This is a genomic window from Polaromonas sp. JS666 (assembly GCF_000013865.1).
In the GTDB taxonomy this organism is placed as follows: Bacteria; Pseudomonadota; Gammaproteobacteria; order Burkholderiales; family Burkholderiaceae_C; genus Polaromonas.
On record NC_007948.1, the window covers coordinates 3165454 to 3279684 of the forward strand.

The following is a 114231-nucleotide window of genomic DNA, read 5'->3' on the forward strand; positions in this document are numbered from 1 at the left end:
CAGGCTCCGGTACGCCGGCAACGTGGGCACAGGCTTCAATGCCGAGACACTGCGCAGCCTCAAGGAGCGGCTGTCAACGCTGCACAGCGAGCGCAGCCCGTTTGCCGCGCTGCCGACAGGCGTCAAAGGGCAATGGGTGAAGCCGCAACTGCTGGCCGAAGTGGCGTTTGGCGAATGGACCCACGGCGGCCACATTCGACACCCCGTGTTCCAGGGACTTCGCACCGACAAACCGGCCAGAAACATCCTCCGTGAGACGCCCACATCACCAGTCACCCCCCGGAAAGGCTCCGACATGCCGCAAGACGCTGCCACACCAGGCCCCACCAGCCGCAAAACCCGTGACAAGGCCCCTGGCAAGGCTCCTGAGTCCGTGCGCATCACGCATCCCGACCGCGTGATTGACAAGACCACCGGCTTCACCAAGCAAGCCATGGTGGAGCACTACGCCGCCGTCGCCCCGCTCATGCTGCCGCACCTCAAGGGGCGCCCGGTTGCCCTGGTCCGCGCGCCGGCAGGCGTCGGGGGTGAGCTGTTTTTCCAGAAACACGCGCAAGCCACGGCGATTCCCGGCATCAAGCTGCTCGACCCGGCGCTGGACCCGGGACATGAGCCGCTGCTCGAGATCCCTTCTGCAGCGGCCCTGCTGGAAGCCGCGCAAGTCAATGTCGTGGAATTCCACACCTGGAACGCGACCAGCCGCGCCATTCGCAAGCCTGACCGCATGACCTTCGACCTGGACCCCGGCGAAAAGGTTGGCTGGCCGGAGATGCAGGAGGCCGCGCAGCTGGTGCACTCTCTTCTGGATGAGCTGGGACTGGCCAGTTTTCTGAAAACCAGCGGAGGCAAGGGCCTGCACGTCGTGGTGCCGCTGAGGCGCAGCCACGACTTCGACACGGTGAAGGATTTCTCGCACGCCATTGTGAAGCACTTGGCAGGTGTCTTGCCGCAACGCTTCGTGGCGAAGAGCGGCCCCAAAAACCGGGTCGGCAGGATATTTGTGGACTACCTGCGCAACGGTTTCGGCGCCACGACCGTCTCGGCCTGGTCGGCGCGCGCGCGGCCAGGGCTGGGGGTCTCGGTACCGGTGGCGTGGGATGAACTGGCTTCCCTGACCGGAGGTGCGCACTGGACCGCGACGACGATAGGCGGGCGGCTGGCGACTGGAAACCAGCCCTGGAAGGACTATGGCGCCCGCGCCAATGGCCTGGCGGAGGCGATGAAAAAGCTGGGCTTCAAGCCGCCCGCCCATTGACGGCGGAGCGGCCACGAAGCAGCTTGTCATCGGCCTCCTACACCCGCAGCATCCTTGACCCGACAGCCACCGGGAGCCGCAGCGTCTAGTGTGGTGTTGCATGCTTGACGGCACAAATAAAACCGATGGATTTTTGTTCAGGACAAGGCGTAAACCACAGCAATAGCCCCGCTATTGCGCGGATTTGCAACGCAGTCATGGACGAAAAGACGCGGTTTTATGTGCCGGATAGCGTGCAACACCACACTAAATTGGAGTGGCACGGGTTATTTTCATGCCGACTTCGTCCCCTACCGCAGGAGAACCTCATGGGATTCACTGAGCAAATCACGCAAAACACCCAAACCGAGCAGAACCAGCAAACCCACCAGAACCACCAGCCGGACCTGGGCCGCCAGACCTCCCAGACCAACCAAAGCGACAGAAAGGATCAGCAGGCCAGCCATCCGCAGGCCGGCAACGCCCCTTGGCCACCGTTCCAGGGTCAACGGCAAGATGGGTCAACCCGCAGCTGAACACTGTCACGCACCAGAGTCCCCTGCCGCCACCGGGATTTCTGTGCAAACCGGGAGAGCAACATGGACCCGCACAATGAAATGGATCTGACCGCCTACCTCCAGACAGAAGGCCGCCGCCGCGCGGCCGAGTTGGCAGGTAGCCGGCATTCAGGAGACCCCGGCCTGCCCGCGCCCTCCTCCCAGGCGCAGCAGCAATGCGCCACCACGGTCGATGACCCGCAACCGCCACAATGCCTCAGCGAGGCGCTGCGACGCATGGGTGTTAGCTGATCGGTGGCCGCATCAGACAACACGGCAGGCCTTTTCCCACGTTGCCGTGTAGGCCTCCACCGCCAATTAACGCAGCGGACTGGCATAGCGCCGCACGGCGGCCTATGATTTCAGTATTGCAAGACGACTGCTCTGGAGACCGCATGAAATACCTCTTGCCATTGAGCCTGGCCGCCATGTTGCTGGCGGGCTGCCCCGATACCAGGTCGCCCAAGCTCCCGCCCCAGGTGCCGGAACCCAAGGCCGCCGTAGCCCCTTCCGCGACACCCATCGCCACGATGCTGCGCCCCTGCCCGATCTGCGCATGAAAGTCCTGATCGCGCTGGCCACCCTGTGCCTGGGCGCCTGCGCATGGGTGGCCGCGCCAGCCGGGTACAAGGTCAGCATCGAAGGTGAGCCTTACGTGCTCAGCCAGCTCACTGCGGGCACCTGGACCGCGATTTCCACCGCGGTGGTGGCGCCTTCTGCCAGCAGGCCGTCAGTCCAGGCCGCGCTGGTGCAGGCCATTGAGCAGGCCTCGGGTTGCAAGGTCACCGGGAGTGATTATTCCCGCGAGGGGCGGCAGCTTGATGCGCAGGTCGATTGCGGCAGTCGCCTGAAAAACTGATCGGCCGCAACGTGGAGAAAAAAGAGGGCAGCCTTGCAGCTGCCCCGGGTGTGCCGAGCCTCGAGTGCCCGCAACAAAGTCTTGGGGCGCCAGCAGACAGAAGTCATCGTCTGCCGCAAGCGATCCCGCTTTCAATGTGCAATTCATCATGGCACGCACGAAAGGTTGTTGCGGTCAGGCAAGCACAGACCAGTTTGTAGGAAAAGGCCGCACCATTGATCAATTCAAATCAGGCCTGCGACCCAGATGAAAACGGGACTGGAAAACGGACTGATAGCTATTAAATTAGCAGCACCCAGTTCATCCGCGCATGCAGGCCAGGCGCTTCAGGCGTCAAGTTCCGGGTAACGGCGAAAGATGCCGTCTTCATTGAAGGCTATGCGTCGCTCGCTGGCCAGGTAGGGCGCCACGCGGCGATGCTGGGCCACGCTGGCATGCAAGGCGGCCACGTTCGGCACCTTTTTCAACGCGCGCCGGCTGGCCTTGGGAAAAGCGTATTGCAGGCCTTCCACCAGCTGGAAAAGCGACAGGTCCGCGTAGCTCAACCGCCCACCCACCAGATGGCGACTGCCCCGGGGGTTGCGCGCCAGCACGCTTTCAAACCAGGCCAGGAATTTGGGCATGCGCGTCTGGCGAAACTCCTTTGCGCGCCGGGCCGCTTCCGGCTTCTGATCCTGGTAGTAGAGGCCGGTGGCAATCGGGTGGTGTGTGTCGTGCGCCTCGGCGACGACGTCGGCAATCGTCAGCTGCAGCTGGTGCGTCCACACGCGCTGAACCTCGCTCTTGCCGACCAGCCCGAGGCGAGGGCCCAGGTACAGCAGGATGGCCGCCGTCTGCCCGACGATGACCTTGCCGTGCACCAGGAAGGGGGGTGCAAACGGCGGACGCTGCACCTCGGGGCTTTCCATGACATGCATCATGGCCGCCATGCCCTGCCCGGCTTTTTCGCCTTCAAGCCCGCGCGCCACATCCACATAGTCGGCGCCTGCGGCCTCCAGCGCCAGGCGCACAAATTCGCCGCGCCCCTGAATCGTTGGCCAGTAATGAAGTTCGTAAGGCATGGCAGCTGCTGCGGTGAAGGGGTTGAACTATCGCTGGCGACCGGGCAGCGCATGCACGCCGGCGGTGAGGTGCCATCTCAGGGGGCCGAACGGCATCGCGTCCGGTGCAAGCCGCTTTCAGCCCGCGGCCGCGATCTGGCGCAGGGCCTGCTCAAATACTTCGGGGGGTTGCCCGCCAGAGATCAGGTGGCGGTCATTGATGATGACGGCCGGCACCGAATGAATGCCCTGGCTCAGGTAGAACTGCTCGCGCTCGCGCACCTCATCGGCGTATTCGGACGACGCCAGGATTTCCCGCGCGCGTTCCGCGTCCAGGCCCACTTCGCCCGCCACCCGCGCCAGCACCTCGTGCGAACCCGGACTCTGCCCATCGGTGAAGTAAGCCTTGAACAGCGCCTCTTTCAGCGCCTTCTGCCTGCCCTCGCCCTGCAGTTCGGCCCAGTGGAGCAGGCGGTGCGCATCAAAGGTGTTGTAAATGCGGCTGCGGCCACCGCCCGGCTCGTCCGCCATGCTGAACTTGAAGCCCAGCTGCGCGCCCCGCACCCGGATGTTTTCGCGATTGGCATGGGCCTGCTCGGGCGTGATGCCGTACTTTTGCGTGATGTGCTCGGTGATTTCCTGGCCCTCGGCCGTCATCTGGGGGTTGAGCTCAAAGGGCTGGAAATGCAGTTCGGCCGCGATCTCATGGCCGACCCGCGCCAGCGCCTGGTCCAGCGATTTAAGCCCAATCACGCACCACGGGCAGGAAACGTCGGAAACGAAATCAATTTTGAGTGACTGAGTCATGGATTGCCTTTTACGAAATTCAATGCAAGGGGCGCCGCCGGACCTGAATCGCCGGCGGCAAGCCTGGCAAATGGCCAACGGACATTGTTAACCCTGGCAGGCAAGTTTGTGACGGCATTGCCACTATTCAAGGTACGGACTGGGGACACTCGGCCCGCTTCAATGCGCAGAGGCGTTTTCGGCTAGCCAGGCGACAGCCCGATGCCCCGAAGGCCCGGTTGTTCCCGCAACCGTCATGCAGGATTCCCGGGACTGCGCCGGCACAGGCCGGCGCGGCCACGCCCGCCTTGGCACGTGATCCATCAGGCGGCGTAGACTGCCCTTGGCCTGCGCAGCCAGCCCAGCACCAGCGGCATGGTCCACACCAGCACGGTCAGCACGGCAAGCGTGGCGGCGATGGGCCGACCCACAAAGGCCATCAGGTTGCCATCCGACTTGATCATCGAGGTGATGAAATTTTCCTCCAGCATGCCTCCAAGCACCACACCCAAAATCGCGGGAGCGATCGGAAAGTGGTTTTCCTCCAGCAGGTACGCAATCAGCCCGGCCACCAGCATCACGCCGATTTCGAACATGGAGTTGTTGATGGCAAAAGTGCCCACCATGCAGAACAGCAGGATCAGCGGCATCAGAATGTTGCGCGGCACCTTGAGTATCTTTTTGGAGGCCTTGATGCACAGGATGCCCAGCGGAACCATGATGATGTTGGCCAGGATGAAGATCAGGAAAATCGCATAGATGTTTTGCGGGTTGGTGGTGAAGAGCGTCGGCCCCGGGTTCATGTTCTTCATGTAGAGCACGCCAATGACAATCGCGGTAATCGAGTCGCCCGGAATGCCGAACACCAGCGCGGGAATCCACGCGCCGGCCAGCGCGCTGTTGTTGGCAGAGCCCGATTCGACAATGCCTTCGACATGGCCGGTGCCGAATTTTTCGGGCTCTTTGGAAAACTTCTTGCTCATGGCGTACGACATCCAGGCCGCAATGTCGGCTCCGGCACCTGGCAAGGCCCCCACGGCGGTACCCAGCACGCTGCCCCGCAGGATCTGCACAGGGTATTTTTTGGCCAGCTTCCATTGCCCCTTGAGCACATTGCCCACCTGCTCCACCACCAGTTCGGCCGGCGGGCTGGTGTCCACAACATAGCGAATGATCTCGGAAATGGCAAACATGCCGATCATCATCGCGATCATGCCGATGCCGCCCGTCATCTCAGCGTTGCCAAAGGTGAAGCGCGGAAAGCCGGCCGGGTTGTTCAGGCCGACACAGGCGACCAGCAGACCAAGGAACAGGGTGATCAACCCCTTGAGAGGTCTATCAGATGTGATGAACACGGCGCAGGTCAGCCCCAGCAACACCAGCCAGAAATATTCGAACGAGCTGAACCTGATGGCGAATTCGGCCAGCGCCGGCGCAGCAACAATCAGCACAATCGTGCCGAACAGTCCGCCCACGGCCGAAAATACCAGGCCGGCCCCGAGCGCCACCTCGGCCTGGCCCTTGCGGGTTAGTGCAAAGGCCTCATCGGTGTATGCGGCAGAGGCGGGTGTGCCCGGTATGCGCAGGAGGCAGCCGGGGATGTCGCCCGAAAAAATCGCCATCGCGGTGGCCGTCACGATGGCGGCTATGGCCGGCACCGGGGCCATGAAAAAGGTCACAGGCACCAGCAGTGCCGTGGCCATGGTGGCGGTAAGCCCCGGCACCGCCCCTACGAACAAGCCGTAAAACGCGGCGAGCACCATCACAAAAAGGGTGTAGGGCTCGAACACCATCAAAAACGCCTGTGCCACTGCATTCCACATATGCATCACCTCCCGTGTGTGTTGTTCAGCCGTTTACCAGGCATGGTTGACCAGCAGGCCCCACGGCAGCGGCACCCGAAGCAGTTTGTAAAACGCAAAGTGAATCAGCAAACTGGCAATGATGGCGATCAGCAAGGACCTGCCGAGCGGCACGCGCAGTACGTAAAACATGGCCGTCAGGATGAGTGTGGCCGTCAGCAGGAAGCCGAGTTTGTCTGCCGCCAGCATGTAAAAGAGCACCGAGGCGACGAGCACGGCAAGGCCCAGCACATGCCGGGGAGACTGCGTCCAGCCTTCAAACCGGACCCAGGGCGCCGCGGCCCTGGCATGCCAGCCGCGCACCATCAGGACCACGCCGCCCACGCACAGGCCTGCAGCGATCAAGCCCGGGAACAGGGCCGGCCCCACCTGCTGGCCAGGGATTTTCGGAAAGGACTGGACGGTAAACAGCACCACAGCGCCCAGCAGGGCAAGCACCAGCCCGAAGATCGCGTCATTGAGTTTCATGCGGAGACTTTCACGAATTGGCCGGGCAGGAGTCCCCGGCCCTGCGGGGTTCTTTGGCGGGTCGCCGGGACAGGCGCTACTTGGCGATGCCGACCGCCTTCATGGTCGCCCCGAGTTCGGCATCGGACTTCGCCATGAATTTGCCGAATTCGTCGGGGCCGGCGTACACCACGCCAAAGCCGCGGCTGGACATGAAGTCGTTGTATTCCTTGCTCGCCGCAATTTTTTTGATCGCGGCGCTCAGCTTGTCGCGCACCTCGGCAGGAATACCCTTGGGTGCCACAATGCCTCGCCACGCTGCCATGGTCCAGTCGCTGCCGATGGCAGCCTTGAGCGTGGCCACGTTGGGGTACAGGGCTGCGGGCTTGTCATTCATGATCGCCAGGCTCTTGACCTTGCCGGCGTCAATCAGCGAGCGTGCTTCCGGCAAGGAGACCGGGGCAATGTCGACGCCGCCGGCAATCATGTCCTGCAAGCCAGGCGCAGCGCCATTGCTGGGAACCCAGGGCACGGAGGCCGGGTCGATTTTCTGGTCGCGGAGCAGGCCGGCAATGGCCAGGTGCCAGATGCCGCCCTGCCCGGTTCCCGAAGCCTTGAGCTTGCCGGGATTGGCCTTGATCGCCGCCAGCAGTTCATTGACGGTCTTGTAAGGCGCATCGGCCCTGACCTGAATACCCGCCGGGTCAGCATTGACCAGACCGATAGGGGTGTACGAAGCGCCTGTCAGCTCGGTCAGGCCCTGCCAGTGCATCATGCCGATCTCCACGGTGGCCAGGCCGATCGTGTAGCCGTCAGGCGGCGCCGAGGCAATGGCGGAATGGCCAACCACACCGCTGCCGCCCGTGCGGTTGACCACCGTGACGGGCTGGCCAATTTCCTTCTCCAGCAGGCTGCCCACGATGCGGGCCGTCGCATCGGTACCGCCGCCCGCCCCCCACGGCACGATCAGCGTGACAGGCCGCGTGGGATAGCCCTGCGCTGCGACGGGCAGGGCCGCCGCCACCAAAGTCAGGCAGGCGATGGCGCCGGCGGCGCGAGCAACAAACGAACGGCGTGATGAAGCGGGCATGGATGTCTCCTTGTGGGCTGTCAGTGAATGGCTTGCGGGAATGCCTCAACAATTTGCAGCGCGCCGTGTTCCGACAAGGCATCCCTGAGGCGGCTTCGGGGCTCACTCTAGGACATTTGCCGCATCGTTGAAACTAGGGTGAACCATAGTATCGTATGATGATTAGCGACAAGACCAGGGTGTCTGCCGGACCATCAAAAACCCAGGCAAACCCGCGGAAGTCCTCATCCGGCAGCCATCTTATGCTGCTAAATACATAGCATTAATAGCCCGGCAGCCGCACCGGAAGCCCCCCGCAAAACGGAATCCTTTGATGAGACGGTAGGTCGCGACCGACACCCATCAGCGCTCCTCCCCGATAGCGCCCCCCTTCGCCTGCACCGATAGTGAAGCTATAACTTTTCGGAGAACAACAATGTCTTTTGCACTCTACATGATCGGTTTCCTGATCTTCCTCGGCGGGGTGATCTGGGGCGCGGTGGTGGCGGGCATACCGCATCTGTACATCGGCATCGGTGCACTGATATTTCTCGGCATCGGCATTTTCAGCGCCGTCAGCCGCACGCGCAGCAAAGACCCGTCCTGATCACTGGCGCCTGCTGAAGGCCGGTGCGGCGCCACAAAAAGGCCAGCGGCCTTCAGCCGTTGCTGACAGGGGCGCTCCGCTGCAGGCTGACAACGGATTCGGCGCCGCGTTTGCCACCTTCGGCTGCCACGGTCATCACGCCCCGAAAAGGCGGGCTAAACCGTGAAACCGATTCGGACAATTCCTGCTCAAGCCAGGTCACGCGCTGCGCGTACATCGATGCAAGCGCAAGATGATGGTCCGCCGCAATCTGGTGCTCGATGCGGGCCAGATTGGCTGCCTGCAAATACTCCTGGGCTTTTCGAATATGGGCATCCACGCGTGTATGAAAAAGATCGAATCGCATACAAGATCCCTCCTCATGAGCAGAAGTTGAAAGAAACCGTTTTTATTGAAACAGAAATAATGGTTTTGGGAATACCCAGTTTTAGGGATTGGCCCGTCCAATCTGTCGCGTTCTTGCGTAGGACGCCATCTACCGGCCTGCCGGCACGTCCCGATCCGGGGGCCCGGAGCGGAACACGGGCGCGCAAGTCAGCCCACAGCGCGGGCAAACCCGCTGGGTCGCGGCTGAAACGCTGACCGTCGGCACCGTCATCCGCCCGAGGATCTCCTTTGTGGTGCCCGGCTTTGGAGCATGGTCGCGAGATTTGTCTCGTCAGGCCTGCTTTCCACCCAGGCCCATGGACCGCGAAATCACCTCTTTCATGATCTCGTTGGTGCCGCCGTAGATGCGCTGCACGCGCGCATCGGCATAGGCGCGAGTGATCGGGTATTCCCACATGTAGCCATAGCCACCGAAGAGCTGTACGCATTCGTCCATGACCTTGCACTGCAGATCGCTGCACCAGTACTTGGCCATGCTGGCGGTCGCGGTGTCCAGCATGTCCGCAGCTACCAGTTCGGTGCATTTGTCAACGAACACCCGCGCCACCTGCACCTCGGTCTGCAGCTCGGCCAGTTTGTAGCGTGTGTTCTGGTAGCTGGCCACGGGCTGGCCAAAGACCTTGCGCTCCTTCACATAGGCCAGCGTCCAGTCGATGGCGGCCTGCGCCGCCGACACGGCCGTGATGGCGATTTGCAGGCGCTCCCACGGCAACTGCTCCATCAGGCAGATAAATCCCCGGTTCTCGTGCGCCTCGCCGCCCAGCAGGTGGCCGGCCGGCACCTTCACGTCGTGAAAGAAGAGCTCGGAGGTGTCCTGCGCCTTCAGGCCGAGTTTCTTCAGGCGCTTGCCGACTTCAAAGCCGGGCATCCCGCGCTCCACCAGCAACAGGCTGGTCCCCTTGGCACCGGCGGCCGGGTTGGTCTTGGCCACCACGATCACCAGGTCGGCATGCCAGCCGTTGGTGACAAAGGTTTTGCTGCCGTTGAGCAGATAGCTGCCGTCGGACTGCTTGATGGCGGTGGTCTTGACGCCCTGCAGGTCGGAGCCGGCGGCGGGCTCGCTCATGGCGATGGCGCCCACCATACGGCCGCTGGCCAGCTGCGGCAGGAAGGTTTCCTTCTGAAGGCTGGTGCCGTAATGCAGGATGTAAGGCGCAACGATTTCGCTGTGCAGCCCGTAGCCGATGCCGGAGAAGCCACCACGCACCAGTTCCTCCATCTGCACGACGGAATACAGCTTGTCAGCGCCCGAGCCGCCGTACACCTCGGGCATGGTCATGCACAAAAAGCCGTTGTCGCCGGCCTTGTTCCAGACCTGGCGGTCCACATAACCCTGCTCTTCCCATTGAGCATGAAAAGGCGCAATCTCCTTATCCATGAAGCGGCGGAAGGTATCCCGGAAGGATTCGTGGTCGGGGCTGAAGAGGCTGCGTTCGATCATGATGTCACCTGTCTGGCCGTCAAAGGGAGGTCACCGTAGGGTCTGCGTGAATCCTATTTATGCAAAGCGGGTGCTTTGTGAAATGAATATACTTCAACAGCCCTTGACGTCCGCCATTTCTTCAATATCGTCAGGTTGTCGATCTCGCCTATTTCGTCCGATTTCGTCCAATTTCGTTTTATTTCGTCCTGCTGATCCATTCCCTGCCCCTGAGGAAAGCTGCCATGACTGAAGCATTCATCTATGACGCCATACGCACGCCGCGTGGCAAAGGCAAAAAGGACGGCAGCCTGCATGAAGTCAAGCCGGTGAACCTGCTGGCCGGCGTGCTGACCGAACTGCAGCGCCGCAATGGCTTTGACACCGCGGCGATAGACGACGTGGTGATGGGCGTGGTCTCGCCGGTCGGCGAACAGGGTGCGGTCATTGCCAAGGTGGCGGCGCTCCGGGCTGGCTGGGATTTCCGCGCTTCGGGGGTGCAGGTCAACCGCTTCTGCGCCTCGGGCCTGGAAGCGGTGAACCTGGCAGCGCAAAAGGTACGCTCGGGCTGGGAAGACCTGGTGGTGGCCGGCGGCGTGGAGAGCATGAGCCGGGTGCCGATTGGCTCCGACGGCGGCGCCTGGGCTCAGGACCCTGAAACCAACAGCGCGACCCTGTTTGTGCCGCAGGGCATAGGCGCCGACCTGATTGCAACGATCGAGGGTTTCAGCCGTGCAGAGGTGGACGCCTTTGCCTTGCAAAGCCAGCAGCGCGCTGCCGCAGCGCGTTCGGCCGGCCATTTTTTCAATTCCGTCGTGCCGGTGAAAGACCCGCTGGGCCAGATCATCCTGGGCGAAGATGAATTCATCAAGCCCCACACCACGCTGGAGGGCCTGGCTCAGCTCAAGCCCGCGTTTGAGCAGCTGGGGGCGATGGGCTTTGACGCCGTGGCGCTGCAGCGCTATCCGCAGGTCGAGCGCATCCAGCATGTGCACCACGCAGGCAACTCTTCGGGCATTGTGGATGGTGCGGCGGCGGTGCTGATTGGCTCGGACGCGGCGGGCAGAACGCATGGCCTGCAGCCCCGCGCACGCATTGTGGCGGCGGCGCTGAGCGGCGCCGACCCGACCATCATGCTGACCGGGCCCATGCCGGCCACGCGCAAGGTGCTGGCCAAAGCAGGCATGACGGTGGAGCAGATCGACCTCTTTGAAGTCAACGAAGCCTTTGCCGCCGTGGTGATGCGCTTCATGAAGGAGATGCAGGTGCCGCACGAAAAAATCAACGTGAACGGCGGCGCGATTGCCATGGGCCACCCGCTGGGCGCCACCGGCGCGATGATTCTGGGCACGCTGGTCGACGAGCTGCACCGGCGCCAGCTGCGCTATGGCCTGGCCACGCTGTGCGTGGGCGGCGGCATGGGCATTGCGACGATTGTGGAGAGAGTCTGATGAAAACCATCCAGTACGCACTGACCGAAGAGTCTTTTGGCCGGGTGGCCACCATTACCTTTGACGAGCCCGGCTCGCCCGTCAACACCATGTGCCGGCAATGGCAGGACGACCTGAGCGAAGTCACCGCCCAGGTGCTCAAGGACAGGGAAGCCATCCAGGGCGTGATCCTGGCCTCTGCCAAGAGCACGTTTTTTGCCGGCGCCGACCTGAAGGCCGCGATGCGACTGACGGCCGCCGATGCGTCCCAGGTGTACGCCGAGATCGAACGGGTGAAGAAAAACTTCCGCACGCTGGAGACCCTGGGCAAGCCGGTGGTGAGCTGCCTCAACGGCGCGGCCCTGGGCGGCGGCTGGGAACTGGCGCTCGTGGGCCACTACCGTGTGGCGGTGGATGACAGCAAGGTACGGTTTGGCCTGCCCGAAGTCACGCTGGGCCTGCTGCCGGGCGCCAGCGGCGTGACCAAGATGACGCGCCACCTGGGCCTGATGGCAGCGCAGCCCTATCTGGTGGAAGGCAAGACCTTTGGCCCGCGTGAAGCGCTGGCGCTGAGCCTGGTGCATGCGCTGGTGCCCGATGCCGCTGCACTCCGCGCCCAGGCGCTCGCCTGGATAGCCGCCAACCCCAGGGCGCAGCACCCCTGGGACGCCAGGGACTACGAGATCCCCGGCGGAACCCCTGCCAGCCCCGAGGTTGCCGCAGCGCTGAGCGTGGCGCCCGCCATGCTGAAGAAAAAGACGCGCGGACTCTACCCGGCCCCGGAAGCCATCCTGGCCTGCATGGTCGAAGGTGCGCTGGTAGACCTGGAAACCGCCTTGCGCATTGAGAGCCGCTACCTGGCCAGGCTCATGACCGGCCCCAACGCCAGGGCCATGATCAACACCTTTTTCTTCAACATGAACGCGATCAAAAGCGGGCAGTCGCGGCCGTCCAGCGTGCCGCACGCCACGCCCCTCAAGGTCGGTGTACTGGGCGCCGGCATGATGGGCGCGGGCATTGCGTACGCGCAGGCCAGCCGGGGCTTGGCCACCGTGCTCAAGGACGTGAGCCTGGACAAGGCCGAGGCCGGCAAGGCCTACAGCGCCAGGCTCACGCAGCCGCAGGTCGAGAAGGGCCACATGACCCCGGCGAACCAGGCAGCCCTGCTCTCACGCATCACGGCAACTGACCAGCTGGCGGATCTGGCGGGCTGCGACCTCATCATCGAGGCGGTATTCGAACAACGCGACCTGAAGGCCAAAGTGACTCAGGAGGCCGAACCGCTGCTGGCGGCGGGCGGTTTTTTCGCGTCCAACACGTCCACCCTGCCCATCTCCGGCCTGGCAGTGGCCAGCAGCCGCCCCGAGAAATTCATTGGCATCCACTTCTTCAGCCCGGTGGACAAGATGAAGCTGGTCGAGATCATTCGCGGCCGGCAGACCGATGACGAAACCGTGGCGCGCGCCTTCGACTACGTGCAGGCGCTGGGCAAGATTCCCATCGTGGTCAACGACTCGCGCGGCTTTTACACCAGCCGCACTTTCGCCGCCTTCGTGATGGAAGGCGCGGCCATGCTGGGCGAAGGCATTCCGGCCGCGGTGATTGAAAACGCCGGGATGCAGGCCGGCATGCCGGTCGGCCCGCTGGCAGTGCTGGACGAAACCGCCCTGTCGCTGAGCGTGCATGTGCTGGACCAGACGCGCGCCGACTTCGCCGCCGAAGGCAAAACCTATATCGCAACACCGGGCGAATTGCTGGTGGAACGCATGGTCAAGGAATTCCAGCGAAATGGCCGGGCCGAAGGGGGCGGTTTTTATGACTACCCCGCTGAAAAGGGGGCGAAGAAAATGCTGTGGCCACACCTCAAGGCACTGTTTGAAAAGTCCGGAACACCCTGGGACATAACCGGGATCAAGGACCGCCTGCTCTACCGCCAGGCCGTGGAAGCAGCGCGCTGCCTCAGCGAAGGCGTGCTGACCACCGTCGCAGAAGCCAATATCGGCTCCATCTTCGGCATCGGGTTTCCGGCCTGGACCGGCGGCACCCTGCAGTTCATTTACGGCATGGGCCTGGACGACTTTATCCGGCGCTGCGATGAACTGGCGGCAAAATTCGGCCCGGGCTTTATGCTGACCAACACGGTCAGAAGTGCCCTGCGCAAGCACCAGCCCGTCTACTGAAGCTCGAACCGATTTCTTTCAACCAAGCTCACCATCTCATGCAACGACTCCAGAACAAGATAAGCGTCATCACCGGCGCGTGTGATGAACGAGATGGAAGCCCGCGTGCCGCTCAAGCGCCTGAGCAGCCCAGGAAATCGCCCATATCTACGCTTTTCTGGCGAGTGACGAGGCCGGCTATGTCAATGGCGCAGAGATCGGGGTGTCGGGCGGGATGACACCTGGCTATTTGCCCGCAACCTGCTCGACGTAGCGCGCGATCGCCTGGATCTGCTCTTCGGAAAGCGTGCGGAAGGCCGGCATCTGGCCGATGCCGTTCTTCAGCGCCTTGACCACGCGCTGGGCATCCGGCCTGAGTTCGTCCAGCGACGGCCCGACGGTTCCCTCGGCGCCCGCGTCCTTGAGCGTGTGGCACAACGTGCAGGACGGCGTGGCGCCGCTGATGAAGAGCCGCTTGCCGTCCTCCTGGGCGTGGCAGGCCGCGCCGAGCGGGCCCAGCAACAGCAGCCAACCCAACAGCATGCGACCCGTGTGGGCAGAAAACCGCACCTTCAGGTCACCGTGACCGGCAACGCATGGACGCGCCAACCGCTGTTGAGGTAGCCGCCCGCGTTTTCCGGCGTGGACTCAGCCTGCCAGTTGAACTTCACGTCCTGGGCGCGCGAGGCCAGCAGGTAGTTACCCGGCGCCAGCTTCACAGGCAGCACGAACTGGCGCCAGGCAAAGCGGCCCAGGTCAGGCCCAACCAGCCGCGCTTGCTGCCAGGTCTGCCCGCCGTCGACGGAGACGTCCACACGCCGCACCGCCTGCGTGCCGCCCATGGCGACGCCGTGAATCTGCACCCAGCCTGCGCGCACGGGCGACCCGGCCTCGGGCGCGGGCGCGTTGATCCAGGACTTGACGTCCATCTCCCACACGGCCGGGTGGCTGGGGTCGCCCTTCTGCCCCGGCGGCGATATGCGGTAGCCGGTCTTCTGGATGGCTGCGTCGGTCTCGGCTGCGGTGAAGGCCAGTTGCTTGATGTACTTGATGTTGTTCACGCCGCTGTAGCCGGGCACCACCAGGCGCAGCGGCCCGCCGTGCGCGTGCGGCAGCGGCTCGCCGTTCATTTCCCAGGCCAGCAGCGCGTCCTCCATCGCTGAGAGCGGCACCGAGCGCTCGACCATCACGCTCTTGGGGTCCAGGCCGTCCGGCAGTCTCTCGCCGCCAGTGCCGGTCATGAACCGCCCGCCGCTGGCCAGGCCGCCCAAGGCCGCCACCACCGTGCGCACAGCCACACCGCTCCAGATCACGCAGCCAGCAGCACCGACCTGCCACTTGGTGCCGCTGGGTTTGTCGGCAAAGTACCCGCGGCCGTTGCCCGAGCATTGCAGCACCGTGGCCAGCGTCTCCAGGCCCAGCGACTTCAGCTCGGCCACGCTTAGCGTGCGGGGCCCACGTACGCCCTCCACAGCCAAGGTCCAGGCGTCGCGGTCGGCGACGATGGACACGTCCGGCGCCGGCAGGTTGTTGCGGATGTACAGGCGGTCGGCCGGCGTGATCACACTGGTGCCAAAGGCGCTGCGCTTGGTCTCGATGGTGGTGGCTGTGTGCACGATCAGGTTGTTCGGGTTTTTCCAGCTCACATAAGGCGGCAACGGACGGGCCTGGGTTGCCGCCGGGGCGGCCTGCGCCTTCGCATCGGTCATGCCGCCCAGGCCGGCTGCCGCCAGGGCGCTTGCGCCGGCGGCCAGCAGGCTGCGGCGGCCGGGATCGTAGGATGAAGTCATGATTGTCTCCTTGTTGTGGGATGTCGATTCCGTCCGGCTGTTCCATCCCCAGCATATACCCAGCAGGCGAGAAAACCGAGTTACTTGACTTTGGCAAATAATTGCTTGACCATGTCAATCATGAACCTGCCGTACTCCCCCGTCGCGCCGGACCAGGTCAATGCCGTGCGCGACTTCAATCGCTTCTACACCCAGCGCATTGGCGTGCTCGACCCTTATCTGGGCAGCGATCTCTCGCTCACCGAGGTACGGGTGCTGTACGAGCTGGCTCACCGCGACCAGCCCACCGCCACCGAGCTGGGGCACGACCTGGCACTGGACGCGGGCTACCTGAGCCGCATCCTGCGCCGCTTCGAAAGCAAAGGCTGGCTGGCACGCGTACCCTCCGTGGCCGACGCCCGGCAAAGCCTGCTGGCACTGACCGAGGCCGGGCACCAGGTGTTTGCACCCTTGCAGCAACAGTCCAGCGATGAAGCAGCGGCGCTGCTGGCGGCGCTGGCCCCCGGTGAGCAGCAAAAACTGGTGAACGCCATGGGCACCGTGCAGCGCCTGCTGGCGCCGGCCACCACGCCAGCGCCGACGCGCACCATCGTCCTGCGCGACCCCAGGCCCGGCGACATGGGCTGGGTGGTGCAGCAGCACGGCGAAATTTACGCCCGCGAATATGGCTGGAACAGCGAGTTCGAAGCCCTCGTGGCCGACATCGCCGGCAAATACCTTAAAAACTTCCGGCCGGATTCCGAGAAATGCTGGATCGCAGAACTCGACGGAGAGCGGGTCGGCGCGGTGTTTGTGGCGCGCAAATCAGCCACCGTGGCCCAGTTACGCATGTTGATCCTCGCCCCACAGGCGCGCGGGCTGGGCCTGGGCAGGCGCCTCACGGATGAATGCATCGAGTTTGCGCGCAACAAGGGCTACAGGAAAATGCAGCTCTGGACCAACAGCTGCCTGGACGCGGCGCGGGCCATTTACGCCAAGCGGGGCTTCCAGCTGGTCAAAAGCGAGCCCTACCACGGCTTTGGGCATGACCTCGTGGGTGAAACCTGGGAGCTGCGGCTGTAAGAGCCTGTTCACACCCCCTCGATCATTCGCATCTCCCGCATCGCCACTGACAGCATGGCAAAATCCACCGTGCCCACCGCCTGCTGCTCAGCAAGAAGGCGCCGGTAGCGCTCCAGCGGAACCTGGTTGTGCGCCTGCCAGGCGGCGATCAGCGCCTGGGACGTCTCTAGCGTCGGCGAAAGCCGTATCACGCTCGTTGTCAGCGCCCGCTTGAGCGCAGCCAGGTCATCGAACAGCGCGGCGCGTGCCAGCATCTGCCAGTGGGTGTCGGCCGGCAGCGCGCTCACGCGTTCGCGTATCCAGCCGTGGTTCAGATGCAGGTCCAGCGCGAAATACAGGCTTGCGACCAGTTCGAGCCGGCGCTCGCAGGCAGCCGCGACTTCCGCGATGTCGAGCACGGCGGCGATGCTGTCCACGCCCGCGACGCGACGCGCGAGTTCGGCCGGCACCCCGGCCTGTATCAACTCATCGCACCTGGCGCCCTGTGCCGCCGCATCGGCCGGCGCCAGCAGGGTTGCGAGCTGCGGCCCGACCAGGTCGGCTGCCGCACGAAAGCGCGCAACCGCCTGCTCGATCGCGCTGCGCTCAACCCGGTGGCGCAAGAACCACAGGCTGGCACGCTCTATCAGCCGGCCGGCGTCTGTCAGCATCTGCGCCTGCAGCGCATCCGGCACCTGGTTGTCGAGCGCATCGATGCCCTGCCAGATGTCTTCCAGCCCGAACACAGCGCGCGCGATGATGCAGGCGCGCACGATGTCGGCCGGGGCTGCATCGGTTTCCTCCACGAGCTGGTGCACCAGGGTCGCACCGACGCGGTTGGTCAGCGTGTTGGTCAGGTAGGTGGCGATGATCTCGCGCTTGAGCGGATGGTGCTGCATCGCGTCGCCGTAGCGCTCGCGCAGCGGCTGCGGGAAGTAGTCGGCCAGTACATGGGCGACGAAGGGGTCTTCCGGCAGGTCAGACGCCAGCAGCGCGTCGTGCAGCCACATCTTGCTGTAGGCCAGCAGCACCGCACGCTCGGGCGATGTGAGTCCCTGCCTGGCGGCCTGGCGCTCGTCGATCTCCTCGTCGCTCGGCAGGAACTCGATCTTGCGTTTGAGCCGCCCGGCGCGCTCGAGGTGGCGTATCAGCCGCGCTTCGGGCTCCAGCAACGCGGCCGCGCGCCGGTTCGCAACCGACAGCGCCTGGGTCTGGTAGGTGTTGTCGCTGAGCACCAGCAGGCCGACCTCGTCGGTCATCTCGGCCAGCAGTTTGTTGCGCTGTTTGCCGGTCATCTCGCCGTCAGCGACCACCAGCCCCAGCAGGATCTTGATGTTGACCTCGTGGTCCGAGCAGTCGACGCCGGCCGAATTGTCGATCGCGTCGGTATAAATGCGCCCGCCATGCTGCGCGTACTCGATGCGGCCGAGCTGGGTGCAGCCGAGGTTGCCGCCCTCGGCGACCACCTTGCAGCGCAGCTCGGCGCCGTTGATCCGGATCGCGTCGTTCGCGCGGTCGCCGACCTGGGGCTGGGTCTCGCGGCTGGCCTTGACATAGGTGCCGATGCCGCCGTTGTAAAGCAGGTCGACCGGCGCTTTGAGGATGGCGCGCATCAGCTCGTTGGGCGCGATCTCGTCGCCTTCCAGCTCGAGCACCGCGCGCACTTCGGGCGTCAGCGGGATTGTCTTCGCACTGCGCGCAAACACACCGCCGCCAGCCGAGATGAGCGCGGGGTTGTAGTCGGCCCAGCTCGATCGCGGCAACGCGAACAGGCGCTCGCGCTCGTGAAAGCTCGCTTCAGTATCGGGATTGGGGTCGAGGAAGATGTGGCGATGGTCGAACGCCGCGAGCAGCCGGATATGGCGCGACAACAGCATGCCGTTGCCGAACACGTCGCCCGACAGGTCGCCGATGCCGACCACCGAGAAGTCGCTGGTCTGGGTGTCGACACCCAATTCCCGGAAATGCCGCTTGACCGACTCCCAGGCGCCGCGCGCGGTAATCGCCATTTTCTTGTGGTCGTAGCCCACCGAGCCGCCCGAGGCGAACGCGTCGTCCAGCCAGAAGCCATACTCGGCAGAAATCGCGTTGGCGTAGTCGGAGAAGGTGGCGGTGCCCTTGTCGGCCGCGACCACCAGGTAGGGGTCGTCCGCATCGTGGCGCACCACGTCCGCGGGCGGCACCACCTGCGCGCCGACCAGGTTGTCGGTGAGGTCGAGCAACCCACGCAGGAAGGTCTGGTAGCAGGCGATGCCTTCCTTCATGTACGCGTCGCGGTCGGTCTGGGGCGGCGGATTTTTCACGACGAAGCCGCCCTTGGAGCCGACCGGAACGATCACCGCGTTCTTCACCATCTGCGCCTTGACCAGCCCCAGCACCTCGGTGCGGAAGTCCTCGCGCCGGTCGGACCAGCGCAGCCCTCCGCGCGCGACGCGGCCGCCGCGCAGGTGCACGCCCTCGACCCGCGGCGCATAGACCCAGATCTCGAACATCGGCTTGGGCTCCGGCAGGCCGGGCACGCGCGCCGGATCGAGCTTGAACGACAGATAGGGTTTGGGCCCGCCGTCGGCCGCGCGCTGGAAATAATTGCTGCGCGTGGTCGCCCCGATCACGCCGAGGAACTGGCGCAGGATGCGGTCCTCGTCGAGGTTGGGCACCTGGTCCAGCGCGTCCTCGATGTCGTTTTGCAGCTTCTGCGTCCGTGCGTCGCGCTCCTTGCCTTGCGCGGGGTCGAAGCGCGCGAGGAACAGCTCGACCAGCTTGCGCGCGATCGCCGGGTTGCCGGCCAGCGCGCGCTCGACATAGGCGTCGCTGAACGTCGAGCCGACCTGGCGCAGGTAGCGTGCATAGGCGCGCAGGATCGCGACTTCACGCCAGGTCAGTTGCGCGCGCAACACCAGCCGGTTGAAGTCGTCGTTCTCGATTTCGCCGCCCCAAGCGCGCGCAAACACGTCCTCGAACAGCGCCTTGATGCGGTCGATCTCGATCTCGACGCCGTCGACGAGCTCCATGCCAAAGTCGTGCACCCACACGGCTTGCGCGTCCAGCGGCTCAATGCAATAAGGGCGCTCCTCGTTCACCCGGACACCCAGGTGCTCGAGCATGGGCAGGCTCTGCGACAACGCAACCGGCTGTCCAGCGCGGTAGACCTTGAAGCGCAGCGAACCCGGTGGCGCCTCGATCGGCCGATAGAGGTTCATCGCGAGCGCGGCCGGCGCGCCATCTTGCTGGCCGACCTGCACGCTTTCCATCAGCTCGATGTCGCGCACCGCGGAGCGCGCCGCGTAGTCCTCGCGAAAGCCGGCCGGGAACGAGCCGCCCCAGCGGCGCAGCAACCGGTTGCCGCGCTCCTCTCCGCAGCCTTCCAGCAGCGCGTGGGCCAGCTCGTCCTGCCAGCGGTGGGTGGTTTCAACGATACGTGCTTCCAGCTCCCGCACATCGACTTCCGGAACATTGCCGGGCTGGGTCCGCACCATGATGTAGATGCGCGCCAGCATCGATTCCGACAGCTGCGGCGTGAACTCGGCGCTCACGCCGCGGAAGGCGTCCAGCAGCAGGCTCTGGATCCGCAGGCGCAAATCGGTATTGAACTTCTCGCGCGGGACGAACACCATGCAGGACACAAAGCGGTCAAAGCGGTCGCGGCGCACGAACAGCCGGGTGCGCTGGCGCTCCTGCAGGCGCAGGATGCCGAGCGCGATGTCATACAGTTCGCTGTCGTCGATCTGGAACAGCTCGTCGCGCGGGTACTGCTCGAGTATCGTGAGCAACGTTTTGGCCAGGTGGCCCCTGGGCAGAAAGCCGGCGCGGCTCATGACGTGGGCGATCTTGCGCCGCACCAACGGGATCTCGTCGGTCGCGACCCGGTAGACGATTGATGTATAGAGGCCGATGAAACGGCGTTCCCCGAACAGCTTGCCGTCGGCGTCGAACAGCTTGACGCCGACATAGTCAAGATAGCCCGGCCGGTGCACAGTGGAGCGCGAATTGGCTTTGGTGACGAAAATCGGCGACGGCGAGTCGACGATGCGCTGCACGCCGGCCGGCAGCCGGGTCAGGTCGGGCGTGGCCGGGTCGCGCAAGGCCTCGCGCAGGATACCCTGGCCGGAGCCCGCGACACCCTGCAGGTAGTAGACACCGTCCCGCACAAGCGCCTCATAGTCGCGACAGCCGAGGTAGGTGAAATGGTCGTCGGCCATCCATTCGAGGAAGGCCCTGGCTTCCGCGGTTTCCGCGATTTCCGCGGCTTCCATCTGCGCCGGGCCGGCTGCCTGCTCGCGCGCAACCAGGTCCGCCACCGTGCGCCGGGTCGTCTCCAGCATCCGGGGCCAGTCCTCCACCGCCGCCCGCACGTCGCCCAGAACCCTGATCAGGCCGGACGTCAGCTCCTCCAGGCGTGCCGCCTCGGTCCGGCGATCCACCTCGAGGTGAATATAGGACTCCAGCGCCGAACCGTTGGATTCGGCCTCGCCCTGCTCGCTGGCCGCCTGCACATTCGCGATCTGGCCACCGGCCTCGCGCCAGACCCGGAACACAGGGTGCACCGCCGCATGCAGCGTGAGCCCGAGCCGGTTGACTTCCATCGTCACCGAATCGACCAGGAAGGGCATGTCGTCGTTGACGATCTCGATCACCGTGTGATCGGAGTACCAGCCGTGCTGCTCCAGAGTCGGGTTGTACACACGCACGCGCACGCTGCCTGTCGAGAACTTGCGCGCGAACTGCCAATGCGCCATCGCGGCGCCGTACAGGTCGGCGATGCTGCGGCTCAGTATGTCTTCCGCATCGGCCTGCCCGTAGTAGTGGTTCAGGAACGGTTCGAACTCCGCAAATGCCGCATCCGGCAGGCGTTCGCGCGCGCACGCCATGACGTCATCGAACAGGCGCCGCACTCTGTCTTCTGTTCTGGCTAGCATGACTTGCCCCCCAGTCTCAGAGCTGACCAACAGGATCAGCGATCTTCATCTTGCGCCACCTACAGGCTCTCAGACGAGTCGATCAGACGAACGGTCGGCGGCGCCGGCCAATGCCATTTTCTCACCACACCATGTTTTTTGCATCACGTCGGGATGCAGCACCGGTCACCCATTTCACCAGGCCTGAAACCGCCAATGACTTTTAGCCCACACGGCGGCCCGGCAAGGCCACAGAAAACGGTAGCTACGGGCAGTGCGCGCCTTCAGGCAGGGCATGGCGCCCACCGTCGTGGCGCTGCTTTGGCCACCGGCTGCATGCTGGCTGGCCGCGGGCATCGCGCCTCGCCCGCCATTCAACCACTCGACCTTCTTCGGGTTTCTTCGAGTTTCTTCGAGTTTCACTCGAGCTTGACGCCCGCGTCCTTGACCAGCTTGACCCAGAACTTCGCGTCGTCGTTCAGGAACGCGGCAAACTGCTCGGGCGACTGGGACAGCGACACGTCAGTACCCTCGCGCGCCAGCGCGGCCCTGACCGAGGGTTGCTGCATCGCAACGGTGGCGGCGTCAAATATTTTCTTCACGATGGCTGGAGGCGTACCCGCCGGCACAAAAAGGCCATACCAGAACTCGATGCTGTATTCAGGCAGGCCCGCCTCTGCCATGCCCGCGATGCCGGGAACCAGCGCCGTGCGCTCACGGGTGCTGACCGCCAGCCCGCGCAGACGGCCCGCCTGCACCATGGGCAGCACCGACGGCGGCGTGCCAAAAGTCAGCTGCGTGTCGCCCGCGATCACCGATTGAATCGCCGGGCCGCCGCCGCGAAACGGAATGTGCGTCATCTGCACGCCGGTGAGCTGAAGGAACAGCGCGGCGCCCAGGTGGGGCGCCGAGCCGTTGCCGGAGGTGGCGTAGTTGAGCGTGCCGGGGGCCGCTTTGGCCCGGGCAATCAGGTCTTGCACCGAGTTGATGCCGAGGGCCGGATTCGCCGCAATCACCAGTGGCGAGCTGCTCACCTTGGTGACGGGCGTGAGGTCGCGGGCGGTGTAGCCCAGCTTGGGATTGAGCGCCGGATTGACGGAGATGCTGCTCGGGCTGGCGATCAGCACGGTGTAGCCGTCCGGTGCGGACTTGGCCGCGGCCTCCGCCGCTATGCTGGACCCGGCGCCGGCGCGGTTTTCAACCACGATGGGCTGGCCCATGGTCTTGCCCAGCGCATCACCCATGGCCCGCGCCACATAGTCCGCCGCACCGCCCGGCGCGAAGCCAACCAGCATGCGGATCGGCTTGGTGGGATATGCCGGCGCCTGGGCCACGGCGCCTGGGCTCAGACCCAGGCCGAAGCTGCAGAGGACCAGGGCCACGATGAGGTTTGCTTTTTTCATGCTGAATGTCTCCTTGATTTGTGTATACGTCTGTGCGTGTATGCGTTCGCGGTTCAGGGTGTAACTGGCATGGACAGCACGATCTTGCCCAGGTGCTGGTTGGATTCCATGTGGGCCTTGGCGGCCGCGAGCTCTCCAAACGGAAAGACGCGATCCACCAGCGGCCTGATGCGTCCCGCCGCAAGGAGGGGCACCACGTCGGCCACGAAACCCGGGACAGCCCAGGCGCGCTGCTCGGGCGTGCGAAGCTTGTTGGACACGCCGAACAGCGTCAGTCGCCTGGCATGCAGGACCTCAAGATCAAGATCGGCCTTGAGCACGCCATCGACATAGCCGACCGTGGCCAGCCGCCCCTGAAAGGCCGCGCAGCGAATGTTTTCGGCAAACACCGAGCCACCCACGGTGTTCACCACCAGGTTCACGCCCTTGCCGCCGGTGGCCTGCATGACGGCCTCGTAGAAATCAGCGGAGCGCGTGCACAGGCCGACATCCAGGCCCAGCGGATCAAGGCGAGCCAGCTTGTCGGTCGAGCCGGAGGTGCCGATGACCTTGGCCCCCAGGGCCTTGGCCATTTGCAGCGCGGCAACGCCGACGCCCGACGACACGCCATTGATCAGCAGCCATTCATCAGCGGCAAGACACCCCTGCAGCACCAGCATGTCATAGACCACCAAAAAGGTCAGGGGAACGCTGGCAGCTTGCTCCCATGACAGGCCCTCCGGCATGACCATGGCCTCGCGCACATCCATCAGGACGTATTCGGAAAAGGCCCCTGGGCAGCGGCCCATGACGCGGTCGCCTGCTTTCAGGCCGCGCACGCCCGCACCCAGCCCGACCACCTCGCCCGCCCCCTCCATGCCGACAGCCTTGGCGCTGCCGGGCTTGCCATGCAGGCCATGGCCGGCGATGAACTCGCCGCGGTTCAGGCTGGCGGCGTGCAGCCGCACCAGCACCTGGCCGGCCCCCGGCTCGGGCTGGGGCACGTCACGCAGTTCCAGCGTGGCGTGATCCGCGTTCATCTGCATCCAGTAAGACTGCATTCGCTTGCTCTCTTTCGGTGTCGGTGTGGGTGGGTGTGTCGGCGTGGCCGGGCCAGGCGCCGGTTATTTCCCGGTAAAAGCCGGTTTGCGTTTTTCCATGAAGGCTTTGCGCCCCTCGGCATAGTCGGCGCTGTCAAAGCAGCCGCGAATCAGGCGCTGGCACAGGTCCAGGTCCAGCTCGGGTGAGGGCTTGAGGATTTCAGCCGTGATGGCCTTGCCCGCGCGCACGGTCAGGGGCGCATTGGCGGCCAGCGCCGAGGTGTATTCCGCCAGCAGCGCAGGCAGCTCGTCGGGTGCGCAGGCGCGCGAGATCAGGCCCAGCGATTTGGCCTCGTGGGCGTCAATCTTGCGGGCGGTGAAGAACAGGTCCTTGGCCGCACCCGGGCCGATCAGGTCGACCAGGTTTTTCATGGCCGAGTAGCGGTAACCCAGGCCCAAGCGGGCTGCGGGAATCGAAAACACCGAATCGGTCGAGGCGATGCGGATGTCGCAGCTGATCGCCACATTCACACCGCCGCCGATGCAAAAGCCGCGGATGCACGACAGCGTGGGCTTGCTGAAATTGTGGATGCTCATCAGGGCGTTTTCCGCCATGTGCTCATAACGGGTCACCGCTTCCCGGGCGGCACGCATGTCCTCAAATTGCGAGATGTCGGCGCCCGACACAAAGGCTTTCTCGCCGGCGCCCGAGAACACCACCAGACGCACCCGGTCGTCGGTTTCGGCCTGTGCCAGCAAGGGCGGGACGGCCTCCCACATGTCGACCGACAGCGCGTTGTGGCGGGCCGGATTGTTAAAGCGGATATGCAGCGTGGAGGCGTCCAGCCAGGTCTGCACGCGTTCGGTGGGGGAGTCATAACTCACGGTCGACATCAATACACTCCAGTTGATTTCATGCGCGCCAGATCGCCGGCGCTTAAACCCAATTCGGTCAGGATTTCCTCGGTGTGCTCGCCACGGCGCGGCGCGGCACGGGCGATGGTGCTGGGCGTGCGCTCCAGCTGCATGGGCTGGCCCACCAGGCGCTGGGCGCCCAGATGGGCAGACACCACGTCCTTGACCATGTTGAGGTGCTTGATCTGCGGCTCCTCAAAGGCCTCCTGCATACTGTTGATCAAGCCGCAGGCCACGCCGCCCACATTCAGGCGCTCGATCCAGTAGGCGCGGTCCTGCGCCGCCAGCAGCCGGTTGATTTCGGCGTTGAGCGAATCGCGGTTGACCGAGCGGCCCATCTTGTCCTTGTAGCGCTCGTCGCTGACCCATTGGGGCGCGCCCAGGATCTCGCAAAAGCGCTCCCATATCCTGGAGCCGAACACCGCGATGTTCATGTAACCGTCGCGCGCCTTGTACACCCCGGTCGGAATGCTGGTGGGGTGAAAGTTGCCGGCCTGGGTGGCGACTTCGCCGTCGATCAGCCAGCGCGAGGTCTGGAAGTCCATCATGTAGACCATGGACTCCAGCAAGGACGTGTGCAGCCACTGGCCCTTGCCCGAGGTTTCGCGCTCCAGCAGCGCCACCAGGATGCCCTGGGCCGCAAAAATGCCGGCGCACAGGTCTGCGATGGGAATGCCCACGCGCATCGGCCCCTGCTCAGCCAGGCCGGTCACCGACATCAGGCCGCCCATGCCTTGCGCAATCTGGTCAAAACCGGGGCGGGCGGCCAGGGGGCCCGACTGGCCAAAGCCGGAGATGCTGGCGTACACCAGGCGCGGGTTGTCGACGCGCAGGGTTTCGTAGTCGATGCCGAGGCGGAACTTCACGTCAGGCCGGAAGTTCTCCACCACCACGTCGGCCCCGCCAATCAGACGCTTGAGCACGCTGATGCCCTCCTCCTCTTTCAGGTTGAGGGTGATCGAGCGCTTGTTGCGGTGGGTGTACTGGTAGTCGGAGCCTTCCTGCCCGCCAAGCGTGTCATCGCCCCGCATGTGCTCGGGCATCTGGACCTGGATGACGTCGGCGCCCCAATCGGCCAGCTGGCGGCAGGCCGTCGGGCCGGCCCGGACCTGGGTGAGATCCACCACGCGAAAGCGCTGGAGTGCGGAAGAGGCTGGCAGGTGAGGCATGGAATATCCAGAACAGAAAGAGCAGTAAAAACAGACAAACGAAGCGAAAGTGTCTCCCATACCAAGATAAAGTGTCAACACTTTTTTAATAAGTGAGAACACTTATGCCTGTTTCGTCTTCTGAAAATATATTTTTCAGGTACCATCTCTGCACCGGAAGCACGCGCCAGATTGCGCGGGCCCGGCCCCTCCAGCCATGACCTCACTCAAAGAAAAACCTGAACAGGGACTGCCGCTTTTCATTGCGGAAGAGCTCAAGCACCTGATCTACACCGGCGCACTCAAGCCCGGCGAGCGCCTCAATGAAGCGGCGCTGGCGCTGCGCATGGGCACCAGCCGCGGCCCGATCCGGGAGGCCATCCGCGTGCTGACGGGCCTGGGCATCGTCAAGGCGGTGGTCAACCGCGGCGTCTTCGTGCGGCAGATTTCAGTGCGCGAGATGCTGGAGATCTACGAACTCCGGGCGCTCGTCTTCGGCTTCGCCGCCGAACGGGCCACGGAACATATCAACGAAGAGCACAAGCAGCAGTTTGAGCGGCTACTCGCGCAGATGGATGCAGCCTGCGACGCTGAAGACGCCGATCTGTACTACGACCTGAACCTGCAATTCCATGCGCTGATCCTGCGCCTGTCCAACAACCAGCGGGCCCATGAAACATATGACGACTATGTCAAGGAGCTGCACCTGTTCAGGCGGCGCTACTTCAACTCGCCCGGCAACATGCGGCGCTCCAACATCGAGCACCGGAGCATCTACGAGGCCATCGTCAAAGGGGCCAAAGCCCGGGCGAAATCGGCCGCTGAACGCCATGTGCTGTCGGGACGGGAACGCCTGCTGGCCAGCATCGATGACAGCAGCCCCCTGTCGTCCTAGGAGCCCACTGTGCGCAGGGTGAGCGACGATAATCTGGCCATGAGTTCCCCGCCCGCGGAAGTGCGCCCGCAACCCAAATCCCTCACCGACCTGTTTGTCTCATTCACATTGCTGGCCCTGCAGGGCTTTGGCGGCGTGCTGGCCGTGGTCCAGCGCGAGCTGGTGGAAAAAAAACGCTGGATGACGCGTGAAGAATTCATCGAAGACTGGGCGGTGGCGCAAATCATGCCAGGGCCCAACGTGGTGAACCTGTCACTGATGGTGGGCGGGCGTTACTTCGGCCTGAAGGGCGCCATGGCGGCGCTCGCGGGCATGCTGACCGTGCCGCTGGTGCTGGTGTTGCTGCTGGCGGTGCTGTATGCCCAGTTTGCGGCGCACCCGGGCGTGGCGGGTGCCCTGCGCGGCATGGCGGCAGTGGCCGCCGGCCTGATCGCGGCAACCGGCATGCGGCTGTCCGGCGCACTGGCCAAAAACGTGCTGGGACTGCGCCTGTGCGCCGTGTTCGGCGTGACAACCTTCGCCGCCATCGCCCTGCTGCGCTGGCCGCTGGCCTATGTGCTGCTCGGGCTGGGCGGGGTGGCCTGCCTGGCGGCTTTTTATAGGCTCAAGCCATGACCGATGCGCCCCACCTGGTTTTCGGCGCGCATGAATGGTTTGAGCTGTTTTTGCACTACCTGTCGCTCTCGCTGCTGTCGATCGGAGGCGCCATCAGCACGGCGCCCGACATGCACCGCTTCCTGGTCGACAAGCAGCACTGGCTGACTGACGCGCAGTTCAACGCCTCCATTGCCATTGCACAGTCGGCCCCCGGCCCGAATGTCCTGTTCATCGCCCTGCTCGGCTGGAACGTGGGCATGAATGCGGGCGGCATGCTCACCGGCCTCCTGGGCGTGTTTCTCGCCTTGCTGGGCATTCTCATCCCCAGCACCGTGCTCACTTACACGGCGGCCCAATGGGGCCACCGGAACCGCGAATTGCGGGCAGTGCGCGCCTTCAAGCAGGGCATGGCGCCCATCGTGGTGGCGCTGCTGATTGCCACCGGCTGCATTCTGGCGGGAGCCAACGGCAAGGCAGGCAACAGCGTTGCGCAAAACTGGCCCGTGTGGCTGCTGACGGGCACCACGGCCCTGATCGTCTGGCGCACCCGAATTCACCTGCTCTGGCTGCTGGCCGCAGGCGCTGCACTCGGCTGGTTCGGGTTAATCTGAGCTTGCTCCGAAGCTGATCTGCCCCGGGAGGGGCACCTGGTCAGGTTAGCGGGGATTCTCGAAAAAGATGTAGTTTGAGCCGTAATCGCTGACCTCGAAATACACCTTCTTTTCGCCGGCGTCGACAACCATGTTCAGGTTTTCATCCAGCACGCCATACCCAAACCGGTAGGAGCGCGCCTTGCCGTCATCGGTGCCCATGGCGGTGCTCAGTTTGTCAATCTTGATGAAGCGGCGCATCAGCTTGTCGCCCGCATAAAACTCCAGAACGCCATTGGTGCCGGTCCAGTTCTGGATGTCGCGGCTGATCTTGTTTTGCTGCTCCTGGGTACAGGAAGCCAGCATGGTTAACACACCGACAGCTATTAAAACAGGAGCAATCAAGTACCGGAAATTCATCGTAGTCATCTCCAGGAAAATGCGGGTGACAGAAGCCCGGTCAGCTGCGCTGGCGCAGCGCTTCGTACAGGCAAACGCCGCTGGCCACCGACACGTTGAGGCTTTCGACAGCCCCGCGCATCGGAATGCTGACCAGTTCGTCGCAGGTCTTGCGCGTGAGCTGGCGCATGCCCTCTCCTTCAGCGCCGAGCACCAGCGCAACCGGGCCCTTGAGGTCCACGTCGTAAATCGTTTTGGGGGCGTCGTCGCTGGTGCCTATGCACCAGATGTTGCGCTCCTTGAGTTCGCCCAGCGTGCGGGCCAGGTTGGTGACCATGAAGTAAGGCATGGTCTCGGCCGCGCCGCTGGCAACCTTGGCCACTGTGGCGTTGATGCCGGCGGCATGGTCCTTGGGGGCGATCACGGCATGGGCGCCCGCGCCGTCGGCCACCCGCAGGCAGGCGCCCAGGTTGTGCGGATCGGTCACGCCGTCGAGCACCAGCAGCAGGGGCTGCGCGGTGCCGGCCTCTTCCAGTTGCTCCAGCAGCTCATCGAGGGACTTGACCTGGGCCACCGCATCGACGCGGGCGACGACACCCTGGTGGCCGTGGCTGCCACACATTTTGGCCAGGCGCAGGCCGTCGGACTCAATCAAGCGAACGCCGGCTTCGCGGGCGCGGTCGGTGAACTGGCGCATGCGGGCATCGCGGCGCGAGGCATCGAAAAAAACCTCCAGAACCGATTGGGGCGCGGTTTTAAGGCGCACGCCCACGGCATGAAAGCCAAAAAGAACTTTGGGGGAAGAGGACATACAAGGATTATCACTGCACATGCCGACATGCCGACATGCCGACATACCGACAGGCCACCCTGCCCGCCGTCAAATTGCCAGGCAAGCAATGGCAAAGGGGAAACGCATTACTTGCCCCAGGATCGTTTTTTCGATCAAGCCTTGACGATCCGCCCGGCATCAATGGTGATGCGCCGCTCGCAGCGTGCGGCGATCATCGGGTCGTGCGTGACCAGCACCAGCGTCGTGCCCAGTTCCTGGTTGAGTTCAAACATCAGCGCCATCACGGTTTCGCCGGTGGCGAAGTCAAGGCTGCCGGTCGGCTCGTCGGCCAGCAGCACGGCGGGCTGCACCACGAAGGCCCGCGCCAGTGCCACGCGCTGCTGCTCGCCGCCCGACAGCACTTTGGGATAATGGCCCAGCCGCTCGCCCAAGCCGACCCGCTTGAGCATGTCGGTCGCCAGCGCGCGGGCATTTCGCTGATCGGCCAGCTCCAGCGGCAACATGACGTTTTCAAGCGCCGTCAAATTGCCCATGAGCTGGAAGCTCTGGAAGACAAAACCCACTTTGCGGGCGCGCAGGGCCGCGCGGTCATCCTCATTGAGGGCAAACAGGTCTTGCCCCGCCATCCGCACCGTGCCCTGGGACGGCGTGTCGAGCCCGGCGATGATGGACAGCAGCGTGCTTTTGCCGGAGCCGGAGGCACCGACAATAGCGGCAGTTTCCCGGGGCGCCAGGGAGAAATCAATATCGCGCAAAATGGTCAGTGTGCCGGTCGAGTCGCTCACCGACTTGAAAACATGCTCAACGGAAATAATTGAAGGAGTCGGGGAAGCCGGCGCGGAGGAAGCGTCGCTCACGGCAGTCACTGCGGGTTCAAACATGTCAGCCTTGTCAGAAAACTTGAAATCAGACTTTACCAAGCTTGCGCGGATGCCGGCGGCCCGGCTGCTAAAACCATTCGGCACGCTGCTGCTCGCGGTGTTCATGGGCGCGCCAGGGCTGGCCCCGGGGCAACCGGCCCAGGCCGCCTCAGCGTCGCAAACCATTTTGATCGTTGGCGATTCTCTGAGCGCCGAATACGGTCTCAAGCGCGGCACCGGTTGGGTACCATTGCTGGAGAAACAGCTGGCCGGCGAGAGGAAAGCCGCCAGGGTCATCAACGCCAGCATCAGTGGCGACACCACCTCCGGCGGGCGCTCGCGCCTGCCGGCCCTGCTGGCGCAGCACAAACCCGACACGGTGGTGATCGAGCTCGGCGGCAATGACGCCCTGCGCGGCCTGCCGCTGGACATGACCGAGAAAAACCTGACGGCCATGACGCAGGCGTCCAAAAAGGCGGGCGCCAAAGTGCTGCTGGTGGGCATGCAGGTGCCGCCCAACTACGGCGGCGCTTATGGGGCTGGCTTTGCCGGCCTGTTCCCGAAAGTGGCCAGGGCCGAAAAAGTGGCGCTGGTGCCCTTCTTCCTCAAAGGCGTGGCCGACGCAGAGGACCCCGTCGCCAACTTCCAGGCCGACCGCATTCACCCCAACGAACAGTCGCAAGCCAGGATGCTGGCCAATGTCTGGCCCGAACTGAAGAAACTGATCAAGTGAGCCTCGAACGCATTTCCGCCGAGGACGCTCTCGGCAAACTGGGCAGTTTTTCCGCCATCATTGACGCCCGCAGCGAAGGTGAATACGCGGAAGACCACCTGCCTGGCGCCGTCAACTGGCCCAGCCTGAAGGACGACGAGCGAAAAATAGTCGGCACCCAGTACAAGCAGATCAACGCGTTTGAAGCCAAAAAGCAGGGTGCGGCGCTGGTGGCCAGGAACATTGCCGCCCACATCGAGCGCGAAGTGCTGGACAAGCCGCGGGAATGGCAGCCGCTGGTGTATTGCTGGCGCGGCGGCAAACGCAGCGGCTCGCTGGCGCTCATCCTCGACCAGATCGGCTTCAAGGTCACCCTGGTCGATGGCGGCTACAAGGCCTTCCGGGCGGCGCTGGTGGCTGATTTGCCGCAGCTGGCAGCACGCCACAGCTACCAGGTTGTTTGCGGCACCACCGGTTCGGGCAAGACCCGCCTGCTCCAGGCGCTGGCGGCCCAGGGTGCGCAGGTGCTGGACCTCGAAGCCCTGGCCAACCACCGCAGTTCGGTACTGGGCATGATTCCGGGCTCGCCGCAGCCCAGCCAGAAAGCCTTTGACAGCCGCATCTGGGCCGCCTTGCGCGGCTTTGACCCGACTCGCCCGGTGTACATCGAGAGCGAAAGCAAAAAAGTCGGCAATGTGGCCGTGCCCGAAGGGCTGATTGCCGCCATGCGTGCCAGCCCCTGCCTGCAGCTGGAACTGCCCGAAGACGAACGGGTGGCGCTGCTGCTGGAGGACTATGATTTTTTTGTCAAGGACATCGCCTTTTTCTGCGACCGGCTGGGCGCCCTGACCGAGGCGCGCGGCAAGGAAACCGTGCAGGACTGGCAGGCACGGGCCCGCAACGGCGACGTGGCCTCGGTGGTTCGCGAATTGCTGGTCAAGCACTATGACCCGGTCTACCTGCAGTCGATGCGGCGCAATTTCACCCACTACGCCACGGCGCGGGTACTGCAGCCGCAGGACCACAGCGTGGCTGCCATGGCGGCGCTGGCGCGGGAAATGCTGGCCCGGCCCTGAAAGAGGCCTCTCGGCGCGGTCCGTCGTGCCGCGTCTAGAAATCCCCGCTCGATCCGCTGGCCAGACTCTCAAACTTGGTGATGCGGTTGATAAACGCCAGCTTCACCGTACCCGTGGGGCCGTTACGCTGCTTGCTGATGATGACCTCGGCCACACCCGGCTCCTTGCAGGCCTCCTTGGTGTAGTACTCGTCGCGGTAGATGAACATGATGATGTCGGCGTCCTGCTCGATGGCGCCGGACTCACGCAGGTCGCTCATCATGGGACGCTTGTCGGTGCGAGACTCTACGCCACGGCTGAGCTGTGACAGGGCAATCACGGGGCATTGCAGTTCCTTGGCCAGCATTTTCAGGCCACGTGAAATTTCGCCGACGGCCGTCGCGCGGTTCTCGTCGTTCATGCTGGTCGACACGCTCATGAGCTGCAAATAATCGACCACGATCAAACCGAGCTTGCCGCACTGGCGGGCCAGGCGGCGCGCGTTGGCGCGAAGCTCGCTCACCGTGAGACCGGGTGTTTCGTCAATGTGCAACGAGACGGTGCGCAGCTTTTCAATGGCTTCGGTCAAACGCGGCCACTCTTCGTCGGTCAGGGCACCGGTGCGCAAATGGGTCTGGTCAATGCGGCCGATGGAGCCGACGATACGCACGGCGAGCTGGGAGGCTCCCATCTCCATGGAGAACACCGCCACCGGCAGGCCTTCGTTCAGCGCCACATGCTCGGCGATGTTGATGGCCAGTGCGGTGTTGTGGGTCACCACGTCCTGATCGGTGATGTAGAGCTTGCTGGGGTGGCTGACCGAAATGCACTGGCAGAGCGCTTTGCGGGTTGGCGTGATGGACGAAACAGTCAGACGCTTTGCGCGCTGCCATTGGGCGGGTGCCCTTGCAACTTTTTCAGCCAATGAAAACAAAGTCTTTGGTTCTGGGTGGGAAATGTTGCAGACATAGGCTGGTAAACCCGCCATGCGCATCCCTGCGACATTGGTGAAGTACGGCTGCTTTTGGTTGATGGAACACCAGCCACCCAATGAGCGCACAAGTTCCTGAACATCCTTCGCCAGTTGATGACTGGCGGTAGAAAACCGCACGCTCCCCCATTTTTCGACCCATCCATCGGTGTCAAGCAACCCCCGCAACACGCCAAGGCGCACGGTTTTTTGTGCTTCAAGGTAGATGCGTGGAATGAATTTTCTGTCGCTCGGCAATCCCGACAAACCCAGCGCCTGCAAACCCAACCGCAACGGATTGGACTGCACCCCGGCTACCCCTTTGGCGTGGGCGCCATTCTGCCGCGCAATGCGCCAGTCATAGCGTCCCGCATGGTTTAGCGACATCCCTTGCCCCAAGCCCTCAGACATGAGCGCCAGCATTTGCGGCGCAGCTGTGGAAAAGCGCACTGTGCCCGCTCCAGTCAGGCACCCATCGCCCAACAAACCGCCCAGAACCCAGGGATCAATCGGAACAGGATCTTCATGGCCAAATTCACCGGAGGCTGGCTCGACCCACAAACGATTCATATACCGTTTGCATTGAAGCATTACAGACAGTCTGGTCGTATTGACCACTCTGGGTACATCCCACTCGCGGTATTGCACCTGCCACAGGTGTTCGGCGCAACATTCGGTGCTGCGACCGTCAGAAAAACTGATACGAAAAACCTCTTTCTCTCCCTGCGGAAATACGGCTGTCACTATGGATGGTTGCCCATCAACGGAAGCCAGCGCGTCCCCCACAGCCAAATCGCCCATCGTGCTCCAGCCCGTGCGGGTGCGCACGCGGGCATCCAGGGGCTGCGCTTTTCCCATCGATGGGCGGGCGGCAAGAATCACCAGATCACCGGCCTGGAAGCCGGAGGTCATGCGGTCCAGATCGTAGAAGCCCGTGGGCACGCCGGTGACGTCCTGCGGGTTCTCGGCCATTTCGGTCACGCGGTCGAGCAGGCTGACCACCAGCGTGTCCATGCTCTGGAAGCCTTCCTTCATGCGCGAGCCCTGCTCGCCAATCTTGAAAATCTTCTGCTCGGCCTCGTCGAGGATGGTGGCGACGTCCTTGCCCTGTGGGTTGAAGGCGTTGGTGGAGATCTCGTCGGAGGCCGACACCAGCTTGCGCAGGATGGAGCGCTCGCGCACGATCTCCGCATAGCGGCGGATGTTGCTGGCGCTGGGCACGTATTGCGCGAGCGAATTCAGGTAGCCCAGGCCGCCCACCTCGTCAGCCTTGCCCTGGTTCTGCAGGTGCTCGTAGACCGTGATGATGTCGGCCGGCTTGGAAGCGTTGATGAGCGCGCCAACAGCGGCGTAAATCAGTTTGTGCTCGTGGCGATAGAAGTCTTCATCGGTCAACAGGTCGCCCACACGGTCCCAGGCGCCGTTGTCGAGCAGCAGGCCGCCCAGTACGCTGGATTCGCCTTCGATGGAGTGCGGCGGAATGCGCAGCTGGGCGATTTGCCGATCGGCGCTGTAGCCGGGGTCGTTGTAGGCAGAAAGTACGGCAGACATGGGTTTCCTTGACAGCTTTGGATGCTATCGCCGCGGTGCTACGGCGTCATCGGATAACACTGTTTATAAATGGTGAATAACAGGGGTACAACCCTGTAAAAGATGTGAATTGACGCCCCATGAAAAAAGCCGCTCCGAAGAGCGGCTTTTTTAGCAGCGTAACCGGATTTAAGCGGTTTCGCCGTAGACCGTCACAGTGATGTCGACTGCCACGTCAGTGTGCAGTGCCACGCTGACAGCATGGTCGCCCACGGTCTTCAGCGGGCCGTTGGGCATGCGGATTTGCGACTTCAGGACGGGGAAGCCCTGTTTGGTCAACTCGGCCGAGATGTCGTGGTTGGTGACGGAGCCGAACAGGCGGCCATCCACACCGGCTTTTTGCGTGAGCTTGACGGTGGTGCCGCCCAGCTTTTCGCCCTGGGCCTGCATTTCCGCGAGCTTGGCGGCGGCGGCTTTTTCGAGCTCAACGCGCTTGGCCTCGAACTCGGCCTTGTTGGCTTCGGTGGCGCGACGGGCACGGCCGGAAGGGATCAGGAAGTTGCGTGCGTAGCCGTCCTTGACTTTGACGACTTCACCCAGATTGCCCAGGTTCACGACTTTGTCGAGCAGAATAATTTGCATGGTCGTGCTCCTTACAGGCTACGGTGCTGGTCGCTGTAAGGCAGCATCGCGAGGAAGCGAGCGCGCTTGACGGCGGTGTTGATCTGGCGCTGGAAAATCGCGCGCGTGCCGGTCAGGCGTGCGGGGATGATTTTTCCGTTTTCGGCTACGAAATCGCGCAGGGTGTCGATGTCCTTGTAGTCGATTTCTTCAACGCCAGCGGCTGTGAAGCGGCAAAAACGCTTGCGCTTGAACAGCAGGGATTGGGTATTGCGCTTGGGGCGCTTGTCTTTGTTGAAACGTTTTGGTCCGGCCATGATGGACTCCTTAAATGGGATTCAGTACTTGATCGATTGCTTGAATATGAAAAACAACGCCTTTGCTGGTGCGCGCATTGATGAGGAACCCGGTGAACCTGAAGGGCTTGCCTAGCGGGGACTTGGCTGATTGCTCAGCCAGCGTTCCGAAGGCAACCGCCCTGACCGTCAATTTGACCTGTCTGGCAACACCTGCTTCGACGATTTCGGACTCGTGTTCGAGGACGAAATTGGCGGCGGGGATTCCAGCGGGCGTGTAGCGAAGAGGACTGGCCTCGGCGATACAGGCGGTCAGTTCAACGTGGTTCACTGCGGGCTTTTGCTCAATGGCAGCTGCGCGGCAGCGAGGCGTTCAACAGCATGTGTGGCGACTCAATGAAGAGTTAAGCCGCATACTCCTGCTGCTGGGCTTTACGGGCTTCTTCCCTCTCGACGTTGCGCATCATGAGGGATGGGCCGGTTTCAGCCTTCTTCTTGACCACGGTCAGGTGGCGCAGCACGGCATCGTTGAACTTGAACGCGTGTTCGATTTCTTCCATCACGGCCTGGCTGGCTTCGATGTTGATGCACAGGTAGTGGGCTTTGGCGAGTTTCTGGATCAGGTACACCAGCTGGCGGCGGCCCCAATCTTCAACACGATGCACTTTTCCACCGCCGGCGGTGATCATGCCCTTGTAACGTTCCAGCATGGCTGGCACTTGCTCGCTTTGATCCGGATGGATCAGCAAGACGATCTCATAGTGACGCATAAACTCTCCTTGTGGTTGATTAAAGCTGCCCCAGCGTCGTTAAGGGTGCAGCAAGGCGAAGCCCATCATTATAGCCCGTTGGAGAGGCCGGGCGCAAATCCGAGCCTTATCCAACGAGGTATGAGCCTGAAGCGGGTTCCGTGATTCCAATGAGGTATGAGCCTGAGCGGCGGGTTTGGGTCGATCATTTTTCGCATGGTGATCGACATGGACGAGACCCGTCTGCAAACAATTTCCCAACTTCAGGCCTTTCTGGCCGGCACGCTGGAGGTGCGCTTTGGCGTGCCCGACAACGATGACGCCCGCTATGCCCACATCGTCTCGGTGGCCCAGCGCTTTGGCTACGCTCGCCTGAATCGGCCCGACAAAGGCGTGGTGCTGCGCTACCTGCTGGCTACCTGCGGCTACTCGCGCGCCCAGCTCACCCGGCTGCTGGCACGGGTCCTGGACGGTCAGCCCTTGGGTAAACGATATCGCGCTCCCGCCCACGCCTTTGCAAAGCGCTATACCCCGGCGGACGCCCTGCTGCTGGCCGAGGTGGACCGCGCCCACGGCACGCTCTCGGGGCCTGCCACCGCGCATTTGCTCAAGCGGGCATGGCATGTGTTTGGCGATGCCCGCTTCGAGCGCCTGGCCAGCCTGTCGGTGTCGCACCTGTACAACCTGCGCCATGGCAAGACCTACCGGAATCAACGCGTGAGCTTAACCAAGACGCGCCCCGTGCTCAATCCCATTGGCATGCGGCGCGCTCCGCGCCCCGAGGGCCGTCCGGGCTTCATCCGCATCGACTCGGTGCACCAGGGCGATCTGGACGGCACCAAGGGGGTGTATCACGTCAATGCGGTGGACATCGTCACCCAGTGGGAGGTGGTGGCCACCTGCGAGCGCATCAGCGAGGCCTACTTGCTGCCCGTGCTCGAAGACCTGATCGAGCAGTTTCCGTTCAGGATTCTGGGCTTTCACTCGGACAACGGCAGCGAGTACATCAACAAAACGGTGGCCCAGTTGCTGGAGAAGCTGCGGGTGGAGCAGACCAAGTCACGCTCCCGGCACTCCAATGACAATGCGCTGGCCGAGAGCAAGAACGGCGCGGTGGTCAGAAAGGCCTTTGGCTACAGCCACATTCCCCAGCGCTTTGCCGCCCCCATCAACGCGTTTTGCCGTGAGTTCCTTAACCCCTATGTCAACCTGCACCGCCCCTGTCTGTTTGCCAAGGAAGCGGTCGATGCCAAGGGCAAGGTGAGGAAGACTTACCCGCACGAGATGGTGCAAACCCCGCTGGACAAGCTGGCAAGCCTGGCTGGCGCGGGCAAGTTCCTGCGCAAGGGCATCACCATCAAACAGCTTCAATCAAAGGCCCAGGCACAGAGCGATCTGCAGGCCGCCAACGCCATGAATGCGGCCCGCCTTAAACTGTTTGACTTGTTCCACCGACGATCCAAATCCGCCGCCTGATTCATCTCTCTATCCGGCTTCGCTCAGGCTCATACCTGAATTGGAAAATACTATCCGGGTGTTCGAGGTCCTGCCAAGGGCGCTTTCAAAGGGCCGTTCAAGGCTTTTTAAAGGCTTTTCAGGTCCGGATAACGCACATGGTCCACCAGATCGCAGGCTTTCTGGGGAGGGGGACGGGTCACCAGGCTGACCAGCACGATCACGGCAAACCCGACCGGGACGCCAAACAGCCCTGCAGAAATGGGCTCGATCCCCCACCAGAGCTGGATGGGCGAGGTGACGCCGAAGGCCTCCCGCAGCCACGGCTGGGTGGTCAGCATGTAGAAGGAAGTCACGCCCAGGCCCGCCATCATGCCCAGCACCGCCGCAATACCGGTCGCGCGTTTCCAGAAAATGCCCAGGCTCAGCGCCGGGAAAAACGAGGCCGCCGCAAAGGAAAAAGCCGCCGACACAAGAAACAGGATGTCGGCCGGTTTTTGCGCCGCCACATAGGCCGCCGTCAGGGCCACGACGAGCAGCAGAATCTTGGACACCGTCACCCGGCTGACCGTCGAGGCGTTGGGGTCGATCATCTTGTAATACAGGTCATGCCCCAGCGCATTGGCAATCGTCAGCAGCAGCCCGTCTGCGGTGGAGAGCGCGGCCGCCAGACCACCGGCCGCCACCAGCGCTGAAATAACGTAAGGCAGCCCTGCAAGCTCAGGAGTGAGCAGCACGATGACGTCGCCGCCTACCGTCATTTCATTGAGTTGCAGGATGTTGTCCTTGTTGACATCGGTGACCGACAGCAGCGATGGGTCCACCCTGCTCCAGGTGTTGACCCAGGCAGGCAGATGGTCAAACGGCATGCCCACCAGCACGGTGAAAATTTCATATTTCACCAGCACGGCCAGGGCCGGCGCCGTGAAGTACAGCAGGCAGATAAAAAACAGCGACCAGGTGACCGACTGGCGCGCCTCCCGCACGCTGGGGACGGTGTAGTAGCGCATCAGGATGTGCGGCAAGGCGGCCGTACCCACCATGAGACAAAAGACCAGCGCCAGGAAATTCCGGCGCGACGTGTCGTAAAGCACTTTTTCTTTTGGCGTGCCGTCCGGGTCACCGGAAAACTGGGCCGCGTGGGGCGGCATGCCGTTGAGCGGCTGGCTCTTGATGTCCGCAGTGGCTTTGGCGGCCGACCAGCTGCGGACCGCGGCCGCCTCGTTCCTGGGCATTGCCGCCAGCGCCCTCGCCGCTGCAGACACCTGCGCAACGGAGGCGTTACCACTCTTCAATTCCTCCATCTTCCGGCTGGCATCCAGCCGGTCGGCGGTCAATGACGCCGCGGGATCCTCGATCTTGTTGGCCAGCGCCTCCGATCGCTGCCGGAAGAGCGCCCGCACCTGCTGTTCCCCAGGATCATTGGCCAGCTGCTTTTCCTTGGCGGTGACCTTTTCCAGCTGATAGCCGTAAACCAGTTGCGGCACCGGTACGCCGGTTTGCTTGGCCGACAGCCAGATCACCGGAATCAGGTAAGCCACGACCAAAATGATGTATTGGGCCACCTGGGTCCAGGTCACGGCGCGCATTCCACCCAGGAATGAGCACACCAAAATACCGCCCAGCCCGAGGAAAATCCCGAGCTCGAACGCGATACCCGTGAGATAGGACGTGATCAGGCCGACACCATAAATCTGGGCCACCAGGTAAGTAAAGGAACACAGGATGGCGGCTATCACCCCGATGAACCTGGGCAGGCTTCCACCGTAGCGCTCGCCCAGGAAATCCGGGATGGTGAACTGGCCAAACTTGCGAAGGTAAGGCGCCAGCACCAGCGCGACCAGGCAATAGCCGCCCGTCCAGCCCATGATGAAAGCCAAACCGCTGTAACCCGTGAGGTACAGCGTTCCCGCCAGGCCGATAAAAGATGCCGCCGACATCCAGTCAGCCCCGGTAGCCATGCCGTTGTAGACCGCCGGGACGCGGCGGCCCGCCACGTAATATTCGGCCGCGTCAGTGGTACGGCTCATGATCCCGATACCCGCATACAGGCCAATGGTGGCCATCAGAAAGGTGGAGCCTATCCACAACCGGGGCATTCCCAGGCGCTCCAGGCCGGCGAGCACCGCCACAAACAGCACCAGGCCCACCGTGTACCAGCAGTAAACCTGGTTCAGCTGGGCCTTGAACTGCTGCTTTGAGAGTCGCTCCCCTTCACGGGACCCGAAAAATCCGGCCATGGCTCAGTGATCTCCATCATCTGCGAGGTCTGCCACGCCATGCTTGACATCCAGATGGTTCATGTACCACGCATACACCCCGATGATGAGGCAGTACACCAGCAAAGCCCCCTGCGCTCCCATCCAGAAACTGAAGGGCCAGCCGAAAAACCTGAAGCTCAACGCCCGAGCGAAGTAGCTCACGCCAAACGTCACGACCGCCCAGATCAGCAAAAGCGCGGCCGTCAGGACGAGGTTCTTGCGCCAGTAGCGGCGCTGGCTGTCAGTGAGCTGCATTGCCCACCATGTCCATCGCGGCGCCTTGGGGCGGCACCGCATGTGCCAATTGGCCCGCCCTGCCTTGCACGCCGAACTCGTTTTCCAATTGCGCGGCCATCCGCGGCTCACACTGCCGGAGGTGGTCGATGATCTTCCGCGCCTTCTCATGGCGGCCAATAGCAAGCCAGGCCACCGCCTGGGCTCTGAACCAGTGATAGCTCAGCGTTGCCTTCATTTGCACAGTGCCACGCCTATCCGCAGGCATATACCGACCTTGGCAATGGCTGCCCCGCCCCAGATGAACAACAGGACGAGGCCTGCCACCAACGGCAGGTGGCGGTCGAGCACCACCCGGGGTGCAAGCCAGCGTGCGGCCCGTACCCAGGTGCGCCCGACCACTTGCAGCAGGCGATAAAACAGGTTGTGGTCGCGGGCCGGGCCCGACAGCAGACCAATCACCCATATTGGCCCAACAGCGCGAGCCCTGCGATTTCGGCGAGCAGTTTGACAGTGGTAACAACAGCAAGCATGGCATTTAGGGGAAATGCCCCGATTGTCATCGGAGGGCTTGCCAGTTGCTTACCGCGCGCACTCAGCGCACCGGGGGTTTTCCCTCAGTTGGCCAGGCGCTTCCAAGTGTCGATCACGGTGTCCGGGTTCAGCGAGATCGAGCCGATGCCCTGCTCCTTGAGCCAGAGTGCAAAGTCCGGATGATCGCTGGGGCCCTGGCCGCAGATGCCCACGTATTTGCCCTGCCGCCTGCAGGCGCTGATGGCCTGGCTCAGCAGAGCCTTGACGGCCGGGTCGCGCTCGTCGAAGTCCGATGCCAGGATCTCCAGGCCCGAATCACGGTCCAGTCCCAGCGTCAGCTGTGTCAGGTCGTTCGAACCAATCGAGAAACCGTCAAAATATTCGAGGAACTGGTCGGCCAGAATCGCATTGCTCGGCACCTCGCACATCATGATCACGCGCAGGCCCCGCTCGCCGCGCTTGAGGCCATGCTGCGCCAGCAGATCGGTCACCTTTTTGGCCTGCCCGAGGGTGCGGACAAAAGGCACCATGACCTCAACATTAACCAGACCCATGTCGTTGCGCACGCGCTTGAGCGCTTCACATTCCATGGCAAAGGCTTCGCCAAAATCCGGGCTGAGATAGCGCGATGCGCCGCGGAAACCGAGCATCGGGTTTTCCTCCTCGGGCTCGTAACGCGAACCACCAATCAGCTTGCGGTATTCGTTGGACTTGAAATCCGACAGACGCACGATCACCGGCTTGGGCCAGAAAGCCGCGCCAATGGTGGCGATGCCTTCGGCCACCTTGTCCACGTAAAAAGCGCGTGGCGATGCATGGCCGCGCGCCACGCTTTCCACCGCCTTTTTCAGGTCCGCATCGACATTCGGGTAGTCGAGAATCGCCTTGGGGTGCACACCGATGTTGTTGTTGATGATGAATTCCAGCCGCGCCAGGCCAACGCCATGGTTGGGAATCTGGCAAAAATCAAAAGCCAGCTGTGGGTTGCCGACGTTCATCGTGATCTTCAGGTCGATAGGCGGCATGGTGCCGCGCTGCACCTCGGTCACTTCGGTTTCCAGCAAGCCGTCGTAGATGTTGCCGGTGTCGCCTTCGGCGCAGCTGACCGTCACCAGCATGCCGTCCACCAGCCGCTCGGTGGCGTCGCCACAGCCGACCACCGCCGGAATGCCCAGCTCGCGCGCAATGATGGCCGCGTGGCAGGTGCGCCCGCCGCGGTTGGTCACGATGGCGCTGGCGCGTTTCATCACCGGCTCCCAGTTGGGGTCGGTCATGTCGGTCACCAGAATGTCGCCAGGCTGAACCTGGTCCATCTCGCTGATGTTGTGCACGATGCGAACCGGGCCGGTGCCGATCTTCTGGCCGATCGCCCGGCCTTCGGCCAGCACGGTACCGGTGCCCTTGAGCTTGTAGCGCTGTTCGGCCTTGCCCTTGGACTGGCTTTTTACCGTCTCGGGGCGGGCCTGCAGGATGTAGAGCTGGCCGTCGGTACCGTCCTTGCCCCACTCGATGTCCATGGCGCGGCCATAGTGTTTTTCGATGATGACTGCGTAGCGGGCGAGCTGCTCGATGTCTTCGTCGCTCAGCGAATAGCGGTTGCGCAGTTCCGCAGGCACGTCGGTGGTCTTGACGAGTTTGCCGCCGGCCTTTTTCTCCTCGGCCGTGGTGAACTCCATCTGCAGCAGCTTGGAACCCAGGTTGCGACGAATCACGGCACGATTGCCTGCCTCGAGCATGGGCTTGTGCACGTAGAACTCGTCAGGGTTCACCGCGCCCTGCACCACCGTTTCGCCCAACCCGTAACTGGAGGTGATGAAGACCACGTCTTCAAACCCGCTCTCGGTGTCGATGGTGAACATCACGCCGGCCGCGCCCAGATCGCTGCGCACCATGCGCTGCACGCCGGCCGACAGGGCCACGTCGGCATGGGCAAAGCCCTTGTGCACGCGGTAGCTGATGGCTCGGTCGTTATAGAGCGAGGCAAACACCTCTTTCATCTTGTGCAGCACGTCTTCAATGCCGACGACATTCAGGAAGGTTTCCTGCTGGCCGGCAAAGGAAGCATCGGGCAGGTCTTCGGCCGTGGCGGACGAACGCACCGCAAAGCTCGCCTGCGCATTTCCGGCGCTCAGGGTGGCAAAGCTGCCGCGAACGGCTTGTTCGAAGTCCGGCGGGAAAGGCTGGGCTTCGACCAGGGCGCGAATTTTGGCGCCGGCCTCGGCCAGCGCGCGCACGTCGTCGGTGTCGAGCGCATCGAGCAGCGCATTGATTTTTTTATCCAGACCGTCGTAGGCCAGAAACACCCGGAAAGCGTGCGCGGTGGTGGCAAAACCCGTAGGCACCCGCACGCCTTGCGGGCCGGTGGGCAACTGCGAGATCATCTCGCCGAGGCTGGCGTTTTTGCCGCCAACGGCCTCGACATCTGTCATTCTCAGGTTTTCAAACGGTACGACCAGGGCGGTCGCCTCAAACAGGTTGGACATGAAAATACTCCGGGAGGTTTAAAAACCGGGGAATTCACCATGCGCGGCAAGCAACCTTGTTGTTGTTTGAAGGGGCTGTGGCGGGGCATGGCGTGACAATCGGGATAATTGCCACGATTGTAGGGGCCTGCGGCCGGATGTGCCGCGTCAGCCTTTCACCCAGCTTTCAATCAGACAGACGCCCACCATGTCCCAACGCACCGTGTTTTTCATCTCCGACGGCACTGGCATTACCGCCGAAACCTTTGGTAACGCCATCCTGGCGCAGTTTGAGTTCAAGCCCCGCCATGTCCGGCTGCCGTTTATCGACAGCGTGGACAAGGCCCACCAGGCCATCCGGCAGATCAACCACGCGGCGGAAGTGGAAGGCAAGCGGCCCATTGTTTTTACGACGCTGGTGAACATGGAGATCCTGGCCGTCATCAAAACCCACTGCAACGGCATGCTGCTGGACATGTTTGGCATGTTTGTGGCGCCGCTTGAGAGCGAGCTGGGCATCAAGTCCAATCACCGGGTGGGCCGCTTTTCGGATGCCTCCAAAAGCAAGGAATACGACGACCGGATCGAGGCGATCAACTTCTCGCTGGCCCACGACGACGGCCAGAGCAACAAGGACCTGGCGGGCTCTGACGTGATTCTGGTGGGCGTGAGCCGCAGCGGCAAGACGCCGACCTCGCTGTACCTCGCCATGCAGTACGGGCTCAAGGCCTCCAACTACCCGCTGATTCCGGAAGACTTTGAGCGCCGCCAGCTACCGCCTGCGCTGGTGCCGCACCGCAAGAAAATCTTTGGCCTGACGATTGCTCCCGAGCGCCTGAGCCAGATCCGCAACGAACGCCGGCCCCACTCCACCTACGCCAGCCTGGCCAATTGCCGCCATGAAATCCACGAGGCCGAAGCGATGATGCGGCGCGAAGGCATACGCTGGCTGTCCACCACCACCAAGTCCATCGAAGAGATTTCCACCACCATCCTGCAGGAAATCCGGCCGGAGCGGCTGGAGTACTGACTGCCGAAATCGATTTTCCAGCTCACCCGGAGCTGCAGTCGCTATCATTTTTGCAGCTCGTTACGCCCACTGATATCGGCATACAGCCACATTTTCGCCAGCGTGCGCCAGGTGAACCCGTGCCTTTTCACGCCCGAGAGCGTGTGGAGGGCGCGGTGCTGCAAGTGATCACTGCAGCGCCACGTGGCTGACTCACAAAATGCGACGAAAGTATGCGCGAATAACTCTCATTCGCAACAATTCAATGCAAAAATAGCCCACCGCAACAACCGCGGATCAAGAGAAAGCATAGCGAGTGGCAATTCGATAAATAGTAAATACCTATCAAAGTCAATAAATTAAAAGACATATACTATCAATTCGCAAGCACTCAAGTATTTTTTTAACCAAGCCATAGAAAGCAAAAATGTCTCTGATCAACACCGAAATCATTCCCTTCAAGGCCACCGCGTATCACAACGGCAAGTTCGTTCCTGTCAGCAACGAGAACTTCATGGGCCATTGGTCCGTCGTGGTGTTCTACCCGGCCGACTTCACCTTTGTCTGCCCGACCGAACTGGGCGACCTGGCCGACCACTACGCAGAATTCCAGAAGCTGGGCGTCCAGATTTACGGCGTGTCGACCGACACCCACTTCACCCACAAGGCCTGGCACGACACCTCCGACACCATCCGCAAGGTCCAGTACCCGCTGATCGGCGACCCCAGCCAGCAGCTGTCCCGCGCCTTCCAGGTGCTGATCGAAGAAGGTGAAGACGCAGGCCTGGCCTATCGCGGCACCTTCGTGATTGACCCGGCAGGCAAGATCAAGACCATCGAAGTGCACGACAACGGCATCGGCCGTGACGCTGCCGAGCTGCTGCGCCGCGTGAAGGCTGCCCAGTACGTGGCCGCCCACCCCGGTGAAGTCTGCCCCGCCAAGTGGACGGAAGGCGCCGAAACGCTGAAGCCTTCGCTCGACCTGGTCGGCAAGATCTAAGCCCAGCCTGTTTGCGCCAAGCCCGGGCGCGCCAGCTCCCGGGCTTTTTTATTCCCCCATGCATTCGAAAAGTGAGTTCCCCATGCTCGACGCCAGCACCAAAGCCCAACTGAAGAGTTACCTCGAGCGCGCCACGCAGCCGATCGAAATCATCGCGTCGCTCGACGACGGCAAGGCCTCGGGCGAGCTGCTGTCGCTGCTCAAGGATGTGGCTGAATCGTCGCCGCTGGTCACGCTGACCGAAAGCCGCGACGACCCGCACCGCAAGCCCTCGTTCTCGGTCAACCGCCCGGGCGAAAACCACGGCCCGCGTTTTGCCGGCCTGCCCATGGGCCATGAATTCACCTCGCTGATCCTGGCGCTGCTGCAGGTCGGCGGCTACCCGCCGAGAGTCGAGCAGGCCGTGTTGGAGCAGATTCGTGCGCTCGACGGGGATTTTGAATTTGAGATTTATGTTTCACTTACCTGCCACAACTGCCCCGACGTGGTCCAGGCGCTGAACCTGATGGCGGTGCAGAACCCGCGTATCCGCACCACCATGATCGAAGGCGGCACCTTCCAGGACGAGGTCAAGGAGCGCCAGGTCATGGCCGTGCCCACCGTCTTTTTGAACGGCACCGAGTTCGGCCAGGGCCGCATGAGCCTGGAAGAAATCCTGGCAAAAATCGACACCAGCGGTGTGGAACACGAAGCGGCCAAAATCGCCGCCAAGGACCCGTTCGACGTGCTGATCGTCGGCGGCGGCCCGGCCGGTGCCGCAGCGGCGGTGTACGCCGCGCGCAAAGGCATACGCACCGGCGTGGCGTCGGAGCGTTTCGGCGGCCAGGTGCTGGACACCATGGGCATCGAGAATTTCATCTCGATCAAGGAAACCGAGGGGCCGAAATTCGCGCACGCGCTGGAAGAACACGTGCGCAACTATGACGTCGACATCATGAACCTGCAGCGCGCCAAGGCGCTGGTTCCGAATACCGGACCAGGCAAGGACCTGATCGAGATCCAGCTTGAAAGCGGTGCCTCGCTCAAAAGCAGGTCGATCGTCATATCGACCGGCGCGCGCTGGCGCAACATCAACGTGCCGGGCGAGCGCGAGTACAAAAACAAGGGCGTGGCCTACTGCCCGCACTGCGACGGCCCGTTGTTCAAGGGCAAGCGCGTGGCGGTGATAGGCGGCGGCAACTCCGGTGTCGAAGCGGCGATCGATCTGGCCGGCATCGTCGGGCATGTGACGCTGATCGAGTTCGACACTGCGCTGCGTGCCGATGCCGTGCTGCAGCGCAAGCTCACCAGCCTGAAGAACGTGACCGTGTTCACCCATGCGCAGACCACCGAGATCACCGGTGACCAGAAGGTCAATGGCCTCATCTACAAGGAGCGTGCAAGCGGCGAGTTGAAGAAGGTCGAACTGGAAGGCGTGTTCATCCAGATCGGCCTGGTACCCAACACCGACTGGCTCAAGGGCGTGGTTGAGTTGTCCCGGCATGGCGAGATCGTGGTGGATGCCAAGGGCCAGACCTCTGTGCCTGGCGTATTTGCAGCCGGCGATGTGACGACCGTGCCTTTCAAGCAGATCATCATCGCGGCAGGCGAAGGCGCAAAGGCCGCGCTGAGCGCTTTCGATCACCTGATCCGCACTTCAGCACCGGCAGCCTGAAGCCATGCGCCAGTTGGCCGGCAGCATGTTTCTGCAAAGAAGAACGCCTATCAATCCCATTCGCCCTCAAAACGCACCTGTAAGGTCATGGCATTTTGCTTGCCGAACCCAGCCAGTCTGAAGACAATGGAATTCGTCAAAAAAACCAGAAGGATCTCCCATGAAAGGCGACGCCCAAGTCATTGAGCACCTGCAGGCCCAGCTTAAAAACGAGCTGACTGCCATCAACCAGTACTTTCTGCACTACCGGATGTACAAGCACTGGGGCCTGGACAAGCTGGCCAAGAAGGAATACGAGGAATCCATCGGCGAGATGAAGCATGCCGACAAGCTGATGGACCGCATCTTCGTGCTGGAGGGCCTGCCTAACCTGCAGGACCTGGGCAAGCTGATGATCGGTGAAGACGTGCTGGAAGCGCTGAATTGCGATCTGAAGAGCGAGCAAGGCGCCCAAGCCACGATCAAGGACGGCATTGCGCATTGCGAAACCGTGCGTGACTATGTCTCGCGCGACCTGCTGCAGGAAATCCTCGACGACACCGAAGAACACATCGACTTTCTGGAAACCCAAATCGATCTGGTCGACAAAGTCGGCATACAGAACTACCTGCAAAGCCAGATGGGCGAGGTCAGCTGAGCGCAGTACCGCAGCACGCTTCGGGCAAATAGCCCGGCGCACTGAACAAAGGGGCCTGAACGGCCCCTTTGTCGTTCCGGAAGCCCCATCCCGGATGCCCCATCTATTGCATTAGAACCACATCCAACCTGATTTCTGGCGGCTTTTGGGGGAAGATCGACTCAAAGTTATTACGAATCATTATCATTTGACATACACTCGGAGACGAACTTTACGAGCCAGCCAAACTCATTGTCCCGACGGGACAGCTTCGAGCATAGCCAAGCTATTTCCTGAAACCCCATCCGCCTGCGTCCAGGTGGATGACGCTTGGAGGCCAACTTGGCACACCCTTCCGCTCGCGCCGCACGCTCTGCGCGCAATAAGAAATCCCGTCTGTCGCCCGTTGCCATCGCTACAACGAACACGTCGGCATCGTCGAGCCCAGCCCTCTTGCCTCTTGGCGCGTTGATGCTGGCTGTGTCCGTTTCCAGCTGGGCACAAAACGTCACGCCAACTCCCAGCGCCACACCCGCTGCATCGTCTACTCAGGCTGAAGGTAAAACCCTGGCTCCCGTGGTGATCAAGGAAAAAGCTGAAGCCGAAGAAGGCAAGGACTCTGTGCGCGCCACCCGCTCCACCATCGGCAAAGGCAACCAGGAACTACGCGACATACCCCAGTCTGTCACGGTGGTCACGGAAAAACTGATTGACGACCGCAATCTGGATACCGTGAAAGAGGCCCTGAAAAATACCGCGGGCATCACTTTTCTGGCGGCAGAAGGCGGCGAAGAAGATATTCGCTTGCGCGGCTTTGCGTTGCAAAGCACTGGCGACGTTTTTGTCGATGGCATTCGTGACCCGGCGTTCTACGAACGTGACACGTTCAACCTGGACCGCCTTGAGTTGCTGCGCGGCTCAGCATCCATGTTGTTTGGCCGCGGCTCCACCGGCGGTGCGGTCAACCAGGTCAGCAAATTGCCACGCCTGATCAATGAAAACGAGATTTCCACCACCCTGGGCAGTCACAACTACAAGCGCGTGACGGGCGACTTCAACATCAAGACCGGCGAGGACGCCGCACTGCGCATCAATGCCATGGCTACCAAAGCCGACAACAACGGCGCGGGCAGCAGCATCGACAAAAAGGGCCTGGCGGTGTCTTACCGCCTGGGCATCGGCACTGCCGACGAGTTCCTTGCCAGCCTGTACTACCTTGACAACAACAACGGCATAAACTACGGCCTGCCGTGGATTCGCCCCAACGCCAGTTCACCAGCCCGCGACACGACCATCCTGCCGGTGGATCCCAAAAACTATTACGGCGCAGCCAGTGACTACAACGCCGGCAGCGCCACCATGGCAACGCTCGGCCACATACACCGCTTCAGCAGCGACAGCGAACTGAAAACACAATTGCGCGTCGGAAAATTCGAGCGCGACCAGCGCGCCAGCACCATCCGTCTTGGCGCAGCGGCACTGCAACCCGGCGGCGTGGCTGCCACGCTGGCCAGCTTCGGCCCGAACACCGTATTGACGCGCGGCACCCAGCTCAAGATCCAGAACCTGGATACCGTGAATCTGCAAAGCGACTTCAGCACCAAGTTTGCTGCTTTGGGTGTGCAACACGAGTTGCTGACCGGTGTCGACTTTTCCCAGGAAAAAAAGAGCGTGTATGCCGCCCGAACCGCTGCCCAGGGCGGTGTCAACCTGACCAAGCCCAACACGCTTGCCGGCACGCCCGACGACGGCGCCTCGATCCTGGAATCCCGCCGCGTGCTGCGCACCTCCAGCGACTTCTCTTCCGATGGCGTTGGCGTTTATGCGCAAGACCTGATCCAGATTGCGCCGCACTGGAAACTGCTGGCCGGCCTGCGCTATGACCACATGAAGGGCAACTACAACACCTTCAGCATACCGGCTGCAGCCGCAGGCCCTGTCACGACCACGTCGTACAGCCAGAGCATCGGCGAGTGGAGCAAGCGCGCTGGCGTGCTGTACCAGCCCAACCCGCTGCACTCATACCACGTCTCCTACGGCACATCGTTCAACACGTCAGGCGATACCTATTCGTACAGCGCGGCCACGGTGAACACACCGCCGGAATCCAGCCGCAACTTCGAAATTGGTGCCAAGCTGGATACGGCAGACAAGCGCTTTACCACCCGCCTGGCCGTGTTTCATTCGACCAAGCTGCACGAACGCAACACTGACCCGCTCTTGAATATTGCTGTTTTGTCAGGCAAGCGCCACGCGGCGGGTGCGGAGATCGACATCACCGGACGCCTCACGCCGCAATGGGAAATCTACGGCTCCTACATGTGGATGCCCAGCGCCCGGATCGATATCGGGGCAGAAGGCGCTGAAGGCCAGGGTTCGCGCCCATCGCTCACACCACGCCACAGTGGCACCGTGTGGACCACTTACCAGGTCACGCCCAAAGTGCGTGTGGGTGGTGGCCTGAACTTCCGCGGTAAACAAACACCAAACCGCAACCCGGGCTGGGAAGTGCCGAGCTTCGTGACGGCTGATTTGATGGCCGAATACGCCTTGAGCGACCAGATCACGGTAAAGGCCAATCTGTCCAACGTCAGCAACAAACTGTACGCTGACGCACTGTATTCAGGTCACTACATTTCCGGTGCTGGCCGCATCTTCCAGGTGACTGGCACCGTGAAGTTCTGATTCTTCAGAGCTTTCAGTTTCTTCAAGGCTTTTGCCACCTCACTCCGGGGTGGCTTTTTTACTTGCATAACCACCCCCATGCTGCTCACTCTTCCCGACATCCTCAGCCCGCAGGACCTGCAGGCAGCTCGTCAACTGCTCATCGACGCCCCCTGGGCCGACGGCAGGGACAGCGCTGGCGCCCAGGCACGGCAGGTCAAGAATAATGCCCAGCTACCGCACGATTGCGAAGCGGCACGAGCCATTGGCACCATGGTCGTCGGTGGACTGGAACGCAGCGCGTTATTCCTCACGGCTGCACTGCCCAAAAAAATCTTCACGCCCCGCATTAACCGCTACAGCGGGGCGGCCAATCACTACGGTAACCACGTTGACAGCGCCATACGCACCATGGCGGGCAGCGGACAGCGCGTGCGCACCGATGTTTCCTGCACCGTCTTCCTGTCAGAGCCCGATGACTATGAAGGCGGCGAACTCACCATTGCCGATACCTACGGCGAGCAGCGCATCAAACTGCCCGCCGGCCATGCTGTTTTGTACCCGGGCACCAGCCTGCATCAAGTGCAGCCCGTAACACGCGGCCAGCGTCTGGCCTGCTTCTTCTGGGTAGAAAGTCTGGTGCGCGGCAACGAACAACGCCGCCTGCTGTTTGACATGGACATGGCCCTGATGCAGCTTCGCCAGGAGCACGGCGAGAGCCAGGCCACCGTCGCGCTCACAGGCGCCTACCACAACCTGCTCCGCATGTGGGCCGACACATGAGCGCAGTCAAAACAATCGCCGTACCTGCCGTCGAGCCCTTGCCGTCCGGTCTGGTCACACTGGCCGACCATGAGGCTCAAGCACGCGAGCGGCTGGATGACAACGCCTGGGCATATTTCAGTGGTGGTGCCGGGGACGAATTGACCCTGCGTGCCAACCGCACGGCCTGGGACAACCTGACCTTGCTGCCCCGCGTACTGCGTCCGATGGCTGGTGGACACACCAAAATCGAGTTGATGGGGCGCACACTGGCCCACCCGCTGTTATTGGCGCCGGTGGCTTACCAGCGCATGGCCCACCCTGACGGGGAGATCGCCACCGCCCATGCCGCGGCCTCCCAAGGCGCGGGCCTGGTGCTCAGCACGCAAGCCAGCGTGCCACTGGAAACCGTAGCCGAAGCTTTTGGCGCCTACGCTGAACGCGGGCCGTTATGGTTTCAGCTTTACTTCCAGCACGACCGCGGCTTCACGCGTGAACTTGTTCAACGCGCGGAACATGCAGGTTACGAAGCGCTGGTACTTACCGTAGATGCACCAACCAGCGGTGCGCGTGACCGTGAGCGGCGCGTCGCCTTCAAGCTGCCGGCGGGAATCTCCGCCGTCAACCTTGCGCGCCTTTCACCGCAGCCCTCGAATCCCGGGCCTGGATACAACGCCCTGTTCGACGGCCTGCTCGCGCATGCGCCGACCTGGGCCGACGTCGAATGGCTCCAGTCCACGACACGGTTACCGGTGGTACTCAAAGGCGTACTGCATCCCGAAGACGCGCGCCAGGCTGCAGCGCTGCGGCTTGCGGCCTTGATCGTCTCAAATCATGGCGGCCGCACACTGGACACCGCCCCTGCGACGGCCACCATACTGCCGCGCATTGCCGAAGCGCTGGCCGGTGATCTGCCGCTATTGGTGGATGGCGGAATCCGCCGTGGCACCGACGTGCTCAAGGCTATCGCCCTGGGGGCTCGTGCCGTGCTGGTCGGACGTCCGTATGTGTATGGCCTTGCCAATGCCGGAGCCTTGGGCGTAGCGCATGTGCTGCGCCTGTTGCGCGACGAACTGGAAATCGCCATGGCCCTGTGCGGCTGCGCCACGCTGGATCAGGCGACCCCCGAGCTTTTGTTCAAGGCCTGTTCACGGTAAAAGGGGAGATGCGTTTTAGCGTGAGCAGGCCCTAGTCAAATATCCTGAAATTTCCGTGGCTATTGCTCAGATATTGCAAATGCGATAGATTCGCATTTATAATTGCGGCACTGCTTCAATTTTGAGCAGTTAACCCAACAGCCAAGCCCATCCATGATCGTTTGCGTCTGCCGCCGAGTCTCTGACCGTGAAATTGCCCGCCATGCCCGCGCCGGCATGGGTTTTGACGAGATCCAGTTCGAACTCGGTGTGGCCACCCAGTGCGGCCAGTGCGAAGGTTGCGCCCGAGACGTGGTGGCCCAGTGCAGCACAAGCTGCCCGACGGCCAACATCAAGCTAGCCAACCAATCCCAGGAAGGCAGCCCGTGGAACACTCCGCAACCCTCTTTGCAGCTCTCCCCATCAGCCTGATACTGGTGCTTGGCGCCGCGTGGTGGATCTTCCACCGCGCATCTTGACCCAATCTGTGGCACGCTGGTGCCCTGCAAACCTGATCCATTTCGCGATGAACGCCACTGCCTTCACCGGTGCCCCTGCCCCCCGGGCGGATGTGCCGCGTCAGCCCCTTAGCCGCAATGCGGTGATTGCCCTGGTGGTGGTGGCCCTGCATGTTGGCTTCATCTGGGCGCTGCAAAGCGGCCTGCTCATGCGCGCTGCGGAACTGGTGGTGCCCGCCGAAGTCCTGTCGCAGTTTATCGATCCACCTGCACCCAAGGCGGAGCCGGTGCCACCCGCACCACCGACACCGGTTGTCATACAAAAGAAGGCCATCGCCAAGGCCCCCCTGCAACCGCAGCCCCTGGCCATAGCAGACCCCAGCCCGTCCCCTGATGCCCCAACGGGCGCCATCGCGCCCCCCCTTCCCGCGGCGCCTGTAGCCGTCGCGGCAGCGCCCACCGCCTCCCCTGCGCCAGCTGCGCCGGCTGCGGTGCAACTGCCTTCCAGTGATGCCGACTATTTACAGAATCCGAGACCGCCGTATCCCGCCCTCAGCAAACGGCTGGGCGAACAAGGCCGCGTAGTTCACAGCGTGCTGATTGGCGTGGATGGACGGGCAATCAGCGCCAAACTGGTGCAATCCAGCGGTTTTGAACGCCTCGACAAAGCGGCTTACGACGCCATCATGAAATGGCGCTTCGCACCTGGCAAACGCAACGGTGTCCCGGAAGCCATGTCGTTCAATGTCCCCTTCAACTGGGTTCTTGAGTAATTTTTTGAAAACTGTGGAGTATTGATTCATGAATTCCCAATTTGGCCTTGCCAACGTCTGGAGCCAGGGCGACATCGTCACCAAATCGGTCGCACTGCTGCTGCTCGCCATGTCGCTCGCCTCGTGGATGGTCATCATCATCAAGACGCTGGACCTGATCAAGTACAAGAAAATCGCCAGGGCTGCTGAAGACTTCTGGCACAGCGAAGATTTCGCAGCCGGCCTGACCAAGCTGGGCGCAGACCCCACCAACCCGTTCCGTCAGCTGGCACTGGAGGGTCGTGAGGCCACGCTTCATCACCGCAACACCAAGGCGCATCTGCATGATGCGCTGGATGTGAGCGACTGGGTCACGCGCACGCTGCGCAACACCATCGACGAATTCACCGCCCGGCTGCAGTCCGGTCTGGCCGTCCTCGCTTCCGTAGGCTCCACCGCCCCGTTCATTGGCCTCTTCGGCACCGTCTGGGGCATTTACCACGCGCTGTTGTCCATAGGCGCGGCAGGCCAGGCGACCATCGACAAGGTGGCAGGCCCCATCGGCGAGTCGCTGATCATGACGGCACTCGGCCTGGCCGTGGCGATTCCGGCGGTGCTGGGTTACAACGCACTGGTGCGCGGCAACAAGGGCATTTTGCAAAAACTCAGCCGCTTTGCCCACGACCTGCACGCCTACTTTGTGACCGGTGCACGCATCACCACCAGCAACGGCCCGGCCAATGTCGTGCCCATGAAGAAAGCCTGAGCCCGGCGCTTCAAACCTGCAAACCCAATCGTCCTGTCGCACCATCGCGCCAGGCTAATTTTCAGTGATCGAGAAGCACCATGGCCTTTGGCACCCAAGACGACACCGATGATGTAATGAACGAGATCAACATGACACCCATGGTGGACATCATGCTGGTGCTGCTCATCATCTTCATCATCACCGTTCCCGTGATGAAGCACTCCGTCAACATTGACCTGCCGCGGGCCACCAACGAAGCGCAAAACATCAAGCCGGAAACGGTTCGCCTGAGCGTGGATGCGCAAGGCAGCTATTTCCTGAACGAAACCGCCATCACCGACGAAGACCTGGCGCCGCGGCTGAAGGCTGCAGCGGCGCAAAATCCGCAGCCCGACCTGCATATCCGCGGCGACAAATCGGTTCGCTACGAACGCGTCGCCCAGGCCATGGCCACGGCGCAGCAGGCAGGCTTGCGAAAAATCGGTTTTATCACCGAGCCCAGGAACTGATTTCCAGCTGCACCGCAAGACGGCCGCGCAAGCTTTAACAAATTCACCGCAGAAAAATACGCACAACGGCGCAGTTTGAATGAAATCCCCTTGATTTTTAAATGAGAATGGTTATCATTCACTCAACAAAGCGCAAACCGGTTTAAACCATCATGTCCCCAGCCCTGCCTACTTCAGACAACCAGAACCCATCCGCTGGCACACCCGCGCATCCAGGAGCTGGGTCGGGCGGTGCCATAGCCCCTTCCAGCTGCCTGGACAGTCATGAAATTTTGCGCGGTCAAAAAACAGTGGCCATCAGCCACAACGGCTCGACTTACCGCCTGCAGGCCACACGCCTGGGCAAATTGATCCTGACCAAGTAAGCGCAGCACCAGCCGGTTTTAGCCGCAAACCTCAGCACCCGTTTCATCGTGGGGCGATCCGGAGCCTGTAGCGGGCTCCTCAGGTCGTTTTTAGCCAGCCACGGGCCCTTCAAGGGGTCGTTTAGCCAGGCTTTTTTTCACGTTCACCGTTCAACCTCGCTGTTTCCCGTGCGCCACGCGACTGTTCGCACAAGCGCCACACCACTGGGCGGCCTGGAGAACAAAAAAGCCGACCCCGGGGTCGGCTTTTTCATGGGGCGGGCACTTCAGGTCAGCGCCGGATCAGGATCTCTCTGACAGGCCGATGGCCGCGATGCCGGCCCGCGCAATCTGCGCATCCTCGCTGGATTTCACACCGCTCACACCGACAGCACCGATGCACTGCCCATCCTTGACAATCGGCACCCCACCTTCGAGCATGCCCTGGACGTAAGGCGCTGACAGGAAGGACATGCGGCCACCATTGATGACATCTTCATAAACCTTGCTCTCGCGGCACCCCATGGCGGCGGTATTGGCCTTGGACGGTGCGATATGGGAAGAGATGGGTGGCGCGCCATCAAGGCGCTGCAGGTGCAGCAGGTGGCCGCCGTCATCGACGATGGCAATGGTCACGGCCCAGTTGTTTTTAAGGGCTTCAGCCTCGGCGGCGGCGGCGATGGCCTTCACGTCGACGGATTCAAGAACTGCTTTTGATTTCATGGTTTTCCAGAAAGGGGGTTGGCAAGAACATCGAGCATACGCAAGTTTGGCCGCCTTCCGGGCTGTAATTGCCCCAAAATTAGCTTGGAGAACCCTCACAAAAAGTAGGAGGTGGGCCGTACGCCTTTCTTGAAAAAGGCACATTGACCCCTAAAATGACTTTGTCTGCATTTGCAGGCTCCCCTGGAGATGTTTTCATGAATGACAATGTTCAGACCCTCGACTATGGCTCGGCCTCGTCGGCCCTGCAGCGCAACAAGGTGCTGCGCAACACTTATTGGCTGCTGGCGCTGAGCCTGCTGCCAACCGTGCTGGGCGCATGGGTGGGCGTGGCAACCGGCATTACCCTTGCGCTCACGGGAGGCCTCGGCCTGATCGTGTTCCTGGGCGGTGCATTCGGCTTCATATTCGCCATCGAGAAGACCAAGAACTCGGCCGCAGGCGTGCCTGTATTGCTGGGCTTCACGTTCTTCATGGGGCTGATGCTTTCGCGGATGATCGGCATGATCCTCGGCTTCAAAAACGGCTCCGAACTGATCATGACGGCCATGGGCGGAACAGCCGGCGTGTTCTTCGTGATGGCGTCGCTGGCCAGCGTGATCAAGCGCGACATCTCCGGCATGGGCAAATGGCTGTTTGTCGGTGCCGTGGTTGTGATGATCGGCAGCATCATCAACGTTTTTGTCGGCTCCACGGCCGGCATGATGGCCATCTCGGTGGCCGTGATCGCCATTTTCAGCGCCTACATGCTGTACGACCTCAAGCAGATCCTGGACGGCGGCGAGACCAATTACATCAGCGCCACGCTGGCGCTGTACCTCGACCTGTTCAACGTGTTCCAGGCGCTGCTGGCGCTGCTGGGCATCTTTGGCGGCGAGCGCGACTGACGCCGCGCGGCGTCCTGCCTCCCCCAAAAAAAGGGCCTGCGGGCCCTTTTTTCATGCCCGCTCAACCCCGCTCAAACACCGCGATGCTCTCCACATGCGCCGTATGGGGAAACATGTTCACCACACCAGCCAGCGTGCAGCGGTAAGCGCCGCTCTCCACTAATACGCCAGCATCGCGCGCCAGGGTCGCCGGGTTGCAGCTCACGTAAACAATGCGCTGGGGCGGCGTCCAGTCGCCCAGCACCAGGCTTTGCTGTTGTTCCCCGTCGTCGCAGGGCACGCCCGTCACCATTTGCTGATGCAGCGCCGCCAGCGACTTGAACAGCTCGAATGCCCCCTCGCGCGGCGGATCCACCAGCCACTTGTCGGCCATACCATCTTTCACCAGCATCGCGGGTGTCATTTCAAAGAGGTTTCTTGCCACGAATTCAGTAGCAGACAGCGCGCTTCTTGATTGCGAAGCCGGCTGATTCTTCTTGAAGTTCTGGCAGGAGCGTGCCACCAGGGCCTCGCTGCCTTCAATACCCAGCACTTCGCGTGCGCAAGTCGCCAGCGGCAGTGTGAAATTCCCCAGGCCGCAAAACCAGTCAATCACACGCTCATGCGGCTGCACGGCCAGCAGGCGCAACGCCCGCGACACCAGCACCTGGTTGATGTGCGGGTTCACCTGCGTGAAATCGGTCGGCTTGAAGGGCATCGTGATGCCAAACTCGGGCAGGTCGTAGCTCAACTCGGGTACGCCCTCGTCGAGCAGCTTCACGCTGTCCAGGCCACCTGGCTGCAGCCACCACTGCAGGCCTGGATGCGATACCGCGAAAGCGCGCAAGCGTGCCAGATCGCCGCTGCTGAGCGGCTCCATGTGGCGTAGCACCATGGCCGTGACGGTATCGCCGCAGGCCAACTCGATTTGCGGCAGGGTTTCCCTGGCATCCATGCCGGCAATCAGTTCACGCAGCGGCACCAGCATGTCGCTGACATGCCGGGGCACGACATGGCACTCAGTCATGTCGGCCACATAACTGCTCTTGCGTTCATGAAAGCCCACCAGCACCGCATTCTTCTTGCGCACATAGCGCACCGACAGGCGCGCCCGGTAGCGATACCCCCAGGCGGGCCCCTCAATGGGCCTGAGCAGGTTGTCGGCCTTGACCTTGCCGATGTGCCAGAGGTTGTCTTCCAGCACCCGCTGCTTGACAGCCACCTGCGCACCCACATGAAGGTGCTGCATCTTGCAGCCGCCGCACGCGCCGGTATGCAGGCCAAAATGCGGGCAAGCCGGGCGCACGCGCTGCGAAGACTCGCGATGAATAGCCATCACCACCGCTTTTTCAAAGCTGCTCTTCTTGCGATACACATTGGCGGTCACCCGTTCAAAAGGCAGCGCACCCTCTATGAACACAACCTTACCGTCTGCCCGGTGGGCAATGCCCTGCGCTTCCATGTCCAGGGACTCTACCGTGAGGATGTCTGGCAGGTATTCAGGCGCTTTCACAGTGTGGTCATTCAGTTTTTCATCGGTCATGCCTGAATTGTCTCAGGTCCGACTCCGGAGCGATGTCCGCAGGGTTCAGCATCGTGGTTCGAATGGGCGCCGCACATCGCGCCGCACCGCAATACCGTTCGCAGTACCATTTCCAGACTCCCTACAACAGACAGGAAAGGTTGCAGCATGGAACTGCGTATCTGCATCGATGTGGATGACATGGAACGGGCCATCGCGTTTTACACCGGTGGCCTGGGCCTGCATGTCGGCCGCCGTTTCAAGAGCGATTTCGTGGAAATTCTGGGTGCAGGCAGCCCGATAGACCTGCTGCTCAATGCCGCGGGCACCCAGCCAGTGGCCAACAGCACCGGCACGCGGCACTACGGCCGCCACTGGACGCCCGTGCACCTGGACTTTGTGGTCCAGGACATTGAGGCGGCTGTCCGAAGACTGCAGGCCCATGGTGCAGTCCTGGAAATGCCGGTGGCCGAGCGCGCGTGGGGCCGAATTGCCGGGCTGGCAGACCCTTTTGGCCACGGGCTGGATCTGCTCGAATTCAGGGGACGAGGTTACGACGAAATAATGCAAACGTCGTGATGCCGGGGCGCAGTGAATCTGTCAATCTGCTACAAATAAAATAGCAAACCACAACCATAAAATATAGGCGCATCGCTCGCCTGCCGTTCGCCGATCCCTGCCGAAAAAAGCCCCGCAGTGCGGGGCTTTTTTCGGCAGGCAGGTGCAACCTGGAAACGCGAATTACTTGGGGGGCAGGTATTTCGCTGGGTCCACAGGTTTGCCCTGGCGGCGAATCTCGAAATGCAACTTCACGCGGTCAGCGTCCGTATTGCCCATCTCTGCAATCTTCTGGCCCTTTTTGACCGTCTGGTCTTCCTTGACCAGCAGCGTCTGGTTGTGCGCGTAGGCCGTGAGAAAGGTGTTGTTGTGCTTGAGGATGACCAGGTTGCCGTAGCCCCGCAGGCCCGCGCCCGCGTACACGACCCGGCCATCGGCAGAAGCAAGCACCGCATCACCGGCCCTGCCCGCGATATCGACGCCCTTGTTTTTGGCCTCGTCAAACCCCGTCAGCAGCGTGCCATGGGCGGGCCAGATCCATCCCACGTCTTCATCCCCCGTGGCCGCTGGTGCAGCGCTGGGCGCAGCTACCGCAGCGGCTGGAGCAGCGCCAGCACTGGCTGGCGCCGACGCAGGCCGGGCGCCGCTGACGGCCTGGGCCGGCGGGATGGCGGTTGCGCTTGCAGCCGAGCCGGGCGACACCGGCCGTGTCACCACGGCGGTGGTTTCGCTGGCGGGCGGTACGACGCGAAGCACTTGCCCAACTTCAATCACGTTGGGATTGTCAAGGTTGTTCCAGCGCACGATGTCGCGCCAGTTCTGGCCGTTTTCCAGGCCAATGCGGATCATGGTGTCGCCAGGTTTAACGGTGTAGTAACCGGGTTTTCCGGCATTTTCAAAACCTGGCGGCTGCTTGATGTTGGCGGGGTCGACCGCAGCGGGAAGCTGGCGCGACAGCCCCGTACCGCGGTCTTCAACCGGCGCGTGGGTGGGGGAGCGCGAGGCGCAGCCCGCTGCCAGCAGCAGGGTGGCAGCCAAAGCGCACGGCAGCGTCAAATTGGCCAGCCGGGTGCGGATGCCCTGGCCAGCGCCCGAGATGACGACAGACTTTGCGCTGTTCGACCTAAAGGTTTGATTCATTGGTTCTTTCGTCTTCTTGACTTCAATATGACTTCAATATGGACTCGATCTTCATGGGATATTTCATGAGATCTTCATGGGCTGTTCAAGCCATCTTCAGCTCGTACCCGATTTTAAAGGTACAAAATGGACGGCTTCCAGCACTGTCTGCTTGACGCCCAGGGGCGTTTTGTCCACCACCACCAGCGCCTGCACGCCGGCGGCAGTTTGCAAGGGCGCGACAAGACGCCCGCCAACGGCCAGTTGCTCCACCCAGGCGGGCGGAATGGCTTCACCGCCCGCCGCCGCAATAATGGCCGCGTACGGCGCTCCCTTGGCGTACCCGATCATGCCATCACCGAACAACAGGTGGACATTGGGCAGGCGCAAAGCCCGCAGGTTTTCCCGGGCCTTGTCATGCAGGCCGCGCAGCCGCTCGATGCTGTAGACCTCGTTTGCCAGGTGGCTGAGCAGGGCGGCCTGGTATCCACAGCCGGTACCGATCTCCAGCACCCTTCCCAACCGGTCCAGCTTGCCCGCCGCCCCCTGGCAAAGCAGTTCCAGCATGCGCGCCACGACGTTGGGCTTGGAAATGGTCTGGCCCAGGCCAATCGGCAGGCTGGTGTCCTCATACGCCTGGTTGACCAGGGCGGTATCGACAAAGCGGTGGCGCTCCACCAGGCCCATGGCAGCCAGCACCCGGGCGTCTGATACGCCCTGTGCCGCGAGCTTGTGCACCATGCGCGCACGCACCGCGTGGGAATCCAGTCCGACACCGTCAGGCGCTGCCGCTGGCACTGATTTCTTGAAACCATTTTTTGCTGCATTTCCCGTAGGACGTGCTGCAGTAGCTACCAATTTAGTAGCAGACGGCATGCCCTCCCCGGGTTTCAATCGCACCGGAAATGCGGGACGGCTCGCCACGGCAGGTGCTTTGGCGGTGGGATTGAAAGGAGGCTTGAAGCTGGATTTCATCGTCTGCGGTCAATGCGCCTGGGTGAGCCGGGCCGCGGCCTGCTCCCAATAAGGCAAACGCTCGTGGTCGGTCAAGTCCACGTGAAGCGGCGTGATGGACACAAACTTCTGGCTGGTCGCGTAGAAGTCGGTACCCTCGCCCGCCTCCTTGGCGGGCCCGGCTCCGCCGATCCAGTACATGGTCTCGCCACGCGGGCTGGTCTGCGTGATGACGCGCTCGGCCGCGTGGCGGCGCCCCAGGCGCGCCACCTTGACGCCCTGGATCTGGTCGTCCGGCAAGTTGGGAATGTTCACATTGAGCAGCCACGGCGCCAGCGCCGGCTGCGCACCTTCAGCCACCACTTCAAGCGAAGGCATCAGTTGTTCCACCAGCTCACGCGCGCGCCGGGCCGCGACATCGATATGGGCCCAGCCTTTTTCCGTCTGTGAAAACGCGATGGAAGGAATGCCAAACAGATAGCCCTCCATCGCGGCGCCCACCGTGCCTGAATAAATCGTGTCATCGCCCATGTTGGCACCGTTGTTGATGCCTGAAACCACAAGGTCCGGCCGGTAGCCCAGCAGGCCTGTCAGGGCAATATGCACGCAATCGGCGGGGGTACCGTTGATGTAACGAAAACCGTTGGCCGCCGTTTGCACGTACATCGGCGAGTGCAGGGTAAGCGCATTCGATTTGGCACTGTTGTTCTGCTCGGGCGCCACGACCTCGACATCGGCGACGATTTTAAGCGCCTCGTAGAGGGCGATGATGCCGGAGGCCTGGTAACCGTCGTCGTTGCAAATGAGGATTTTCATGCAGTGATTTTACGGGTCACGGCTGCGACAGCCCGGACCGGTTTTGCCAGCCCGGGAATCACAGCTTTGCCTATGATGTCGTGAAAGCATCCCGCCCGCTTTTCTTTCCCCCTTGGCCCCATCTCCGGAGACATCCCATGCAAGCCTGGCTTTGTGAAAATCCCACTGGCGTAGACGCCCTGACCTGGAAAGAGCTGCCGACGCCGCAGCCCAAAGAAGGTGAGGTACTGATTGAGATCAAGGCCGCCAGCCTCAACTTCCCCGACCTGCTGATCGTGCAGAACAAGTACCAGATCAAGCCGCCCCTGCCCTTTGTGCCGGGCTCCGAGTACGCCGGCGTGGTGCAGGCCGTGGGCGAAGGCGTGAAGCACCTGCAGGTGGGCCAGAATGTCGCCTGCCTGTCTGGAACCGGTGGTTTCGGCACACACACCATTGCGCCGGCAGCCCTGTGCATGCCCCTGCCCGCCGGGTTCTCGCACGTGGATGCAGCCGCCTTCATCATGATTTACGCCACCTCCTGGCATGCCCTGATGGACCGCGCGCAATTGAAGGCCGGCGAAACCGTGCTGGTGCTCGGCGCTGCGGGCGGAGTCGGCACCGCCGCCATCCAGATCGCCAAGGCGGCAGGCGCCCGCGTGATTGCCGCCGCCTCGACCGATGAGAAATGCGCGTTTTGCAGCGCCCTCGGCGCAGACGCCACGATTAACTACACGAGCAAAAATCTGCGCGATGAAATCAAGACGCTGACCGGCGGCAACGGCCCGGATGTGATTTATGACCCGGTGGGCGGCGACTTTGCTGAGCCGGCTTTCCGCTCGATTGCCTGGCGCGGCCGCTACCTGGTGGTTGGTTTTGCATCAGGCCCCATCCCTTCGCTGCCACTGAACCTGGCGCTGCTCAAGGGTGCCTCCATCGTTGGCGTGTTCTGGGGTGACTTTGCCAGGCGTGAACCCAAGGCCAACGCGGCCATGATGGCCGAGCTGGCCCGCTGGTACACCGAGGGCAAGATCAAACCAGCCATCGACCGCACCATGCCCATGGCTGAACTCAAGGCAGCTTATGCCTACATGGGTTCCCGTGGGGTCAAAGGCAAACTGGTGATGATTAATTGACAAAATCAACAGCGCGTCGGAAAAATCGATAGAACTGACATATTTTTAAAATCGACGAAAAAATTTCGCAATGCGGGCATTTTCCGCAGTTTGACGCGGCACCATCAACACCATCAATTACTGCAACACATTTAAAAGGTATATTGAAGACTCATTACCGAGGAGCAGCCAATGAGCACACCGACGATGCTGGTGGTAGAGGACAATACCGACCACCTCGAATTGACCTTGACCACGCTGCAACAAAACGGGGTGCCTCATGACATCGTGATCGCCCGGGATGGACGCGAGGCCCTCGACTATTTATTTTGCGAGGGTGTTTATAAAGACCGCAACGCCAACAGCCAGCCCGAACTGGTCCTGCTGGATCTGGGGCTGCCCAAGCTGAGCGGCCTGGAGGTGATGCGGCGCATGCGGGAGGATCCCCGGACGTTTTTTGTTCCGGTCGTGATGCTGACCCTGGTGAGCGAGCAATCCGAGGCGGTGCGCGCATTCAAAGGCGGGCTCAACAGCTACGTGAGCAAGCCGCTCGACTACCGTGACTTTGAGGAAAAGCTCCAGCAGGTCCGGGAATATTGGCGCACCTCCAACTTCGCACCGCTTACCATCATCTGACCAGCCGCGAAACCTGCCCGAGGCCAGGCACGCTGGTGCCCGCCGGTCTTTCTTTACTTGCTCGTGACGTTTTTAGCGTTGCAGGCTGCCTTGATGATGCGGGCATTCAGGTGCTCGCCAATGTCCCTGAAAGCCACGAGACTCAGGTCTTCCTTGGCAGAAGTGAGCACCTGAAGGCCTGCCCCTTGAAGTCAGGCTCGCTGTAAAAAGCGGCGTTCAGGTAGCGAGCGGATTGCCGGTCACAGTCAATCAGCACCTCAGCCTCCGCAGAGCGAAACTGAATGCCCTCTTCCGTAGTCCACGTCGTAGCCCGGCTGATACGGACCGGAATCATGCGCATGTCAACTGCACCATGCTAGGCAATCAGATGAACTGCACCACCCGCTGAAAGGGACGCAGTGCAAGTCCACTGGTTATCGAAGCCAAGGCGTTAGCCATTAGAGATAAACGTCACCGCCCCAACCAAGAAAGCCCGCCGCGTGCGGGTTTTCTTGCGTATGGGACTGGCAAATTTGGGCAAGTTGCCTACAGATTGCCTACAACCGGCACCAAAGAAAAAAGCCCACTATCGAATTGATAGCAGGCTTTCCTTTATTCATCTGGGGTGGCTGATGGGGCTCGAACCCACGACAACAGGAATCACAATCCTGGACTCTACCAACTGAGCTACAGCCACCAGAACTTCACATTATAGCGGCAAAGCAGCGGGCGTTTATTGCGTCACGACCTCGTCTGCATTCACGGATGCGGGCTTTGCGACCAGGATTTCCGCCTTGAAACGTTCCTTCAGGCCGTTGTAATAAGCCAGATTCTCGGCAGACGTCCACCATTGGGCGTACTGGTTGCGCTCCTGTTTGGCTGCGGCGTCAGGTCGCGCATCGCGGGGCATCACTTTAGCGACCTTCACGATGGCATAGCCCTGGGCACCCAGGTCAACGCCCGCAAACACCGGCAGTGCACTGGCGTCAACGCGCAGGGCAGCATCAATCACCTGAACCGGCAGGTTCTGGGTTTGCTCACGCGACACCAGCACCGGCGCTGCCAGCACGGCCGAAGCCGGAGCGGCCTTCCAGGCCACCAGTTTGGCGAGACCTTCCTTGCGAGCTTCTTCTGCACTACGTTGAGCCAGCCAGCGCTGGCGCACGATGTCTTTCACCTCTGCAAAAGGCTGGGTACGCGCCGGGGTGTACTGGAGGATGCGGCCCGAAACCAGTTGGCTGGGTGCCACTTCAATGGCTTCGGTATTGCGCTTTTTCTCGACCGCATCGGGCCCAAACAGTGCATTGAGGAATTTCGGATTGGCGAGCACACCCGTAGTACCTGCTGACGGTTGACGCGTCACGTTGCTGGCCGTCTTGATATCCAGCTTGAGGCGCTCCGCAACCGGCTTGAGGCTGCCCGCCTGCTCATACACGCCATTGGTGAAGGCTTCTGCGGCTTCAGAAAACTTCTTCTGGGCTTGCTGCTTCTTCAAGTCGGCTTCCAGCTCGGGCTTCATCTCTTCGAAACTGCGCTGCTTGGGTGCCTTGATGTCGGTGAGCCTGATGATGTGGTAGCCAAACTCGGACTCCACCACAGCACTGATGTCCCCTTTTTTCATCGAGAACACGGCATCTTCAAACGGCTTGACCATGGCGCCCCGGGCAAAGAAATCGAGATCGCCACCACTGGGTGCGGAACCCGGGTCCTGCGAATTCTTGCGCGCCACGTCGGCAAAGGTATCGGGAGATTTTTTGACGGCAGCCAGCAGCTCCTCGGCCTTGGCCTTGGCCTTCTGGCGTTCCTCGGCAGACGCTGTCTTGGGCGAGGTAATGAGGATATGGCTGGCTCGCCGCTCTTCGGCGCCACTGAGCCTCTGGAGGTTCTGCTCGTAATAGGTCTTCAGGTCCGCCTCATTGATCGTGATACTTTTCCTGACCGTCTCCACGTCCAGCATCACGTACTCGATACTCGCCTGCTCCGGCGCCTGAAAGAGTTTTTCGTTCGCCTTGTAGAACTGATCGAGATCGGCATCTGTAGGGCTGAGCTTCGCCGCGAAATCAGCCGCATTGAAACGGGCAAGCTGAATTTCTCGTTTTTCGAAATAGGCGTTGAGCGCCAGGTCGGCCGCGGAGCTGGAAGAAAAACCGCTGGCGCCAATGCCCGTCAGCACCTGGCGATTCGACAGATCGGCCCGCACATTGGCCTCGAACATCTCGGGGCTCATGCCCTGGCTGCCCAGCACCTGGCGATAGCGCTCCATGTCGAGGTTGCCATCAGAGCGGCGCAGTGACGCAATCTCGGAACTCTGCTGCAGTTCGCGGGCCAGACGCTGGTCACTGATGACAAGCTTGAATTTGTCGGCCGCGGCGGCGATCACGCGATCGCGCACCAGGCGCTCCAGCGTGGCATAACGGGCCTGCGGTGAATCCAGCAGCTTGGCATCCAGCGAAGGCATGGAAGCCCGCAATCTGTCAACTTCCAGCTGATGCGCGCGGTCCCACTCGGACTGGATGATGTCTTTTCCATCCACCCTGGCAACCGCCACGCCTTGTTCCCTCGATCGGTTGTAGCCATCGAGGCCAAACAAAATAAACGACGGAACAATCAGCAAAAACAGCAAGGCCATGGTGACTTTGGTGTGCTTGCGAATGAAATCAAACATCTCGAATTTCCTGTACGACTGACTGCTTTACCGATAAAACCAGGGGGCCCACAACAAAAAAGGCGAACCTCGTTCGCCTTTTTCAATGGGTGGTGGGTGCTGACGGGCTCGAACCGCCGACCTACGCCGTGTAAGGGCGCTGCTCTACCAACTGAGCTAAGCACCCCACCTTAAACCTTTTGCATCAGTTCAAAGCGTCTTTGAGCGCCTTGCCCGGACGAAACTTTGGAACCTTGGCAGCCTTGATTTTAATCGCATCGCCGGTGCGCGGGTTGCGGCCAGTACGGGCAGCGCGTTTGCCCACGGCAAAAGTGCCAAAACCCACAAGAGACACGGAGCCTCCTTTTTTCAGGGTTGTTTTCACAGCACCAATGGTTGACTCCAGCGCGCGCGTGGCGGCAGCTTTGGAAATGTCAGCGTGTTTGGCAATGTGCTCGATCAGTTCAGTCTTGTTCACAAGGAGCCCCTCGTTATAAAAAGTTAATCTGTTTGTCTCTAAAAAATATCTCCCGGGACACCGCGATGGGGGTGTCAGCGGGAGCGGCATGTGCAGGTTTTCTGCTGATTGCCATTAGAGCCATGGACTTCTAACGTGTCAATACAGCATCGGGTTTTTACAACGTGCGGAGGCGGATTCTAGTCGGTTTTTTCCCGCTTTAATCGGTTAATCATAAGTGCAACGCGTAATTTTCGCGCTTGACAAAATACCGTTACACCTCTGCCAGCGCAGCCGCCACAGCCTTGCCAACATCGGCCGTACCGGCCTTGCCACCCAGGTCCGGGGTGCGCGGTGCACCGCTGTCGGGGCGCAGCACTTTCTCAATCGCGGCAAGAATGGCATCATGCGCCTCCTTGTGCCCCAGGAACTCCATCATCATGGCGCCGCACCAGATCTGGCCAATGGGATTGGCAAGGTTGCGCCCTGCGATGTCCGGCGCCGAGCCATGCACCGGCTCGAACAGCGAAGGGAACTTGCGCTCCGGATTCAGGTTGGCACTCGGTGCAATACCGATCGTGCCGGTGCAGGCAGGTCCGAGGTCGCTCAGGATGTCGCCGAACAGATTGCTGGCCACCACCACATCGAAAAAGTCCGGGCGCTGCACAAAATGCGCGGTCAGGATGTCAATGTGAAACTTGTCCAGCCGAATCGCCGGATAGCTCTTGGCCATCTCGGCCACCCGTTCATCCCAGTAAGGCATGGAGATTGAAATGCCGTTGGACTTGGTCGCGCTGGTCAGGTGTTTCTTGGGGCGCGACTGGGCCAGCTCAAACGCAAACTTCAGAACGCGATCCACGCCGACCCGCGTAAAAACCGACTCCTGCAATACAAACTCGCGATCGGTGCCGGGAAACGCCCTGCCGCCGATGCTGGAGTACTCGCCCTCGGTATTTTCACGAACGATGTAAAAGTCGATCTCGCCGGGTTGCCGCGGGCTGCCATCACGCCGTACCACCGGTGCGATGATGCCGGGCATCAGCCGCGCCGGCCGCAGGTTGATGTATTGGTCAAACTCGCGCCTGAACAGGAGCAACGAACCCCACAACGATACATGGTCGGCAATTTTCTCGGGCCAGCCCACCGCACCAAAGTAAATCGCGTCATGCCCGCCAATCTGGTCTTTCCAGTTGTCCGGCATCATCTGGCCGTGCTTTTCGTAATAGTCCCAGCTGGAAAAATCGAAGTGGTCAAAGTGCAGGTCGATGCCGAATTTGCGCGCCGCCGCATCCAGCACGCGAACGCCCTCGGGCATGGTTTCCTTGCCGATGCCGTCACCGGCGATGACTGCGATTCTTTTCTTGCTGGCCTGGTTTGTCGTGGTGATGCTCATGATGTGGTCCTCTGGTTTAAGTTTCGAAAAAATTCAGGGCTTGTTCCAGCAACAATGCTGGCGCTTCTTCCGCAATATAGTGCCCGCACGGCAGGCTTATCCCCGAGACGTCGCTGGCACGTTCCCGCCAGAGGCCGAGCACATCGAAGCACTGGCCCACGGCGCCATGCGCGCCCCACAGCACGCGCAGCGGCTGCGCCAGCTGGCGGCCGGCGGTTCGGTCGGCGCGGTCATGGTCCAGGTCAATCGTGGCTGAGGCCCGATAGTCTTCGCAAATACTCATGGCGGTTCCGGGAATCTGCGCGCAGCGTTCGTACTCGGCCAGCGCAGCCGGTGCAAACGCCCCGAGGCCGGCATGGCGTTTGCCCATCACGCTTCTCACATAGCGCACCGGATCGGACTCGATCAGGGCTTCCGGCAGGGGCGGCGGCTGGATCAGAAAGAACCAGTGCCAGTAAGCGCGTGCAAAAGCATCGGACGTGTTCTCATACATGCCCAACGTTGGTGCAATGTCCAGCAGCATCAGCCGTTGCACCATGGCGGGATGGTCCACCGCAAGGCGATGCGCCACGCGCGCGCCACGGTCATGGGCCAGTATCTGAAAGCGGTCAAAGCCGTGGTGGCGCATCACCGCCACGGCATCCAGCGCCATCGCCCGCTTGGAATAAGCGCGATGTTCCGGGTCGGCGCCGACCCGGGCTGAATCGCCGTAGCCACGCAAATCCATCAGGACCACGGTAAACACCTTGGCCAGTTCATCGGCCACCGCGTGCCACATCACATGCGTTTGAGGGTGGCCATGCAGCAACAGCAGCGGCGCCCCATGGCCTCCCCGCAAGGTGCGCAGAGCACCGGCGGGGCCATTGATCTCGGAGGAGGAAAAGCTCTCGAACATCAGTCAGCCTTGATTCTCTTTTTCGGCACCCGGTTTTTTCTGCGCCGGCTGCCAGGAAACGCATGCTCCGCGCCGGGTATGCGGCAGCCAGCGCATCAGCAAGCGCCGTGCTTGTCGGGGACCGGGATCGGGACGGAAGATGGATTGCATGCAGATCTCGTGGGCCTCAGTGATTTTCAGTCGATTGTGCAGAAACAGGGATCCCGATTCAAGCAATAATCAGGCAATTGATTATTGCTTTAAAGGAATAAATGGATCGCAGCGATCTGGAGCTGGTACTGGCCGTCCGCGAGCACGGCAGTCTGACGGCGGCCGCCCTCAGCCTCGATGTGGCGCCGCCCGTGGTGACCAAGCGGCTTGCCGCGCTGGAGGCCCGCCTGGGCCAGCGACTGTTCCAACGCACGACCCGGCGCGTCAGCGCAACGGCCGAGGGCGAGACCATGTGCGAACGTGCCCTCGCACTGCTGCAAGGCTTTACCGCGCTGGAAGCCGAGCTCCAGGAGCGCCAGTCGGAGCCCACGGGTTTGATCCGGCTGGCAGCGACGTTTGGCTTCGGGCGTTTGTGGCTGGGCCCGGCGCTGGCCGACTTTCAGGAGCGCTATCCGCGCATCGAGATCCAGTTGCAACTGACCGAGCAATTGCCCGACCTTGCGGAGGGCGGATTCGACGGCGCCATCTGGCTGTGGGAAGTTGAAGGCCGACAGGCGGCGCAATGGGTCTCACGCCGGCTTGCGCGCAATCAGCGCGTGCTGGTGGCATCGCCCCGCTACATCCGGCAACACGGCGCACCGGCCAGCCTGGAAGACTTGCAGCGCCACACCTGCCTGATCGTGCGCGAAAACGGCAATGCCACCGGCCAGCGCTTTGATGTCTGGCCGCTGCACAAGGAGCGCGAAAAAACACCGGCGCGGGTACGGGTACGCGGGCCGCTGTCGAGCAACTCGGGTGAACTGGTACGTGACTGGTGTGTCGAGGGCCGCGGCATCATGCTGCGCAGCCTCTGGGATATTGCACCCCAACTGGCATCCGGCGAGCTGGTGCGCGTGCTGCCGGGCTACGCCATGCCCGATGCCGATATTCACTGGCTGGCCCCCTTCCGGCCCGATTCACCGCGGCGTATCCGCCTGCTCGTTGACTTTTTGCTCGCCCAGTTTCAGGGTGCACCGTGGAAAAACAGTACGGTGACGGATGCCCGCAGGCGTTCCTTCGCTACGCCGCCGCCGGAGGCTTCGCGGACCTCACCACGAAGCTCACGCCCAGCGCGGTGAGCGCCGTACCCACCACGGTAGTCATGGTGATGGCCTCATCAAACAGCAACCAGGCCATCAGGGCCGTCGTCGGCGGCACCAGGTAAAGCAGGCTGGTCACCGACGTGGCCGCGCCGCGCTGGATCAGCAAATACAGCAGCGAGCTGCCGCCCAGCGTAAGCACCAGCACCGACCAGGCCATGGCTCCCACAAACTGGTGGTTCCAGACAATCGCCCCGGTTTCAAAAAAAACCAGCGGCAAGGTCACGAGCAGGGCCGCGCCCATCTGGACCGCACCGGCACAGCGCACATCGGCAGGTTTGACAAAGCGCTTTTGATACAGCGTACCGACGGTGATGCTGAACAGCGCAAACAGCGTGGCGGTCAGCGTCAATGCCGTCACCTCATGTCCGCCCCCCAATTTGTGTGACACCACCAGCAGCAAGCCGCCCAGGCCCAGCGCCAGCCCCATCCATTGCCGGGACGTAACTGTGGAGCCCTGCTGGCGGGTGTCACCCGACGCCATCCATGACACCCACAGCGCCGTCAGCACCGGCTGCAAGCCGACGATCAGCGCCGTCAGGCCCGAACCCATGCCAGCCTTCACCGCGACCCAGACACCGCCCAGGTAACCTGCCTGCATCAGCACGCCGGTGACGGCCAGGTGCAGCCATTGCCGGCCCTCCCGCGGCCACGACGCGCGCGCCAGCGCTATCCAGATCAGAAAGCAGGCAATGGAGAGGAAATAACGGATCGCCAGGAAGGTCAGCGGCGGCGCATACGGCAAGCCGTATTTGGCGACGATGAAGCCGGTGCTCCAGATCAGCACGAACACGGCGGGCATGGCCCGGATCAGGACACCGTCAGCGGGAGAAGACCTCACGGCGGGTTATTTGGCCCGCGCCCGGATTTCCGGTATGGCTTTTTGCAGGTAGTAAATCATGGACCAGACGGTCAGGATGGCCGAGATCCAGATCAGCCAGGTGCCCCAGACATGGGTGTTGATCATTCCCAGCAGCATGCCGTCAAACAGCAGGAAGGGAATGGCAATCATCTGCACGGTGGTCTTGACCTTGCCCAGCATGTGCACGGCAACACTCTTGGTGGCACCTATCAGCGCCATCCATTCGCGCAGCGCCGAAATGGCAATCTCCCGGCCAATGATGATGAGCGCCACAAACACATCCGCACGCTGCAGATGCACCAGCACCAGCAGCGAAGCACACACCAGGAACTTGTCAGCGACCGGATCCAGGAATGCACCGAAGGAGGAAGTCTGGTTCAGCCGACGCGCCAAAAAGCCGTCCAGCCAGTCAGTGGCGGCGAACACAATGAACATCACGGTGGCGATCAGGTTGCGCTCGGCGGGGGCGATGTTCAGGTAGAAAACGCCCACGATCAGTGGAATCGCAACAATGCGGGTCCAGGTCATCAGCGTCGGGATGGTCAGAAACATGGCCCTGATTTTGGCACGAGCCGCGAACCCCTGCCAAAGTGGTGCTCCGGGCTCGCCAAATCGGTGCACTTCGTTGCGCAAAAAACGTCTGCACAGGTCTGCACAGCCCCGGGCGACGCAGTCAATGCAGCGCGCGGTAAATCTCCTCGGCCAGGTCTTTCGAAATGCCGTCCACCGTGGCAATGTCTTCGGCGCTGGCCGACGCAATGCCGCGAATACCGCCAAAACGCTGCAGCAGGCTGGCGCGCCGCTTGGGACCAATGCCCGCAATGTCCTCAAGCTTGCTGCCGCCCACGCGGACCTTGGCCCGCCTCGCGCGCATGCCGGTGATGGCAAAGCGGTGGGCCTCGTCCCTGATTTGCGCAATCAGCATCAGCGCGGCGGAATCACGGCCCAGGTAGACCTTCTCACGCCCGTCGGCAAAGACCAGCTCTTCCAGCCCGACCTTGCGACCCTCGCCTTTTTCAACGCCCGCGATCAGCCCCAGGTCCAGGCCCAGCTCCACAAACACCTCGCGCGCCATCGACACCTGCCCCTTGCCGCCATCGACCAGCACCAGGTCGGGCAGCCTGGCGTTGCCATTGCGCGCGGCTTCGGCCAGTTTGGTGTAGCGGCGCGTCAGCACCTGCCGCATGGCCGCGTAGTCGTCACCGGGGGTGATGCCTTCGATGTTGTAGCGGCGGTACTCGCTGTTCTGCATCTTGTGCCCCTGAAACACCACGCACGAAGCCTGCGTCGACTCTCCCGCGGTATGCGAGATGTCAAAGCACTCGATGCGCAGGGCATCCAGGTTGTCCAGCGACAGGTCCAGCGCTTCGGCCAGGGCACGTGTGCGCGCCTGTTGCGAGCCCTGCTCGGCCAGCAGGCGCGCCAGTTGCAGGGCGGCATTTTTCTGGGCCATGTCGAGCCAGATGCGGCGCTGCTCGCGCGGCTGGTGTATGGCCGTGATCTTGCTGCCGGTCTGCGCGGCGAGCGCACTGATCAGGTCCTTGTCCACCGGCTCGCTGCACACCAGCGTGGGCGGCACGGGTACGTCGATGTAGTGCTGGGCAATGAAAGCCTCCAGCACGAGTGCTTCCAGCGATTTGGCGGGCCGCGCCGGCAGGGGGACAACGGTTTTGCCGGCTCTATCATCGCTTTCAGGGCCCCCGCCGCCCGCGCCCTCATCGGCCTGTGCGTCGAGCGCGGCCACATCGGTGGCGTTTTCGACATGCGTCGGAAAGTAAGGCCGGTCGCCCAGATGGCGGCCACCACGCACCATGGCCAGGTTGACGCAAGCCTTGCCGCCCTGCACTTTCACCGCCAGGATGTCCACGTCCTTGTCGCCGCCGATCTCCATGGATTGCTGATGCAGCACCTTGGACAGCGCCGACATCTGGTTGCGCAACTCGGCTGCCTGTTCGAACTCCAGCCGGTCGGCATGCGCCAGCATTTTCCTTTCCAGTTCAGTCAGGATTTCCTGCGTCTGGCCCTGCAAAAACCGCTCGGCATTGGCCGTGTCCAGTGCGTACTGCTCGGGCGACACATGGCCCACACAGGGCGCCGAGCAGCGCTTGATCTGGTACAGCAGGCAAGGGCGCGTCCGGTTGTTGAACACCGTGTCTTCGCAGGTGCGCAGCCTGAACACTTTCTGCAGCAGCAGCATGGTGTCCTTGACCGCCCAGGCACTGGGGTACGGACCGAAGTAGCGGTGCTTCTTCTCGACCGCGCCGCGGTAGTAGGCGATGCGCGGAAAAGCCGTTGCCACGGGGGCGCTGCCCGCCTCGCTCGGCTGCACGGCGGTCAGCTTGAGGTAGGGGTAGCTTTTGTCGTCCCGGAACAGGATGTTGTATTTCGGGTTGAGCGTCTTGATCAGGTTGTTTTCCAGCAGCAGCGCCTCGGCCTCCGACCGCACCACCGTGGTCTCCATGCGGACGATCTTGGTCACCATGTGGCCAATACGCGTGGCGCCATGGTTTTTCTGGAAATAGCTGGACACCCGCTTCTTCAGGTTGCGCGCCTTGCCCACATAGAGCACCCCGCCCTCGGCATCGAAGTAGCGGTACACGCCGGGCATCGCCGGCAATGCGGCCACCTCGGCGAGCAACTCGGGGGTATGGCTGGCGGTCATGTTTTGGGGCATAAGCTGTATTTTGCCGCCTGCGACAAACCCTCACTGCGAGCCGAAGAAGGACGGCAAGCCGCAGGTGCGCGGACTCAGGCGGGGGCGGGGGCGGGACGGCCGGCACGCCGCTGGCTGGCCACGCCCCAGATCAGCAGCGCGGCACAGCCTGCAAGGCCAGCCCACTTGGCCAGCGTGGCAACCGTCATCACCAGACCCAGCAACAGCTCCGCCTGGCGAAGAAATGAAGCCGGAAACCAGCAAACAATCATCACGGTGAACAGGTTTTCTGCAAGATCGGCCGCAACCATGAGCAAGCCGCTCAGGCCCAGGAGGTTGAGCACCGCCGACGGCCGCTGAAAAGCCCGGCGCAGTCCGGCCACGCGGGCAAACGCCCAGGTCATCCCGCGCGAAACAAGGTAGGCGTAGGCGGCGATCACGCCCAGATCAGCCAGCAACGCCCACACCACGGACCCAAAGGCAGGCAGGCTTGCCGTGGGGTAGGCCCACGACAGCCACCAGCCGGCCTGCCAGCGCGCGAGCGCCAGGTTGGCTGCCGCGGCCTCCGGCAGCGCGGTGACAAGAACCTTCAGGCATTGCCACAGGGACATCGTGCCCGGGGAGATGGCTCCTCTCAACAACCCGCCCGCGGCCGACCAGAAAGCCAGCAGCAGCACCACTGCGACGGCCAGCCCGAGAAGCGGGCGCGATTTGACCCACACCGTGTCCTCTGGAAAGGACAGCTTCAGTTGCGCGACGCAGGGATGCTCGACCGGATACGCCAGCAGCGTGGCGCCGTTCGGAGCCTCCACCCCATGCGGATTGCGCTGCTGCAGGCCGGTCAGCGCCCACAGGGATGTCTCGCGGGTTTCGCTGTGCACCTGCGGCACGGCCATGAAAGGCGGCAGACCTGTCGTCGTTCTCTGGGCGTCCAGCACGGCCTGGGCATCCACCTGGCCCGATGCAGTCATCAGCACCGCCGGCAGGCGCAGCCCGCATGCCACAGACTCTTCCAGCATCCATTGCAGCGACTCATTGGACAGCCGCGCGGCCGAGGTGACGTAGCCGCCGCCCACATCGCAGTGCGACCCGGAAAACCACAGCTGCCGGATGCTTTGCCTGTGCGCCGCGTAGTCGAAGGCCGGGTCGATGTAATACGGGCGGGGCTCGAAGGAGCGCCGGTACTCGTCCAGCGCCAGCGCCTGGCGCACATGATGAAAGCGCTTGCCCACGATGGTGGGCGACGCGGTGATGGTCCGGCTGAGGAAAGGCGCACCGACAGATGCCACGGTGTCCCACACGCCGACAAACCAGATCGGGGCAAGCCGGCTGTCACTGGCGCAAAACAGCTCGTTGATCTGGTCTCTGATGCGCTGATATTGACCTTCACCTTTTTCGCGGTCGGAAAAATAGACATGCAGGAGCGTGGGCACCAGGCCGTCCATTTCGGGCCGCAGCAGTCCGAATTGCGTGACCAGGCCGCCAATGCTGCGCGCCGTGAAAGCCCCGCGTGAAAATCCGTACAAAAAAATCTGGTCGCCGGCCCGGTAGTGGCGCATGAGAAACAGGTAGGCCTCGGCGATGTTTTCGTAGATGCCCTTGCCAAACGCCAAGCCGTACAGCCGTTCGTAGCGGCGGCTAATGCTGTCCGACACCGTCGCGCCCGGCAACTCGCCCGGATTGCCCACGCCAGGGTCGTAGTAAAGGAGCTGGCCGCCAGCTTCAGGTGCCAGCAGGTCGCACAGCTTGGTCACGTTGGTGTCGTGGCTGCCACCCGTGAGGTTGTTGTTGGTGCCGTCGCAGCAGACGATCAATTGCCTCGGTGTCATGGGCCCTCTCCTCTTGCCGTACTGAACTCCACATCGCGCTACAGCAACAAGCATAGCCACAGACCCGGTGTTCGCAGCGTCCTGGCCAATGCATCACGACTGTTCGGGCAATATTCACCTGCGTTACCGACGTTCATCGGCGGACCGGGCGCTGCCAGCCTGTGGCGCAGCTGCACCGACCGCCCCGGCATCACAATACCTGCATGGCTGACGTGCGTTTTTTGGACATCTTTTGCAAGGTCATCGACAACTTCGGGGACATTGGCGTGTGCTGGCGCCTGGCCGCCGACCTGGCCTCGCGCGGCCATCAGGTGCGGCTATGGGTCGATGACGCGTCGGCACTGGACTGGATGGCCCCCGCCCGTTGCAAAGGCGTTCGCGTGCTGCCCTGGGGCGAACCGCTGGACCTGGCCGCAGCCGGACTTGACCAGCAGCCATCCGACGTGATGATTGAAGCCTTCGGCTGCGAAATTGCACCTGAATTCATCGCTGCCTGTGTCCGGCTTGAAAAGGCGGGCGGCAAAAAACCCGTCTGGATCAACCTCGAGTACCTGTCCGCCGAGCCCTATGTGGAGCGCTGCCACGCCATGCCGTCGCCCGTGCAGGGCGGACCGGCCGCCGGCTGGATCAAGTGGTTTTTTTACCCCGGCTTCACCCCTTCGACGGGCGGCCTGCTGTGCGAAGCCGACCTGGCCGAGCGCCAGGCCCGGTTTGACCGCGCCGCCTGGCTGGCCTCCCAGTCCATCCCATGGCGCGGCGAAAAGCTGGTTTCGCTGTATTGCTACGAGCCGTCCGCGCTCCCAGGGCTGCTCGCGCATTTTGCGGCGCATGGCCTCGAGGGCCAGCCGGTGCGCCTGCTGGTAGCGGCTGGACGGGCGGGGAATGCCGTGAAAGCCGCTTTGAGTCATGAAAATTGGCCCCTGCCCTTGGCAAACGGTCACAAATTGTTGTCAATTTCACACCTGAAGCTGCTGCCGCAAGCGCAGTTCGACCACCTGCTGTGGGCCTGCGACCTGAATTTTGTGCGCGGTGAAGACTCCGTGGTGCGCGCCCTCTGGGCCGGCAAACCTTTCGTCTGGCAGATCTACCCGCAGCACGATGACGCACACCAGGCCAAGCTGCACGCCTTTCTCGACATGCTGGATGCCCCTCCTTCATTGCGGGCCTTTCATGCGCACTGGAATGCGGACGAAATCGAACTGGCCGGCGGTGCCAGCCCGGCGCCGGACTTGCCGGCATGGCAAATAACCACACTGGCAGCCCGGTCCCGCCTGCTGGCGCAGCAGGACCTGAGTACCCGCCTGCTCGAATTTGTGGCAAAAAACCGTTAAAATCAAAGGCTTTGCGGATCAGCCTGTTGGGCGAGCCGCACAACCCGCCGCAGAACCGCACACAGGTGCAAGCGTTCGGCGGCCTACCCTCAAGTAGAACTGCTATGAAAATCGCTCAAGAAATACGCGCTGGCAATGTCATCATGCACGGCAAAGACCCGATGGTGGTGCTCAAGACCGAATACAGCCGCGGTGGGCGCAACTCCGCCACCGTGCGCATGAAGCTCAAAAGCCTGATCGCCAACTTCAACACCGAAGTCGTGTTCAAGGCTGACGACAAGATGGACCAGGTCATCCTCGACAAGAAGGAATGCACCTACTCCTACTTCGCCGATCCCATGTACATCTGCATGGACTCCGAGTACAACCAGTACGAAGTCGAAGCCGAAAACATGGGCGACTCGCTGAACTACCTGCAGGACGGCATGGAGCTTGAAGTGGTGTTCTATGACGGCAAGGCCATTTCCGTCGAGGTGCCTACCAGCGTCCAGCGCGAAATCACCTGGACCGAGCCCGCCGTCAAGGGCGATACCTCAGGCAAGGTCCTGAAACCTGCCAAGATTGCCACCGGCTTCGAGATCGGCGTGCCCATTTTCGTCGCCCAGGGTGACGTGGTCGAAATCGACACCCGCACCGGCGAGTACCGCAAGCGCGTCTAAAAAGAATGAGGGCTTGCCGTCGGCTCAAAAAGGCTCCTCACGGAGCCTTTTTTACTTGGCGGCCGCTCCAATCGTTCACAATGGCTTATGGACCAAACACAAGACTTATCGGTAAACCGGCTGGCCGATGCCTGGGCGGAGTTGCAGGCGCATTCCAACCAGGGCTATCCCCTCCATGCCGATGCCAACCGGCTGGCATTTGCCGACCCGGAATTCCTGCTCCGGCGCGAAACCCGCGGTATCCGTTTTCAGCTGGAGTTGCTCAAACCTGACCTGGAGCAGCAGGAACAAGGCATTGAAAACACCATTGTGGTGTTCGGCAGTGCGCGATTCCCGCCGCCTGAACAGGCCAGCGCCAGCGTCAAACTGGCCGAGGAGAGTGGCGACGAGGAAGCGCTCCTGCTGGCTCGCCGCCATGCGCGCAATGCGCACTATTACGACCAGGCACGCCTGTTCGCGCGCCTGGTTGCGACCTACAGCAACCATCGCCCGCCCTCCGAGCAACTCTTCATCTGCACCGGCGGCGGCCCGGGCATCATGGAGGCAGCCAACCGCGGTGCCCAGGAAATGGGCGCGCTGACCGTGGGACTCAATATTGTGCTGCCCCACGAGCAGTCGGCCAACCCCTACATCTCACCCTCGGTGAACTTCAAGTTCCACTATTTCGCATTGCGCAAGATGCATTTCATGATGCGTGCCAAGGCACTGGTGGCTTTTCCGGGGGGGTTCGGAACGCTCGATGAACTGTTCGAGGTCATCACGCTGGTGCAAACCGGCAAGGCCAAGCCGGTGCCCATCGTGCTCTTCGGCTCCGAGTACTGGAAGCGGCTCTTCAACTTTGACGTGCTGATCGAAGAAGGCGCGATTGCGCCGGAAGACCTCAAGCTGTTCCAGTATGTCGACGAACCGCAGGCCGCCTGGGACGCCATCAAGGATTTTTACCACCTCTAAGCGGGGCGCCTCCACGCTCGCCCTGCGGGGCTAAACCCTTGGGGATACCGGCGCACCAACGCGGGTCTGGCGGAAATTGCCTTTGGATCTCGCGCAGATCACTGCGGCCGATTCTGCTCGGGGTGCCCGTCATGGAGTGGCAGGCTGTGCTGCAGCAGCCAGGCCGTGCGCGAACCGGCCCCCACCAGCGCACCAGTGACCCAGAAAACGCCCGCAATGCCCACCAGGGCGCCGGCGAAACCAAACAGCATGGGCATCAGCACACTGGAGGCGTTGATCGCCATCAACCGCAGCCCCAGCGCCTCGCCGTGGCGGGCTTCTGGAGTGATCTGGTGCAGCATGCTCATGATCATGGGCTGCACCGTGCCAAGGGCAAAACCCAGCAACACCGAGCAGACACCCATGCCCAGCGCCGACCGCATCAGCGGGTAAATTGCGAACAGCGCTGCCGTGGCCAGCATGGCGCTGGCCAGCACCCGCCATTCCCGCAGGTGAGCGGCCAGCAGCGGCATCACCATGCGAATGACGGCCGCGGCGATGGCAAAGGCACCGAGGATGGAGCCGATGACCGAAGCGCTGATGCCTCTTTCAAAGCCCAGCACCGGCACGACAAAGGTGTGTACATCCCAGCAGGACGACAAAAACCAGTTCACCAGCATGAGCCGGCGAAACGTGGGCTCGCGCAGCAGATCCCAGGCCTTGGGTTGCACACCGCCCGTTGCGGCAATCACCGGCGGCAGTTCACGGGTGCGCCGAACCAGAAACCAGCTGGCAATAGGCAACACCGCCATCAGGAAAAAAGCTGCCCGATAGCCCTCCAGGCTGCCGGGCACGGCGCCCGCGTGGTCAATCAGCAGGCCGGCCGTGAAAGGCCCAATGAAATTGGAAACCGCAGGGCCAATCGACAGCCAGCTGAAGACCTGCCTGAGCTGCAAGGGCCCGGATGCCGCCCGCCCCACGTGGCGCTGCAGCGAAATTACCGCAGCCCCCGTAGCGCCGCCGGTCAGCAATGCGGCCAGGCACAGCACCGGGAACACCGGAAAAGCCACTGCGGCGCTGGCACCGGCCACCGCAGCCATCACACTGAAGCCCATGGGCCGCCTGAGGCCATGGCGGTCGGCAAAGCGCCCTGCGGGCAGGGCGAGGAATACCTGGGTGACGGCAAAAAGTGCCAGCAGCACGCCGACCGCCGCAGGACTATAGCCCTCACGCAGCGCCAGCAGCGGTGCCGTCATGCGTGTGCCGGCCATGCAGGCATGCAGGCAGATCTGCGCCAGGATCAGGCGGGCCAATTCACGGGTCATGCGGGACGGGTCATGAAACGCGACTCAACTCTCATCCACATCCTTGTCCATCGGAATCAGCCGGGCCGACTCGGCGTCCGGCAAGGCCTCGACGTTGCGCAGGGCCTTGCCCATCACCCGGCTGCGCTGCTCGGCGCTGCTCAGGGTGTTGAGCACGCTTTCGGTTTGCGACTTCACCTTGGCCAGCACATCACCGAACTTGGCGAATTCGGTCTTCACCGCACCTAGCACCTGCCACACTTCGCTGGAGCGCTTTTCAAGGGCCAGTGTCCTGAAGCCCATCTGCAGGGAAGTCAGCATGGCCAGCAGCGTCGTGGGGCCGGCCAGGGTGATGCGGTGATCGCGCTGCAGGCTCTCCATCAGGCCGGGGCGGCGCAGCACCTCTGCGTAGAGGCCCTCCGTTGGCAGGAACAGGATGGCGAAGTCGGTGGTGTAGGGCGGCTCAATGTATTTTTCAGATATCGACCTGGCTTCCAGCCGGATCCGGACTTCCAGCGCCTTGCCGGCCACGTCCGCGCCCAGCACATCGGCACGCTGCTGCGCGTCGAGCAGGCGCTCGTAGTCTTCGTTGGGAAATTTCGCATCAATCGGCAACCACAGGGGTTCACCGGAGTCGGACCGGCCCGGCAGCTTGATGGCAAAGTCGACTGGGTTCTTACCGCCACGCCGGGTAATCACCTGGGCCGCGTACTGGTCGACCGTGAATACCTGCTCCAGCAGGGCCGACAGCTGGGCCTCGCCAAAAATACCGCGCGTCTTGACATTGGTCAGCAAATGCTTGAGGTCGCCCACGCCCTGCGCCAGGGTCTGCATCTCGCCCAGGCCCTTGTGCACCTGCTCGAGCCGGTCTGCCACCTGCTTGAAGCTCTCGCCCAGCCGCGTCTCCAGCGTGGTCTGCAGTTTTTCATCGACCGTCTTGCGCATCTCGTCGAGTTTGGCCGAGTTGGTCTGCTGCAGTTGCGCGAGCTGTTTTTCCAGCGTTTCGCGCACCTCGACCATGCGTCGGGCATTCGATTCGCTGACGGATTGCAGCTGCGTCGTCAGGGTGTCCGACAGGGTTTTCTGCAACAGCGCCAGTTGCTGCGCAAACGCATCGATCTGCGAGTTTTGCGTGCGTATGGCTTCGGCACTTTGCTGCACCAGCGTCTGCTGGAATGTGGCAAAGATGCTGGCCAGTTCCTGGCGGCCGTTGCGGGCGCTGTCGGTGATTTCGCGCCGCAACTCACGCTCCACCCGGTCGTGGCCTGCCGTCATGCCGGCGAGCAATTCGGTCCGGCCGCTGTCGGCGGGCTTGCGCACCAGCAGCCAGACCAGCAACAGCAGGTTGGCCAGCAGCAGGGCCATCATCAACCAGTAATCCATAGGGTCTGCGGTTCGCTATTTATGTTGCTATTTATTGGACAGTCAACACCGCAGGATTCAGCGGAGTCAGGGGCTTTTTTCCATCGAAGAAAGCAATCAGGTTGTCGGCCGCCAGGTTGGCCATCGCCAGTCGTGTGGGCACGGTGGCGCTGGCGATGTGGGGCGTCAGCACCACATTGGGCACGGTCAGCAGGTCAGGATGCACCTTGGGCTCGCCTTCAAACACATCCAGGCCGGCAGCGGCGATGCGCCTGTCACGCAAGGCAGCGGCCAAGGCGGCGTCATCCACGATGCCGCCGCGCGCAATGTTGATCAGCGTGGCCGTCGGCTTCATCAGGGCCAGCTCGGCCGCGCCTATGGTGTGATGTGAGGCCAGCGAGTACGGCAGCACCAGCACCAGGTGGTCGGCGGTCTTGAGCAGCTCATCCTTGCTCACATAACTGGCCAGGCATTCCGCTTCCAGTGCGGCCTCCAGGCGGGACCGGTTGTGGTAAATCACCTTCATGCCGAAACCCAGCGCACCTCGTTTGGCGATGCCCTGCCCGATGCGGCCCATGCCCAGAATGCCCAGCGTGGCGCCATGGATGTCGGAGCCGGCAAACATGTCGTAGCTCCACTTGGTCCATTTTCCGGCACGCAGGTAGTGCTCGCTCTCGGTGATGCGGCGGGCGGTGGCCATCAGCAACGCAAAGCCGAAGTCCGCCGTGGTTTCGGTCAGCACATCGGGGGCATTGGTGGCCAGCACCCTGGCCGCCGTCATGGCATCGACATCAAAGTTGTTATAGCCCACGGCCATGTTGGCGCAGATCTTGAGCCGGGGACAAGCCGCAAGAACCTCTGCGTCAATGCGGTCACCGCCGGTGGTGAAAGCACCATCCTTGTCACGCAGGCGTTCCGTGAGTTCGGCCTTGGACCAGGTTTGGTCGTCCTGGTTGGCCTGCACCTCGAAATGCTGCTCCAGGCGGGCAATCACTTCAGGAAAGACGGCTCGTGCGACCAGAATTTTGGGTTTGCTCATGAGAAGATCTCGACTTTCTTTGCTTGAACGGTTGAATGGTTGGCTTGAATGGTCAATCTGGAATGGTCGACTAGAACCAGATGAAGGTGATGAGGACAAACAGGGGAATCAGGACCGCACCCGACCAGGCCATATAGCCAAAAAAGCCGGGCATACGCACACCGCGGTCTTCTGCCACGGCCTTGACCATCAGGTTGGGGGCATTGCCAATGTAGGAGTTGGCACCCATGAACACCGCACCCGCTGAAATGGCCGCCAGCGTAGGAGCCAGCGTCGTCATCAGCGCTTGGGGGTCGCCGCCCGCCGTGTTGAAGAACACCAGGTAGGTCGGCGCATTGTCCAGGAAAGAACTCAGCACCCCGGTTGCCCAGAAGTACATGGCCGGATCAGGCTGGCCATCGGGCCGGGTCACGGCCGAGATGATGGCGCTGAACGGGCCGTTGATGCCCGCCCTGAGCATGGCAATGACCGGGATGATGGTCAAAAAGATGCCGGCAAACAGCTTGGCGACTTCCTGCATCGGCCCCCATGAAAACTGGTTGTCCGCATGGACACTGTCCGGCGTAAGGCGAAGGGAAATCAAGGTCACCGCCACCAGGCCGACGTCGCGCAGCAGGCCCGGCAGGCCCACCTCGGTGCCCAGGACATTGAACACCACGGCGGACTTCCAGAAACCGCTAACGAGTACCAGGGCCACAACGGCGGCCAGCAACCAGAAATTCCGCGCGCCGTCAAAGCCGATGCGCCGGGTGTCGGGGGTGGGATCGACCGGCAGCACACCCTCCTTGCTGTAGTACCAGCGGTCCAGCAGGTAAAAAATGCCCAGCAGGCTGCCCGCCAGGAACAGCGTTTCCGGAAAGATGTGGCTGACGGTCCAGAAGAAATCGACACCCTTCAGAAAACCGAGAAACAGGGGCGGGTCTCCCAGCGGCGTCAGCGAGCCGCCGGCGTTGGACACCAGGAAAATGAAGAACACCACCACATGCGCCTTGTGAACGCGGTTGTCATTGGCCCGAATCAGCGGGCGAATCATCAACATGGACGCGCCGGTGGTTCCCATCAGGCTGGCCAGCACGGTGCCGATTGCCAGAATCGCGGTGTTGAGGCCCGGGCTTCCATGCAGGTTGCCCCGAATGAAAATGCCGCCGGACACGGTGTACAGCGCGGTCAGCAAGACGATAAAGGGAACGTATTCGGCCAGCAGCGCATGCACAAAACTGCTGCCCGCCAAAGCCGGCCCGAAGACCGCGGCAAACGGCAGAAAAAATGCCAGTGCCCAGGCCGCTGAAACCTTGCCGAAATGGTGATGCCAAAAAGCCGGAAGCGCGAGCGGCATCACGGCAATCGACAGCAAAATTCCCACGAAAGGTATCGCCCATATCCAGTGCAGCCTGGTACCGTCGATCTCGGCGGCCAATGCCAGCCCGGGCAAACAGCACAGCAGGGCCAGGGCGGCACACCAGCGCAAAACTCTCATTGTTGTCTCCTCATTCTTTTATTCATTTGTTCAACTTCTCAACTTCTGACCAGAGTTTTCGTGGCGGGCATGGCCCCGCGCTCGCTGGCCAGCGGGCAAGGGCAGGCACTCGCCAGGTAGCCATTGCGCCTGGCGAAACGCCGGATACCGGCATCAGCCAATCTCGAAGACCTGACGCAGATAGGCCAGGTACTTTTCGTCCTCGCACATGTTTTTGGAGGGCGTGTCCGACAGCTTGGCCACCGGCTGGCCATTGCAGCGAATCATCTTGATGACGATCTGCAGCGGCTCGTAACCCAGGTCGTTGGTCAGGTTGGTGCCTATGCCGAAAGCCAGCTGGCAACGCCCCCTGAACTGCTGGTACAGCTCAATGGTGCGCGGCACGGTGAGCGCGTCGCTGAAGATCAGCGTCTTGGTTCTGGGATCGACGCGGTTTTTAACGTAGTGCGCGAGCATGCGCTCACCCCACTCGAACGGGTCGCCGCTGTCATGGCGCGCCCCGTCAAACAGCTTGCAGAAGTACATGTCGAAATCGCGCAGGAAGGCACTCATGCCGTATACGTCCGACAGCGCAATCCCCAGGTCACCCCGGTACTCCCGGGCCCACGATTCGAAACCGAAGACCTGGCTGTCACGCAGGCGCGGCCCGAGCGCCTGGCAGGCCTGCAGGTATTCGTGCGCCATGGTGCCCAGCGGCGTCAGGCCCAGCTTCATGGCAAACAGCACATTGCTGGTCCCCGCGAGCTGGCCCGACATGCCCGTGCCCAGACGGGTCACCAGCGTGCGCAACACTTCCTCGTGCCAGACCTTGCCGAAACGCCGGCGCGTGCCGTAGTCGGCGATCTTGAGTTCGCGCAGGCCATCGGCCTGCAGCTCCAGTATCTTGGTGTCCAGGCGTTTGCGGCCTTCGGTCAGGTCAGGCTGCTTTTGCGTGTTGCGAAAGTAGACCTCATTGATGATGGCCAGCACCGGGATTTCAAACAGGATGGTGTGCAGCCAGGGGCCCTTGATGGACACCTCGATCTCGCCCGATGGCAAGGCCGTCACGCTCACGTATTTCTCGTTGAGCTTGAAGATACCCAGAAAATCGACGAAGTCGCTCTTGATGAAGCGCATGGCCTTCAGGTAGGCCAGCTCGGCATCCTGAAAGCGCAAATTGCACAACCCGCGGATCTCTTCGCGGATTTCGTTCACATAAGGTGCCAGCTTGCCTATGCCGGGCGCCCCGGCGTTGCGGCACTTGAACCGGTACTCCACCTCGGCACCTGGAAACTGGTGCAACACCACCTGCATCATGGTGAACTTGTACAGGTCGGTATCAAGCAGGCTGGTGATGATCATGGTGGCGGCTTTGCTCCGGGGCGGCTGAAAACGCAGAGGCTCAGGTTGCCAGCAGGTCGACTTCAAACAGCAAGGTGGCATTGGGCGGGATCACGCCGCCGGCGCCGCGTGCGCCATAGCCCAGCTCGGCCGGAATGATCAGGCGGCGCGTGCCCCCGACCGACATGCCCTGCACGCCCTCGTCCCAGCCACGGATGACCTGGCCCGCACCGAGCGAGAACTCGAAGGGCTGGCCGCGGTCCTTGCTGGAGTCGAATTTGGCGCCCTGCGTACCGCCGTTGTACAGCCAGCCGGTGTAATGCACCTTGACATGCTGCCCTGCCTTGGCAATGGCACCCGTGCCCAGCACGGTGTCTTCGTATTGCAGTCCTGATGAAGTGGTTGTCATGTGGATGTCCTTTTTGAAAAATGAGGAAGAAAAGGGGAAATCGCGCCAAAATTCCGGGGTTCGCGAGAAAGCCGGCGAGGGGAAATCAGCGCATGTTCACGAACCCCTGACTTTACCCGCAACCAGCCGGACCAGCCGGTCAGCACTGGCTGCCAGCAGCTGGTTTTGCTCCACCACCAGCATGGGCATGCCGCCCGCCCTGAGGGCCAGCAAGGCATCGCGGATGGACTCGACCAGCACCGGTGCAATGCCTTCGCAAGGCTCATCGAGCAGCAGCAGGCGCGGGCCGGTCATCAGCGTGCGGGCAATGGCCAGCATCTGCTGCTCGCCGCCGCTCATCTGGGCAGCGGGCCGTTTCAGCATGGTCTTGAGCACCGGGAACAAATCCAGCACCCTGGCCTCGTGCGCCGCAACGTCCCGGCCTGCCGCCACGGCCAGGTTCTCGCGAACCGTCAGGCCGGTGAAAAGCCGCCGGTCTTCGGGCACATAGCCCAGCCCGGCACGTGCGCGCCGGTGCGTCGGCCATTGACCGATGTCGGCGCGGCCCGTTTCCGTCTGGTAACTGATGCGGCCCTCGGTGCGCACCTCCAGACCCATCAGGGCTTTCAGCAGCGTCGATTTTCCAGCGCCATTCAGTCCCTGCAGCACGACGAACTCCCGCTGCCGCACCTGCAGGGAAATGCCGAAAAGCGCCTGGGCCGGGCCATAAAAGGCATTCAGCCCCTCCACGTCCAGGGGCACGTCCATTTGCACGTTCATGCGCATATCAGGCATGAGCTGCGCCTTCACCCAGATAGCGCCTGCGCACCGTGCTGTCGCGGGAAATCTCCTCAAACGAACCCTGCGCCGCCAGCCGGCCCTCAATCAGTACCAGCACGCGGTCGGCCACGCCCGCGACCGCATCCATGTTGTGCTCGGTGTAGAGCACAGCCATCGCCTCCCCTGCCTGACCCGCTTGACCGGCCAGGCCTTTGACCAGGTGCATCAGGCCCTCCCGCTCTTCCTCGGCCAGGCCGGCAGCCGGTTCATCGAGCAGCAGCAGCCGTGGGCGGGCGGCCAGCGCCACGGCCAGCTCCAGCCGCTTTTTGGCACCGTAGGGCAGGCTCAACGCCTGCTTGCCAGCCAACTCGCCCAGGCCCGTCTGGTCCAGCAGCGCCTGCGACTCCTCGCGGCACAGCGCATCCAGGCGCTTGAACGCGGAAATCGAATGCGCCCCTTTACCCGCCTGGGCCGCCAGCTGCACATTTTGTAGCGCTGTCAGGGCTTCAAAGACTTGCGCGACCTGAAACGTGCGGGCTACACCGCGCGCCAGACGGGCTGCGGGGGCCAGTCCGTCCAGCGCCTGCCCATTCCACACAATGTGGCCGCCGGTGAGCGGGTATTGGCCCGCAATGCAGGCAAAGCAGGTCGACTTGCCCGCCCCGTTGGGCCCGATCAAGGCCACGCACTCGCCTGCCGAGACCTCAAAGCTCACGCCATCGACCGCCTTGATGCCGCCAAAGTGCTTGACCAGTTGCTGAACCTGCAGCATCAGCCCGCCCTCCCGGTTGCCCGCTCGGCCGGGCGGGTGCGGCTGCCCAGCAGGCCCAGCAAACCCGACGGTGAAGCCACCATCACCAGCATGATGAAGAGGCCCAGCAATCCCCGCCAGTACGTCACTTCACGGCCCAGCTCCGCGCTGACATAGCTCAACACGGCGCTGCCCACCACGGCGCCCCAAAGCTGGTGAACGCCGCCGAGCAAAACCACCAGCAAGGCATCCACCGAGGTAGCCACCGCGGCGATGGAGGGAAACACCGCGCCCTTGTGCGCGGCAAACAGGCCGCCGGCAAGGCCTGCCAGCACCGCACTCTCCAGAAAGACGCGGTACTTGAGCCAGCCCACGGGCAAGCCGGAAGCGGCCGCCCGCGCGGGCGCGTCGCGCACAGCCTGCAGCGCCGCCCCCATGACCGACCGGCTCAGCAGGCGCAGCGCCAACACGCAAGCCAGCGCCAGCACCACCAGCAGCGCGAAAAACAGCGGCCGGCCCTCCTCTTCCACCAGGGCCAGCCCGATCAGGCCGTTGTCGCCTCCGGTGAGGCTGACCCACTGGGTGGCCCCGGCCCAGATCACCTGTGCCAGCGCCAGCGACAGCATGGCCAGGTACACCCCGGCGCTGCGCACCACCGCAGCGCCAAACACGGCGGCGACCACCAGGGCCGTCACGCAACCCGCCGCCAGGGCGACCGGCAGCGATGCACCCCACAGGCTGTGCGACAGGGCCGCACCATAGCCGCCCAGTGCAAAAAAAGCTGCATGGCCAAAGCTGACCAGGCCGCCGAGCGCCATCATCGACTGCAGGCTGATGCCAAAAATCAACAGAATCAACGCATCGGCCGCCAGCGTTTGCCAGTATGCCCCGCCCTGCCAGGCCAGCCCCGACAGTAGCACCAGCACCGCGGCAATGGCGCCGTTCCAGAAGCGCGTCAGGTCCAGGCCGCGAAACCGCTGCGCCGGCTCGCGCACGCCCTCCTGCGAAGCCACCGACAGACCATTGAGCCCCTGGGGCCTGAGCACCAGCACCGCCGCCATGGTCAAAAAGACGATGACCAGCGTGGCCTGCGGCAGCACGGCGATACCCAGGGCATGCACGAGGCCGATCAGCAGGGCCGCCACAAATGCGCCCCCGATGCTGCCCAGGCCGCCCGTGACGACCACGACAAAGGTCTCGACAATCACGTTCATGTCCATTTGCAGGTGCGCCGGTTCACGGGGCAATTGCAGGGCCCCGCCCAAGCCGGCCAGCGCGCAGCCGAGGACCACCGCTCCCAGCATCAGCGGTTTGGGGTTGACGCCGAGCGCCGCCAGCATCGACCGGTCTTGCGTGGCGGCGCGCAGGCGCCGACCAAACAGCGAGTGACGCAGCAGCAGATGAAGGCCCAGCCAGACCAGCGGGCCCAGCGCAATCATCACGAGCTGATACACCGGAAAGAACTCATCACCCATCTGCACCGAGCCCTTGAGCCCCGGAAAACGCGGCGCAAACACCTCGTCGGGGCCAAAGCCCCACTGCATGGCGTCATGCAGCGCCAGCGTCAGGCCGAACGTCGCGACCAGCTGGTACAACTCCGGCGCGCCGCTCATTCTTCTCAGGAGAAGAAAATCGGCTAAAGCCCCAACCAGCCCGGCGCAGGCAGCTCCAAAAAGAATAGCCAGCAGGTAAAGGGGCGCACTCTCGCCCCACGCCGGAAACCATTCGGTGACCCAGTGCGCGGTGAACAGCGCCCCCAGCATGAAGAAACTGCCATGCGCAAAATTGACGATGCGCGTGACGCCGAAAATCAACGTCAGGCCCGCCGCCATCAAAAACAGCGTGGTCGCATACGACAGCCCGCCCAGCAACTGGACCACTGAAACCGTCACGCGATCACTTCTCTGGAGCACATAGGAGGCGAAGCGTCTCGCAAGCCGCGGCCTGCAAGGCCTCGCGCAGTACGCGAAGCGACAAGCGTGGGGGCCACATTAGCCCAGCCAGGTCGTGAACTCGGAAGCAGCAACCCGCGGCGTGCGGAAGGTATTGACCAGCGCAGTCTCGTCGGCATAACCCAGGGACATGCCGCAGACCAGCATCTCGTCAGGCCCCGCGCCGATGTGCGGCAGGATAATCTTGGCAAAGCCGTTCCACGCCGCCTGCGGACAGGTGTGCAGGCCATGGCCGCGCGCGGCCACCATGAGGCTCTGCAGGAAGGCGCCGTAGTCCAGCAGCGAACCCCGCCCCATCACGCGATCCAGCGTGAACATCAGGCCCACCGGCGCATCAAAGAACCGGAAGTTGCGCTGGTGCTGCGCATGCATCCTGTCCTTGTCGCCTTTGGTGATGCCCAGCAGGCCGTACAGACCCCAGCCGTTTTCACGGCGCCGGTCAATGTAGGGCGACACCCATTTTTCCGGGTAGTAGTCGTACTCCTCCTTGTACTCGGCGGCCAGCTCTGGGTTGGCCCGCAGGGCATCATGGGCGCGGCAGACCTTGTCCACCAGCGTGTCGCGGGTGGCGCCCTGCAGCACATAAACTTTCCACGGCTGGGTGTTGGTGCCCGAAGGTGCGCGGCTGGCGACCTCCAGTAGGTGCTCGATGGTGGCGCGGGGCACCGGCGTTGGCAGGAACTCGCGCATCGACTGGCGGCTCTCGATGGCGTGGTCCACCGCGTTGACGGGATGGGCAAACACGCTGCCCGAAGCATCGATTGCGGCAAAGTCGCCGGCAACAACAGGGGGGGAATGAAAAACGGCTTGCTTCACTTGAGGGTCTCCAGTACGCAAAGTAATTGAGGGGGCAAGGGCACCGGGCGGCGCGTGGCGCGGTCGACATACACATGGATGAAATGGCCTTTGGCCGCACACGCCTGCGCATCATCCTGCGGGAACAGCGCCACCTCGTAGCGCGCACTGGACGCGCCCACGCGGGCCACCCGGATGCCCGCCACCACCGGCTCGGGAAACGCGAGAGGGGCGAAGTAATTGCACTGGGTCTCGACCACCAGGCCAATCACGCTGCCCGCGTGAATGTCAAGGGCACCGCGTTCAATCAGCAAACCGTTGACGGCCGTGTCAAACCAGCTGTAGTAAACGACGTTGTTGACGTGGCCATACAGATCGTTGTCGGACCAGCGCGTGCCGATGTCGCGAAAAGCTTTGTAGGCACTGCGGGGCTCTGCCTGGGGGCGCATCGGGGAGGTCATGAGGGTTATTTTGCCAGCCCCCACGCTCCCCACTTCGTGTGGTTCGCTGCCCCCCGAGGGGGCGCTGCGCCTGCGGCCCGGCCAAGCCGGTTCCGCGGCCCCTGCTGGGTGGAAAGCCTCCTGCGATCGCCGCGCGCAGCTTCCTGCCCCTCGGGGGCCGCTGCGCCTGCGGCCCGGCCCCTGCTGGGTGAAGACCTCGCCTTACTTTTTGGCGGGAAGGTGGTCAGGGATTCCATTTGGCCCAGTACTCGAGCGCGACGCGGTAGGTGTTCATCTGCACCTGCACGGTTTCATCAATGTTCACGCCGTAGCCGCCTGCCATGGAAAACGTCAGGGGGATGCGGCGTTGCCAGGCCCAGTCAAAGACGCGGCGGTCACGGGCTTCCAGCCCATCAAAGCTGAGCGCCAGACGCCCCAGCCGGTCGCCCTCGAAAGGATCGGCACCGGCGAGGAACACCACCAGGCCGGGGTCGAAGCGCCGATCCAGTTCGTCGAGGGCATGCTCGAGCGCCTGCAGATACGGCGCATCGGTACAACCATCGGGCAACTCCACATCCAGGTCGCTCGCCTCCTTGCGAAAGGGGAAATTCTTTTGCCCATGCAATGACAGCGTGAACACGCTCGGATCGTTGGCAAAGATGTGCGCGGTACCGTTGCCCTGGTGCACGTCCAGGTCAATCACCGCCACCTGCAGCGGTTTGCGATCCGGCCGATGCCGCCGGCCCCACTCTGCCTGCATCAGCCGCGCCGTCACGGCCGAGTCGTTGAACACGCAAAATCCACTGCCCTTGTGCGCATAGGCATGGTGTGTGCCGCCCGCCATATTGGCCGCGACACCCTGGGGCCGCGTACCGGTGCCCAGCGCCACCCGCGCCGCGGCCACCGTGGCGCCGGCCGAGCGGCGTGCCCGTTCGGCCATCCCGGGACTCCACGGAAATCCGATTTCGCGCTGGGCCGCAGGGGGCAAGCTACCGTGGGTGATCGCCTCAATGTAAGCGGGCGTATGCACCAGGGCGAGTTCACCGTCGCTGGCGGCTGGCGCCTGGGCCATCTGCACATGAGGCAACTCGCTGATGAGACGGTCCCGCAGCAATTTGTATTTGCCCATGGGAAACCGGTGCCCGGGCGGCAGGGGCAGCACGAAGTTATCGGCGTAAAAAGCTTGCAGCATGGGTTGACCGGGGAGGTGCTCAAAAATACCCGTCGCTACAGCGAGGGCGCAGCGCCGAGTTGCCATTGTGGCCCGAAGCGCGCCCGCGAGTGTGAAAGGCCCGGCAAGAAGTCCATGGGTACCACGAAAGACGAAAGGCCCAAACTAGGGCGTTACCCCTAAAGAAATGGTGCACTGCAGCAAAAAAAGCTTGCCTTCGTGTGGTCACTCCCTATAATTGGGCTTATGTTGCAGTGCAGCAATTCGGCGCAAAGCAACTACTGTCCCTCATCAACCATATTGGAGATTAATTTATGTTGACCGCTGAACAAGTCCTGGCATCCCACAAAGCCAACATCGAAACCCTGTTTGGCCTGACCAGCAAAGCCTTCGAAGGCGTTGAGAAACTGGTCGAACTGAACGTGCAAGCCACCAAGGCTGCCCTGGCTGAAACCGCCAACCACACGCAAGCCGTCCTCGGCGCCAAAGACGCACAGGAACTGCTGGCCCTGCAAGCTGGCCTGGTTCAGCCCCTGGCCGAGAAAACCGCCGCTTACAGCCGCCACATCTATGACATCGCTACCGCTGCCAGCGCTGAACTGAGCAAGACCTTTGAAGGCCAGGCTGCTGACGCACAGAAGAAATTTGTTGGCATCGTTGACAACGCCGCCAAGAACGCACCTGCCGGCTCCGAGACCGCAGTGGCCGTGATGAAAAGCGCCGTGGCTGCTGCCAACAACGCGTTTGAGTCCGTGCAAAAAGCCGTCAAGCAAGCCAGCGACATCGCCGAAGCCAACTTCAACACGGTGGCCGCCTCTGCCGTGAACGCTTCCAAGACTGTCTCCAAAAAGCGTTAAGTCGTCGGGGGACAAGCAGTTGCGCTGAGGGTCAACACTTTCCAGCGCAAACGCCCACCCTCACGGAGCCTGCTACCGAAATCCTGTTTGACTGAACAGGTCTTCAAACCAGTTGTCTCCTCGGGTCCTTTCAGAAATTTGTTTCACGGACCCCTTGAAGCCCTGTCGAAAGACGGGGCTTTTTTTTTGTTCTTGACCCGTCCTGCCATAGGTTGACACCTATGAAACACAAATAGCTGAGCCGTGAAGGCCAGCCAGAGACGCCCGGTGAACCTCACCGGGCGTTTTCAATTGTAGGGATAGGTGTGGTCTTTCCTGGTTGTAGATATGCACGGATTGCTGAACCATTTTTCTGGCCTGATCGAGGTCGGCCGGTCTTTGAAGCAGGAACTCCATCTTCAGAATCCCGTTGACGCGCTCGGCCAGCGCATTCTGGTAGCAGTCGTAGCCATCGGTCATCGAACACACAATGCCGTGGCGCGCGTGAATCGCCTGATACTCGCTCGAGCAGTACTGGATGCCGCGGTCCGAGTGATGCACCAGCGCCTGCCTGGTCTGCCGGCCCTTGAGCGCCGTCTTCAAGGCCTGGCTGACCTGCTCTGTGCGCAGGCTGTCATGCACGTGGTGCCCGACGATCTTGCGCGACCAGGCATCCGTGACCAGGCTGAGGTAGACGAACCCCTGGTCGGTCGGCAGGTAGGTGATGTCGGCCACCCAGACCTGCTCGCCAGCGCTCGGGCGCACTTGCCGGGGCCCCGCCTTGAGCAGGTTCGGGTGCCGGTGAAACCGGTGGCAGCTGTTGGTCGTCTTGTGATACGCCCTGCTGGGCGCCACCAGCAGGCGGGCCTGGCGCAGCACGTCAAACAGCGCATCGCGCCCCAGGCTGGCCTGCGCCTGTCCCAGGGGCTGGCTGAGCATGTGGTGCAGCTTGCGCGTGCCTATCCTCGGCTGGCGCAGCCGCACCGAGCGCACGAGCTCGATCACGGTGTCCGCACGCTCACAGCGGTGCCGGTCATGCTGCAACTGCTGGTAGTAGGCCTGGCGGCTGACGCCCCAGTGGCGGCAAGCCTTCGCGACGCTCAACTGCGGGAGGAGCTTTTGCGCGAGGACTTGCCCAAAGGCTTTTTTACGACACGCACGCCGTAGTCCTTCTTCAGGACATCGAGCACGGCTTCGAACAGTTGGGCCTTCTCGCGCGCCTCGCGAAGCTGCACTTCGAGCGCTTTGATCTTCTGCTCGGGCGTGAGCGGCACGTCTGATGCGGATCGGGGTGATTTGGGGGATATCGGCATGGTCGGCCTTGATGATGCCGCATCTCCCCACGCCTGGCGTCCGTGCTTGCGCAGCCACACCAGCACCGTCGAGCGGCCCTGGATACCGTAGCGGTGCTGGGCCTGTTTGTACGTGAGATCGCCTTTTTCTACCTGCTCGACCACCGACAGCTTAAAAGCCAGCGTGTAATCGCCCTGCTTGCGTTTAATGCCTGATTCCATTGACTTGCCTTTTCCTGGATAGAAAAGTGTCAACCTTATTCAGGACGGGTCATCTGGTGGACCTGAAACCGTCGCCTGAAACCGGCACCTGAACCATCTGCGTCAACCGCAGGGACAGCTCTCTCGCGCTTTCCCTGAAAGCCCCGCGCGTCCTTCAGCAGAGCGCCCGGTATCGGCCCCTCAGTCCTCAATGCGCCGGCACCGCCCCGGCGTCCAGTTTGGCCCGCAGCGCGGGCAGCGCCGCGAGCATGGCGGCCCGACCCAAATCGATAGCGCGTTGCCGGGCCGAGAAGTCGGCGCTCTTCAGGCCGGCCAGGGACGGCCGCACCACCACATCGGCATCCTTCAGTTCATACTGGTTGATGCTTTTGCCCATGATGGCAAAGGTCTGCAGCAGTATCTGCAGCGTATCGCCGGCCGGGTTGGCCTCCGGCGGGCTGGAGATATCGACCGCAATCACCAGGTCGGCGCCCATTTGCCGCGCAAAACGCACCGGCACCGGCGAGACCAGGCCGCCATCGACATACTCCCGGCCATTGATCCTGACCGGCACGAAGACTGCCGGAACAGCGCTCGATGCCCGCACCGCCGTGCCGGTGTCGCCGCGCTGGAACAGCACGGCCTGACCGCTGTTGAGGTCGGTAGCCACAATGCCCAGCGGAACGGGCATGTCTTCAATCAGGCGGCCCGCCAGCAATTCATTGACATGCCGTGCCAGGGCCTCGCCGCGAAACATGCCCCGGCCCACAATCGGCAGCATCCAGTCGGTGATGGCGACCTCCTGCATGTTCAAGGCGGTCTGCTGCAGTTGGGCACTGGTTCTACCGCTGGCATAAAGTGCGGCGACCAGGCTGCCAGCCGAGGTGCCGACCACATAATGAGGCTTGAGCCCGGCCTCTTCAAGCACCGCAATCACGCCCACATGGGCAAAGCCCCGCGCCGCACCGCCACCCAGCGCCAGGCCGATTTTCAAAGGCTTTTTCGGGACGGCCTCGGCCGTCGGCGTGGATGGGGCGGATCGCACCGGTGGAGCGGGTGGCGCAGCGCACCCCGCCAGCAACACCAAGGCCCAAGCCAGCGCCATGCGCCTGCCTGACACGGCCCTCCATCCTCGCCAACCTGAAGCAGCGCAGCCGGGGGGTTTGCCATCGACGCCAAGGCAATTACGAATAATTCGCGTTTGTATTACACTCACTCCGTTCCAACCTTTCAGGATTTTTTCACCATGTTCAAAAAAGCTCCTTCACTGGCCTGCCTTGCGCTGGCCACCGCAGCCTTCTTTGGCGCCGTGGGCAACGTCAACGCCCAGGAGCAGGTCGTCAACCTGTATTCTGCACGCCACTACCAGACCGACGAAGCGCTGTACACCAACTTCACCAAGGCTACCGGCATCAAGGTCAACCGTGTCGATGCCGATGATGCCGGCATTCTGGCGCGCCTGAAAGCCGAGGGTACGGCCTCGCCTGCCGACGTGATTTTGCTGGTCGATGCCGCCCGCTTGTGGAAAGGCGACGTGGAAGGCCTGTTCAAGCCCATCAAGTCGGCCGCTCTGGAAGCCGCCATTCCGGCCAAGCTGCGCGCCCGGGAAACCGCCGAAGGCACCACGTGGTTCGGCTTTTCCACCCGGGCCCGCGTGGTGGTGTATGACAAGCTGAAAGTCAAGAAAGCCGACGTGGACACCTACGAAGAGCTGGCCGATCCGAAAAACAAGGGCCTGCTGTGCACCCGCTCGGGCTCGCACCCCTACAACCTCTCGCTGTTTGGCGCCGTGACCGAGCACCTCGGCGAGGCCAAAGCGGAGGCCTGGCTCAAGGGACTGGTGGCCAACATGGCACGCGACCCGAAGGGCGGCGACACGGATCAGATCAAGGCAGTGGCCAGCGGCGAGTGCGGCATCGCACTGACCAACACCTACTACCTGGCGCGCATCATGCGCTCCAGTACGCCTGAAGACAAAACGGTAGCCGACCGCGTCGGCGTGGTGTTCCCCAACCAGGACAGCTGGGGCACGCATGTGAACATTGCGGGTGCAGCCGTTGCCAAAAATGCCAAGAATACCGCCAACGCCATCAAGTTCATGGAGTACATGGCCAGCGCGGAGGCACAAAACTACTTTGCCAACGGCAACAACGAATGGCCTGCCGTGTCCAGCGTGAAAGTCAGCAACCCCGCGCTGCAAGCCATGACGGGCGGCAGCTTCAAGTCGGAAACCATTCCCATCAGCGCCGTGGGCGGCAACCAGCTGAAAGTACAGCAGATGCTTGATCGCGTCGGTTATAAGTAATTTGAATAAAGAGTAAACCCCCAGAAAGCCCCAAACGGCCTTCAACACGCGCCCAGGCGCGGCTATTCGCAAAAAGCCCGGTCATCTTTTGGTGACCGGGCTTTTTTCATGCGCCATAATTCACATCATTGACGTTTACGTCAACGTCAACATTCCCCCTCCTTTTCTCCCCTTCTTTTATTTCAAGGAACAAGCCATGGATATCGCAGGCAAAGTATTTATCGTCACCGGCGGCGCATCAGGTCTGGGTGAAGGCACGGCACGCATGCTGGTCGCCAACGGCGCCAAGGTGGTGATTGCCGACATGCAGGCCGACAAGGGCGAAGCCATCGTCTCCGAGTTGACCAAAGAACTCGGGGAAGGCAAAGCCGCGTTTGTGCCCTGCGACGTCAGCCAGGAGGCCGACGGCCAGGCCGTGGTGGCCAAGGCCGTGTCCATGGGCAAGCTGATGGGCCTGGTCAATTGCGCCGGCATTGCGCCCGCCGAAAAAACCGTAGGCAAAAACGGCGCGCACGGCCTGGCCCTGTTCAGCAAGACCATCACCGTCAACCTGATCGGCAGCTTCAACATGATCCGGCTGGCAGCCGACGCCATGTGCAAGAACGAGCCGGAAGCCACCGGCGAGCGCGGTGTGCTGATTTCCACCGCCTCGGTCGCGGCCTATGACGGGCAGATCGGCCAGGCCGCCTACAGCGCGTCCAAGGGCGGCATCGTCGGCATGACCCTGCCCATTGCCCGCGACCTGGCACGCAACGGCATCCGAAACATGACCATCGCCCCCGGCATCTTCGGCACGCCCATGCTGTTTAGCATGCCGCAGGAAGTGCAGGACTCGCTGGCCGCCGGCGTGCCCTTCCCTTCGCGCCTGGGTACGCCGCAAGACTATGCCAAGCTGGCCAAACACATCATCGAAAACGACATGCTCAATGGCGAGGTGATCCGCCTCGACGGCGCGATTCGGCTGGCGCCACGCTGACATCATACGGCTCAGACGCTATTTAACTGATAGCTACTTGCGCCCTATTCTTAAGGGCTATAGGCCGATTTGACTAGTAACTCAGTCGAGTCGGTCCGACTTTTTCCGCTGCTTACAAATCACCTGCGGCTGCGTACATTTCATTGCGGCGCCTGGACTGGCCTGGATTTAACATGGCACGAATTATCAAAGGAGCAGCAATGACTCCCACTCCTGCACGAACGCACTCCGCTTTCCAACTGCTTGCAGCCGCATTTGCCACAATCCTGCTGGTGGCCGGTTGCGCATCGCCGCCCCCGTTTGCCTACAGCGTGCCCCTACAGCCCGAAAGCGCCTCGGGTTACACCGAAAAACCCGGCTGGGCGACCTCGAAATTTGCGGTCGCCGCGGCCAATCCGCTGGCCACCGATGCCGGCTACCAGGTGCTCAAGGCCGGCGGTTCGGCAATTGACGCCGCCATAGCGGTGCAGATGGTCCTGACCCTGGTCGAACCGCAGTCCAGCGGCATAGGCGGCGGCGCTTTCCTGCTCCATTACAACGGCAAGGCGGTCGAGGCTTTTGATGGCCGCGAGACCGCACCTGCGGCGGTGGACGAAAAACTCTTTCTCGGTGCCGATGGCAAACCCATGGCTTTTTACGACGGTGTAGTCGGTGGCCGCTCTGTCGGTGTGCCGGGCACGGTGCGCATGCTGGAGATGGCGCACAAGCAGTACGGCAAACTGCCCTGGGCCCAGTTGTTCGCACCGGCCATCACCTTGGCCGAAGGCGGCTTCAAGGTCAGCGCACGGCTGGCCACCCAGCTCAAAAACGATCAGCACCTGAAAAAAGACCCGGTAGCCGCCGCCTATTTCTACCAGGCCAACGGCGAACCGCTGGATGCGGGGTTCACGCTGCGCAACCAGCCGCTGGCCAATGTGCTGAAAAAAATCGCCGCCAGCGGCTCCAAAGGCCTGCTCGAAGGCGACGTTGCCCAGGCCATCGTCAGCAAGGTGCAAAACCACCCGACCAACCCCGGCAAACTCAGCCTGGCCGATCTGGCGGGCTACCAGGCCAAAAAACGCGATCCGATCTGCCACGACTACCAGGCCCAAGCCAGGGACTACCGCATCTGCGGCATGCCGCCGCCCAGTTCGGGGGCGATTGCCGTCGGGCAGATTCTCGGCATCCTGAACAACACCAACGCGGCGACCCTGGCGCTGGACACCGGCATGGGCGGCATACCCGGCAGCACAGGCGCCGCGCCCTCGGCCGACTGGCTGCATCTGTACACCGAGGCGTCGCGCCTGGCCTTTGCCGACCGCGCGCAGTATCTGGGCGACCCCGACTTTGTGCAGCCGCCGGCCGGCAGCTGGACGAGCCTGCTGGCACCAGCCTACCTGGCCGACCGCGCAAAACTGATTGCCGCACAGCCCGGCGGGCAAAGCATGAAAGTCGCCAAGCCGGGTTCCCCCGGCGGCATGAGGGCCGCGTATGCACCGATGCCCGAGCAGCCCGAGTACGGCACCTCGCACATCAGCATCGTCGATGCTTATGGCAACGCCATTGCGATGACCACGACGATTGAAGACCAGTTCGGCGCGCGCCAGATGGTCAATGGTTTTCTTTTGAACAATGAGCTGACCGACTTTAGCTATGCCCCCACCGACGCCGCTGGCAAGCCGGTGGCGAACCGCGTGCAGCCCGGCAAACGCCCGCGCTCATCAATGGCACCCACCCTGGTGTTTGAAAAAATCACCGGTCAGCTGGTGATGAGCGGCGGCAGTTCGGGCGGTGCGCTGATCATTCACGACATCGTCAAAACGCTGTACGGCGTACTGCACTGGGGCCTGCTGCCGCAGCAGGCGATTGACCTGCCCAACTTTGGCTCGCTCAATGGACCCAGCCTGCTGGAAGAAAAGCGTTTCGCACCCGCCACCGTTGAGGCCTTGAGGGCACGCGGCGCCGAGGTGCGCGAAATGAACATGACCAGCGGCTTGCAGGCCATCGCGCGCGGCCAGGCCCATGGCACGCCGGTGTGGCTGGGCGGCGCCGATCCGCGCCGAGAAGGCGTGGTGATGGGGGATTAGCCCCCACGCTTGCCACTGCGTGTGCCTGCGGCGTTGCGCTGCCCCTTGCACGAGAAAAAGGGGCTGTGCTTGCTCGGGGCGGCCTTCGCAGCGCACCAGTCGTCAAAAGTAGCTTGCGCCCTTACCGCGCGGGCGCAAGCAGCTATTGTTTTGGCAGCGACCGATGCCACCTCAAAGGCAAGGGTGCGGGCTAGTCCATCCGCATGGGCTGGGCCGGGGCGTTTTCCAAGACTGTGCCGATGCGTTCGTACTCGGAAATGACCTGCGCGCCCAGCAACAGCAGCGTGGCGGCGATTTCCAGGCTCAGCAAAACCACGATGGCGGTGGTCAGTGAGCCATACACCAGGCCCACCTGCGACAGCGTGCCAAAGTACCAGACCAAGGCATGGCGCGTCACCTCCCAAAGCAGCGCAGCCGTGACCCCGCCAATCAACGCGTGGCGCAGCGACAGCCTGCCCACCGGCATCACCATGTACACCGATGTCAGCAGAAAAATCTCGCCGGCCAGCCCGAGCAGGTATAGCAACACACCCGAGAATCCGCTGAGCGACCAGCTGTAGCCCAGAAACTCCACGCTTTTTTCGCCCAGCGCCTGCATGCTGCCCGAGACCAGCGTCACCAGTAGCAGGCCTAGCCCCAGGCACAGGATGTAGCAGTAGGGCAGCACGGCAGACACCAGAAAATGGCGCCGCCGAATGACCACGCGGTGCAAAAACACCACCGACATCGCATTTTCAAGCACGGTAAAAGCCAGTGAACTGAAAAACAGCATGGTGGCCAGCAACAGCCAGCCCATGACTTCACGATGCGCCAGGAAATTGGCGAGCTCTCCGACAATGAATTCGGACTGTCCCGGCGCCAGCCAGCCGATGTAGCGGCCCAGCGCTTCCAGCAGTGCCGATTGGTCAATCACATGCGACAGTGCAATCGCCATCAAGATCAGCAACGGAACAATCGACAGCAAGGCGTAGTAAGCCACGGCCCCGGCCAGCAGCAGGCCCTGGTTGGCGCGAAAGCCCTTGAGTACCCGCAACGCAAAGGCGCCGGGATGGCTGAGTACGTAAGTGGCCTGCGGTCCGATCATCATGGTGGTGGGCATGGGGTCTCCTGCCGTTTTCGGCTGCCATGCGGGCATGGTAGCTGCACAATATTTTTTCCGACCGGCCGCCCCTGGGGAAAAACGCCCCTCTCGGGGGCAGCGCAGTACGCGAAGCGACAAGCGTGGGGGTAATCCTGTCGGGGCACAATACCGCTGTGGCCATTCCCCAATCATTTATCCAGGAGCTGCTCGCGCGGGCTGACGTGGTGGACATTGTGGGTCGCCACGTCCAGCTGAAAAAGGGCGGCGCCAACTTCATGGGCCTGTGCCCGTTTCACGGCGAAAAGTCGCCCTCCTTCAGCGTCAGCCCGTCCAAGCAGTTCTACCACTGCTTCGGCTGCGGCAAAAACGGCAATGTCATCAGCTTCCTGATGGAGCATGCCGGCATGAGCTTCATCGAAGCCGTGAAGGACCTGGCCCAGCAATACGGCCTGCAGGTGCCCGAAGACGACGTGTCGCCCCAGGACAGGGCCAAGGCGGCACAGATGCGCGAACAGCAGGCCACCCTGACCAGTGTGCTGGAAAAAGCCGCCATGGCCTACATCAAGCACCTGCGCGGCTCCGAGCGGGCCATCGAGTACTTCAAGGGCCGCGGCCTGTCGGGCGAGATCGCCAGGACTTTTGGGCTTGGTTACGCACCCGAGGGCTGGCGCAGCCTGGCCAGCGTATTTCCCGACTACAACGACCCGCTGCTGGTGGAAAGCGGCCTGGTGATCACCGGCGAGGCGGGCGAGGAAAACGCGGGCGGTGAAGCCAAGCGCTACGACCGCTTCCGCGACCGGGTCATGTTTCCCATCCGCAACGTCAAGGGCGAATGCATTGGCTTTGGCGGCCGCGTGCTGGGTGACGAAAAGCCCAAGTACCTGAACTCACCCGAAACCCCGGTGTTCAGCAAGGGGCGCGAGCTCTACGGCCTGTTTGAAGCCCGCACGGCCTTGCGCGAGCACGGCTACGCACTGGTCACCGAAGGCTACATGGACGTGGTCGCGCTGGCCCAGCTGGGTTTTGCCAATGCCGTGGCCACCCTGGGCACGGCCTGTACCGCCGACCATGTGCAAAAGCTGTTTCGCTTCACCGACTCGGTCGTCTTCAGCTTCGATGGTGACGGCGCCGGTCGCCGCGCCGCGCGCAAGGCACTGGATGCCGCCCTGCCCTTTGCCACCGACGTGCGTACCGTCAAGTTTTTGTTTTTACCGTCCGAGCACGACCCCGACAGTTACATCCGCGAACACGGCAAGGAAGGTTTTGCGGCTTACGTCAGCAAGGCTGTGCCGCTGAGCCGCTTCCTGCTCGAAGCCGCTGCCGAGGGCTGCGACCTGGACACGGCGGAAGGCCGCGCCCACATGGCCAGCAACGCCCGCCCGCTGTGGAGCCTGTTGCCCGACGGTGCCCTGAAGCGCCAGCTGCTGGCCGAAATCGCCGACCAGGTGATGATTGACAGCCGCGAGTTGCTGCAGCTTTGGCAGCCCGCCTCCGCAGGTTACAAAAACAGCTATAAAAACAATAGCAGCAAGCGCCTGCCCAATAAAGACCACAGGCCGGATTTACCCTCGGATTTCGGCAAAAACCACGACGTCCCCGACTATGCAGGCTACGTACCGGACCTACGCGAGGAGGCCGACTATGCCTCTTCCGAGCCGTATTTCCCGCCGCCCGCCATGTCAGCGCAGCGCCCCGGGCGGTCGTCGGGTGGCGCCAGCCGGGCTCCGCGCCGCATCGCGGGCCGCATCCTGCCGGCCAGCCGTGAAGACCGCGTCCTGCGGCTGCTGCTGACCGAGCCGCAGAGCTGGGACCAGCTCAGCACCGAAGAGCATCACCTGCTGCTGGCGTTGCCGGCGCCGCACGGACCGCTGTTTGTCTGGCTGGAAAGCCAGCTGCATGAGCACGGCCCGCAACCCTGGGCCGCCCTGCGCGAGGGCCTGCGCGAGCACCCCCACGAAAAGCACGCCATCGCGCAAATCGCGCAAATACCGGAAGGTATCGAGTGCGACTGGGATGAGGTCAGGAGCATCCTGGACCAGCTTGTCAGGCTCGAACGCCAGCGCGAAATGGACGAATTGGTGCCGCTGGTCACAAAAGATCCCGCAGCCCGTCAGCGCTACCAGGAACTGCTGGAAGCCAACCTCAAAAAAAGCTGAAAAAACAGCTTTTTTATTGCCCAAAAAACAGGCATCAGGGTATAATCCGACTTTCGACGGCAAGCGCGACAGCAACACCTCCGGCACCGGCCCCCTTCAACCAAGGGAACTCAGACACGAGACGGCCACCTTCCCGCAAGGACTGCACACCAAATGTTCGCCCAAACAACTTGCCTGAAAAAGCAACCAGCCGCGTGCTCTGGTCCCCGGCTGCCCTGTTTTTCAATCTTCTTTTTTTGACTCTGAATTTTTGCCACCTGTGCTTGACTGCTGTCAGGCGCGCGGCGCATTTTGTTGACTGGTAGCTGATAGATATTCATAACAATTCCCGACATCTGGAGGTCTCATGCCTAGTGCCACGCCCGGCAAGTCCAAGAAGCCAAAAAAGCCGCAAACCACGCAGTCCAAAGCTGCCGTGATGCCGACAGCCAAAACGGCAGCGAAACCCGCTGCCAAACCGGCCGCAAGGCATGGCCCCCAGAACGTCAAGGTTGAAAAACCCGGAAAACCCGCCATATCCGTTAAAGCCAGTAGCCCGAATGCCCCGGTGAGCAAAAAGCCCCTGAAATCCGCGAAACCTGATACGTCCCTGAAGAAAGTCCCTGCCGTGCCGACAAAGTCCAGCCCCGAATCCAAGCCTGTTGCAGCCGTTGCCGACGTGCCCGTGAAGAAAAAACCGGGTCGCCCGCCGAAAAACCCTGCAGCAGCCGATAGCGCACCTGCAAGCACCGGCGCCAAGCGCGGCCGCAAGCCCAAGAACGCGGGCGCAGCCAAGGTCGGGGAAGACCTCGACCTGTCCGACATTGAAGAGGATCTGGTCGGCGAACCCGTTGCGGAGACCACCGAAAAGGTCAAACCGCTGCGCATGAAGATCAGCAAGGCCAAAGAACGTGCCTTGATGAAGGAATTTGGCCTGGACGAGACGGTGTTGTCGGAAGAGGACATGCTCAAGCGCCGCATGCGCCTGAAAACCCTGATCAAGCTCGGCAAAACCCGCGGCTACCTCACGCACGGCGAAATTTCCGATCACCTGCCCGACAAGCTGGTCGACGCGGAAACGCTGGAAGTCGTCGTCAACATGCTCAACGACATGGGCGTGGCCGTGTACGAGCAGGCGCCGGACGCCGAAACCCTGCTGCTGAACAACACCGGGCCGACCGTGGCCACGGAAGAAGAAGCCGAAGAAGAAGCCGAAGCCGCCCTGTCCACCGTGGACAGCGAATTCGGCCGCACGACCGACCCTGTGCGCATGTACATGCGTGAAATGGGCACGGTCGAGCTGCTGACCCGCGAAGGCGAAATCGAGATTGCCAAGCGCATCGAGGGCGGCCTCATGAAAATGATGGAAGCCATCTCGGAGAGCCCCGCCACCATCGCAGAAATCATGCGGCTGGGCGAGGAAATCCGCGAAGGCAAGATCGTGATCTCGACCGTGGTGGACGGTTTCTCCAACCCCAACGAAGCCGATGACTATGTGGCCGAAGAGGACTTTGACGAGTTCGACGAGGAAGACGACGACGATGGCAAGGGCGGCTCCAAGGCCCTGACCAAGAAACTCGAAGAGCTCAAAAAAGAAGCCCTCAGCCGCTTTGACAAAATTGCCAGCCTGTTCGAGAAGGTGCACAAGACCTACGACAAGGAAGGCTATGGCACCCCGACTTATGTGAAGGCGCAAAAGGCCTTGAGCGACGAGCTCATGACCGTGCGCTTTACCGCCAAGACCATTGAAAAGCTCTGCGACATGCTGCGCGGCCAGGTGCTGGACGTGCGCAAGAAAGAGCGCGAGCTGCGCCGCATCATCGTCGAGAAGTGCGGTATGCCCCAGGAAACCTTCATCAAGGATTTCCCGCCCAATCTGCTCAACCTCAAGTGGGTTGAAAAACAGGTCGCGTCGGGCAAGCCCTGGTCCACCGTGATGGCGCGAAATATTCCGCCGATTCAGGAACTGCAGACCAAGCTGGCCGAATTGCAGGCCCGCGTGGTGGTGCCGCTGGGTCAGCTCAAGGACATCAACAAGCGCATGAACGAAGGCGAGTCCAACTCGCGCGATGCCAAGAAAGAGATGATCGAGGCCAATTTGCGCCTGGTGATCTCGATTGCCAAAAAATACACCAACCGCGGCCTGCAGTTCCTGGACCTGATCCAGGAAGGCAACATCGGTTTGATGAAAGCCGTCGACAAGTTCGAATACCGCCGCGGCTACAAATTCTCGACCTATGCCACCTGGTGGATTCGCCAGGCGATCACGCGCTCCATCGCGGACCAGGCCCGTACCATCCGCATCCCGGTCCACATGATCGAGACCATCAACAAGATGAACCGCCTGTCGCGCCAGCATCTGCAGGAATTCGGCTTTGAGCCCGACGCCAGCATCCTGGCCGCCAAGATGGAGATTCCTGAAGACAAGATCCGCAAGATCATGAAGATCGCCAAGGAGCCGATCTCGATGGAAACGCCGATCGGTGACGATGATGATTCGCACCTCGGCGACTTCATCGAAGACAGCGCCAACACCGCACCGCTGGAGGCCGCAATGCAGGCCGGCCTGCGCGATGTGGTGAAAGACATCCTCGACAGCCTGACACCGCGCGAAGCCAAGGTGCTGCGCATGCGTTTCGGCATCGAGATGTCGACCGACCACACGCTGGAAGAAGTTGGCAAGCAGTTTGACGTGACGCGCGAGCGCATCCGCCAGATCGAAGCCAAGGCGCTGCGCAAGCTCAAGCACCCGAGCCGCAGCGACAAGCTGCGCAGCTTTATCGATACGCTGTAAAAAGCGGCTCGACGGGCCACAGCGGCCGGCACCTGTCAAAGGTGCCGGCCGCTTTTTTTTTCGATTGGCGCGAACTCGATATTCAGTCGGACAGTGCGCGCATTTCGCTGTACAGATCCGCCTTGCCCTCGAATCCGATGCCGGGCAAGGCGGGCAGCGTCACGTGGCCGTTCTCCGCCATCACACCGTCCGGGAAGCCGCCAAACGGCTGGAACAGGTCCGGATAGGACTCGTTGCCCCCCAGCCCGAGGCCCGCCGCAATATTGAGGGACATCTGGTGACCGCCGTGCGGAATGCAGCGGCTCGGGGACCAGCCATGCTCCTTGAGCATGTCCAGCGTGCGCAGGTACTCGACCAGGCCGTAGCTCAATGCGCAGTCGAATTGCAGCCAGTCGCGGTCCGGGCGCATGCCGCCATAGCGGATCAGGTTGCGCGCGTCCTGCATCGAGAACAGGTCTTCGCCGGTTGCCATCGGGTTCTTGTAGTAGTTGCGCAGCGTGGCTTGGAGCTCAAAATCGAGCGGGTCACCGGGCTCTTCGTACCAGAACAGGTCATACTGTGAGAGTGCCTTGGCGTAGGCAATCGCGGTGTCCAGGTCGAAGCGGCCGTTGGCGTCCACGCACAGCTTCTGGCCGTCCTGCAGCACTTCCATGATCGAGTCGATGCGGCGCAAGTCTTCATCGAGCGACGCGCCGCCGATCTTCTTCTTGACCACGGTGTAGCCCCGATCGATGTAGCTGCGCATCTCGTCTTTCAGCTTGTTGTGGTCCTGGCCTGGGTAGTAGTAGCCGCCGGCCGCGTAGACGAATATCTTGCGGTTGGGCTGGCCGTTGCCGTAGCGGTCGGCGAGCAGTTGAAACAGCGGTTTGCCTTCGATCTTAGCGACCGCATCCCACACTGCCATGTCGATCGTGCCGATCGCCACCGAGCGCTCGCCGTGACCGCCCGGTTTCTCGTTGGTGAACATCGTGTTCCAGATCTTGTGCGGATCGAAGTTGTTGCCGCTCGCATCGATGAGCGATTCAGGTGCCGCCTCCATCACACGGGGAATGAAGCGCTCACGCATGAGCTTGCCCTGCCCATAGCGCCCGTTCGAGTTGAATCCGTAGCCGACAACCGGCTTGCCGTCGCGGATCACGTCGGTGATGACGGCCACGAGGCTCAACGTCATCTTGCTAAAATCGATATAAGCGTTGCGAATAGGCGAGCTGATGGGGATGGTCTTTTCACGGATTTCAACGATCTTCACGGGTGACTCCTGAGTTTTTGAGAGGAGCCTCAATGGTCGGCGCTATCGACTTTTTCCGCCAATGCTCTTGTTCTCTGCTTCAATGCTTTGAAAGCACCGATGTTGAACTTTGTCTGGCTCGATGACTTCCGCACCCTGGCGGCCACAGGCAACTTCTCGAGGGCTGCTGAAGAAAGGCACATGACGCAGCCAGCATTCAGCCGCCGCATTCGTGCCCTTGAGGAATGGCTGGGGGCCGATCTATTCGACCGGACTACACAGCCAGCGAAACTCACCGAAGTTGGCGAGTGGTTTCGCGGCGTGGCAGACGAACTTATCGTGAGGGTTGCGCGCGTGCCGGGCGAGGCGCGTATCGTGGCCGAGGCAAGCTCGGTGACGCTTCGAATTGCGGCCACCCACGCGCTTTCGTTCACCTTTTTGCCGCGATGGCTGCGCAGCCTAGAATCGAGAATCACACTCGGCCCGGTGCAACTCGTCTCAGACGTATTGCAGCGATGTGAAGCCTTGATGCTTCAGAGCAAGGTCCAATTCGTCCTGAGTCATGCGCACCCTCAAGCGCAGGGCGCTCTGGACGTCGACACCTACCTGTCTGTCCAGATCGGCAAGGACACGTTGATTCCCGTGTCATCGCCCAACGACAAGGGCAAGCCGCTTCATCACCTTGCGCCTCAGTCTGGTTCGATTGTTCCTGTGCTTCAGTACACGACGGAGTCTGGCTTGGGACGCATTGTTCGCGCAGTCGTCGGTCGGCAGCTCGAATCCGTCCCCATACGGGTCGCTTTCACGGCGCACCTTGCGTCCGTATTGAGGACAATGGCCCTGGACGGGCGAGGAATTGCCTGGCTGCCGGAGACCCTGGTCGAAGAGGACATCACAGCGGGCCGACTCATTGCAGCAGCCGGAGACGATTGGAACATTCCGCTGGAGATTCGGCTTTATCGCGATCAGAGCCCGGCAGCAAGCGCTGCTGAAGCATTCTGGAGCACAGCCGCGGGTCGATAAAGGTCCGCACGGCGCCGGGGTGCCAACGCCTTGAGGTATGCGCTACGGCACCCATGGCGCAATGTTGCAACGTTGCAACGTTGATTTGGCTGGGCTGCGTGCAACATCGCGGCGGCGACACCCGTGACGGCAGCGCTTGTCAGTGAACAAGCGCGGCACTGGATCGACGACTCACCCCAAGGCAGCCGGCCCAATCGATTGAAACGTCACACCGGGTCCGTGCTGAACCGGTACACCGTGCGGCCCACCCGGCGCTGGCCGGGTACATGCACCGATGACGGAAATGCCGGCCGGTTGGGTGCGTTGGGATAGCCCTGTGGCTCAAAGCACAGCCCTTGCTGCTGGAAGTAGGTCCGGCCACCCTTGCCCGGGCCACCCGCCAACGGCTCTTGCGGCTGCAAGCCGCTGTAGAACTGCAGGGCCGGCTCTGTCGACCAGACTTCCATCACCCGGCCGCTTTCCGGCGCGCGAACGCGGGCGCACAGGGCCAGCGTGCCATCGGCGGGATGGTCCAGCAGAAAACAGCTGTCGTAGCCGTCCACCCCATCCCTCGGAGGCGTCCCGGCATCGGCCTGCGGCGTACCCGGCACCCGCGTATTGAGCGCGGTGGCCTGGCGGAGGTCAAAGGGGGTGCCCGCCACCGGCAGGATCTCGCCGGTGGCGATGAGGTCTGTTGTCATCCCGAAGTAGCGGTCCGCACAAATCATGACCTCATGACCCATCGCGCTACCGCTGGCCTCGCCATTCAAGTTGAAAAAAGCATGCGTGGTGAAACTGGCCACCGTGGGTTTGTCCAGGGCCAGGGCTTCATAGTCCAGCTGGAGCTCATTGGCTTCGGTGACGCTATAGACCAGGCGCAGCGCCAGCGTGCCGGGGAAGCCCTCTTCCCCGTCGGCAAATACATAGCGCATTTCCACGCTGGCATCGTCACGCTGAGCGGCATCGAAGACGCGAAAGCGCGACCCCTTCTGCCCGCCGTGCAGGCAATGGCAGCCGTTGTTGGCCGTCAGCACATGCCCGGTCCCGCCCAGTGTGAAGCGGGCATTCTCGATGCGCCCCGCATAACGCCCCACAAAGGCGCCCATGGACGCCGAGCCATTCACCACAGCCTCCAGGCTGTCATAGCCAAGCACCACGTCGTCCAGCAGGCCGTCACGGTCGGGCACCAGCAGCTGCTCGATCTTGGCGCCGTAACTGGTGATGCCCGCCACCATGCCCCGCTGATTGCGCAGCGTGAACAGCCCGACCGGTTTGCCATCGATATCGCCGCGAAAACGGGCAGGATCGAGCAGGACAGCGCCCGCGTGCGGTGGTGGCGATACGGGTTGGATCGGCGGCATGACAATTCCCCCTGGAGGCGAGTATTAAAAGGCCTGGTGCGAACCTGCCCACAGGCCGAAGCCTGTCACCTGTAACCTGTTACCTATCACTCCAGCTTGATACCCGCGTCTGCCACGACCTTGGCCCAGCGGGTTTTCTCGCGATTGAAAAAGTCGTCCTGCTGGGCTGACGTCATGGTCACCACTTCCGCGCCCTGCCCGGCCAGCTTGGCCCGAATGTCAGGACTGCGGATGATCTTGATGAGTTCGGTGTTGAGCCGGTTCACGATGGCGGCCGGTGTGCCGTTGGCCACCAGCAGCCCCTGCCAGGTTCCGGATTCAAAATTGCTGATGCCCTGTTCAGACAAGGTCGGGACGTTGCCGATCAGCGGCATGCGCGTACTCTTGGAAACACCCAGTATTTTGAGCTTGCCGCTCTGCACGTGCGGCAAGGTAGCCAGCATGCCATTCATCAGGACCTGGGTCTGGCCGGCGATGGTGTCGGTGATCGCTTGCGAGCCACCCTTGTAGGGGATGTATTGCCACTTGGCGCCACTGGCGCGCTCCACCGCGACCCCCGCCAGGTGCGGCGCGCTGCCCATGGCGGTCACCGCAAAATTGATATTCGACCGCTTCGACAACTCCACCAGCTCCTTGAGGTTGTTGGCCGGCACGGAGGGGTGCACCACCAGCAAATGCGGTGAATACGCCAGCATGGTCACGCCGCGCAGATCCCTGGAAGGATCAAAGCTCAGCTTGGTGTAGACCGACGGGCTGATGGCCAGCGCGCCGGTGTCGCAAAGCAGCATCGTATAGCCGTCGGGTGCGGACTTCGCCACAAAATCCGCGCCCAGGTTGCCGTTGGCGCCGGCCTTGTTGTCAACGATGACGCTTTGCTTGAGGGCGTCGGACAAGGGCTGGGCAATCGCACGCGCAATGATGTCCGACGATCCGCCCGGTGGGTAAGGCACCACCAGCCTGAGGGGTTTGAGCGGCCAGTTTGGCGTTTGCGCGCTGGCTGCGCCAAACCCCAGGGCCAGGGAAGCACCGACGAATTCTCTTCGATTGATGGACATGATCTTGCCTTCTCTGTTTGGAAAAAAACCAGCCGCAGCCTGCGGCCATGAACCTCTGAAATCAGGTGATGGGGCTGGGGCCTTCAGGCAATCTCATGGTTGGCCATCAGCTCCAGCGCACGCACCAGCGCGGAGTGATCGAGGTCCTGCATGCCGTTGGCGCTGCAGGCCTGCATCAATTGCGCCGCCCCTGCGGTTTGCGGCAGGGCCACACCCAGGGTTCTCGCGCCGGCCAGGGCCAGGCTCAAATCCTTCTGGTGCAGGCCAATCCGGAAGCCCGGTGCAAAAGTCCGCTTGATCATGCGTTCGCCGTGCACCTCAAGAATGCGGGAAGAGGCGAAACCGCCCATCAGCGCCTGGCGCACCTTGGCAGGGTCAGCCCCCGCCTTGCTGGCGAACAGCAGCGCTTCACCGACAGCGGCGATGTTCAGCGCCACAATGATCTGGTTGGCAACCTTGCAGGTTTGCCCGTCGCCATTGCCACCCACCAGCGTGATGTTCTTGCCCATCAGCTCAAACAGCGGCCGGACCCGTTCAAATACCGCGTCGGGACCACCCACCATGATGGTGAGGCTGGCGGCTTTGGCGCCCACTTCACCGCCCGATACCGGCGCATCGAGGTAGTCGCAATCCAGTGCATTGATTTTTTGGGCAAATTCCTTGGTCTCCATCGGCGAGATGGAACTCATGTCGACGACCGTCTTGCCTTTGGTCAAACCGGAGGCCACGCCGTTTTCACCGAACAGCACCTTGGCCACATCGGGCGTGTCGGGCAGCATCAGAAAAATGATGTCGGCCTGCTCGGCCACTTCGCGGATGGAACTGCAGGCTTTCGCCTTGCCCGTGAGCAGGTCGGCAGGTACCTTGCTGCGCGTGTGCAGAAAAACCTCATGCCCTGCGGTGATCAGGTGGGACGCCATCGGCGATCCCATGATGCCCAGGCCGATAAAACCAAGCTTGCTCATTTTGTGACTCCAGTCCAAGTTATTGAAGAAATATCCGTCATGCGCGGTAACGGTCGCGCAGGGCCTGCGTGGCCGAGCGGAAGGTGCCCAGGTCGCTGCCGACGCCCACAAAGGTGGCGCCCATCTCCATGTAGCGGCGCGCATCGGCTTCGACGGGTGCCAGGATGCCGATGGGCTTGCCGGCCGCCTTGGCATCGGCAAAAACGGCGGCAATGGCGGCCTGCACTTCGGGGTGGCCCGCATTGCCCAGGTGGCCCAGGCCGGCCGCCAGGTCCGAGGGGCCGACGAAGATGCAATCCACCCCGTCCAGCGCTGCAATTTCGCGCGTGGCGGCGATACCGGCAAGGCTCTCGATCTGCACCATCACGCAGATCTGCTCGTTGATCAGCTTCAAATAATCGACCACCGTGCCATACCGGTTGCTGCGCTGGGACACCGACACGCCCCGAATGCCCTGCGGCGGGTAACGCGTGGCAGAGACAGCGCGCCGCGCTTCATCGGCGCTCTCGACGAAGGGGATGAGGAAGTTGTAAAAACCGGCGTCCAGCAGCCGCTTGATTTCAACCACGTTGTTGGACGAAGGCCGCACCACGGGCGCAGTCACGCTGTCCTTGAGCGCCATCAGCTGCGGAATGAAGGTGGCCATGTCGTTGGGCGAATGCTCACCGTCCAGCAGCACCCAGTCAAAGCCGGCCACGCCGAGGACCTCGGTGGTTATGGCGTTGGACAGCGACGACCAGCAGCCGATCAGTTGCTTCCCGGCCAGCAGGTCGCGTTTGAAACTGTTGGGAAAGGATTGGTAAGGCGTGGTTTGGGTCATGTGAATTCTTCCTTGAAACTTGAGGCTCAGGTTCGGATCAGGTAATGGGTGCCGGATTGAAAAGCACCAGCGCGTTGTGCAGCTTCCAGTGCTCCGCCCAGGTTTTCTTGCGGCCACTGGCAACTTCCAGCATGAGATGGAAGAGCTCCCAGCCAAGCTCTTCGATGGTGGCGTCGCCGTCGGCAATGCGGCCGGCATTCACGTCCATCAGGTCGTGCCAGCGCCTGGCCAGGTCGCTGCGTGTCGCGACCTTGATCACGGGTACCTCGGCCAGGCCGTATGGCGTGCCGCGGCCTGTCGTGAAGACATGCAGATTCATGCCGGCAGCGAGCTGCAGCGTGCCGCAGATAAAGTCGCTGGCCGGCGTCGCCGCGTAGATCAGGCCTTTTTGTCTGACTTTTTCACCCGGCGACAGCACGCCGCTGATGGGCGCCGTGCCCGACTTGACGATGGAGCCCATGGCTTTTTCGACGATGTTGGACAAGCCGCCCTTCTTGTTGCCAGGCGTGGTGTTGGCGCTGCGGTCAACCCGGCCTTTTTGCAGGTAAGCGTCGTACCAGGCCATCTCGCGGATCATCGCTTCGGCCACTTCCGGCGTGGAGGCACGCGACGTAAGCTGATCAATGCCATCCCGGACCTCGGTGGTCTCGGAGAACATCACCGTGGCACCGGCGCGCACCAGCAAATCGGTGGCAAAACCCACCGCCGGATTGGCCGTCACGCCGGAAAAAGCATCGCTGCCGCCACACTGCACACCCACCACCAGTTCACTGGCGGGGACGGTTTCGCGCCGGCGGGCATCAAGCCGCTCCAGGTGCAGCAAGGCCGTCTCCATGATGGAGTCGATCATCGACATGAAGCCCACGTGGTGTTCGGATTGCAGGCAGACCACATCGAGCTCGGCCTCGGCGCTAATGCCCACATCGGCCACATTGCGTTCGTCGACGATCTGAATGGTGCCGGGCGGCAGCAGGCGCTCGGGCTGGAGCTTTTCGCAGCCCAGGCTCACCACCATCACCTCACCGCCAAAGTTCGGGTTGAGCGTGATGTTACGCAGGGTGCGGATCGGAATGATCGCGTCCGGGGCGTCGATGGCCACGCCGCACCCATAGGTGTGCTCCAGGCCCACCACATCATCCACGTTCGGGAAGCGCGGCAGCAACTCATCCTTGATGCGCTTGACGGCAAACTCCACCACGCCCGCCACACACTGCACGGTCGTGGTGATGGCGAGAATGTTGCGGCTGCCGACCGATCCGTCCGGGTTGCGGTAGCCCTCAAAGGTATAGCCCTCCAATGGCGGCAGCACCGGCGGCCGCACGGTGGCGATGGGCAAATTGTCGAGCTCGCGCGCCGAAGGCATCTCCAGCAGCCGCTCATGCACCCAGCTCCCGGCCGGGATGTCCTTGAGCGCATAGCCGATGGGCACGTTGTAACGCAGCACCGCGGTGCCCTTGGGCAAATCGACCAGCGCGACCTTGTGACCCTGCGGCACCTGCTCGCACAGCCGCAAACCGCTGTCAAATACCGTTCCTGCAGGCAGGCCGCCGTCGTTGGCCACGATCGCAACATTGTCATGATCGTGCATGGTGATGTACAGCGGCGCCCTCTTCGTCGCGGTGCCTGGAGCGGCCTGCGGCGCGGCCTTTGCTGCGGCCTGTGTGGGGGGATTGGGGGAGGTCATGGTGAAACTATCTTCTGACGAAAACGCTTACTTGTACAGCGCCGGCAGCCACAGCGAGAAGGCCGGCACGTAGGTCACCAGCAGCAGACAGACGCCGAGCGCGCCGTAGAACGGGCCGATCGAGCGCATCACCTGCCCGACCGAGATGCCGCCAATGGCGCAGCCGACGAATTGCACCGACCCGACCGGCGGCGTGTTCAGGCCCAACGCGCAGTTGATCAGCATCACGATGCCGAACTGCACCGGGTCCATGCCGAACTGCATCGCAATCGGCATGAAGATCGGCGTGCAGATCAGGATGGTCGCCGCCATGTCGAGAAAGGTGCCGAGGATGAACAGCAGCACGTTGATCATCAGGAAGATGACCCAGGGCTCGCTGCTCACCGACTTCATCAGCTCGCCGGTCAGTTGCGGCACCTCGTACAGCGCCATGAAGTAGCCGAAGGCGGCCGAGATGCCGATCAGCAGCAGGACCACACCGGTGGTCTTGCAGGCTTTGGCGCAAGCCTTGAGAAAGTTGTTCCACGTCAGCGTCTTGTAGACAAGCACTGTGATCGCCAGCGCCCAGGCGACCGCGATCGATGCCGACTCGGTGGCCGTGAATGCACCCGACAGGATGCCGGCGAGGATGATCACCACCACCAGCAGGCCGGGCAGCGCGGCGCCGAAGGCGCGCAACACCTCGCCCCAGCCGGGGAAGGCGCCGTGTGTCGGGTAGCCGCGCTTGACGGCCACGTAGTAGGCAGCGCCCAGGTTGCACAGGGTCAGGATCACCGCCGGAACCAGGCCCGCGAGGATCAGGCTCAGCACACTGACCGAGGCGATGCCCGAGGTGGCCAGCGTGAAGATGATCATGTTGTGCGAGGTCGGCATGATGGCGCCCACCAGTGCCGCGTGTGTGGTGACGTTGACCGCGTAGTCGGCGTCATAGCCTTCCTTCTTCATCAGCGGAATCATCACCGAGCCCATGGCTGACACATCGGCCAGCGGCGAGCCGGCGACGCCCCCGAACAGCGTGCAGCCGATCACGTTGCTCATGCCCAGGCCGCCGCGCACATGGCCGACCAGGCTGTTGGCGAAGCGCACGATGCGCTCGGCAATGCCGCCGTAGAGCATCAGCTCGCCGGCGAAGACAAAAAACGGAATAGCCAGGAACGAGAACACCTGCATGCCGCCGACCATTTTCTGGAACACCACCGCAATCGGCAGACCGGCGGCGATGATGGTGGCGACCGACGACAGGCCGATGGCAAACGCGACCGGCACGCCAATCACGAGGAAGAGCGTGAAGCTCAGGGCGAGTACGGTCAGTTCCATGCGGGCTCCACTACTTGGCCGCGCACCAGCGCGATCACATGTTCAATTGAAAACAGGACGATCAGCACGCCGGCAATCACCACCGGCAGGTAGTCGATGCCATCCGGGACGGGCAACATGGGTTTTTTCTCGCCCCATTTGGCGGCCATCCATAACCAGCCACCGTAGACCATCAGCGCACCGAAGCCGCCGACAAGAACATGAATCAGGATTTCGATGCGGTGCTGCCACTTCTCGGGCAGCAGCACAACGAGGGACTCCAGGCCAATGTGGCCGGCATCGCGCACACCGACCGCCACGCCGAATGCAGTGACGAACAGCACCAGCAACAGGGCCAGTGCTTCGGCCCATGTCGGCGTGTCATTGAAGACGTAACGTCCAATGACCTGCCACTG

Annotated in this window: 107 protein-coding genes, 2 tRNA genes and 1 pseudogene (2 of these 110 cut by a window edge); 43 read left to right on the top strand and 67 right to left on the bottom strand. The window is 62.3% G+C overall.

The window, feature by feature from the left end:
* The 5 genes from ligD to BPRO_RS14995 all read left to right on the top strand — a co-directional run.
* Positions 1–1255 carry the 3' end of a DNA ligase D gene (gene ligD / locus BPRO_RS14980; RefSeq protein WP_011483915.1) on the top strand. Its footprint begins 1394 nt before the window's first position, so 1255 of the gene's 2649 nt are visible here — the last part of the coding sequence; the start codon falls outside the window, past its left edge; its stop codon occupies positions 1253–1255.
* Between the two features lie 197 nt (positions 1256–1452).
* The gene (locus tag BPRO_RS14985; RefSeq protein ID WP_011483916.1) at positions 1453–1770 is read left to right on the top strand and encodes a hypothetical protein; all 318 of its coding nucleotides are present in this window, start codon (positions 1453–1455) and stop codon (positions 1768–1770) included.
* Positions 1771–1833: 63 nt separating this feature from the next.
* Positions 1834–2043 (top strand): hypothetical protein, encoded by a 210-nt coding sequence (locus BPRO_RS14990; RefSeq protein ID WP_041388854.1) that lies wholly within the window; start codon positions 1834–1836, stop codon positions 2041–2043.
* A 143-nt stretch (positions 2044–2186) separates the two neighbouring features.
* Complete coding sequence (locus tag BPRO_RS29630) at positions 2187–2351, top strand: hypothetical protein (RefSeq protein WP_157045810.1); 165 nt, start codon at positions 2187–2189, stop codon at positions 2349–2351.
* Positions 2348–2650: a hypothetical protein gene (locus BPRO_RS14995; RefSeq protein ID WP_011483918.1), complete on the top strand. Its 303-nt coding sequence runs from the start codon at positions 2348–2350 to the stop codon at positions 2648–2650. Before BPRO_RS29630 ends, BPRO_RS14995 begins: the two co-directional genes overlap by 4 nt.
* A 326-nt stretch (positions 2651–2976) precedes the next feature.
* Here BPRO_RS14995 and BPRO_RS15000 read toward each other — a convergent pair whose 3' ends face one another.
* From BPRO_RS15000 to BPRO_RS15020, 5 genes are all read right to left on the bottom strand, one after another.
* A complete protein-coding gene (locus BPRO_RS15000; RefSeq protein ID WP_011483919.1) occupies positions 2977–3711 on the bottom strand; it encodes a glutathione S-transferase family protein in 735 nt (244 codons plus the stop codon).
* A gap of 117 nt (positions 3712–3828) precedes the next feature.
* Positions 3829–4497 carry a DsbA family oxidoreductase gene (locus BPRO_RS15005; RefSeq protein WP_041388855.1) on the bottom strand — a complete coding sequence of 223 codons (669 nt, stop codon included), beginning with the start codon at positions 4495–4497 and terminating at the stop codon, positions 3829–3831.
* Between the two features lie 302 nt (positions 4498–4799).
* On the bottom strand, positions 4800–6299 hold the full coding sequence (locus BPRO_RS15010) for a tripartite tricarboxylate transporter permease (RefSeq protein ID WP_011483921.1): 1500 nt from the start codon (positions 6297–6299) through the stop codon (positions 4800–4802).
* Between the two features lie 33 nt (positions 6300–6332).
* A complete protein-coding gene (locus BPRO_RS15015; RefSeq protein WP_011483922.1) occupies positions 6333–6806 on the bottom strand; it encodes a tripartite tricarboxylate transporter TctB family protein in 474 nt (157 codons plus the stop codon).
* A gap of 76 nt (positions 6807–6882) precedes the next feature.
* On the bottom strand, positions 6883–7875 hold the full coding sequence (locus BPRO_RS15020; RefSeq protein ID WP_011483923.1) for a tripartite tricarboxylate transporter substrate binding protein: 993 nt from the start codon (positions 7873–7875) through the stop codon (positions 6883–6885).
* Between the two features lie 415 nt (positions 7876–8290).
* Between BPRO_RS15020 and BPRO_RS30145 the strand changes: the two genes are divergently transcribed.
* The gene (locus BPRO_RS30145; RefSeq protein ID WP_011483924.1) at positions 8291–8461 is read left to right on the top strand and encodes a hypothetical protein; all 171 of its coding nucleotides are present in this window, start codon (positions 8291–8293) and stop codon (positions 8459–8461) included.
* A 52-nt stretch (positions 8462–8513) separates the two neighbouring features.
* Here the strand turns inward: BPRO_RS30145 and BPRO_RS15030 are convergent, their stop codons facing one another.
* Complete coding sequence (locus BPRO_RS15030; protein WP_011483925.1) at positions 8514–8807, bottom strand: hypothetical protein; 294 nt, start codon at positions 8805–8807, stop codon at positions 8514–8516.
* A gap of 312 nt (positions 8808–9119) precedes the next feature.
* Positions 9120–10289, bottom strand: a complete 1170-nt coding sequence (locus BPRO_RS15035; RefSeq protein ID WP_011483926.1) for an acyl-CoA dehydrogenase family protein — start codon at positions 10287–10289, stop codon at positions 9120–9122.
* Positions 10290–10513: 224 nt separating this feature from the next.
* On the opposite strand from BPRO_RS15035, the gene BPRO_RS15040 reads away from it, so the two are divergent.
* The 3 genes and pseudogenes from BPRO_RS15040 to BPRO_RS28635 all read left to right on the top strand — a co-directional run.
* Positions 10514–11719, top strand: a complete 1206-nt coding sequence (locus BPRO_RS15040) for an acetyl-CoA C-acetyltransferase (protein WP_011483927.1) — start codon at positions 10514–10516, stop codon at positions 11717–11719.
* Positions 11719–13878: a 3-hydroxyacyl-CoA dehydrogenase NAD-binding domain-containing protein gene (locus tag BPRO_RS15045; RefSeq protein WP_011483928.1), complete on the top strand. Its 2160-nt coding sequence runs from the start codon at positions 11719–11721 to the stop codon at positions 13876–13878. Before BPRO_RS15040 ends, BPRO_RS15045 begins: the two co-directional genes overlap by 1 nt.
* 72 nt (positions 13879–13950) lie before the next feature.
* Positions 13951–14131: pseudogene (locus BPRO_RS28635) on the top strand (SDR family oxidoreductase); the annotation flags it as partial.
* On the opposite strand, the gene BPRO_RS15050 reads toward BPRO_RS28635, so the two are convergent.
* Together BPRO_RS15050 and BPRO_RS15055 are read right to left on the bottom strand one after the other, a co-directional pair.
* Positions 14104–14400, bottom strand: coding sequence for a c-type cytochrome (locus BPRO_RS15050; protein ID WP_049764129.1), 297 nt, complete (start codon positions 14398–14400; stop codon positions 14104–14106). The pseudogene BPRO_RS28635 and the gene BPRO_RS15050 sit on opposite strands and share 28 nt — an antisense overlap.
* Positions 14401–14429: 29 nt before the next feature.
* Positions 14430–15647, bottom strand: coding sequence for a sulfite oxidase (locus tag BPRO_RS15055; RefSeq protein ID WP_011483930.1), 1218 nt, complete (start codon positions 15645–15647; stop codon positions 14430–14432).
* Between the two features lie 111 nt (positions 15648–15758).
* Here BPRO_RS15055 and BPRO_RS15060 point away from each other — a divergent pair, with 111 nt between their 5' ends.
* On the top strand, positions 15759–16709 hold the full coding sequence (locus BPRO_RS15060; RefSeq protein WP_011483931.1) for a bifunctional helix-turn-helix transcriptional regulator/GNAT family N-acetyltransferase: 951 nt from the start codon (positions 15759–15761) through the stop codon (positions 16707–16709).
* A gap of 8 nt (positions 16710–16717) precedes the next feature.
* Here BPRO_RS15060 and BPRO_RS15065 read toward each other — a convergent pair whose 3' ends face one another.
* The 5 genes from BPRO_RS15065 to BPRO_RS15085 form a co-directional block, all read right to left on the bottom strand.
* Entirely contained in the window at positions 16718–21604 is a 4887-nt protein-coding gene (locus BPRO_RS15065) for an NAD-glutamate dehydrogenase (protein ID WP_011483932.1), read from the bottom strand.
* A 398-nt stretch (positions 21605–22002) separates the two neighbouring features.
* Complete coding sequence (locus BPRO_RS15070; protein ID WP_011483933.1) at positions 22003–22986, bottom strand: tripartite tricarboxylate transporter substrate binding protein; 984 nt, start codon at positions 22984–22986, stop codon at positions 22003–22005.
* Positions 22987–23039: 53 nt separating this feature from the next.
* Positions 23040–24026 carry a zinc-binding dehydrogenase gene (locus BPRO_RS15075; RefSeq protein WP_011483934.1) on the bottom strand — a complete coding sequence of 329 codons (987 nt, stop codon included), beginning with the start codon at positions 24024–24026 and terminating at the stop codon, positions 23040–23042.
* A gap of 63 nt (positions 24027–24089) precedes the next feature.
* The gene (locus BPRO_RS15080; RefSeq protein WP_011483935.1) at positions 24090–24899 is read right to left on the bottom strand and encodes an enoyl-CoA hydratase; all 810 of its coding nucleotides are present in this window, start codon (positions 24897–24899) and stop codon (positions 24090–24092) included.
* On the bottom strand, positions 24899–26089 hold the full coding sequence (locus BPRO_RS15085) for a CaiB/BaiF CoA transferase family protein (RefSeq protein WP_041388856.1): 1191 nt from the start codon (positions 26087–26089) through the stop codon (positions 24899–24901). Before BPRO_RS15085 ends, BPRO_RS15080 begins: the two co-directional genes overlap by 1 nt.
* Positions 26090–26285: 196 nt before the next feature.
* Between BPRO_RS15085 and BPRO_RS15090 the strand changes: the two genes are divergently transcribed.
* From BPRO_RS15090 to BPRO_RS15100, 3 genes are read left to right on the top strand one after another with little or no spacing between them, the layout of a single operon-like run.
* Complete coding sequence (locus BPRO_RS15090) at positions 26286–26963, top strand: GntR family transcriptional regulator (protein WP_011483937.1); 678 nt, start codon at positions 26286–26288, stop codon at positions 26961–26963.
* A gap of 39 nt (positions 26964–27002) precedes the next feature.
* Positions 27003–27578 (top strand): chromate transporter, encoded by a 576-nt coding sequence (locus BPRO_RS15095; protein ID WP_041389877.1) that lies wholly within the window; start codon positions 27003–27005, stop codon positions 27576–27578.
* On the top strand, positions 27575–28171 hold the full coding sequence (locus BPRO_RS15100; RefSeq protein WP_011483939.1) for a chromate transporter: 597 nt from the start codon (positions 27575–27577) through the stop codon (positions 28169–28171). Before BPRO_RS15095 ends, BPRO_RS15100 begins: the two co-directional genes overlap by 4 nt.
* A 45-nt stretch (positions 28172–28216) precedes the next feature.
* Here the strand turns inward: BPRO_RS15100 and BPRO_RS15105 are convergent, their stop codons facing one another.
* The 3 genes from BPRO_RS15105 to BPRO_RS15115 all read right to left on the bottom strand — a co-directional run bounded on the left by BPRO_RS15105 (position 28217) and on the right by BPRO_RS15115 (position 30223).
* The gene (locus BPRO_RS15105; RefSeq protein ID WP_011483940.1) at positions 28217–28570 is read right to left on the bottom strand and encodes a hypothetical protein; all 354 of its coding nucleotides are present in this window, start codon (positions 28568–28570) and stop codon (positions 28217–28219) included.
* A 40-nt stretch (positions 28571–28610) separates the two neighbouring features.
* Positions 28611–29360: a 23S rRNA (guanosine(2251)-2'-O)-methyltransferase RlmB gene (rlmB, locus tag BPRO_RS15110; RefSeq protein ID WP_041388857.1), complete on the bottom strand. Its 750-nt coding sequence runs from the start codon at positions 29358–29360 to the stop codon at positions 28611–28613.
* 134 nt (positions 29361–29494) lie between these two features.
* Positions 29495–30223: an ABC transporter ATP-binding protein gene (locus BPRO_RS15115; RefSeq protein WP_041389879.1), complete on the bottom strand. Its 729-nt coding sequence runs from the start codon at positions 30221–30223 to the stop codon at positions 29495–29497.
* Between the two features lie 103 nt (positions 30224–30326).
* Between BPRO_RS15115 and BPRO_RS15120 the strand changes: the two genes are divergently transcribed.
* Complete coding sequence (locus BPRO_RS15120) at positions 30327–30935, top strand: arylesterase (RefSeq protein ID WP_011483943.1); 609 nt, start codon at positions 30327–30329, stop codon at positions 30933–30935.
* Positions 30932–31990: a tRNA 2-selenouridine(34) synthase MnmH gene (mnmH, locus tag BPRO_RS15125; RefSeq protein WP_011483944.1), complete on the top strand. Its 1059-nt coding sequence runs from the start codon at positions 30932–30934 to the stop codon at positions 31988–31990. The genes BPRO_RS15120 and mnmH overlap by 4 nt, the downstream gene beginning before the upstream one ends.
* A gap of 34 nt (positions 31991–32024) precedes the next feature.
* On the opposite strand, the gene dnaB is transcribed toward mnmH, so the two are convergent.
* The 5 genes from dnaB to rpsF form a co-directional block, all read right to left on the bottom strand.
* Positions 32025–34490: a replicative DNA helicase gene (dnaB, locus tag BPRO_RS15130; RefSeq protein ID WP_011483945.1), complete on the bottom strand. Its 2466-nt coding sequence runs from the start codon at positions 34488–34490 to the stop codon at positions 32025–32027.
* A gap of 168 nt (positions 34491–34658) precedes the next feature.
* The gene (gene rplI / locus BPRO_RS15135) at positions 34659–35111 is read right to left on the bottom strand and encodes a 50S ribosomal protein L9 (protein ID WP_011483946.1); all 453 of its coding nucleotides are present in this window, start codon (positions 35109–35111) and stop codon (positions 34659–34661) included.
* Between the two features lie 11 nt (positions 35112–35122).
* Positions 35123–35407, bottom strand: coding sequence for a 30S ribosomal protein S18 (gene rpsR / locus BPRO_RS15140; protein WP_011483947.1), 285 nt, complete (start codon positions 35405–35407; stop codon positions 35123–35125).
* A gap of 10 nt (positions 35408–35417) precedes the next feature.
* Positions 35418–35717 carry a primosomal replication protein N gene (gene priB, locus BPRO_RS15145; RefSeq protein ID WP_011483948.1) on the bottom strand — a complete coding sequence of 100 codons (300 nt, stop codon included), beginning with the start codon at positions 35715–35717 and terminating at the stop codon, positions 35418–35420.
* A gap of 73 nt (positions 35718–35790) precedes the next feature.
* Positions 35791–36156 carry a 30S ribosomal protein S6 gene (gene rpsF, locus BPRO_RS15150; RefSeq protein ID WP_007871089.1) on the bottom strand — a complete coding sequence of 122 codons (366 nt, stop codon included), beginning with the start codon at positions 36154–36156 and terminating at the stop codon, positions 35791–35793.
* Between the two features lie 207 nt (positions 36157–36363).
* Here rpsF and BPRO_RS15155 point away from each other — a divergent pair, with 207 nt between their 5' ends.
* Complete coding sequence (locus BPRO_RS15155; RefSeq protein ID WP_232291415.1) at positions 36364–37611, top strand: integrase; 1248 nt, start codon at positions 36364–36366, stop codon at positions 37609–37611.
* 107 nt (positions 37612–37718) lie between these two features.
* Here BPRO_RS15155 and BPRO_RS15160 read toward each other — a convergent pair whose 3' ends face one another.
* From BPRO_RS15160 to ppsA, 5 genes are all read right to left on the bottom strand, one after another.
* Positions 37719–39830, bottom strand: a complete 2112-nt coding sequence (locus BPRO_RS15160) for a sodium:solute symporter family protein (protein ID WP_011483950.1) — start codon at positions 39828–39830, stop codon at positions 37719–37721.
* Positions 39831–39833: 3 nt separating this feature from the next.
* Complete coding sequence (locus BPRO_RS15165; protein WP_011483951.1) at positions 39834–40106, bottom strand: DUF4212 domain-containing protein; 273 nt, start codon at positions 40104–40106, stop codon at positions 39834–39836.
* Positions 40093–40323, bottom strand: coding sequence for a hypothetical protein (locus BPRO_RS15170; RefSeq protein ID WP_041388858.1), 231 nt, complete (start codon positions 40321–40323; stop codon positions 40093–40095). Before BPRO_RS15170 ends, BPRO_RS15165 begins: the two co-directional genes overlap by 14 nt.
* On the bottom strand, positions 40320–40547 hold the full coding sequence (locus BPRO_RS15175; RefSeq protein ID WP_011483952.1) for a hypothetical protein: 228 nt from the start codon (positions 40545–40547) through the stop codon (positions 40320–40322). Before BPRO_RS15175 ends, BPRO_RS15170 begins: the two co-directional genes overlap by 4 nt.
* Positions 40548–40702: 155 nt before the next feature.
* Positions 40703–43102, bottom strand: coding sequence for a phosphoenolpyruvate synthase (ppsA, locus tag BPRO_RS15180; RefSeq protein ID WP_011483953.1), 2400 nt, complete (start codon positions 43100–43102; stop codon positions 40703–40705).
* A 187-nt stretch (positions 43103–43289) separates the two neighbouring features.
* Here ppsA and BPRO_RS15185 point away from each other — a divergent pair, with 187 nt between their 5' ends.
* The 12 genes from BPRO_RS15185 to hemP all read left to right on the top strand — a co-directional run bounded on the left by BPRO_RS15185 (position 43290) and on the right by hemP (position 54754).
* Positions 43290–44111 (top strand): posphoenolpyruvate synthetase regulatory kinase/phosphorylase PpsR, encoded by an 822-nt coding sequence (locus BPRO_RS15185; protein ID WP_011483954.1) that lies wholly within the window; start codon positions 43290–43292, stop codon positions 44109–44111.
* 406 nt (positions 44112–44517) lie between these two features.
* The gene (ahpC, locus tag BPRO_RS15190; RefSeq protein WP_011483955.1) at positions 44518–45090 is read left to right on the top strand and encodes an alkyl hydroperoxide reductase subunit C; all 573 of its coding nucleotides are present in this window, start codon (positions 44518–44520) and stop codon (positions 45088–45090) included.
* Positions 45091–45172: 82 nt separating this feature from the next.
* Positions 45173–46744, top strand: a complete 1572-nt coding sequence (gene ahpF / locus BPRO_RS15195) for an alkyl hydroperoxide reductase subunit F (RefSeq protein ID WP_011483956.1) — start codon at positions 45173–45175, stop codon at positions 46742–46744.
* Positions 46745–46904: 160 nt separating this feature from the next.
* On the top strand, positions 46905–47381 hold the full coding sequence (bfr, locus tag BPRO_RS15200) for a bacterioferritin (RefSeq protein ID WP_011483957.1): 477 nt from the start codon (positions 46905–46907) through the stop codon (positions 47379–47381).
* 450 nt (positions 47382–47831) lie between these two features.
* Positions 47832–50045 carry a TonB-dependent receptor gene (locus BPRO_RS15205; protein ID WP_011483958.1) on the top strand — a complete coding sequence of 738 codons (2214 nt, stop codon included), beginning with the start codon at positions 47832–47834 and terminating at the stop codon, positions 50043–50045.
* Positions 50046–50123: 78 nt separating this feature from the next.
* The gene (locus BPRO_RS15210) at positions 50124–50807 is read left to right on the top strand and encodes a Fe2+-dependent dioxygenase (RefSeq protein WP_011483959.1); all 684 of its coding nucleotides are present in this window, start codon (positions 50124–50126) and stop codon (positions 50805–50807) included.
* Positions 50804–51943, top strand: a complete 1140-nt coding sequence (locus tag BPRO_RS15215) for an alpha-hydroxy acid oxidase (protein WP_011483960.1) — start codon at positions 50804–50806, stop codon at positions 51941–51943. Before BPRO_RS15210 ends, BPRO_RS15215 begins: the two co-directional genes overlap by 4 nt.
* 153 nt (positions 51944–52096) lie before the next feature.
* Positions 52097–52354, top strand: a complete 258-nt coding sequence (locus BPRO_RS28640) for a (2Fe-2S)-binding protein (protein ID WP_081430521.1) — start codon at positions 52097–52099, stop codon at positions 52352–52354.
* Between the two features lie 94 nt (positions 52355–52448).
* Entirely contained in the window at positions 52449–53153 is a 705-nt protein-coding gene (locus BPRO_RS15220) for an energy transducer TonB (RefSeq protein ID WP_041388859.1), read from the top strand.
* A gap of 28 nt (positions 53154–53181) precedes the next feature.
* The gene (locus BPRO_RS15225; RefSeq protein ID WP_011483963.1) at positions 53182–53898 is read left to right on the top strand and encodes a MotA/TolQ/ExbB proton channel family protein; all 717 of its coding nucleotides are present in this window, start codon (positions 53182–53184) and stop codon (positions 53896–53898) included.
* A gap of 80 nt (positions 53899–53978) precedes the next feature.
* A complete protein-coding gene (locus tag BPRO_RS15230) occupies positions 53979–54389 on the top strand; it encodes an ExbD/TolR family protein (protein WP_011483964.1) in 411 nt (136 codons plus the stop codon).
* Between the two features lie 152 nt (positions 54390–54541).
* Positions 54542–54754: a hemin uptake protein HemP gene (gene hemP / locus BPRO_RS15235; protein WP_011483965.1), complete on the top strand. Its 213-nt coding sequence runs from the start codon at positions 54542–54544 to the stop codon at positions 54752–54754.
* Positions 54755–55036: 282 nt separating this feature from the next.
* On the opposite strand, the gene BPRO_RS15240 is transcribed toward hemP, so the two are convergent.
* A complete protein-coding gene (locus BPRO_RS15240; RefSeq protein ID WP_011483966.1) occupies positions 55037–55456 on the bottom strand; it encodes a GlcG/HbpS family heme-binding protein in 420 nt (139 codons plus the stop codon).
* A 197-nt stretch (positions 55457–55653) separates the two neighbouring features.
* On the opposite strand from BPRO_RS15240, the gene BPRO_RS15245 reads away from it, so the two are divergent.
* On the top strand, positions 55654–56343 hold the full coding sequence (locus BPRO_RS15245; protein WP_011483967.1) for a Bax inhibitor-1/YccA family protein: 690 nt from the start codon (positions 55654–55656) through the stop codon (positions 56341–56343).
* A 61-nt stretch (positions 56344–56404) separates the two neighbouring features.
* Here the strand turns inward: BPRO_RS15245 and rlmD are convergent, their stop codons facing one another.
* Positions 56405–57865, bottom strand: a complete 1461-nt coding sequence (rlmD, locus tag BPRO_RS15250) for a 23S rRNA (uracil(1939)-C(5))-methyltransferase RlmD (RefSeq protein ID WP_011483968.1) — start codon at positions 57863–57865, stop codon at positions 56405–56407.
* 147 nt (positions 57866–58012) lie between these two features.
* Here rlmD and BPRO_RS15255 point away from each other — a divergent pair, with 147 nt between their 5' ends.
* Positions 58013–58423 (top strand): VOC family protein, encoded by a 411-nt coding sequence (locus tag BPRO_RS15255; protein ID WP_011483969.1) that lies wholly within the window; start codon positions 58013–58015, stop codon positions 58421–58423.
* A 162-nt stretch (positions 58424–58585) separates the two neighbouring features.
* Here BPRO_RS15255 and BPRO_RS15260 read toward each other — a convergent pair whose 3' ends face one another.
* The 3 genes from BPRO_RS15260 to surE all read right to left on the bottom strand — a co-directional run bounded on the left by BPRO_RS15260 (position 58586) and on the right by surE (position 61291).
* A complete protein-coding gene (locus BPRO_RS15260; RefSeq protein ID WP_011483970.1) occupies positions 58586–59542 on the bottom strand; it encodes a peptidoglycan DD-metalloendopeptidase family protein in 957 nt (318 codons plus the stop codon).
* Between the two features lie 96 nt (positions 59543–59638).
* Positions 59639–60496 (bottom strand): protein-L-isoaspartate(D-aspartate) O-methyltransferase, encoded by an 858-nt coding sequence (locus tag BPRO_RS15265; RefSeq protein ID WP_041388860.1) that lies wholly within the window; start codon positions 60494–60496, stop codon positions 59639–59641.
* 9 nt (positions 60497–60505) lie between these two features.
* Positions 60506–61291 (bottom strand): 5'/3'-nucleotidase SurE, encoded by a 786-nt coding sequence (gene surE / locus BPRO_RS15270; RefSeq protein ID WP_011483972.1) that lies wholly within the window; start codon positions 61289–61291, stop codon positions 60506–60508.
* 137 nt (positions 61292–61428) lie between these two features.
* Between surE and BPRO_RS15275 the strand changes: the two genes are divergently transcribed.
* Together BPRO_RS15275 and BPRO_RS15280 are read left to right on the top strand one after the other, a co-directional pair.
* Positions 61429–62403, top strand: a complete 975-nt coding sequence (locus BPRO_RS15275) for an NADPH:quinone oxidoreductase family protein (RefSeq protein ID WP_011483973.1) — start codon at positions 61429–61431, stop codon at positions 62401–62403.
* Positions 62404–62574: 171 nt separating this feature from the next.
* Complete coding sequence (locus BPRO_RS15280; RefSeq protein WP_011483974.1) at positions 62575–63018, top strand: response regulator; 444 nt, start codon at positions 62575–62577, stop codon at positions 63016–63018.
* A 142-nt stretch (positions 63019–63160) separates the two neighbouring features.
* Here BPRO_RS15280 and BPRO_RS30920 read toward each other — a convergent pair whose 3' ends face one another.
* The 8 genes from BPRO_RS30920 to BPRO_RS15320 all read right to left on the bottom strand — a co-directional run bounded on the left by BPRO_RS30920 (position 63161) and on the right by BPRO_RS15320 (position 68536).
* Positions 63161–63358 carry a surface-adhesin E family protein gene (locus tag BPRO_RS30920; RefSeq protein WP_369794586.1) on the bottom strand — a complete coding sequence of 66 codons (198 nt, stop codon included), beginning with the start codon at positions 63356–63358 and terminating at the stop codon, positions 63161–63163.
* Between the two features lie 260 nt (positions 63359–63618).
* Positions 63619–63694: transfer RNA gene (locus tag BPRO_RS15290), tRNA-His, on the bottom strand.
* Between the two features lie 36 nt (positions 63695–63730).
* On the bottom strand, positions 63731–65662 hold the full coding sequence (locus BPRO_RS15295; RefSeq protein WP_011483975.1) for a SurA N-terminal domain-containing protein: 1932 nt from the start codon (positions 65660–65662) through the stop codon (positions 63731–63733).
* Between the two features lie 90 nt (positions 65663–65752).
* Positions 65753–65828: transfer RNA gene (locus BPRO_RS15300), tRNA-Val, on the bottom strand.
* Between the two features lie 18 nt (positions 65829–65846).
* On the bottom strand, positions 65847–66119 hold the full coding sequence (locus BPRO_RS15305) for an HU family DNA-binding protein (protein ID WP_007874140.1): 273 nt from the start codon (positions 66117–66119) through the stop codon (positions 65847–65849).
* Between the two features lie 253 nt (positions 66120–66372).
* Positions 66373–67491 carry a tartrate dehydrogenase gene (locus BPRO_RS15310; RefSeq protein ID WP_011483976.1) on the bottom strand — a complete coding sequence of 373 codons (1119 nt, stop codon included), beginning with the start codon at positions 67489–67491 and terminating at the stop codon, positions 66373–66375.
* A 16-nt stretch (positions 67492–67507) separates the two neighbouring features.
* Positions 67508–68386, bottom strand: a complete 879-nt coding sequence (locus tag BPRO_RS15315) for an alpha/beta fold hydrolase (RefSeq protein ID WP_011483977.1) — start codon at positions 68384–68386, stop codon at positions 67508–67510.
* A gap of 3 nt (positions 68387–68389) precedes the next feature.
* Positions 68390–68536: a hypothetical protein gene (locus BPRO_RS15320; RefSeq protein WP_157045811.1), complete on the bottom strand. Its 147-nt coding sequence runs from the start codon at positions 68534–68536 to the stop codon at positions 68390–68392.
* A 101-nt stretch (positions 68537–68637) separates the two neighbouring features.
* Here BPRO_RS15320 and BPRO_RS15325 point away from each other — a divergent pair, with 101 nt between their 5' ends.
* On the top strand, positions 68638–69654 hold the full coding sequence (locus BPRO_RS15325) for a LysR family transcriptional regulator (protein ID WP_011483978.1): 1017 nt from the start codon (positions 68638–68640) through the stop codon (positions 69652–69654).
* Here the strand turns inward: BPRO_RS15325 and BPRO_RS15330 are convergent.
* The 4 genes from BPRO_RS15330 to BPRO_RS15345 all read right to left on the bottom strand — a co-directional run bounded on the left by BPRO_RS15330 (position 69596) and on the right by BPRO_RS15345 (position 75019).
* Positions 69596–70477 carry a DMT family transporter gene (locus BPRO_RS15330; protein ID WP_011483979.1) on the bottom strand — a complete coding sequence of 294 codons (882 nt, stop codon included), beginning with the start codon at positions 70475–70477 and terminating at the stop codon, positions 69596–69598. The two genes, BPRO_RS15325 and BPRO_RS15330, sit on opposite strands and share 59 nt — an antisense overlap.
* A gap of 45 nt (positions 70478–70522) precedes the next feature.
* Entirely contained in the window at positions 70523–71089 is a 567-nt protein-coding gene (gene pgsA, locus BPRO_RS15335; protein WP_011483980.1) for a CDP-diacylglycerol--glycerol-3-phosphate 3-phosphatidyltransferase, read from the bottom strand.
* A gap of 121 nt (positions 71090–71210) precedes the next feature.
* Positions 71211–73211 (bottom strand): excinuclease ABC subunit UvrC, encoded by a 2001-nt coding sequence (uvrC, locus tag BPRO_RS15340; RefSeq protein ID WP_011483981.1) that lies wholly within the window; start codon positions 73209–73211, stop codon positions 71211–71213.
* A gap of 74 nt (positions 73212–73285) precedes the next feature.
* Entirely contained in the window at positions 73286–75019 is a 1734-nt protein-coding gene (locus BPRO_RS15345) for a DUF2235 domain-containing protein (RefSeq protein WP_041388864.1), read from the bottom strand.
* 203 nt (positions 75020–75222) lie between these two features.
* Between BPRO_RS15345 and earP the strand changes: the two genes are divergently transcribed.
* The 3 genes from earP to BPRO_RS15360 all read left to right on the top strand — a co-directional run bounded on the left by earP (position 75223) and on the right by BPRO_RS15360 (position 77960).
* Positions 75223–76350 carry an elongation factor P maturation arginine rhamnosyltransferase EarP gene (gene earP / locus BPRO_RS15350; RefSeq protein WP_011483983.1) on the top strand — a complete coding sequence of 376 codons (1128 nt, stop codon included), beginning with the start codon at positions 75223–75225 and terminating at the stop codon, positions 76348–76350.
* A gap of 104 nt (positions 76351–76454) precedes the next feature.
* A complete protein-coding gene (gene efp, locus BPRO_RS15355; RefSeq protein WP_011483984.1) occupies positions 76455–77009 on the top strand; it encodes an elongation factor P in 555 nt (184 codons plus the stop codon).
* 87 nt (positions 77010–77096) lie between these two features.
* Positions 77097–77960, top strand: coding sequence for a TIGR00730 family Rossman fold protein (locus BPRO_RS15360; RefSeq protein WP_011483985.1), 864 nt, complete (start codon positions 77097–77099; stop codon positions 77958–77960).
* Positions 77961–78058: 98 nt separating this feature from the next.
* Here BPRO_RS15360 and BPRO_RS15365 read toward each other — a convergent pair whose 3' ends face one another.
* From BPRO_RS15365 to BPRO_RS15420, 12 genes are all read right to left on the bottom strand, one after another.
* Positions 78059–79264, bottom strand: a complete 1206-nt coding sequence (locus tag BPRO_RS15365) for an MFS transporter (RefSeq protein ID WP_011483986.1) — start codon at positions 79262–79264, stop codon at positions 78059–78061.
* A gap of 24 nt (positions 79265–79288) precedes the next feature.
* Complete coding sequence (rmuC, locus tag BPRO_RS15370) at positions 79289–80626, bottom strand: DNA recombination protein RmuC (protein WP_011483987.1); 1338 nt, start codon at positions 80624–80626, stop codon at positions 79289–79291.
* A 31-nt stretch (positions 80627–80657) separates the two neighbouring features.
* Positions 80658–81644 (bottom strand): 2-hydroxyacid dehydrogenase, encoded by a 987-nt coding sequence (locus BPRO_RS15375; RefSeq protein ID WP_011483988.1) that lies wholly within the window; start codon positions 81642–81644, stop codon positions 80658–80660.
* Positions 81645–81714: 70 nt separating this feature from the next.
* A complete protein-coding gene (locus tag BPRO_RS15380; RefSeq protein WP_011483989.1) occupies positions 81715–83121 on the bottom strand; it encodes a sodium:proton antiporter in 1407 nt (468 codons plus the stop codon).
* 153 nt (positions 83122–83274) lie between these two features.
* Entirely contained in the window at positions 83275–84462 is a 1188-nt protein-coding gene (gene pncB, locus BPRO_RS15385; RefSeq protein ID WP_011483990.1) for a nicotinate phosphoribosyltransferase, read from the bottom strand.
* 40 nt (positions 84463–84502) lie between these two features.
* Positions 84503–84850: an FKBP-type peptidyl-prolyl cis-trans isomerase gene (locus BPRO_RS15390; RefSeq protein WP_011483991.1), complete on the bottom strand. Its 348-nt coding sequence runs from the start codon at positions 84848–84850 to the stop codon at positions 84503–84505.
* 96 nt (positions 84851–84946) lie between these two features.
* A complete protein-coding gene (locus tag BPRO_RS15395; protein WP_011483992.1) occupies positions 84947–85624 on the bottom strand; it encodes an ABC transporter ATP-binding protein in 678 nt (225 codons plus the stop codon).
* Positions 85617–86381 carry an ABC transporter ATP-binding protein gene (locus tag BPRO_RS15400; RefSeq protein ID WP_011483993.1) on the bottom strand — a complete coding sequence of 255 codons (765 nt, stop codon included), beginning with the start codon at positions 86379–86381 and terminating at the stop codon, positions 85617–85619. The genes BPRO_RS15395 and BPRO_RS15400 overlap by 8 nt, the downstream gene beginning before the upstream one ends.
* Positions 86381–88252 carry an ABC transporter permease gene (locus BPRO_RS15405; protein ID WP_011483994.1) on the bottom strand — a complete coding sequence of 624 codons (1872 nt, stop codon included), beginning with the start codon at positions 88250–88252 and terminating at the stop codon, positions 86381–86383. Before BPRO_RS15405 ends, BPRO_RS15400 begins: the two co-directional genes overlap by 1 nt.
* 99 nt (positions 88253–88351) lie before the next feature.
* Positions 88352–89002, bottom strand: coding sequence for a nitroreductase (locus tag BPRO_RS15410; protein ID WP_232291568.1), 651 nt, complete (start codon positions 89000–89002; stop codon positions 88352–88354).
* A gap of 122 nt (positions 89003–89124) precedes the next feature.
* Positions 89125–89568: an acyl-CoA thioesterase gene (locus tag BPRO_RS15415; RefSeq protein WP_011483996.1), complete on the bottom strand. Its 444-nt coding sequence runs from the start codon at positions 89566–89568 to the stop codon at positions 89125–89127.
* A 223-nt stretch (positions 89569–89791) separates the two neighbouring features.
* Positions 89792–90736: a histone deacetylase family protein gene (locus tag BPRO_RS15420; RefSeq protein WP_232291569.1), complete on the bottom strand. Its 945-nt coding sequence runs from the start codon at positions 90734–90736 to the stop codon at positions 89792–89794.
* 296 nt (positions 90737–91032) lie between these two features.
* On the opposite strand from BPRO_RS15420, the gene BPRO_RS15425 reads away from it, so the two are divergent.
* Positions 91033–91575 (top strand): phasin family protein, encoded by a 543-nt coding sequence (locus tag BPRO_RS15425; protein WP_011483998.1) that lies wholly within the window; start codon positions 91033–91035, stop codon positions 91573–91575.
* 219 nt (positions 91576–91794) lie between these two features.
* Here the strand turns inward: BPRO_RS15425 and BPRO_RS15430 are convergent.
* Both BPRO_RS15430 and BPRO_RS15440 read right to left on the bottom strand, forming a co-directional pair.
* Positions 91795–93068, bottom strand: a protein-coding gene (locus BPRO_RS15430; RefSeq protein ID WP_198140937.1) for an IS3 family transposase whose coding sequence is annotated in 2 segments (ribosomal slippage) — positions 91795–92703 and positions 92706–93068 — 1272 coding nt in all. Because the reading frame shifts where the segments join, the coding sequence is not laid out codon by codon here.
* A gap of 187 nt (positions 93069–93255) precedes the next feature.
* On the bottom strand, positions 93256–94152 hold the full coding sequence (locus tag BPRO_RS15440; protein ID WP_011484000.1) for a patatin-like phospholipase family protein: 897 nt from the start codon (positions 94150–94152) through the stop codon (positions 93256–93258).
* Positions 94153–94293: 141 nt separating this feature from the next.
* On the opposite strand from BPRO_RS15440, the gene BPRO_RS15445 reads away from it, so the two are divergent.
* From BPRO_RS15445 to BPRO_RS15455, 3 genes are all read left to right on the top strand, one after another.
* Positions 94294–95352 (top strand): Fe(3+) ABC transporter substrate-binding protein, encoded by a 1059-nt coding sequence (locus tag BPRO_RS15445; protein ID WP_011484001.1) that lies wholly within the window; start codon positions 94294–94296, stop codon positions 95350–95352.
* 196 nt (positions 95353–95548) lie between these two features.
* Positions 95549–96328 carry a 3-hydroxyacyl-CoA dehydrogenase gene (locus BPRO_RS15450; RefSeq protein WP_011484002.1) on the top strand — a complete coding sequence of 260 codons (780 nt, stop codon included), beginning with the start codon at positions 95549–95551 and terminating at the stop codon, positions 96326–96328.
* A 200-nt stretch (positions 96329–96528) separates the two neighbouring features.
* Positions 96529–98394 (top strand): gamma-glutamyltransferase family protein, encoded by a 1866-nt coding sequence (locus tag BPRO_RS15455; RefSeq protein WP_011484003.1) that lies wholly within the window; start codon positions 96529–96531, stop codon positions 98392–98394.
* Between the two features lie 190 nt (positions 98395–98584).
* Here BPRO_RS15455 and BPRO_RS15460 read toward each other — a convergent pair whose 3' ends face one another.
* On the bottom strand, positions 98585–99493 hold the full coding sequence (locus tag BPRO_RS15460; protein ID WP_011484004.1) for a YihY/virulence factor BrkB family protein: 909 nt from the start codon (positions 99491–99493) through the stop codon (positions 98585–98587).
* Positions 99494–99648: 155 nt separating this feature from the next.
* Between BPRO_RS15460 and dnaG the strand changes: the two genes are divergently transcribed.
* Positions 99649–101631 carry a DNA primase gene (gene dnaG, locus BPRO_RS15465; protein ID WP_011484005.1) on the top strand — a complete coding sequence of 661 codons (1983 nt, stop codon included), beginning with the start codon at positions 99649–99651 and terminating at the stop codon, positions 101629–101631.
* Positions 101632–101977: 346 nt separating this feature from the next.
* Entirely contained in the window at positions 101978–104404 is a 2427-nt protein-coding gene (rpoD, locus tag BPRO_RS15470; RefSeq protein ID WP_086003095.1) for an RNA polymerase sigma factor RpoD, read from the top strand.
* Positions 104405–104486: 82 nt separating this feature from the next.
* Here the strand turns inward: rpoD and BPRO_RS15475 are convergent, their stop codons facing one another.
* Entirely contained in the window at positions 104487–105653 is a 1167-nt protein-coding gene (locus BPRO_RS15475) for a mandelate racemase/muconate lactonizing enzyme family protein (RefSeq protein WP_011484007.1), read from the bottom strand.
* Between the two features lie 99 nt (positions 105654–105752).
* Here BPRO_RS15475 and BPRO_RS15480 point away from each other — a divergent pair, with 99 nt between their 5' ends.
* Positions 105753–106655 carry a LysR family transcriptional regulator gene (locus BPRO_RS15480; protein WP_011484008.1) on the top strand — a complete coding sequence of 301 codons (903 nt, stop codon included), beginning with the start codon at positions 105753–105755 and terminating at the stop codon, positions 106653–106655.
* Positions 106656–106861: 206 nt separating this feature from the next.
* On the opposite strand, the gene BPRO_RS15485 is transcribed toward BPRO_RS15480, so the two are convergent.
* From BPRO_RS15485 to BPRO_RS15515, 7 genes are all read right to left on the bottom strand, one after another.
* Positions 106862–107995 (bottom strand): aldose epimerase family protein, encoded by a 1134-nt coding sequence (locus BPRO_RS15485; RefSeq protein WP_011484009.1) that lies wholly within the window; start codon positions 107993–107995, stop codon positions 106862–106864.
* A gap of 86 nt (positions 107996–108081) precedes the next feature.
* Positions 108082–109050, bottom strand: a complete 969-nt coding sequence (locus BPRO_RS15490; RefSeq protein ID WP_011484010.1) for a Bug family tripartite tricarboxylate transporter substrate binding protein — start codon at positions 109048–109050, stop codon at positions 108082–108084.
* A gap of 83 nt (positions 109051–109133) precedes the next feature.
* On the bottom strand, positions 109134–110015 hold the full coding sequence (gene glxR, locus BPRO_RS15495) for a 2-hydroxy-3-oxopropionate reductase (RefSeq protein WP_011484011.1): 882 nt from the start codon (positions 110013–110015) through the stop codon (positions 109134–109136).
* 37 nt (positions 110016–110052) lie between these two features.
* Positions 110053–110835: a 2-dehydro-3-deoxyglucarate aldolase gene (gene garL / locus BPRO_RS15500; RefSeq protein WP_011484012.1), complete on the bottom strand. Its 783-nt coding sequence runs from the start codon at positions 110833–110835 to the stop codon at positions 110053–110055.
* A 37-nt stretch (positions 110836–110872) separates the two neighbouring features.
* Positions 110873–112423: a galactarate dehydratase gene (garD, locus tag BPRO_RS15505; protein ID WP_049764255.1), complete on the bottom strand. Its 1551-nt coding sequence runs from the start codon at positions 112421–112423 to the stop codon at positions 110873–110875.
* Positions 112424–112546: 123 nt separating this feature from the next.
* Positions 112547–113836, bottom strand: coding sequence for a TRAP transporter large permease (locus BPRO_RS15510; protein WP_011484014.1), 1290 nt, complete (start codon positions 113834–113836; stop codon positions 112547–112549).
* A protein-coding gene (locus tag BPRO_RS15515; protein WP_011484015.1) for a TRAP transporter small permease crosses the window boundary here: on the bottom strand, positions 113827–114231 show its 3' portion. The gene runs 84 nt beyond the window's last position; only the last 405 of its 489 coding nucleotides appear in the window; the start codon falls outside the window, past its right edge; its stop codon occupies positions 113827–113829. Before BPRO_RS15515 ends, BPRO_RS15510 begins: the two co-directional genes overlap by 10 nt.

Coding starts and splice junctions, on each gene's coding strand:
- BPRO_RS14985 (WP_011483916.1), top strand. CDS start 1,453: ATGGACGAAAAGACGCGGTTTTATGTGCCGGATAGCGTGCAACACCAC.
- BPRO_RS14990 (WP_041388854.1), top strand. CDS start 1,834: ATGGACCCGCACAATGAAATGGATCTGACCGCCTACCTCCAGACAGAA.
- BPRO_RS29630 (WP_157045810.1), top strand. CDS start 2,187: ATGAAATACCTCTTGCCATTGAGCCTGGCCGCCATGTTGCTGGCGGGC.
- BPRO_RS14995 (WP_011483918.1), top strand. CDS start 2,348: ATGAAAGTCCTGATCGCGCTGGCCACCCTGTGCCTGGGCGCCTGCGCA.
- BPRO_RS15000 (WP_011483919.1), bottom strand. CDS start 3,711: ATGCCTTACGAACTTCATTACTGGCCAACGATTCAGGGGCGCGGCGAA.
- BPRO_RS15005 (WP_041388855.1), bottom strand. CDS start 4,497: ATGACTCAGTCACTCAAAATTGATTTCGTTTCCGACGTTTCCTGCCCG.
- BPRO_RS15010 (WP_011483921.1), bottom strand. CDS start 6,299: ATGTGGAATGCAGTGGCACAGGCGTTTTTGATGGTGTTCGAGCCCTAC.
- BPRO_RS15015 (WP_011483922.1), bottom strand. CDS start 6,806: ATGAAACTCAATGACGCGATCTTCGGGCTGGTGCTTGCCCTGCTGGGC.
- BPRO_RS15020 (WP_011483923.1), bottom strand. CDS start 7,875: ATGCCCGCTTCATCACGCCGTTCGTTTGTTGCTCGCGCCGCCGGCGCC.
- BPRO_RS30145 (WP_011483924.1), top strand. CDS start 8,291: ATGTCTTTTGCACTCTACATGATCGGTTTCCTGATCTTCCTCGGCGGG.
- BPRO_RS15030 (WP_011483925.1), bottom strand. CDS start 8,807: ATGCGATTCGATCTTTTTCATACACGCGTGGATGCCCATATTCGAAAA.
- BPRO_RS15035 (WP_011483926.1), bottom strand. CDS start 10,289: ATGATCGAACGCAGCCTCTTCAGCCCCGACCACGAATCCTTCCGGGAT.
- BPRO_RS15040 (WP_011483927.1), top strand. CDS start 10,514: ATGACTGAAGCATTCATCTATGACGCCATACGCACGCCGCGTGGCAAA.
- BPRO_RS15045 (WP_011483928.1), top strand. CDS start 11,719: ATGAAAACCATCCAGTACGCACTGACCGAAGAGTCTTTTGGCCGGGTG.
- BPRO_RS15050 (WP_049764129.1), bottom strand. CDS start 14,400: ATGCTGTTGGGTTGGCTGCTGTTGCTGGGCCCGCTCGGCGCGGCCTGC.
- BPRO_RS15055 (WP_011483930.1), bottom strand. CDS start 15,647: ATGACTTCATCCTACGATCCCGGCCGCCGCAGCCTGCTGGCCGCCGGC.
- BPRO_RS15060 (WP_011483931.1), top strand. CDS start 15,759: ATGTCAATCATGAACCTGCCGTACTCCCCCGTCGCGCCGGACCAGGTC.
- BPRO_RS15065 (WP_011483932.1), bottom strand. CDS start 21,604: ATGCTAGCCAGAACAGAAGACAGAGTGCGGCGCCTGTTCGATGACGTC.
- BPRO_RS15070 (WP_011483933.1), bottom strand. CDS start 22,986: ATGAAAAAAGCAAACCTCATCGTGGCCCTGGTCCTCTGCAGCTTCGGC.
- BPRO_RS15075 (WP_011483934.1), bottom strand. CDS start 24,026: ATGCAGTCTTACTGGATGCAGATGAACGCGGATCACGCCACGCTGGAA.
- BPRO_RS15080 (WP_011483935.1), bottom strand. CDS start 24,899: ATGTCGACCGTGAGTTATGACTCCCCCACCGAACGCGTGCAGACCTGG.
- BPRO_RS15085 (WP_041388856.1), bottom strand. CDS start 26,089: ATGCCTCACCTGCCAGCCTCTTCCGCACTCCAGCGCTTTCGCGTGGTG.
- BPRO_RS15090 (WP_011483937.1), top strand. CDS start 26,286: ATGACCTCACTCAAAGAAAAACCTGAACAGGGACTGCCGCTTTTCATT.
- BPRO_RS15095 (WP_041389877.1), top strand. CDS start 27,003: ATGAGTTCCCCGCCCGCGGAAGTGCGCCCGCAACCCAAATCCCTCACC.
- BPRO_RS15100 (WP_011483939.1), top strand. CDS start 27,575: ATGACCGATGCGCCCCACCTGGTTTTCGGCGCGCATGAATGGTTTGAG.
- BPRO_RS15105 (WP_011483940.1), bottom strand. CDS start 28,570: ATGAATTTCCGGTACTTGATTGCTCCTGTTTTAATAGCTGTCGGTGTG.
- rlmB (WP_041388857.1), bottom strand. CDS start 29,360: ATGTCCTCTTCCCCCAAAGTTCTTTTTGGCTTTCATGCCGTGGGCGTG.
- BPRO_RS15115 (WP_041389879.1), bottom strand. CDS start 30,223: ATGTTTGAACCCGCAGTGACTGCCGTGAGCGACGCTTCCTCCGCGCCG.
- BPRO_RS15120 (WP_011483943.1), top strand. CDS start 30,327: ATGGGCGCGCCAGGGCTGGCCCCGGGGCAACCGGCCCAGGCCGCCTCA.
- dnaB (WP_011483945.1), bottom strand. CDS start 34,490: ATGTCTGCCGTACTTTCTGCCTACAACGACCCCGGCTACAGCGCCGAT.
- rplI (WP_011483946.1), bottom strand. CDS start 35,111: ATGCAAATTATTCTGCTCGACAAAGTCGTGAACCTGGGCAATCTGGGT.
- rpsR (WP_011483947.1), bottom strand. CDS start 35,407: ATGGCCGGACCAAAACGTTTCAACAAAGACAAGCGCCCCAAGCGCAAT.
- rpsF (WP_007871089.1), bottom strand. CDS start 36,156: ATGCGTCACTATGAGATCGTCTTGCTGATCCATCCGGATCAAAGCGAG.
- BPRO_RS15155 (WP_232291415.1), top strand. CDS start 36,364: ATGGACGAGACCCGTCTGCAAACAATTTCCCAACTTCAGGCCTTTCTG.
- BPRO_RS15160 (WP_011483950.1), bottom strand. CDS start 39,830: ATGGCCGGATTTTTCGGGTCCCGTGAAGGGGAGCGACTCTCAAAGCAG.
- BPRO_RS15165 (WP_011483951.1), bottom strand. CDS start 40,106: ATGCAGCTCACTGACAGCCAGCGCCGCTACTGGCGCAAGAACCTCGTC.
- BPRO_RS15170 (WP_041388858.1), bottom strand. CDS start 40,323: ATGAAGGCAACGCTGAGCTATCACTGGTTCAGAGCCCAGGCGGTGGCC.
- ppsA (WP_011483953.1), bottom strand. CDS start 43,102: ATGTCCAACCTGTTTGAGGCGACCGCCCTGGTCGTACCGTTTGAAAAC.
- BPRO_RS15185 (WP_011483954.1), top strand. CDS start 43,290: ATGTCCCAACGCACCGTGTTTTTCATCTCCGACGGCACTGGCATTACC.
- ahpC (WP_011483955.1), top strand. CDS start 44,518: ATGTCTCTGATCAACACCGAAATCATTCCCTTCAAGGCCACCGCGTAT.
- ahpF (WP_011483956.1), top strand. CDS start 45,173: ATGCTCGACGCCAGCACCAAAGCCCAACTGAAGAGTTACCTCGAGCGC.
- bfr (WP_011483957.1), top strand. CDS start 46,905: ATGAAAGGCGACGCCCAAGTCATTGAGCACCTGCAGGCCCAGCTTAAA.
- BPRO_RS15205 (WP_011483958.1), top strand. CDS start 47,832: ATGCTGGCTGTGTCCGTTTCCAGCTGGGCACAAAACGTCACGCCAACT.
- BPRO_RS15210 (WP_011483959.1), top strand. CDS start 50,124: ATGCTGCTCACTCTTCCCGACATCCTCAGCCCGCAGGACCTGCAGGCA.
- BPRO_RS15215 (WP_011483960.1), top strand. CDS start 50,804: ATGAGCGCAGTCAAAACAATCGCCGTACCTGCCGTCGAGCCCTTGCCG.
- BPRO_RS28640 (WP_081430521.1), top strand. CDS start 52,097: ATGATCGTTTGCGTCTGCCGCCGAGTCTCTGACCGTGAAATTGCCCGC.
- BPRO_RS15220 (WP_041388859.1), top strand. CDS start 52,449: ATGAACGCCACTGCCTTCACCGGTGCCCCTGCCCCCCGGGCGGATGTG.
- BPRO_RS15225 (WP_011483963.1), top strand. CDS start 53,182: ATGAATTCCCAATTTGGCCTTGCCAACGTCTGGAGCCAGGGCGACATC.
- BPRO_RS15230 (WP_011483964.1), top strand. CDS start 53,979: ATGGCCTTTGGCACCCAAGACGACACCGATGATGTAATGAACGAGATC.
- hemP (WP_011483965.1), top strand. CDS start 54,542: ATGTCCCCAGCCCTGCCTACTTCAGACAACCAGAACCCATCCGCTGGC.
- BPRO_RS15240 (WP_011483966.1), bottom strand. CDS start 55,456: ATGAAATCAAAAGCAGTTCTTGAATCCGTCGACGTGAAGGCCATCGCC.
- BPRO_RS15245 (WP_011483967.1), top strand. CDS start 55,654: ATGAATGACAATGTTCAGACCCTCGACTATGGCTCGGCCTCGTCGGCC.
- rlmD (WP_011483968.1), bottom strand. CDS start 57,865: ATGACCGATGAAAAACTGAATGACCACACTGTGAAAGCGCCTGAATAC.
- BPRO_RS15255 (WP_011483969.1), top strand. CDS start 58,013: ATGGAACTGCGTATCTGCATCGATGTGGATGACATGGAACGGGCCATC.
- BPRO_RS15260 (WP_011483970.1), bottom strand. CDS start 59,542: ATGAATCAAACCTTTAGGTCGAACAGCGCAAAGTCTGTCGTCATCTCG.
- BPRO_RS15265 (WP_041388860.1), bottom strand. CDS start 60,496: ATGAAATCCAGCTTCAAGCCTCCTTTCAATCCCACCGCCAAAGCACCT.
- surE (WP_011483972.1), bottom strand. CDS start 61,291: ATGAAAATCCTCATTTGCAACGACGACGGTTACCAGGCCTCCGGCATC.
- BPRO_RS15275 (WP_011483973.1), top strand. CDS start 61,429: ATGCAAGCCTGGCTTTGTGAAAATCCCACTGGCGTAGACGCCCTGACC.
- BPRO_RS15280 (WP_011483974.1), top strand. CDS start 62,575: ATGAGCACACCGACGATGCTGGTGGTAGAGGACAATACCGACCACCTC.
- BPRO_RS30920 (WP_369794586.1), bottom strand. CDS start 63,358: ATGCGCATGATTCCGGTCCGTATCAGCCGGGCTACGACGTGGACTACG.
- BPRO_RS15295 (WP_011483975.1), bottom strand. CDS start 65,662: ATGTTTGATTTCATTCGCAAGCACACCAAAGTCACCATGGCCTTGCTG.
- BPRO_RS15310 (WP_011483976.1), bottom strand. CDS start 67,491: ATGAGCATCACCACGACAAACCAGGCCAGCAAGAAAAGAATCGCAGTC.
- BPRO_RS15315 (WP_011483977.1), bottom strand. CDS start 68,386: ATGTTCGAGAGCTTTTCCTCCTCCGAGATCAATGGCCCCGCCGGTGCT.
- BPRO_RS15320 (WP_157045811.1), bottom strand. CDS start 68,536: ATGCAATCCATCTTCCGTCCCGATCCCGGTCCCCGACAAGCACGGCGC.
- BPRO_RS15325 (WP_011483978.1), top strand. CDS start 68,638: ATGGATCGCAGCGATCTGGAGCTGGTACTGGCCGTCCGCGAGCACGGC.
- BPRO_RS15330 (WP_011483979.1), bottom strand. CDS start 70,477: ATGCCCGCCGTGTTCGTGCTGATCTGGAGCACCGGCTTCATCGTCGCC.
- pgsA (WP_011483980.1), bottom strand. CDS start 71,089: ATGTTTCTGACCATCCCGACGCTGATGACCTGGACCCGCATTGTTGCG.
- uvrC (WP_011483981.1), bottom strand. CDS start 73,211: ATGCCCCAAAACATGACCGCCAGCCATACCCCCGAGTTGCTCGCCGAG.
- BPRO_RS15345 (WP_041388864.1), bottom strand. CDS start 75,019: ATGACACCGAGGCAATTGATCGTCTGCTGCGACGGCACCAACAACAAC.
- earP (WP_011483983.1), top strand. CDS start 75,223: ATGGCTGACGTGCGTTTTTTGGACATCTTTTGCAAGGTCATCGACAAC.
- efp (WP_011483984.1), top strand. CDS start 76,455: ATGAAAATCGCTCAAGAAATACGCGCTGGCAATGTCATCATGCACGGC.
- BPRO_RS15360 (WP_011483985.1), top strand. CDS start 77,097: ATGGACCAAACACAAGACTTATCGGTAAACCGGCTGGCCGATGCCTGG.
- BPRO_RS15365 (WP_011483986.1), bottom strand. CDS start 79,264: ATGACCCGTGAATTGGCCCGCCTGATCCTGGCGCAGATCTGCCTGCAT.
- rmuC (WP_011483987.1), bottom strand. CDS start 80,626: ATGGATTACTGGTTGATGATGGCCCTGCTGCTGGCCAACCTGCTGTTG.
- BPRO_RS15375 (WP_011483988.1), bottom strand. CDS start 81,644: ATGAGCAAACCCAAAATTCTGGTCGCACGAGCCGTCTTTCCTGAAGTG.
- BPRO_RS15380 (WP_011483989.1), bottom strand. CDS start 83,121: ATGAGAGTTTTGCGCTGGTGTGCCGCCCTGGCCCTGCTGTGCTGTTTG.
- pncB (WP_011483990.1), bottom strand. CDS start 84,462: ATGATCATCACCAGCCTGCTTGATACCGACCTGTACAAGTTCACCATG.
- BPRO_RS15390 (WP_011483991.1), bottom strand. CDS start 84,850: ATGACAACCACTTCATCAGGACTGCAATACGAAGACACCGTGCTGGGC.
- BPRO_RS15395 (WP_011483992.1), bottom strand. CDS start 85,624: ATGCCTGATATGCGCATGAACGTGCAAATGGACGTGCCCCTGGACGTG.
- BPRO_RS15400 (WP_011483993.1), bottom strand. CDS start 86,381: ATGCTGCAGGTTCAGCAACTGGTCAAGCACTTTGGCGGCATCAAGGCG.
- BPRO_RS15410 (WP_232291568.1), bottom strand. CDS start 89,002: ATGCGCGAGTTCCTGCCAACGCCGGTGCCCCGCGCCACCATCGAGCAC.
- BPRO_RS15415 (WP_011483996.1), bottom strand. CDS start 89,568: ATGACCTCCCCGATGCGCCCCCAGGCAGAGCCCCGCAGTGCCTACAAA.
- BPRO_RS15425 (WP_011483998.1), top strand. CDS start 91,033: ATGTTGACCGCTGAACAAGTCCTGGCATCCCACAAAGCCAACATCGAA.
- BPRO_RS15440 (WP_011484000.1), bottom strand. CDS start 94,152: ATGGCGCTGGCTTGGGCCTTGGTGTTGCTGGCGGGGTGCGCTGCGCCA.
- BPRO_RS15445 (WP_011484001.1), top strand. CDS start 94,294: ATGTTCAAAAAAGCTCCTTCACTGGCCTGCCTTGCGCTGGCCACCGCA.
- BPRO_RS15450 (WP_011484002.1), top strand. CDS start 95,549: ATGGATATCGCAGGCAAAGTATTTATCGTCACCGGCGGCGCATCAGGT.
- BPRO_RS15455 (WP_011484003.1), top strand. CDS start 96,529: ATGACTCCCACTCCTGCACGAACGCACTCCGCTTTCCAACTGCTTGCA.
- BPRO_RS15460 (WP_011484004.1), bottom strand. CDS start 99,493: ATGCCCACCACCATGATGATCGGACCGCAGGCCACTTACGTACTCAGC.
- rpoD (WP_086003095.1), top strand. CDS start 101,978: ATGCCTAGTGCCACGCCCGGCAAGTCCAAGAAGCCAAAAAAGCCGCAA.
- BPRO_RS15480 (WP_011484008.1), top strand. CDS start 105,753: ATGTTGAACTTTGTCTGGCTCGATGACTTCCGCACCCTGGCGGCCACA.
- BPRO_RS15485 (WP_011484009.1), bottom strand. CDS start 107,995: ATGCCGCCGATCCAACCCGTATCGCCACCACCGCACGCGGGCGCTGTC.
- BPRO_RS15490 (WP_011484010.1), bottom strand. CDS start 109,050: ATGTCCATCAATCGAAGAGAATTCGTCGGTGCTTCCCTGGCCCTGGGG.
- glxR (WP_011484011.1), bottom strand. CDS start 110,015: ATGAGCAAGCTTGGTTTTATCGGCCTGGGCATCATGGGATCGCCGATG.
- garL (WP_011484012.1), bottom strand. CDS start 110,835: ATGACCCAAACCACGCCTTACCAATCCTTTCCCAACAGTTTCAAACGC.
- garD (WP_049764255.1), bottom strand. CDS start 112,423: ATGCACGATCATGACAATGTTGCGATCGTGGCCAACGACGGCGGCCTG.
- BPRO_RS15510 (WP_011484014.1), bottom strand. CDS start 113,836: ATGGAACTGACCGTACTCGCCCTGAGCTTCACGCTCTTCCTCGTGATT.